Annotated in this window: 107 protein-coding genes (2 of these 107 cut by a window edge); 43 read left to right on the top strand and 64 right to left on the bottom strand. The window is 70.7% G+C overall.

Going from position 1 to position 112787, the window contains the following annotated elements; translation table 11 throughout:
* The 3 genes in view from ENE75_RS02345 to argG are tightly spaced (at most 24 nt apart) and all read right to left on the bottom strand, a layout consistent with a single transcriptional unit that may run on beyond the window.
* A protein-coding gene (locus tag ENE75_RS02345) for a DUF2855 family protein (RefSeq protein WP_128195232.1) crosses the window boundary here: on the bottom strand, window positions 1-600 show its 5' portion. Its footprint begins 498 nt before the window's first position; the window shows 600 of its 1098 coding nt (coding positions 1-600); its start codon is at window positions 598-600; its stop codon lies off the left edge, out of view.
* A gap of 24 nt (window positions 601-624) precedes the next feature.
* Window positions 625-2490 carry a gamma-glutamyltransferase family protein gene (locus ENE75_RS02340; protein WP_199232230.1) on the bottom strand — a complete coding sequence of 622 codons (1866 nt, stop codon included), beginning with the start codon at window positions 2488-2490 and terminating at the stop codon, window positions 625-627.
* An 11-nt stretch (window positions 2491-2501) separates the two neighbouring features.
* A complete protein-coding gene (argG, locus tag ENE75_RS02335; protein ID WP_128195227.1) occupies window positions 2502-3842 on the bottom strand; it encodes an argininosuccinate synthase in 1341 nt (446 codons plus the stop codon).
* A gap of 77 nt (window positions 3843-3919) precedes the next feature.
* Here argG and ENE75_RS02330 point away from each other — a divergent pair, with 77 nt between their 5' ends.
* Complete coding sequence (locus tag ENE75_RS02330; RefSeq protein ID WP_128195225.1) at window positions 3920-4834, top strand: alpha/beta fold hydrolase; 915 nt, start codon at window positions 3920-3922, stop codon at window positions 4832-4834.
* On the opposite strand, the gene ENE75_RS02325 is transcribed toward ENE75_RS02330, so the two are convergent.
* Window positions 4815-5582 carry a methyltransferase domain-containing protein gene (locus ENE75_RS02325; protein WP_128195223.1) on the bottom strand — a complete coding sequence of 256 codons (768 nt, stop codon included), beginning with the start codon at window positions 5580-5582 and terminating at the stop codon, window positions 4815-4817. The genes ENE75_RS02330 and ENE75_RS02325 overlap by 20 nt on opposite strands.
* 108 nt (window positions 5583-5690) lie before the next feature.
* On the opposite strand from ENE75_RS02325, the gene ENE75_RS02320 reads away from it, so the two are divergent.
* From ENE75_RS02320 to ENE75_RS02310, 3 genes are all read left to right on the top strand, one after another.
* Complete coding sequence (locus ENE75_RS02320; protein WP_128195221.1) at window positions 5691-8816, top strand: ATP-binding protein; 3126 nt, start codon at window positions 5691-5693, stop codon at window positions 8814-8816.
* A gap of 120 nt (window positions 8817-8936) precedes the next feature.
* On the top strand, window positions 8937-9161 hold the full coding sequence (locus tag ENE75_RS02315; protein WP_128195219.1) for a hypothetical protein: 225 nt from the start codon (window positions 8937-8939) through the stop codon (window positions 9159-9161).
* A gap of 16 nt (window positions 9162-9177) precedes the next feature.
* Window positions 9178-10065, top strand: a complete 888-nt coding sequence (locus tag ENE75_RS02310; RefSeq protein ID WP_233258881.1) for a PEP-CTERM sorting domain-containing protein — start codon at window positions 9178-9180, stop codon at window positions 10063-10065.
* A 66-nt stretch (window positions 10066-10131) separates the two neighbouring features.
* On the opposite strand, the gene ENE75_RS02305 is transcribed toward ENE75_RS02310, so the two are convergent.
* The 8 genes from ENE75_RS02305 to hutU all read right to left on the bottom strand — a co-directional run bounded on the left by ENE75_RS02305 (window position 10132) and on the right by hutU (window position 19275).
* Window positions 10132-11421 carry an NAD(P)/FAD-dependent oxidoreductase gene (locus ENE75_RS02305; protein WP_128195217.1) on the bottom strand — a complete coding sequence of 430 codons (1290 nt, stop codon included), beginning with the start codon at window positions 11419-11421 and terminating at the stop codon, window positions 10132-10134.
* A gap of 11 nt (window positions 11422-11432) precedes the next feature.
* Complete coding sequence (locus ENE75_RS02300; RefSeq protein ID WP_128195215.1) at window positions 11433-11774, bottom strand: c-type cytochrome; 342 nt, start codon at window positions 11772-11774, stop codon at window positions 11433-11435.
* 173 nt (window positions 11775-11947) lie between these two features.
* A complete protein-coding gene (locus ENE75_RS02295; protein WP_128195213.1) occupies window positions 11948-12814 on the bottom strand; it encodes an ABC transporter ATP-binding protein in 867 nt (288 codons plus the stop codon).
* Window positions 12811-14253: a serine hydrolase domain-containing protein gene (locus ENE75_RS02290; protein WP_128195211.1), complete on the bottom strand. Its 1443-nt coding sequence runs from the start codon at window positions 14251-14253 to the stop codon at window positions 12811-12813. Before ENE75_RS02290 ends, ENE75_RS02295 begins: the two co-directional genes overlap by 4 nt.
* A complete protein-coding gene (locus ENE75_RS02285; RefSeq protein WP_128195209.1) occupies window positions 14232-15011 on the bottom strand; it encodes an ABC transporter permease in 780 nt (259 codons plus the stop codon). Before ENE75_RS02285 ends, ENE75_RS02290 begins: the two co-directional genes overlap by 22 nt.
* Window positions 15012-15024: 13 nt before the next feature.
* A complete protein-coding gene (locus ENE75_RS02280; RefSeq protein WP_128195207.1) occupies window positions 15025-15969 on the bottom strand; it encodes an ABC transporter substrate-binding protein in 945 nt (314 codons plus the stop codon).
* A gap of 65 nt (window positions 15970-16034) precedes the next feature.
* Window positions 16035-17573: a histidine ammonia-lyase gene (gene hutH / locus ENE75_RS02275; protein WP_128195205.1), complete on the bottom strand. Its 1539-nt coding sequence runs from the start codon at window positions 17571-17573 to the stop codon at window positions 16035-16037.
* A gap of 1 nt (window position 17574) precedes the next feature.
* On the bottom strand, window positions 17575-19275 hold the full coding sequence (gene hutU / locus ENE75_RS02270) for a urocanate hydratase (RefSeq protein WP_128195203.1): 1701 nt from the start codon (window positions 19273-19275) through the stop codon (window positions 17575-17577).
* A gap of 72 nt (window positions 19276-19347) precedes the next feature.
* On the opposite strand from hutU, the gene hutC reads away from it, so the two are divergent.
* The 7 genes from hutC (at window position 19348) to ENE75_RS02235 (ending at window position 25804) form a co-directional block, all read left to right on the top strand.
* Window positions 19348-20076 carry a histidine utilization transcriptional repressor HutC gene (gene hutC, locus ENE75_RS02265; protein WP_128195201.1) on the top strand — a complete coding sequence of 243 codons (729 nt, stop codon included), beginning with the start codon at window positions 19348-19350 and terminating at the stop codon, window positions 20074-20076.
* Window positions 20073-20549: a HutD/Ves family protein gene (locus ENE75_RS02260; protein WP_128195199.1), complete on the top strand. Its 477-nt coding sequence runs from the start codon at window positions 20073-20075 to the stop codon at window positions 20547-20549. Before hutC ends, ENE75_RS02260 begins: the two co-directional genes overlap by 4 nt.
* Window positions 20546-21751, top strand: coding sequence for an imidazolonepropionase (hutI, locus tag ENE75_RS02255; RefSeq protein ID WP_128195197.1), 1206 nt, complete (start codon window positions 20546-20548; stop codon window positions 21749-21751). The genes ENE75_RS02260 and hutI overlap by 4 nt, the downstream gene beginning before the upstream one ends.
* Window positions 21748-22533: an N-formylglutamate deformylase gene (hutG, locus tag ENE75_RS02250; protein WP_128195195.1), complete on the top strand. Its 786-nt coding sequence runs from the start codon at window positions 21748-21750 to the stop codon at window positions 22531-22533. The genes hutI and hutG overlap by 4 nt, the downstream gene beginning before the upstream one ends.
* A complete protein-coding gene (locus tag ENE75_RS02245; protein WP_128195193.1) occupies window positions 22530-23888 on the top strand; it encodes a formimidoylglutamate deiminase in 1359 nt (452 codons plus the stop codon). The genes hutG and ENE75_RS02245 overlap by 4 nt, the downstream gene beginning before the upstream one ends.
* 7 nt (window positions 23889-23895) lie before the next feature.
* Window positions 23896-24975: a DUF6352 family protein gene (locus ENE75_RS02240; RefSeq protein ID WP_128195191.1), complete on the top strand. Its 1080-nt coding sequence runs from the start codon at window positions 23896-23898 to the stop codon at window positions 24973-24975.
* Window positions 24976-25099: 124 nt separating this feature from the next.
* Window positions 25100-25804 (top strand): hypothetical protein, encoded by a 705-nt coding sequence (locus tag ENE75_RS02235; RefSeq protein ID WP_128195189.1) that lies wholly within the window; start codon window positions 25100-25102, stop codon window positions 25802-25804.
* Window position 25805: 1 nt separating this feature from the next.
* Here ENE75_RS02235 and ENE75_RS02230 read toward each other — a convergent pair whose 3' ends face one another.
* The gene (locus tag ENE75_RS02230) at window positions 25806-27095 is read right to left on the bottom strand and encodes a M16 family metallopeptidase (protein ID WP_128195187.1); all 1290 of its coding nucleotides are present in this window, start codon (window positions 27093-27095) and stop codon (window positions 25806-25808) included.
* Window positions 27096-27156: 61 nt separating this feature from the next.
* On the opposite strand from ENE75_RS02230, the gene ENE75_RS02225 reads away from it, so the two are divergent.
* From ENE75_RS02225 to ENE75_RS02195, 7 genes are read left to right on the top strand one after another with little or no spacing between them, the layout of a single operon-like run.
* Window positions 27157-27813: a histidine phosphatase family protein gene (locus tag ENE75_RS02225; protein WP_158288837.1), complete on the top strand. Its 657-nt coding sequence runs from the start codon at window positions 27157-27159 to the stop codon at window positions 27811-27813.
* 9 nt (window positions 27814-27822) lie between these two features.
* Entirely contained in the window at window positions 27823-28272 is a 450-nt protein-coding gene (locus tag ENE75_RS02220; protein ID WP_128195183.1) for an NUDIX hydrolase, read from the top strand.
* On the top strand, window positions 28269-28658 hold the full coding sequence (locus tag ENE75_RS02215; RefSeq protein WP_128195181.1) for a GFA family protein: 390 nt from the start codon (window positions 28269-28271) through the stop codon (window positions 28656-28658). The genes ENE75_RS02220 and ENE75_RS02215 overlap by 4 nt, the downstream gene beginning before the upstream one ends.
* A gap of 2 nt (window positions 28659-28660) precedes the next feature.
* A complete protein-coding gene (locus tag ENE75_RS02210; RefSeq protein ID WP_128195179.1) occupies window positions 28661-29029 on the top strand; it encodes a TfoX/Sxy family protein in 369 nt (122 codons plus the stop codon).
* Window positions 29026-29508, top strand: coding sequence for a GNAT family N-acetyltransferase (locus tag ENE75_RS02205; protein WP_128195177.1), 483 nt, complete (start codon window positions 29026-29028; stop codon window positions 29506-29508). Before ENE75_RS02210 ends, ENE75_RS02205 begins: the two co-directional genes overlap by 4 nt.
* Window positions 29505-30224 carry a ZIP family metal transporter gene (locus tag ENE75_RS02200; protein WP_199232194.1) on the top strand — a complete coding sequence of 240 codons (720 nt, stop codon included), beginning with the start codon at window positions 29505-29507 and terminating at the stop codon, window positions 30222-30224. The genes ENE75_RS02205 and ENE75_RS02200 overlap by 4 nt, the downstream gene beginning before the upstream one ends.
* Window position 30225: 1 nt before the next feature.
* On the top strand, window positions 30226-30786 hold the full coding sequence (locus ENE75_RS02195) for a GNAT family N-acetyltransferase (protein WP_128195175.1): 561 nt from the start codon (window positions 30226-30228) through the stop codon (window positions 30784-30786).
* Here the strand turns inward: ENE75_RS02195 and ENE75_RS02190 are convergent, their stop codons facing one another.
* Together ENE75_RS02190 and ENE75_RS02185 are read right to left on the bottom strand one after the other, a co-directional pair.
* A complete protein-coding gene (locus ENE75_RS02190) occupies window positions 30787-31974 on the bottom strand; it encodes an NAD(P)/FAD-dependent oxidoreductase (RefSeq protein ID WP_128195173.1) in 1188 nt (395 codons plus the stop codon).
* Between the two features lie 64 nt (window positions 31975-32038).
* Window positions 32039-33049, bottom strand: a complete 1011-nt coding sequence (locus tag ENE75_RS02185; RefSeq protein WP_128195171.1) for a LysR family transcriptional regulator — start codon at window positions 33047-33049, stop codon at window positions 32039-32041.
* Window positions 33050-33191: 142 nt separating this feature from the next.
* On the opposite strand from ENE75_RS02185, the gene ENE75_RS02180 reads away from it, so the two are divergent.
* From ENE75_RS02180 to ENE75_RS02165, 4 genes are read left to right on the top strand one after another with little or no spacing between them, the layout of a single operon-like run.
* On the top strand, window positions 33192-34169 hold the full coding sequence (locus ENE75_RS02180; RefSeq protein WP_128195168.1) for a TAXI family TRAP transporter solute-binding subunit: 978 nt from the start codon (window positions 33192-33194) through the stop codon (window positions 34167-34169).
* Window positions 34170-34219: 50 nt separating this feature from the next.
* The gene (locus tag ENE75_RS02175) at window positions 34220-34684 is read left to right on the top strand and encodes a DUF1850 domain-containing protein (RefSeq protein ID WP_158288836.1); all 465 of its coding nucleotides are present in this window, start codon (window positions 34220-34222) and stop codon (window positions 34682-34684) included.
* Between the two features lie 10 nt (window positions 34685-34694).
* On the top strand, window positions 34695-36890 hold the full coding sequence (locus tag ENE75_RS02170) for a TRAP transporter permease (protein ID WP_199232193.1): 2196 nt from the start codon (window positions 34695-34697) through the stop codon (window positions 36888-36890).
* Between the two features lie 19 nt (window positions 36891-36909).
* Window positions 36910-38436: a class I adenylate-forming enzyme family protein gene (locus ENE75_RS02165; RefSeq protein ID WP_128195162.1), complete on the top strand. Its 1527-nt coding sequence runs from the start codon at window positions 36910-36912 to the stop codon at window positions 38434-38436.
* Window positions 38437-38446: 10 nt separating this feature from the next.
* Here ENE75_RS02165 and ENE75_RS02160 read toward each other — a convergent pair whose 3' ends face one another.
* A complete protein-coding gene (locus ENE75_RS02160; protein WP_158288835.1) occupies window positions 38447-41782 on the bottom strand; it encodes an ATP-binding protein in 3336 nt (1111 codons plus the stop codon).
* A 127-nt stretch (window positions 41783-41909) separates the two neighbouring features.
* Between ENE75_RS02160 and ENE75_RS24805 the strand changes: the two genes are divergently transcribed.
* Both ENE75_RS24805 and ENE75_RS24800 read left to right on the top strand, forming a co-directional pair.
* Window positions 41910-42128 (top strand): hypothetical protein, encoded by a 219-nt coding sequence (locus ENE75_RS24805; protein WP_158288834.1) that lies wholly within the window; start codon window positions 41910-41912, stop codon window positions 42126-42128.
* Window positions 42125-43963, top strand: coding sequence for an AfsR/SARP family transcriptional regulator (locus tag ENE75_RS24800; protein ID WP_158288833.1), 1839 nt, complete (start codon window positions 42125-42127; stop codon window positions 43961-43963). The genes ENE75_RS24805 and ENE75_RS24800 overlap by 4 nt, the downstream gene beginning before the upstream one ends.
* Here the strand turns inward: ENE75_RS24800 and ENE75_RS02150 are convergent.
* The 4 genes from ENE75_RS02150 to ENE75_RS02135 all read right to left on the bottom strand — a co-directional run bounded on the left by ENE75_RS02150 (window position 43914) and on the right by ENE75_RS02135 (window position 47485).
* Window positions 43914-44969 (bottom strand): hypothetical protein, encoded by a 1056-nt coding sequence (locus ENE75_RS02150; RefSeq protein ID WP_128195158.1) that lies wholly within the window; start codon window positions 44967-44969, stop codon window positions 43914-43916. The genes ENE75_RS24800 and ENE75_RS02150 overlap by 50 nt on opposite strands.
* A complete protein-coding gene (locus ENE75_RS02145; protein ID WP_128195156.1) occupies window positions 44915-45265 on the bottom strand; it encodes a hypothetical protein in 351 nt (116 codons plus the stop codon). Before ENE75_RS02145 ends, ENE75_RS02150 begins: the two co-directional genes overlap by 55 nt.
* A gap of 83 nt (window positions 45266-45348) precedes the next feature.
* Window positions 45349-47043: an ATP-dependent DNA ligase gene (locus ENE75_RS02140; RefSeq protein WP_128195153.1), complete on the bottom strand. Its 1695-nt coding sequence runs from the start codon at window positions 47041-47043 to the stop codon at window positions 45349-45351.
* Between the two features lie 31 nt (window positions 47044-47074).
* Complete coding sequence (locus ENE75_RS02135; RefSeq protein ID WP_128195151.1) at window positions 47075-47485, bottom strand: universal stress protein; 411 nt, start codon at window positions 47483-47485, stop codon at window positions 47075-47077.
* A 104-nt stretch (window positions 47486-47589) separates the two neighbouring features.
* Between ENE75_RS02135 and ENE75_RS02130 the strand changes: the two genes are divergently transcribed.
* Window positions 47590-50244: a bifunctional acetate--CoA ligase family protein/GNAT family N-acetyltransferase gene (locus tag ENE75_RS02130; RefSeq protein WP_128195149.1), complete on the top strand. Its 2655-nt coding sequence runs from the start codon at window positions 47590-47592 to the stop codon at window positions 50242-50244.
* Between the two features lie 22 nt (window positions 50245-50266).
* Here ENE75_RS02130 and ENE75_RS02125 read toward each other — a convergent pair whose 3' ends face one another.
* From ENE75_RS02125 to ENE75_RS02095, 7 genes are read right to left on the bottom strand one after another with little or no spacing between them, the layout of a single operon-like run.
* Window positions 50267-50917, bottom strand: coding sequence for a pyridoxamine 5'-phosphate oxidase family protein (locus ENE75_RS02125; protein ID WP_128195147.1), 651 nt, complete (start codon window positions 50915-50917; stop codon window positions 50267-50269).
* A 7-nt stretch (window positions 50918-50924) separates the two neighbouring features.
* A complete protein-coding gene (locus ENE75_RS02120; RefSeq protein WP_128195145.1) occupies window positions 50925-51335 on the bottom strand; it encodes a carboxymuconolactone decarboxylase family protein in 411 nt (136 codons plus the stop codon).
* A 13-nt stretch (window positions 51336-51348) separates the two neighbouring features.
* On the bottom strand, window positions 51349-51948 hold the full coding sequence (locus ENE75_RS02115) for a hypothetical protein (protein WP_128195143.1): 600 nt from the start codon (window positions 51946-51948) through the stop codon (window positions 51349-51351).
* Entirely contained in the window at window positions 51918-53633 is a 1716-nt protein-coding gene (locus tag ENE75_RS02110) for a S10 family peptidase (RefSeq protein WP_128195141.1), read from the bottom strand. Before ENE75_RS02110 ends, ENE75_RS02115 begins: the two co-directional genes overlap by 31 nt.
* Before the next feature lie 29 nt (window positions 53634-53662).
* Window positions 53663-54865 carry an efflux RND transporter periplasmic adaptor subunit gene (locus ENE75_RS02105; RefSeq protein WP_128195139.1) on the bottom strand — a complete coding sequence of 401 codons (1203 nt, stop codon included), beginning with the start codon at window positions 54863-54865 and terminating at the stop codon, window positions 53663-53665.
* A 1-nt stretch (window position 54866) separates the two neighbouring features.
* Window positions 54867-57257, bottom strand: coding sequence for an ABC transporter permease (locus ENE75_RS02100; RefSeq protein ID WP_128195137.1), 2391 nt, complete (start codon window positions 57255-57257; stop codon window positions 54867-54869).
* A gap of 14 nt (window positions 57258-57271) precedes the next feature.
* Window positions 57272-57991, bottom strand: a complete 720-nt coding sequence (locus tag ENE75_RS02095) for an ABC transporter ATP-binding protein (RefSeq protein ID WP_233258880.1) — start codon at window positions 57989-57991, stop codon at window positions 57272-57274.
* A 106-nt stretch (window positions 57992-58097) separates the two neighbouring features.
* Between ENE75_RS02095 and ENE75_RS02090 the strand changes: the two genes are divergently transcribed.
* The gene (locus ENE75_RS02090; RefSeq protein WP_128195133.1) at window positions 58098-58574 is read left to right on the top strand and encodes an OmpA family protein; all 477 of its coding nucleotides are present in this window, start codon (window positions 58098-58100) and stop codon (window positions 58572-58574) included.
* 3 nt (window positions 58575-58577) lie between these two features.
* Here ENE75_RS02090 and ENE75_RS02085 read toward each other — a convergent pair whose 3' ends face one another.
* The 13 genes from ENE75_RS02085 to ENE75_RS02025 all read right to left on the bottom strand — a co-directional run bounded on the left by ENE75_RS02085 (window position 58578) and on the right by ENE75_RS02025 (window position 70110).
* Complete coding sequence (locus ENE75_RS02085; protein ID WP_128195131.1) at window positions 58578-59648, bottom strand: ligase-associated DNA damage response exonuclease; 1071 nt, start codon at window positions 59646-59648, stop codon at window positions 58578-58580.
* Window positions 59599-60666, bottom strand: coding sequence for a patatin-like phospholipase family protein (locus ENE75_RS02080; RefSeq protein WP_128195128.1), 1068 nt, complete (start codon window positions 60664-60666; stop codon window positions 59599-59601). The genes ENE75_RS02085 and ENE75_RS02080 overlap by 50 nt, the downstream gene beginning before the upstream one ends.
* 32 nt (window positions 60667-60698) lie before the next feature.
* Window positions 60699-61976 carry a cardiolipin synthase ClsB gene (gene clsB / locus ENE75_RS02075; protein ID WP_128195126.1) on the bottom strand — a complete coding sequence of 426 codons (1278 nt, stop codon included), beginning with the start codon at window positions 61974-61976 and terminating at the stop codon, window positions 60699-60701.
* Window positions 61976-62794 carry an endonuclease/exonuclease/phosphatase family protein gene (locus ENE75_RS02070; RefSeq protein ID WP_128195124.1) on the bottom strand — a complete coding sequence of 273 codons (819 nt, stop codon included), beginning with the start codon at window positions 62792-62794 and terminating at the stop codon, window positions 61976-61978. The genes clsB and ENE75_RS02070 overlap by 1 nt, the downstream gene beginning before the upstream one ends.
* 7 nt (window positions 62795-62801) lie before the next feature.
* On the bottom strand, window positions 62802-63254 hold the full coding sequence (gene nudB, locus ENE75_RS02065; protein WP_128195122.1) for a dihydroneopterin triphosphate diphosphatase: 453 nt from the start codon (window positions 63252-63254) through the stop codon (window positions 62802-62804).
* An 18-nt stretch (window positions 63255-63272) separates the two neighbouring features.
* Window positions 63273-64367, bottom strand: a complete 1095-nt coding sequence (locus ENE75_RS02060) for a 3-deoxy-7-phosphoheptulonate synthase (RefSeq protein ID WP_128195120.1) — start codon at window positions 64365-64367, stop codon at window positions 63273-63275.
* 4 nt (window positions 64368-64371) lie between these two features.
* Window positions 64372-64698 (bottom strand): CcdB family protein, encoded by a 327-nt coding sequence (locus ENE75_RS02055; protein WP_199232192.1) that lies wholly within the window; start codon window positions 64696-64698, stop codon window positions 64372-64374.
* The gene (locus ENE75_RS02050) at window positions 64695-64985 is read right to left on the bottom strand and encodes a type II toxin-antitoxin system Phd/YefM family antitoxin (protein WP_128195118.1); all 291 of its coding nucleotides are present in this window, start codon (window positions 64983-64985) and stop codon (window positions 64695-64697) included. The genes ENE75_RS02055 and ENE75_RS02050 overlap by 4 nt, the downstream gene beginning before the upstream one ends.
* A gap of 68 nt (window positions 64986-65053) precedes the next feature.
* Window positions 65054-66841 carry an aspartate--tRNA ligase gene (aspS, locus tag ENE75_RS02045; protein ID WP_128195116.1) on the bottom strand — a complete coding sequence of 596 codons (1788 nt, stop codon included), beginning with the start codon at window positions 66839-66841 and terminating at the stop codon, window positions 65054-65056.
* A gap of 93 nt (window positions 66842-66934) precedes the next feature.
* On the bottom strand, window positions 66935-67567 hold the full coding sequence (locus ENE75_RS02040; protein WP_128195114.1) for a DUF502 domain-containing protein: 633 nt from the start codon (window positions 67565-67567) through the stop codon (window positions 66935-66937).
* A gap of 7 nt (window positions 67568-67574) precedes the next feature.
* Window positions 67575-67916: an FmdB family zinc ribbon protein gene (locus ENE75_RS02035; protein WP_128195111.1), complete on the bottom strand. Its 342-nt coding sequence runs from the start codon at window positions 67914-67916 to the stop codon at window positions 67575-67577.
* 84 nt (window positions 67917-68000) lie between these two features.
* Window positions 68001-69563: a ubiquinone biosynthesis regulatory protein kinase UbiB gene (gene ubiB / locus ENE75_RS02030; protein WP_128195109.1), complete on the bottom strand. Its 1563-nt coding sequence runs from the start codon at window positions 69561-69563 to the stop codon at window positions 68001-68003.
* Between the two features lie 16 nt (window positions 69564-69579).
* Complete coding sequence (locus ENE75_RS02025; protein WP_128195107.1) at window positions 69580-70110, bottom strand: hypothetical protein; 531 nt, start codon at window positions 70108-70110, stop codon at window positions 69580-69582.
* A gap of 113 nt (window positions 70111-70223) precedes the next feature.
* Here ENE75_RS02025 and ENE75_RS02020 point away from each other — a divergent pair, with 113 nt between their 5' ends.
* The 4 genes from ENE75_RS02020 to ENE75_RS02005 are packed head-to-tail and all read left to right on the top strand — an operon-like array spanning window position 70224 to window position 75308.
* Window positions 70224-71618 (top strand): undecaprenyl-phosphate glucose phosphotransferase, encoded by a 1395-nt coding sequence (locus tag ENE75_RS02020; RefSeq protein ID WP_128195105.1) that lies wholly within the window; start codon window positions 70224-70226, stop codon window positions 71616-71618.
* Window positions 71618-72853, top strand: a complete 1236-nt coding sequence (locus tag ENE75_RS02015) for a porin family protein (protein WP_128195103.1) — start codon at window positions 71618-71620, stop codon at window positions 72851-72853. Before ENE75_RS02020 ends, ENE75_RS02015 begins: the two co-directional genes overlap by 1 nt.
* Before the next feature lie 8 nt (window positions 72854-72861).
* On the top strand, window positions 72862-73881 hold the full coding sequence (gene galE / locus ENE75_RS02010; RefSeq protein WP_128195101.1) for a UDP-glucose 4-epimerase GalE: 1020 nt from the start codon (window positions 72862-72864) through the stop codon (window positions 73879-73881).
* Window positions 73878-75308 carry a mannose-1-phosphate guanylyltransferase/mannose-6-phosphate isomerase gene (locus tag ENE75_RS02005; RefSeq protein WP_233258879.1) on the top strand — a complete coding sequence of 477 codons (1431 nt, stop codon included), beginning with the start codon at window positions 73878-73880 and terminating at the stop codon, window positions 75306-75308. Before galE ends, ENE75_RS02005 begins: the two co-directional genes overlap by 4 nt.
* On the opposite strand, the gene ENE75_RS02000 is transcribed toward ENE75_RS02005, so the two are convergent.
* From ENE75_RS02000 to ENE75_RS01990, 3 genes are all read right to left on the bottom strand, one after another.
* Window positions 75293-75796, bottom strand: a complete 504-nt coding sequence (locus tag ENE75_RS02000; protein ID WP_128195099.1) for an acyl-CoA thioesterase — start codon at window positions 75794-75796, stop codon at window positions 75293-75295. The genes ENE75_RS02005 and ENE75_RS02000 overlap by 16 nt on opposite strands.
* Window positions 75797-75879: 83 nt before the next feature.
* The gene (locus tag ENE75_RS01995; protein WP_128195097.1) at window positions 75880-77208 is read right to left on the bottom strand and encodes a sigma-54-dependent transcriptional regulator; all 1329 of its coding nucleotides are present in this window, start codon (window positions 77206-77208) and stop codon (window positions 75880-75882) included.
* Window positions 77198-79075 carry a sensor histidine kinase gene (locus ENE75_RS01990; protein WP_128195095.1) on the bottom strand — a complete coding sequence of 626 codons (1878 nt, stop codon included), beginning with the start codon at window positions 79073-79075 and terminating at the stop codon, window positions 77198-77200. The genes ENE75_RS01995 and ENE75_RS01990 overlap by 11 nt, the downstream gene beginning before the upstream one ends.
* A 301-nt stretch (window positions 79076-79376) precedes the next feature.
* Between ENE75_RS01990 and ENE75_RS01985 the strand changes: the two genes are divergently transcribed.
* Genes ENE75_RS01985 through ENE75_RS01975 form a run of 3 tightly spaced genes read left to right on the top strand, consistent with a single transcriptional unit; the run spans window position 79377 to window position 82850 of the window.
* Window positions 79377-80324 (top strand): TAXI family TRAP transporter solute-binding subunit, encoded by a 948-nt coding sequence (locus ENE75_RS01985; RefSeq protein ID WP_128195093.1) that lies wholly within the window; start codon window positions 79377-79379, stop codon window positions 80322-80324.
* 22 nt (window positions 80325-80346) lie between these two features.
* Complete coding sequence (locus ENE75_RS01980; RefSeq protein ID WP_233258878.1) at window positions 80347-82455, top strand: TRAP transporter permease; 2109 nt, start codon at window positions 80347-80349, stop codon at window positions 82453-82455.
* Window positions 82452-82850 (top strand): DUF1850 domain-containing protein, encoded by a 399-nt coding sequence (locus ENE75_RS01975; RefSeq protein WP_128195091.1) that lies wholly within the window; start codon window positions 82452-82454, stop codon window positions 82848-82850. The genes ENE75_RS01980 and ENE75_RS01975 overlap by 4 nt, the downstream gene beginning before the upstream one ends.
* Before the next feature lie 25 nt (window positions 82851-82875).
* Here ENE75_RS01975 and ENE75_RS01970 read toward each other — a convergent pair whose 3' ends face one another.
* The gene (locus tag ENE75_RS01970) at window positions 82876-84207 is read right to left on the bottom strand and encodes a UDP-glucose dehydrogenase family protein (RefSeq protein ID WP_128195088.1); all 1332 of its coding nucleotides are present in this window, start codon (window positions 84205-84207) and stop codon (window positions 82876-82878) included.
* A gap of 217 nt (window positions 84208-84424) precedes the next feature.
* Between ENE75_RS01970 and ENE75_RS01965 the strand changes: the two genes are divergently transcribed.
* From ENE75_RS01965 to ENE75_RS01920, 9 genes are all read left to right on the top strand, one after another.
* Window positions 84425-84625, top strand: coding sequence for a hypothetical protein (locus ENE75_RS01965; RefSeq protein ID WP_158288832.1), 201 nt, complete (start codon window positions 84425-84427; stop codon window positions 84623-84625).
* A gap of 44 nt (window positions 84626-84669) precedes the next feature.
* Entirely contained in the window at window positions 84670-85737 is a 1068-nt protein-coding gene (rfbB, locus tag ENE75_RS01960) for a dTDP-glucose 4,6-dehydratase (RefSeq protein ID WP_128195084.1), read from the top strand.
* 4 nt (window positions 85738-85741) lie between these two features.
* Window positions 85742-86641: a dTDP-4-dehydrorhamnose reductase gene (rfbD, locus tag ENE75_RS01955; RefSeq protein WP_128195082.1), complete on the top strand. Its 900-nt coding sequence runs from the start codon at window positions 85742-85744 to the stop codon at window positions 86639-86641.
* Window positions 86638-87531, top strand: a complete 894-nt coding sequence (gene rfbA / locus ENE75_RS01950) for a glucose-1-phosphate thymidylyltransferase RfbA (protein WP_128195080.1) — start codon at window positions 86638-86640, stop codon at window positions 87529-87531. Before rfbD ends, rfbA begins: the two co-directional genes overlap by 4 nt.
* 81 nt (window positions 87532-87612) lie before the next feature.
* Window positions 87613-87852 (top strand): type II toxin-antitoxin system Phd/YefM family antitoxin, encoded by a 240-nt coding sequence (locus ENE75_RS01945; RefSeq protein WP_128195078.1) that lies wholly within the window; start codon window positions 87613-87615, stop codon window positions 87850-87852.
* Complete coding sequence (locus tag ENE75_RS01940) at window positions 87852-88238, top strand: type II toxin-antitoxin system VapC family toxin (RefSeq protein ID WP_128195076.1); 387 nt, start codon at window positions 87852-87854, stop codon at window positions 88236-88238. Before ENE75_RS01945 ends, ENE75_RS01940 begins: the two co-directional genes overlap by 1 nt.
* A 341-nt stretch (window positions 88239-88579) precedes the next feature.
* Window positions 88580-89149: a dTDP-4-dehydrorhamnose 3,5-epimerase gene (gene rfbC / locus ENE75_RS01935; RefSeq protein WP_128195074.1), complete on the top strand. Its 570-nt coding sequence runs from the start codon at window positions 88580-88582 to the stop codon at window positions 89147-89149.
* A gap of 270 nt (window positions 89150-89419) precedes the next feature.
* Window positions 89420-90472, top strand: coding sequence for a polysaccharide lyase (locus tag ENE75_RS01930; RefSeq protein ID WP_128195072.1), 1053 nt, complete (start codon window positions 89420-89422; stop codon window positions 90470-90472).
* A gap of 802 nt (window positions 90473-91274) precedes the next feature.
* Window positions 91275-91784: a glycosyltransferase gene (locus ENE75_RS01920; RefSeq protein ID WP_158288831.1), complete on the top strand. Its 510-nt coding sequence runs from the start codon at window positions 91275-91277 to the stop codon at window positions 91782-91784.
* 27 nt (window positions 91785-91811) lie between these two features.
* Here the strand turns inward: ENE75_RS01920 and ENE75_RS01915 are convergent, their stop codons facing one another.
* The 20 genes from ENE75_RS01915 to ENE75_RS01820 form a co-directional block, all read right to left on the bottom strand.
* The gene (locus tag ENE75_RS01915; protein WP_128195066.1) at window positions 91812-92819 is read right to left on the bottom strand and encodes a glycosyltransferase; all 1008 of its coding nucleotides are present in this window, start codon (window positions 92817-92819) and stop codon (window positions 91812-91814) included.
* Window positions 92819-93634: a glycosyltransferase family 2 protein gene (locus ENE75_RS01910; protein WP_375138460.1), complete on the bottom strand. Its 816-nt coding sequence runs from the start codon at window positions 93632-93634 to the stop codon at window positions 92819-92821. Before ENE75_RS01910 ends, ENE75_RS01915 begins: the two co-directional genes overlap by 1 nt.
* 309 nt (window positions 93635-93943) lie before the next feature.
* On the bottom strand, window positions 93944-95467 hold the full coding sequence (locus ENE75_RS01905; protein ID WP_158288830.1) for an O-antigen ligase family protein: 1524 nt from the start codon (window positions 95465-95467) through the stop codon (window positions 93944-93946).
* Between the two features lie 31 nt (window positions 95468-95498).
* Window positions 95499-96716: a Coenzyme F420 hydrogenase/dehydrogenase, beta subunit C-terminal domain gene (locus ENE75_RS01900; RefSeq protein ID WP_199232190.1), complete on the bottom strand. Its 1218-nt coding sequence runs from the start codon at window positions 96714-96716 to the stop codon at window positions 95499-95501.
* Window positions 96709-97878 carry a polysaccharide pyruvyl transferase family protein gene (locus tag ENE75_RS01895; RefSeq protein ID WP_128195059.1) on the bottom strand — a complete coding sequence of 390 codons (1170 nt, stop codon included), beginning with the start codon at window positions 97876-97878 and terminating at the stop codon, window positions 96709-96711. Before ENE75_RS01895 ends, ENE75_RS01900 begins: the two co-directional genes overlap by 8 nt.
* Window positions 97875-99116, bottom strand: coding sequence for an oligosaccharide flippase family protein (locus ENE75_RS01890; RefSeq protein ID WP_158288829.1), 1242 nt, complete (start codon window positions 99114-99116; stop codon window positions 97875-97877). The genes ENE75_RS01895 and ENE75_RS01890 overlap by 4 nt, the downstream gene beginning before the upstream one ends.
* A 64-nt stretch (window positions 99117-99180) precedes the next feature.
* Window positions 99181-99870, bottom strand: a complete 690-nt coding sequence (gene epsI, locus ENE75_RS01885) for an exosortase-associated protein EpsI, B-type (RefSeq protein ID WP_128195055.1) — start codon at window positions 99868-99870, stop codon at window positions 99181-99183.
* Window positions 99867-100784 (bottom strand): exosortase B, encoded by a 918-nt coding sequence (gene xrtB / locus ENE75_RS01880; RefSeq protein WP_128195053.1) that lies wholly within the window; start codon window positions 100782-100784, stop codon window positions 99867-99869. The genes epsI and xrtB overlap by 4 nt, the downstream gene beginning before the upstream one ends.
* Before the next feature lie 55 nt (window positions 100785-100839).
* Window positions 100840-101007 carry a hypothetical protein gene (locus ENE75_RS01875; RefSeq protein ID WP_158288828.1) on the bottom strand — a complete coding sequence of 56 codons (168 nt, stop codon included), beginning with the start codon at window positions 101005-101007 and terminating at the stop codon, window positions 100840-100842.
* Entirely contained in the window at window positions 101004-101384 is a 381-nt protein-coding gene (locus ENE75_RS01870; RefSeq protein WP_128195049.1) for a hypothetical protein, read from the bottom strand. The genes ENE75_RS01875 and ENE75_RS01870 overlap by 4 nt, the downstream gene beginning before the upstream one ends.
* Window positions 101381-101683 carry a nucleotidyltransferase domain-containing protein gene (locus ENE75_RS01865; RefSeq protein WP_199232189.1) on the bottom strand — a complete coding sequence of 101 codons (303 nt, stop codon included), beginning with the start codon at window positions 101681-101683 and terminating at the stop codon, window positions 101381-101383. The genes ENE75_RS01870 and ENE75_RS01865 overlap by 4 nt, the downstream gene beginning before the upstream one ends.
* Window positions 101684-101704: 21 nt before the next feature.
* Window positions 101705-102649 carry a polysaccharide biosynthesis tyrosine autokinase gene (locus tag ENE75_RS01860; RefSeq protein ID WP_128195046.1) on the bottom strand — a complete coding sequence of 315 codons (945 nt, stop codon included), beginning with the start codon at window positions 102647-102649 and terminating at the stop codon, window positions 101705-101707.
* Window positions 102650-102664: 15 nt separating this feature from the next.
* Entirely contained in the window at window positions 102665-104092 is a 1428-nt protein-coding gene (epsF, locus tag ENE75_RS01855; RefSeq protein ID WP_128195044.1) for a chain length determinant protein EpsF, read from the bottom strand.
* 16 nt (window positions 104093-104108) lie between these two features.
* Window positions 104109-104948, bottom strand: a complete 840-nt coding sequence (gene epsE, locus ENE75_RS01850) for a polysaccharide export protein EpsE (RefSeq protein ID WP_128195042.1) — start codon at window positions 104946-104948, stop codon at window positions 104109-104111.
* A 5-nt stretch (window positions 104949-104953) separates the two neighbouring features.
* The gene (locus ENE75_RS01845; RefSeq protein WP_128195040.1) at window positions 104954-105958 is read right to left on the bottom strand and encodes an EpsD family peptidyl-prolyl cis-trans isomerase; all 1005 of its coding nucleotides are present in this window, start codon (window positions 105956-105958) and stop codon (window positions 104954-104956) included.
* Between the two features lie 164 nt (window positions 105959-106122).
* Window positions 106123-106605 (bottom strand): Tim44 domain-containing protein, encoded by a 483-nt coding sequence (locus ENE75_RS01840; protein WP_128195038.1) that lies wholly within the window; start codon window positions 106603-106605, stop codon window positions 106123-106125.
* Entirely contained in the window at window positions 106599-107330 is a 732-nt protein-coding gene (gene ubiE / locus ENE75_RS01835; protein WP_128195036.1) for a bifunctional demethylmenaquinone methyltransferase/2-methoxy-6-polyprenyl-1,4-benzoquinol methylase UbiE, read from the bottom strand. Before ubiE ends, ENE75_RS01840 begins: the two co-directional genes overlap by 7 nt.
* Before the next feature lie 10 nt (window positions 107331-107340).
* Window positions 107341-107745: a gamma-butyrobetaine hydroxylase family protein gene (locus ENE75_RS01830; protein WP_128195034.1), complete on the bottom strand. Its 405-nt coding sequence runs from the start codon at window positions 107743-107745 to the stop codon at window positions 107341-107343.
* A 222-nt stretch (window positions 107746-107967) separates the two neighbouring features.
* A complete protein-coding gene (locus tag ENE75_RS01825; protein WP_128195032.1) occupies window positions 107968-108201 on the bottom strand; it encodes a hypothetical protein in 234 nt (77 codons plus the stop codon).
* Window positions 108202-108361: 160 nt separating this feature from the next.
* On the bottom strand, window positions 108362-112291 hold the full coding sequence (locus tag ENE75_RS01820; protein ID WP_128195030.1) for a DUF3683 domain-containing protein: 3930 nt from the start codon (window positions 112289-112291) through the stop codon (window positions 108362-108364).
* Between the two features lie 162 nt (window positions 112292-112453).
* Here ENE75_RS01820 and ugpB point away from each other — a divergent pair, with 162 nt between their 5' ends.
* Window positions 112454-112787: the start of a sn-glycerol-3-phosphate ABC transporter substrate-binding protein UgpB gene (gene ugpB, locus ENE75_RS01815; protein WP_128195028.1), read on the top strand. Its footprint extends 983 nt past the window's final position; 334 of the gene's 1317 nt are visible here — the first part of the coding sequence; the start codon lies at window positions 112454-112456; its stop codon lies off the right edge, out of view.

The raw sequence follows: 112787 nt of genomic DNA, 5'->3' as shown, positions 1-112787 counted from the left end.
CTCCACGCCGCCGCGTGCGTGCAGCAGCGCCGCGGTGGCGCTGGCGGTCTTGCTGCTGGCCGACGACAGCAGCACGCGGGCGGCGCCAAAGAAGCCCGCGTCGGCCAGGAAGTCGTCGATCAGCCAGCTGGTGGTGAACAGCGGGCGCAGCAGCGCCTGCAGGTCTTCGCTGTCGCGGGTGTACAGCGGGTCCGCGTTGCAACGCAGCAGCTGGTTGTAGACGGCGGGCAGGCTGGCGCGGTGCGCACTGCCGTCGGCAAACCCGGCGGCACGCAGCCGGGTGGGCGCCAGCACCGCGTGACTGGCGCTGGGCCAGTAGCCGTACAGGCGCTCGCCCACGGCCACGCCGGGGTGCAGGCTCTGCACCACGTCGCCGAAGCCCCAGACCGGGATGTTGCCCCAGGCGTCGTCGCCCGTCGGGTAGAAGGCCCAGTACTGCATCGCGTCACCGAAGGCGGCGTAGGTGATGTTGTTGGCCGTGTAGGCGCAGCGGTCCACACGCACGCGCACCTCGCCGTCGGCCAGCGGCGTGGCCTCGCGTTCGATGCATCGGGTCTCGGCCAGCGCCTGTTTGCGCACCTGGAAGTGGGTCTCGCTCATCGTCTGTCTCCGGTCATCTGCCCTTCAGTCGCCCAGCGCCTGGCCTTCGCGCCGCGGGTCCACGCCGCCCTGCCAGCCGCCGGGCACGCGCAGGATCGTGGCCACGCCGCTGGCCATGGGCATGCGCACCACGCGGTGGCCGCGTGCGCGCAGCGCGGCCTCCAGCGCGTCGAGTGTCGCGCCGTCCGGGTGGTCACGCTCCAGCACGGTGGCGGGGGTGTTGAAGGCGCCGACGCGCGGCATCTCGTTCGCGGCCTGCGCGTCGAGCCGCCCTTCCTGCAGCGCCAACAGGGTCTGGGCGACGAAGGCGATGATGGCCGCGCCGCCGGGCGACCCGGTCACGGCCCGCAATGCACCACGGGTGCCGTCAGAGGCACGGTCGAAGACCAGTGTCGGCGCCATCGAGCTGCGCGGGCGCTTGCCGCCCGCCAGCCGGTTGGCCACCGGGCCGTCGGCGTCGGCCGGCTGGGCCGAGAAGTCGGTGAGCTGGTTGTTGAGCACGAAACCGCGCACCACGCGCCACGAACCGAGGCTTGATTCCACCGTGGTGGTCATGGCCACGGCATTGCCCCAGCGGTCGACGATGGAGACGTGCGAGGTGCCGTGTTCGACGCCGGCATGCGTGCCACGTGCGACGGCGTCGAAGCGGCCGGCCGGCGCCACGCCCAGGCTGCGGTCGGGCTGGATCAGCGCGGCACGGCGGTGCAGGTAGGCCGGATCCAGCAGCGTGGCGGCGCCCTGGCCCGGCAGCGGGACGAAATCGGTGTCGGCCACGTAGCGGTTGCGGTCGGCAAAGGCCAGGCGCAGGGCCTCGACGAGGCGGTGCACGGCGTCGGGCCCGGGTGAGGCCGGCGGCGCGGCGGCCAGCAGGCCCAGCACCTGGCCCACCGCGATGCCGCCGGAACTCGGCGGCCCCATGCCGCAGACCTCCCACTGCCGGTAGGCGCTGCACACCGGCGCGCGTTCGACGGCCCGGTAGCCGGCCAGGTCGGCCACCGTCATGCGGCCCGGGGTCAGCGGCCCCGGCGCGGCCGGGCCGGCCTGCGTGCGCTGCACCTCGGCGACGATGTCGTCGGCGATGGGGCCGCGGTAGAAGGCACCGGCGCCGTCGGCCGCCAGCGTGCGCAGCGTGGCGGCGTAGGCCGGATTCTTCAGCAGGCTGCCGGCGGTACGCGGGCTGCCGTCGGCGTGCAGGAACAGCGCGGCGGCTTCGGGGTCGCGCAGCAGCTGGGCACGGTGCGTGGCGATGGCGTCGGCCATGCGCTGCGGCACCGGGAAGCCGCGCTCGGCCAGGCCGATGGCGGGGTCGAAGGCCCGGGCCCAGGGCAGGCGGCCGTGCTGCAGGTGCAGCGCCTCCAGCGCGCGCAGCGCGCCGGGCACGCCGATGCTGCGGCCGCTGGCGCGCACGTCGGGCAACGGCGCGCGGCGGTCGTCGGTCGAGATCCAGCGCAGGTCGTCGGGCAACGCGGCGGCGGGTGCGGTCTCGCGGCCGTCCCAGGTCTGCACACGGCCGGCGGCATCCACGTGCACGATGAAGGCGCCGCCGCCCAGTCCGGAGCTCTGCGGCTCCACCAGGCCCAGCACCGTTTGCACGGCCAGGGCCGCATCCGCGGCCGAGCCGCCGGCGCGCAGCGTGGCCAGGCCCACCTCGCTGGCCAGCGGGTGGGCGGTGGCCACCAGGTGCTGCGCCGCCCGCACCGGCTGCAGGCCGGTACGCCAGCCGGAGGCACGCTCGGGCGCGGCGGGGATCGCAGGTGTGGGCTGCGCCGAAGCAGCAGGCGCCACTGAGGCCGGCGCCGGTGGGTCTGCCGGCTGCGGCAGGCCGGTGCAGGCGCCCAGCAGCAGCGCCGCGGCCAGCGGTGCCGCCAGCGCACCAGCCTGCCGCCGCAGACGCACGGCCGTCAGCCCTCGCCGGCCGGCTTGTCCAGCAGCGGGATCGAGCCGCTCGCGCCACGCAGCAGGCCGGTGCTGCTGTAGATGCCCAGCTTGTGGCGCGTGTCCTGGATGTCGAGGTTGCGCATCGTCAACTGGCCGATGCGGTCGGCCTGCGTGAAGGGCGCGTCCTCCACCTTCTCCATGCTCAGCCGCTCGGGCGCGTAGGTGAGGTTGGGGCTCTCGGTGTCGAGGATGCTGTAGTCGTTGCCGCGGCGCAGTTCCAGCGTCACGGTGCCGGTGATCGCGCGCGCCACCCAGCGTTGTGCGGTCTCGCGCAGCATCAGGCACTGCGGGTCGAACCAGCGGCCCTGGTAGAGCAGCCGGCCCAGGCGCATGCCGTTGATGCGGTACTGCTCGATGGTGTCCTCGTTGTGGATGCCGGTGACCAGGCGCTCGTAGGCGGTGTGCAGCAGCGCCATGCCCGGGGCCTCGTAGATGCCGCGGCTCTTGGCCTCGATGATGCGGTTCTCGATCTGGTCGCACATGCCCAGGCCGTGGCGGCCGCCGATGCGGTTGGCCTCCTCGAACAGTGCCACCGCGTCACCGAACGTGCGGCCGTTCAGAGCCACCGGCTGGCCTTCCTCGAAGGTGACGCTCACCGTTTCGGGCTTGACCTCGACCTCGGGCTTCCAGAAGGCCGCGCCCATGATCGGGTTGACGATGTTGACGCTGGCGTTCAGGTACTCCAGGTCCTTGGCCTCGTGGGTGGCGCCGAGCATGTTGCTGTCGGTGCTGTAGGCCTTCTCCACCGACATCTTGTAGTCGAAGCCGTGGGCGACGAGGTATTCGCTCATCTCCTTGCGGCCGCCCAGCTCGTCGATGAAGCGCTGGTCCAGCCAGGGCTTGTAGATGCGCAGCGACGGGTTGGCCAGCAGCCCGTAGCGGTAGAAGCGCTCGATGTCGTTGCCCTTGTAGGTGCTGCCGTCGCCCCAGATGTTGACGCCGTCCTCGCGCATGGCCACCACCAGCGCGGTGCCGGTGACGGCGCGACCCAGCGGCGTGGTGTTGTAGTAGGTGGCGCCGCCGGTCTTCACGTGGAAGGCGTTGCACTGGATGGCCGCGATGCCCTCGGCCACCAGCTGCGCGCGGCAGTCCACCAGGCGCGCGATGTCGGCGCCGTAGGCCAGGGCCTTCTTCGGGATGGCGTCGTAGTCGCTCTCGTCGGGCTGGCCCAGGTTGGCCGTGTAGGCGCAGGGGATGGCGCCCTTCTGGCGCATCCAGTGCACCGCGGCGGACGTGTCCAGGCCGCCGGAGAAGGCGATGCCGACACGCTCGCCGGCGGGCAGGGTTTGCAGGATGTGGCTCATGCCGCAATTGTCGCAGCGTCGCGGCGGGCTTGACCTGGCCCTGGGCGCCTGAAAGAGCCGCGGGTCAGAATGCGGCGATGAGCTCCACCGTCCCCCCTGCCCTGCCCGGCGAACGCCTGGCCCTGGACGGCCCGGCCGGGCCGCTGACGGTCTACGTGCGGGGCCAGGGGCCGGCGCTGCTGCTGGTGCACAGCGTCAACGCCGCCGCCTCGGCCGCCGAGGTGCGGCCGCTGTTCGAACGGGCCGCGGCCACGCACACGGTGTTCGCGCCGGATCTGCCCGGGTTCGGCCTGTCCGACCGCAGCGACCGGCCCTACACCCCGCGGCTGATGACCGACGCGCTGCACCAGACGCTGCGTGCCGTGCGTGCGCGCTGCGGCGTTGCGCCGGTGGACGCGCTGGCGGTGTCGCTGGGCTGCGAGTTCCTGGCCCGCGCCGCGGTGGAGCAGCCGGCCGGCATCGGCCGCCTGGCGCTGGTCAGCCCCACCGGCTTCATGGGCTCACGCGCGTGGCGCGGCGCGCCCGGCAGCACGCGCACCGTGCCCGGCCTGCTGCCGCTGCTGCGCGGCCCCGGCTGGGGTGGCGCGCTGTTCCGCGGGCTGACGAAACCGGGCGTGATCCGCTACTTCCTGCGCCGCACCTGGGGCGCGCGCGAGATCGACGAGGCGCTGTGGGCCTACGACGTGCAGGTGGTGCGCGCGCCGGGTGCCGAGTTCGCGCCACTGCACTTCCTCTCGGGTGGCCTGTTCAGCGCCGACATCCACGACGTCTACGACGCGCTGGCGCAGCCGGTGTGGGTGGCCCACGGCGACCGCGGCGACTTCACCGACTACCGCGGCCTGGCCGCCTTTGCGCACAAGCCCAACTGGCAGGTGAGCCCGCTGCACGCCGGGGCGCTGCCACACTTCGAGCCGGCCAGCGGCTACCTGGAGGCCTTCGACCGCTGGCTGGCTGACGGGGCCAGCGCGGGCGTCAGCGCACCGCGACGATGAACAGCCGCCGGAACGGGAACAGCGTGCGCCCGTCGGCCAGTGGCGGGTAGGCGGCACGCACGCGCGCCGCGTAGTCGGCCTCGAAGGCCGCCGCCTCGTCTGGCGGCAGCGCTTGCAGGAAGCGCATCAGCCAGGTGCCCTTGGTGTACTCCTTCACCGGGTCGGGGCCGGTCAGGACCTGCTGGTACTCGGTCTCCCAGACATCCAACGCGGTGACGTGCGGCGCCAGCTGCTCGATGTACCAGCGCGGCTCGCCCACTGGCGGCGGCGTCACCAGTGGCGCCAGCCGCGCACGCCACGGGCCGTCCAGCGCCGTCGCATGGATGAGCTGGTGCGACGGCGCGCCGAAATTGCGCGGCATCTGCACGGCCAGCACGCCGCCGGGTGCCAGTTGCGAGAGCAGGGTCGGGAACAGGGTCACGTGGTCCGGCAGCCAGTGCAGCGCGGCGTTGGAGAAGATCAAGCCCGCTGGTGACGGAACCCGCCAGTGCCCAAGGTGGCCCTGCACCCAGCGCACCCGCGAGCAGGCGGGGGCTGCGCGCGCCAGCATGTCGGCACTGTCGTCGACACCGATCACTTCGGCCTGCGGCCAGCGTTCTGCCAGGCGCAGCGTGGCGCTGCCGGTGCCGCAGCCGAGGTCCACGGCCAGCGGCGCCGCCAGGTCGGCCGGCAGGCGGGCCATCAGGTCCAGCGCCGGCTGAAGCCGGGGGCCGGCGAACTTGAGGTATTGCTCCGGGTTCCAGGACATGGCGTGCTCCTCGGCATCGGCAGCACCGACGACAGGCCACCCATTGTGGGCGAGCGCCGCAGGGCAATCGCCTATGCTTGATGCGCCGCACGTCCCCAAGCACCCTGCATGCCCCCTCCGCCGCAACCCGCTGCCGATGTGGCCGCCGTCGCCGACGGCCCGCCCGTGCTGCGGTTGTTCGGCCCGCCGGCGTTGCAGGCCGGGTCGTCGCTGGTGCCCTTCACCGCCGAGCGGCGCTTCCAGTTGCTGACGGTGCTGGCGCTGGCCGATGGCCAGTGGATCGCGCGCGAGCGGCTGGGCCAGCTGTTGTGGCCGGCGCACGGCGCAGCGGCGGCGCGCAGCAACCTGCGCACGGTCGTGCACCGCGCCCGCCTGCTGCCAGGCGCCCAGGCGGTGGAAGCGACAGAGCATGCCGTGCGCTGGGTGGTCGACCACGATGTCCGGGCCTGCCTGTCGGCGCTCGGCAGCAGCGACCCCGACACCCGGGCCGACGCCGTGACGACGGCCGGCCAGCCGCTGCTGGAAGGGCTGGACGATCCGGCCAACCCCGCCTGGTCGGACTGGCTGGACAGCCAGCGCCGGCGGGTGGCAGCGGCCTGGCAATCCGCGGCCTGGGACTGGCTGGCGCAGGCGGCGGACCCGGCGGCCCGCGCGGCCCTGGCCGACCGGCTGCTGTCCCACGACGCCCTCGACGAGACGGCCATGACGGCCTGGTTGGAGGCCGCGATGGCCCGCGGGCAGGGAGCGGCCGCCCGCCAGCGCTTCCGGGCCTTTGCCCACCGGCTGGCCGAGGAGCTGGGCATCGAGCCGGCCCAGCACCTGCGTGACCTGATGGCCCGTCTGGACGGGTCGCCGCCGACCGCGGGGGCAACCCCGGACACGCCGTCAGGACGGCCGCGGATCGTGCCGCCCGACAGCGGCACCGACTTCGTCGGCCGGCAGCAGGAACGGGCGGAGGCGCAGGCGCTGCTGGCGCGCGCCGACTGCCGGCTGCTGACGCTGCTCGGGCCGGGCGGTGTCGGCAAGAGCCGCCTGGCGCGCGTGGTGGCGGGCCTGACCGGGGCCGAGGCTGCACACACCCGCACCGATTTCCCCGGGGGCGCCTGGTGGGTGGACCTTCAGGACCTGACGCAGGCCGCTGCCCTGCTGCCGCGCCTGGCCCAGCAACTGGGGCTGCAGACCCTGGACGAACCCACGGCCCTGGCCCAGGTGGCGGCCGCGCTGCCAGCACAGCGATGCCTGATGGTGCTGGACAACGCCGAACACCTGCTGGGCCTGCCCGGGGTCGACACGCTGCAGGCCGTGCTGGACGGGCTGCTGGCGGCTCACCCCGGCGTCTGCCTGCTGGTGACGTCCCGCGTGCGCCTTGGCGCGTCGGGGCCGCTGCAGGTCGCCGAGTGGCTGCTGCCGGTGCCCGGCCTGGCCGTGCCCGACGAGGACAGCCGCGACCTGGATGCCGCCTCGGCCTTCGACGCCGTGCAGCTCTTCGACCGGCGTGCGCGGCAGGCTGATCCGCGTTTCGCACTGGCGGCACACGTCGGTGCCGTGGTCGACATCGCCGCCGCCGTGGGTGGCATGCCGCTGGCCCTGGAACTGGCCGCCAGCTGGGTCCGCCTGATGCCGCCGGCTGCCATCGCCGACGAGCTGCGGCGTTCGCTGGACCTGCTGCAGCGCCACCCGAGCGCCGTCGGCCAGCCGGCACGGCCGGAGCATGTGAGCGTGCGTGACGTGCTGGCGCAGTCGGTGGCGATGCTGTCCCCGCTCGAGAGACAGGCCCTGGCCGCCGTGTCGATGTTCCAGGACGGCTTCAGCCGCGATGCCGCGCGCGCCCTGGGTCGCCTCACGGCCCTGCCGCTGCTGTCGGCGCTCACCGACCGGGGCCTGCTGGCCATCGACGCCGATGACCGTTTCCGCCTGCACCCGCTGGTGCAGACGCTGGGCGCCGAGCTGCTGGCCGCTGATCCGGCCCTGGCCACCGCCACGCGGCAGGCCCACGCCCGCCACTTCGCCCGGTACATGGCGGAACTCGCCCCGCTGACGCGCGGCAACCTGCGCCAGCTGGTGGTGGCCATCGACGCCGAGTTCGCCAACATCTGCCGCGCCTGGGACACGTCCCTGGAGGAGGCCCAGGGCGAGGCCCTTGGCCACATCGTGCGTGCCCTGTGGGTGTACTTCGAGGTGACCGGCCGGCTGCAGGAAGGCATCCGCCGGCTCCGCCCGGCGCTGCAGCGGCTGGAGTCGATGGCGGCGCACGACGCCCCGTCCGGCTGGGCCCTGTCGCGGCTGCGGCACGGCCTGTCGATGCTGATGCACCGCGGCGGGCACCAGGCCGACGGTCTGGCCGTGGCCGAGACCGGCATGGCCGCCGGCATCCAGGCCGCCGACCTGGAGGCACTGGTGGGCTGCCTGCTCAACAGCGGCAGCTGTCTGATGGCGCTGGGGCGCCTGACGGAGGCCCACGCCCGGTTCGAGCAGGCGCTGGCGCTGGCCCGCACGCACGACGACACCCACTGCGTCGCCTGGGCGTTGGGCAATCTGGCGGTCAGCCACAGCGCCCTGGGCGATGCCGACGCCGCGATCGCCCACGGTGAACAGGCGCTGCAGCTCGACCGGCAGCAGGGCAACCTGTACCAGGTGGCAGTGCACCTGGTGAACCTGGGCGGCGCGCAACTGGACGCCAACCGCCTGGCGGCCGCGATCGATTGGACACGGCAGGCCGTGCAGCACTGCCACGACCACGGGCTCACGCTCTTCGAGCTGCATGCGCGCAGCAACCTCGCGGGTTTCCTGATGCGCGACGGACGCGTGGACGAGGCGCGCGCGCTGACGCTGCAGTGCCTGCAGGCGGCGCGCGCGCAGGGTCTGCTCATCGTGCAGGCCATGCAGCTGACCATGCTGGCGCGCATGGAGGTGCGTGCCGGCCGTCTGGCCGCGGCGCTGCCGCCGATCCGAGAAGCCCTGGGCCTGGCCCGCGGACACGGCCTGCACAGCGAACTGCCCCTGGTCCTGCGCACCTGGGCGGCGCTGTGCGAGGCGCGGGGCCAGGTGGTGCAGGCGGCCCGCGTGCTGCAGTGCGCCATCGGCATGGCCGCCACGTCGCCGTCGGACGCACGGTTCTTCGGGCAGCTGCTGTCGGCGCTGCCGCTGGACGACCGGGCCCGTGCCGAGGCGGCCGAACAGCCGCTGACGCCCGACGAGGCGCTGGCCGACATCGAGGCCGACCGCCCGCGCTGACCGCTTGCGCCGCCGGCGACACTGGGCCACGTGTCGGTGAAACGCTGGTGAAGCGCCCCCCCGGCACAGTGCGGTGCATGGGGGCCGCCGGCTCGCCGCCAACCGTCCGGGAAGACAGTCATGGAGCGTTCGACGACCTACCTGCTGAAGGTCTGGCGGCCCGCGGCGGGCGGCTTCAGGGCACACCTGCGTGCCGTCGACCAGGAGTCCGCCGTGGGGTTCGACAGCGCGCAGGCGCTGATGGAACACCTGCTGGCCGACACCCGCCCGTCTCTGCCGCCCGGGGCACGACGGCCCGTCCCCCAGTCGACCCCCGGCACCGACGAAGGTGCCCCCGCGTTCTGAAACCCAAGGAGACCCCATGCCTGCTGCCACCTGGACCCGTCCTGCTTCCCGAGCCCCCGCGCCGCTGCGCCTGGCCCTGACCGCGCTGGCCTGTCTGGCCGCGGCCTGCCCGGCCGGGGCCGCCCCACCGGAGACGGTGCAGACACGCAGCGTCGAGACGCTGACCAGCACCTGCTGCGGTGACGTGACCCTGAACATCCAGAACGCCGGCGGTGCCGGTGACTTCTACCAGGTCAACAGCTGGGGCCAGTCCTGGGCCACGGTACAGGCCACGGCCGCGCAGTTCGGCAGCCTCGGCGGCCAGCTGTCGGCCGGCAGCCAGATGCCCGGGAGCTACACCGGCGCCGGTGGCGCGGCCACGCAGCGCGACGCCTGGAGCGACCTCTTCACCATCGGCTCGACCACGCTGGCCGCCGGCACGCCGGTGCAGTTGCAGCTGACGGTGCTGCTGGACGTGTCGATGCTCGCCATCGACCCCGACGGCGCGACGGGCAGCGCCTCGGCCACGGGCCGCGCGGCGGCCGCCTTCCACCTGAGCGGCTGGGATGCACCCTGGCTCACCGGCCTGGAGCTGCGCACTGGCGAGGGGCAGGCCAACACCCGGCTCGACGGTGTGTTCAGCCAGAGCACGGTTTTCGCCACCACGGTGGGGCAGACCGTGCACCTGGTGGGCGACCTGTCGCTGAACGTCAATCACCGCAGTTCCCCCCAGGCACGCGACTGGGGCAGCGCCTACACGAACGGCAGCGCGGTCTACAGGGTGGATGTACTCACAGCCGGCGCGGACGTCACCACCGCCAGCGGCTTCAGCTACGCCACGCCGGTGCCCGAGCCGGGGGCATGGGCGCTGATGCTCGCCGGCCTGTGCGCCGTCGGCCCGTGGGCTCGCCGCCGACGGGCATGACCGCCTGACCCGAAACGACAGCGGGGCGGCATCGGCCGCCCCGCTGCACGTTGGCCGAGCGCCGGATCAGCTGAGCATGTCGGCCCAGATGTTCTTCGCCCAGGCCTCGGCGTAGCGGCCCTCCAGGTCGCTGCGCGCGTCGGACACGCCGCCCGAGCCGCCCACGGTGAAGAAGCTCTTCTTCGTCGTCTCGTACTCGTGCACGCTGGCCACGTGGATCACGTGGGTGTCGTCGACGAAGCTCATGCACACGTTGGTGAGCATCGGGTGCGGGTTGACCGGCAGGCCCTTGAGCTCCGCCACGATGGCCGCGGCCGCGGCCTTGGCATGCGAGTTGGCCATGTGGCCCGACTTCGGCATGCCCTGGGCCGACTGCACCGAGTCGCCCAGCACGTGGACGTCCTTGGCCGCAGTGGACTCGAAGTTCAGGAAGTTCACGTGGCACCAGCGGCCGTTGGCGTTGGTGATGCCCATCTGCGTCACCAGCGCACCGGCACGCATCACCGGCAGCACGTTGAGCACGTCGGCCTTGACGTCCTCGTTGACCTCGAACTTCAGCGTCCGGTTGCGCGCGTCCACGGCCACCACCTTGTGCTGCGGGCGGTACTCGAGCATCGGGCCGTAGAAGTCTTTCCACGCGGCCTTGAACAGCTTGCCCTTGGACGTGACGTCCGGGTTGGCGTCCAGGATCAGCAGCTTCGAGCGCGGCTTGGCCTTCTTCAGGTATGCGGCGATGACGCTGGCGCGCTCGTAGGGGCCGGGCGGGCAGCGGTATGGCGCCTCCGGGATGGCGATGGCCACCGTGCCGCCGTCGGGCATGGCCTCGATCTGCCGGCGCAGGCCCTCGGTTTCCGGGCCGGCCTTCCAGGCGTGCAGGATCTGGCCGCTGTCGTGCGCCGCCTTCAGTCCCTCGATGCGCTCCCACATGAAGTCGATGCCCGGGGCGACCACCAGCTTGTCGTAGCGCAGTTCGCTGCCACCAGCCAGCTTCACGGTCTTCTTCTCGGGGTCCACCGCCGTGACCATGTCGTGCACGACCTTGACGCCGTGCGTGCCCGACAGGCCGCTGTACGGCGTGGTGATGTCGGACATGTTCTTCATGCCGGCGATCACGAGGTTGGAGATCGGGCAGGAGACGAAGGCGCGGTTGGGCTCGACCATCGTGACGTCGATCTCGCCGTCGGAGAAGACGCGGATGTACTTCGACACCGTCGAGCCGCCCCAGCCGCCACCGACGACGACGACCTTCGCCTTCGAGGCCGACGACCCCATCGTGCCGCAGCCGGCCAGGCCCAGCGCGCCGCCGGCCACCATGCCGGCCAGCAGCCGGCGACGTTGCATCGTGTGCTTGTCCATCGTCGTTCTCCTCACTTCTGCGCGGCGAAGTACTTCGCCAGCGTCTCGAGCTGCTCCTGCGAGTAGCCCTTGGTGATCTGGTGCATGATGGTCGCAGGCCGCTGGCCGATGCGGAAGGCGGTCAGCTGCTCCAGGATGTACTTCTCCGGCAGCCCGGCCAGCTTGACCATGGCCTGCCCGGCGACCGCGTGGCCGTCGGTGCCATGGCACTGCGCGCAGGTGGCCGCGAGCGAGCGGGTGCGCAGCCGGTCGGCCTCGGCCTGCGGGTTGGCCCAGGCCGGTGCGGCCTGCAGGCCGGCCAGCACGGCGCCGGCCAGGGCGGCGGTGCGGAAGGCAGTGCGGTTCAGGGGCATCGTGTCTCCTTCAAGCGGGATGCGGATGTGTTCAGTCTAGGCGCCGTCCGATTCTGCTGCTGAATCAGTGAATGCTGATGGAGTGATATCCCCTACCCGGTAAGGCGTCCGGCGTCAGGCTGGGGTCAGCCGGACGCGACTGCGCGGCGCGCGGTGGCGTGGATCGGTGCGGTTCAGGCGGCGGCAGCTGCTGCCGCCTGGGCGGCAATGACCTCGGCACGCACCGCCTCGGTCAACTCGGCCTTCAACGCGGCGAAGTCCGGCGTGGTCTTCATCGCGTAGTGCCGCGGGTGCGGCAGCGGCACCGGGCGGTCGAGCTTGATGCGGCCCGGGCGCGCGCTCATCACCACCACGCGGCTGCCCATGAACACCGCCTCGTCGATGTCGTGGGTGACGAACAGCACCGTGGGTCGATCGGCCCCCAGGCTCCCTGCGGTCGCCACCCCCCGAGGGGGCTGCGGACGGCTTGGGAACGGCCCGGCGCCGTCCGCCGCCTCCCAGATGCCCAGCAGCAACTCCTGCATCAGTTCGCGCGTCTGGTGGTCCAGCGCGCCGAAGGGCTCGTCCATCAGCAGCATGCGGGGCCGATTGGCCAGCGCGCGCGCCAGCGCCGTGCGCTGCTGCATGCCGCCGGAGAGCTGCTTGGGGTAGTGGTGTTCGAAGCCCTTGAGCCCCACCTGGGCAATGTAGGTGCGCGCGGTGGCCACCTGCTCGCTGCGCGGCAGGCCACGTTCGCGCAGACCGAAGCACACGTTGTCCAGCACCGTGAGCCAGGGAAACAGCGTGTAGCTCTGGAACACCATGCCGCGGTCGGCGCCGGGGCCGTCGATGCGGCGGCCTTCCAGCGTCACCGAACCGGCGGTCGGTTGATCCAGGCCGGCGACGATGCGCAACAGCGTGCTCTTGCCGCATCCGCTGGGGCCGAGGATGGTGATGAACTCGTTCTCGTCCACGGCCAGGTCGGTGGCCTGCAGCGCAAGGGTGGAACCGGTGGACGAGGCGAAGCGGCGCTCCACGCCGTGGATGGACAGCAGGGTCATGCAGGAGGTCTCCCGGTGGGGGTGCCTGTTGCGCAGGGTGCTGCGGCGGTGGCGGTCAGGTCGTCGTACAGGCTGCGCAGGTGCAGTCGGCCCAGACCGGTGGACCCGGCCTCCATGGCAACCCAGCTTTCGTCGGCTGGCCGGCGGTAGACCCGGCCTGCCACATGCTCCAGGCCTTCGGGCGGTTGGTCGTCGATCTGCAGCTGCAGTGCAGCGCCGTCGCGGATCAGGGTGACCTGCCGGCCATCCGGCAGCCTGAAGCATCCCGTCGACCGCACGGCGGCAGCAACGTCCGCGGCGTCGTGCCGGGTCGCCAGCAGGGCTGCCCATCGTTCCGTCGCCGGAGGTTCGCGGCCGGCCAGCCTGTCCACCAGGCCGCGCTCCAGCGTGAACAGCGTCCAGGGCGGCAGTTCGGTGTTGGTCACCAGCCCCACCGATTCGCGCCGGGCGCGGTCCCAGAACACCAGGGCGTGAAAGCCGTTGAGCGCACCGATGAAGTGGCAGCGCGTGCCGCCGTCATCGCACCACCAGTGCAGGCCGTCGAGCGCCGACACCCGGCCGGCGATCCGCGGGCGCTGGCGAGCCGGCGTTTCGGCCGCAGCCGGCAGGGCCCCGCCGAGCGCCCAGGCCTGGCCCCAGCGTGCCAGGTCGCCGGCGGAAAAGACGAGGTTCGAGCCGCCGACGAAGGCCTCGTCGTCGTAGGCGTCGTGGTCCTCCCAGCGGCCATCGCGCCAGCGGTAGCCCCGCGTGCGCGGCACGGGCCAGTCGGCCAGCCGCACCGGCCGCACAAAGCTGTGCACCAGCCCGTGTGGCCGGAAGAAGCGCTCACGCACGAAGTCGGCATAGGGCTGGCCGCTGGCGCGCTCCACGGCCAGAGCCAGGGCGTCGTAACCGAGGTCGGAGTACGCGAAGCCGGTGCCGGGCGCAAAGGCGGGTTCCGGCGCATCGCGCCCGGCCAACTGCAGCAGGGCCGCCGTGGAGCGCGCCTGACCGGGGTGGAAGTGCCGGTCGAAGCCGGCGTAGTCCGGCGCCAGCCCGGCGCTGTGGGCCAGCAGGTGCGCCACGGTGACACAGTCGTGCGGGTACTCGGGCACCAGGTGGCGCACCGGTGACGCCAGCGCCAGCCGCCCTTCGTGCACCAGCCACCAGACGCTGGCCGCGGTGAAGGTCTTGGCCAGCGAACCGCCGTCGCTGGGGGTCTCGGGCGTGAACGGCACGCCGCTGCCGCGGTCGGCCAGCCCCCAGCCCTGCGCATGCACGACACGCCCGTCGCGCATCATCACCAAGGCACCCGAGAACGGCTGCACCGCCAGGGCCTCCGACAGCAAGGCGTCCGCCTGCGGCGCCAGCCCCGCGTCGTCCGGTCTGCCGCCACCCGCCGGGCCGGCACAGCCCGCCACCAGCGCCGACGCCAGCATCAGCGCCCGAGCTGCGCCCACGGAAACAGCCGGCGGTTGGCCCACTTGAACGCGAAGTCGCTGACCAGGCCGATGAGCCCGATGACGATGATGCCGAAGATGATCTGGTCGGTGGCCAGCAGCGCCTGGCTGTCGGTGATCATGTGGCCGATGCCGGAACTGGCGCCGATCAGCTCGGCCACGATCACGTAGGTCCAGGCCCAGCCGAGCACCATGCGCAGCGTCTCGGCGATCTCCGGCGCCGCGCCGGGGATCAGCACGCGGCGGATCAGGCCGGTGTCCTTCACGCCCAGCGTGTAGGCCGCCTCCACCAGGTCGCGCCGCGTGTTGCCAACCGTCACCGCAATCATCAGCACCAGCTGGAAAAAGCTGCCGATGAAGATCACCGCCAGCTTCTGCGCCTCGCCGATGCCGGCCCACAGGATCAGCAGCGGGATGAAGGCGCTGGCCGGCAGGTAGCGCGCAAAGCTCACGAAGGGCTCGAAAAAGGCCTCGATGGGCTTGTAGGCGCCCATGGCCACCCCCAGCGGCAGCGCGATCAGTGCTGCAATGACGAAGCCGCCGACCACACGCCACACCGTCATGCCGATGTCGTGGGCAAAGCCCATCTCGGTAAGCAGCGTCCAGCCCGAGCGCAGCATCTTGACCGGGTCGGCCAGGAACAGCGGCTCGACGAAACCGCCGAACGTGGCCGCCGCCCAGACAGTCACGAACAGCACGAAGAAGCTCACCCCGAGCGCGATGCGCGTGCCCGGGGCGACGGGCTGCAGCGGTTTCATGCCGGGCGCGGGTTCAGCGGATGAACTGCGTGTCGGCCAGCTTGGACAGGTCCGGGATCTGCCGGATGATGCCCGCCTCCAGCAGCAGCTCGGCCGCCTCCTTGCTGAACGCGGCGTGCTCGCCGGCGAAGAAGGTCTGGTTGGCGGCACGGTCCTGCCAGCGCAGGTACTTCTGGCTGCCCTCGAACTTCTCGGCCGTCTGCTTGACGTCGGCGCCCATGATGCCGAAGGCCTTCTGCGGTTCGGCCTGGATCATCGCCACGGCGTCGAAGTAGCCGTCCGCCAGCGCCTTGGCGGCCTTCGGGTTCTCGGCCAGGAACTTCGGCGTGCAGCCGAAGGTGTCCATGATCATCGGGTAGTCCAGCGTGGTGGCGATGATGGTGCCGGCCTCGGGCTTGGCGCGCACGGCCGACAGGTAGGGCTCGTAGGTCATCGCCGCATCCAGGCCGGCGGTGCCGGCGATCATCGCGTTGGCGGCGGCCTGCGGCTCCAGGTTCACCACCTTCACGTCCTTCACCGACAGGCCGTTCTTCTTCAGCATCCAGGCCAGCGTGAAGTAAGGCGCCGTGCCCGGTGCGCTGGCGGCCACGGTCTTGCCCTTGAGGTCGGCGATCTTCGTGATGCCGGGCTTGACCACCATGCCGTCGGCGCCGTAGCTCTTGTCGAGCTGGAAGATCTGCGTGGTGGGGATGCCGTTGGCCGTCCAGACGATCCAGGTCTCCACGGTGGTGGCGGCGCACTGGATGTCACCGCTGGCCAGGGCCAGGTGGCGGTCCTTCTGCGGGATCTTCTTGATCGTCACGTCCAGGCCGTGCTTCTTGAACAGGCCGGCCTCCTTGGCCAGCGTCAGCGGCGCGAAGCCGGTCCAGCCGGACATGCCGACGGACACGGCCGTCTGGGCCTGGGCGGCCACCGCCACGGCGGTGAGCGCGATCACGGTCAGGGCTTTCTTCAACATGGGCAAGACCTCCAGGGGGTGAGCGTCAGGGTTGGGGAACGACAGGGACGAGGACATCGCAAGATTCAGGCCGGCACCCACAGCGCCGGCACGTCGGGCAGGCCACGCAGCAGTGGCGACAGCACGCCGTCGCGAACCATGGCCGCGGCGGCCTCGAGGTCGGGCGCCAGGTGGCGGTCCACGTCCACCGACGGGCAGCGCCGGCGCAGCAGCGCGATAGCCTGCTCCAGTGGCTCGCTGCTGGTCAGCGGGCGCAGGAAGCCGACGCCCTGCGCCGCGGCCAGCCATTCGATGCCCAGGATGTGCGCCACGTTGGCGATCATCGGCTGCAACCGGCGCGCGGCAAAGGTGGCCATGCTGACGTGGTCCTCCTGGTTGGCGCTGGTGGGCAGGCTGTCCACGCTGGCCGGGTGGGCCAGGCTCTTGTTCTCGCTGGCCAGCGCCGCGGCGGTGACGTGGGCGATCATGAAGCCGCTGTTCAGGCCCGCGTCGGCCGTGAGGAAGGGCGGCAGGCGCGAAACGCCGGCGTCGATGAGCATCGCGATGCGGCGCTCGGAGATCGCGCCCACCTCGGCGATGGCGCAGGCCATGGCGTCGGCCGCGAGGGCCACCGGTTCGGCGTGGAAGTTGCCACCCGAAAGCATGGCCCCGTCCTCGGGAAACACCAGCGGGTTGTCGGTGACCGCATTGGCCTCCCGCACCAGCACCAGCGCCGCGTGGCGCAGCTGGTCCAGCGCAGCGCCCACCACCTGCGGCTGGCAGCGCAGGCAGTACGGGTCCTGCACACGGTCGTCGTTCTCCGAATGCGACGCGCGGATCGCGCTGCCCGCCAGCAGGTGCCGGTAGTGCTGCGCCACGTCGATCTGCCCCGGCTGCCCGCGCAGCGCGTGGATGCGCGGGTCGAAGGGCCCATCGCTGCCGCGCGCGGCGTCCACCGTCAGCGCGCCGATCACGAGCGCACTCTCCAGCACCGGTTCGAAGCTCAGCAGCGCGTGCAGCGCCAGCGCCGTGCTGGTCTGCGTGCCGTTGATCAGCGCCAGGCCTTCCTTGGCCGCCAGTTCGAGGGGCGCGATGCCATGTTCCCGCAACAGCGGCCCCGCCGGCACCCGCGCGCCGTCGACGTTGAACTCGCCCTCGCCCATCAGCGCCAGCGTCATGTGCGACAGCGGCGCCAGGTCGCCCGAGGCGCCCACCGAGCCCTGCGCCGGAATCCACGGCACCAGGCCGGCGTTGTGCACCGCCAGCAGCGCGTCGATGACCTCCGGCCGCACGCCGGAGAAGCCCCGGCCCAGGCTCGCGGCCTTGAGCGCCAGCATCAGGCGCACCACGGGTGGGTCCAGCGGTGCACCCACGCCCACGCTGTGGCTGCGGATGAGGTTGCGCTGCAGCGTGGCCAGGTCCTCGGCGCCGATGCGCGTGCTGGCCAGCTTGCCGAAGCCGGTGTTGACGCCGTACACCGCCGCATCGCCGGCCGCCGCACGCTGCACCACGGCAGCACTGGCCTGCACCGCCGGCAGCGCCAGCGGGTCCAGCATCAGGCGGTGCCCGCCGGCGTGGATGGCCTGCAGTTCGTCCAGCGTCAGCTGGCCTGGGCGCAAGAGCATGTCAGCGGTCGGTGGCGTTGAGCATCGGCAGGTTCAGCCCCTGTGCCTTGGCGCAGGCCATGGCCTCGTCGTAGCCGGCATCGGCATGCCGCATCACGCCGGTGCCGGGGTCGTTCCACAGCACACGCTCGATGCGCCTGGCCGCCGCGTCGGTGCCGTCGCAAACGATGACCACGCCGCTGTGCTGGCTGTAGCCCATGCCCACGCCACCGCCGTGGTGCAGGCTGACCCAGGTGGCGCCGCCAGCGGTGTTCAACAGGGCGTTGAGCAGCGGCCAGTCGCTGACGGCGTCGCTGCCGTCCTTCATCGATTCGGTCTCGCGGTTGGGGCTGGCCACGCTGCCGCTGTCCAGGTGGTCGCGGCCGATGACGATGGGCGCCTTGAGTTCGCCGCGCCGCACCATCTCGTTGAAGGCCAGGCCGGCGCGATGGCGTTCGCCCAGGCCGATCCAGCAGATGCGTGCCGGCAGCCCCTGGAAGGCGATGCGCTCGCCGGCCATGTCCAGCCAGCGGTGCAGGTGGCCGTCCTCGGGGAACAGTTCCTTCATCTTGGCGTCGGTCTTGCGGATGTCCTCCGGGTCGCCGCTCAGCGCCACCCAGCGGAACGGCCCCTTGCCCTGGCAGAACAGCGGGCGCACGTAAGCGGGCACGAAGCCGGGGAAGTCGAAGGCGTTCTTCACGCCGGCATCCAGCGCGACCTGGCGGATGTTGTTGCCGTAGTCCACGGTGGGGATGCCCATGGCCTGGAAGTCCAGCATGGCCTGCACGTGCACCGCGCAACCAGCCGCCGCGGCGTCACGCAGGCGCGTGTGCTGCGACTCGTCGGCCTGCGAGGCGCGCCACTGCTCGACGCTCCAGCCCGGCGGCAGGTAGCCGTGGATCAGGTCGTGGGCGCTGGTCTGGTCGGTCACCAGGTCCGGCCGCACGCCCCGCTTCACGAGTTCGGGCAGCACCTCCGCCGCGTTGCCCAGCAGCGCGATGCTGATGGCCTTGCCCTGGGCGGTGTAGCGGGCGATGCGGGCCAGCGCGTCGTCCAAGTCACTGGCCTGCTCGTCCACGTAGCGGCTGCGCAGGCGGAAGTCGATGCGGCTCTGCTGGCACTCGATGTTCAGGCTGCAGAAGCCGGCGAAGGTGGCGGCCAGCGGCTGCGCGCCGCCCATGCCGCCGAGGCCGGCGGTGAGGATCCACCTGCCGGCGGCCACGCCGCCGTAGTGCTGACGCGCCGCCTCGGCAAAAGTCTCGTAGGTGCCCTGCACGATGCCCTGGCTGCCGATGTAGATCCAGCTGCCGGCCGTCATCTGGCCGTACATCATCAGGCCCTTGCGGTCGAGCTCGTGGAAGTGCTCCCAGGTGGCCCACCTGGGCACCAGGTTGGAGTTGGCGATGAGCACGCGCGGGGCGTCCTCGTGGGTGCGGAACACGCCCACCGGCTTGCCGCTCTGCACCAGCAGCGACTCGTCGGGCTTCAGCGCCTTCAGCGCGGCCAGGATGGCCTCGAAGCAGTCCCAGTTGCGTGCCGCCTTGCCGATGCCGCCGTAGACCACCAGCGCGTCCGGGTTCTCGGCCACCTCGGGGTCCAGGTTGTTCTGGATCATGCGGTAGGCGGCCTCGATCAGCCAGTTGGCGCAGCTGATGTCGCTGCCGCGCGGGGCCTTCACGGGGCGTGGTTGTGCGGTGCGATGCACGGTGGACAGGTCGGTCATGAGGCACCTCTGGAATCGTCGACCGGCGCAATGTACTTGTCTAGACAAGTGCGCGCAAGTAGGATCTGCGCCATGGCCCGAGCCGGAACGTCCAGCGTCGCCACCGCGGCGCCCTATCAGCGCGTCAAGCACTGGCTGAAGGACGGCCTGGCCCGGGGCCGATGGGCCCCCGGCGTGCTGATGCCGTCGGAATCGGAACTGGTGGCTCGCTTCGGCGTCAGCCGCATGACGGTGGGCCGGGCACTCAACGAACTGCAGGCCGAGGGCCTGGTGGAACGCCGCCAGGGCCAGGGCACCTTTGCCGCCGAGCGCCACCGCGTGGCCTCGCAGTTGCGCATCCGCGACCTGCACGAGGAGATCGAATCCGGCGGCCACGCGCACGACGCGCTGGTGGTCATCGCCCGAGAGGAACCCGCCCCCGCCGCCATCGCCGGCCGCCTGGGCCTGGCAGCACAGGCCCGCGCCTTCCACACGCTGATCGTGCACCGGCGCGACGGTCAGCCGCTGCAGTGCGAGGACCGCTGGGTCAATCCCGCGGCCGCGCCAGACTACCTGGACGTGGACTTCACCCGCACCACGCCCACCCACCACCTGCTGCAGGTGGCCCCCTTCTGGTCGGCCGACTACCGCATCGAGGCGGCCCACCCCACGCCGCTGGAAGCCAGGCTGCTGGGCGTTGGCATGCGCGAAGCCTGCCTGGTCATCGAGCGGCGCACGCGCGACCGGCAGCGTTGCATCACCGTGGCGCGCCTGGTGCACCCGGGCAGCCGCTACACGCTGGAAGGCGAGTTCAATCCATGATCGTCGACGTTGCCCAGGTGCCACCGCAGCCGTGGAAGAACGGCGGCGGCGTCACGCGCGAACTGCTGCGCTGGCCGGCCGCCGGTCCCTGGCACCTGCGGCTGAGCGTGGCCGACATCGCCACGGACGGGCCGTTCTCCGCCTTCCCCGGCGTCATGCGCTGGTTCGTGGTGCTCGACGGCGCCGGCGTGGTACTGACGTTCCCAGACGGCGAACGCACGCTGCGCCCGGGCGACGCACCGCTCTGTTTCGACGGCGCCGCGGCACCGGGCTGCCGGCTGGTCGCCGGGCCCACGGTGGACCTGAACCTGATGCTGCAGGGGCTGGACGGCGTGCTGCTGCCCGCCCGCGCCGGCGATGCCGCACCCTCATGGCCGCAGCTCGGCTTCTTCGACGCAGCGGCGCGGCGCCTGCACTGGCCTGCGGCCGGCCCGGCGTCATCGGACGGCTTCTGGATCGGAACGACCGCATGACCCGAATGCTCTGGCGCCACGCGCGCATCGCCACGTTCGAAGGCAACGACTGGGGCCTGATCGACCGCGGGGCGCTGCTGGCGGAAGGCACGCAGATCACCTGGGTCGGCGCCGAAGCCGAACTGCCCGCGGGCCTCGACGTCGACGCCGAACACGACCTCGGCGGCGCGTTGCTGACCCCCGGCCTGATAGACGCACACACGCACCTGGTCTACGCCGGCGACCGCACAGTGGAATTCGATCTTCGGCAGCAGGGCGCCAGCTATGAGCAGATCGCGCGCGCTGGCGGCGGCATCCGCCACACCGTGGCCTGCACCCGAGCCGCCAGCGACGACGCACTGTTCGCCGGCGCGCTGGCCCGCGCGCTGGCGCTGCGTGCCGGCGGCGTCACCACCCTGGAGGTCAAGAGCGGCTACGGCCTGAGCCTGGACCACGAAGCGCGCTGCCTGCGCGTGGCACGCCGCCTCGGTCCGGCCACCGGCATGACGATCCGCAGCACTGCACTGCCCGCCCACGCCCTGCCGCCGGAGTTCGACAGCCGGCCCGACGACTACATCGACGCCGTCGTGGCCTGGCTGCCGGCGCTGCACGCGGAAGGTCTGGCGGACGCCGTGGACGCCTTCTGCGACACCATCGGCTTCACGCCGGCGCAGACACGGCGCGTCTTCGACGCCGCGCGCGCGCTGGGCCTGCCGGTGAAGCTGCACGCCGAGCAGCTCAGCGACCAGGGTGGCGCGGCGCTGGCGGCGTCCTACGGCGCGCTGAGTGCCGACCACCTGGAATGGCTGTCGGCCGACGGCATCGCCGCGATGCAGGCCGCCGGCACCGTGGCCATGCTGCTGCCCGGGGCCTTCTACCACCTGCGGGAAACGAAGCTGCCGCCGGTGGCCGCGCTGCGCGACGCCGGCGTGCCGATGGCCGTGGCCACCGACCACAACCCGGGCTCGTCGCCGGCCCTGTCGCTGCCCCTGATGATGAACATGGCCTGCACGCTGTTCCGCCTGACGCCGCTGGAAGCCTGGCTCGGCGTCACCGCCCACGCCGCGCGCGCGCTGGGCCTGGCCGACCGTGGCCGCCTGCAGCCCGGGCAGCGGGCCGACCTCGCGGTGTGGTCGCTGGACCACCCGCGGGAACTCGCGGCACGATTCGGGCACGATCCGTGTCTGGCCGTCGTCACCGGCGGCGTTCCCTGCACCCCATGACCTACACCCTCACCCCCGGCCGCACGCCGCTGCTGATCAGCGTGCCGCACGTCGGCACCCTGATCCCCGACGACCAGCGCCACCGCTACACCGAGCGCGCGCTGCAGGTGGAGGACACCGACTGGTTCCTCGACCGCCTCTACGCCTTCGCACTCGACCTCGGCGCCGGCCTCATCGTGCCGCGCTACAGCCGCTACCTGATCGACCTGAACCGCCCGCCCGAGAACCAGCCGATGTACCCGGGCGCCAACAACACCGAGCTCTGCCCCACCCGGCACTTCACCGGCGACCCGATCTACCACGAAGGCCAGGCGCCCGACGCAGCCGAGATCGCACGTCGCGTGGCCACCTACTGGCGGCCCTACCGCAGCGCCATTGCCGACGAGCTCGCACGGCTGAAGGCGGCGCACGGCCACGCCGTGCTGTTCGACGCCCACAGCATCAAGAGCGAACTGCCCTGGCTGTTCGACGGCACGCTGCCGCACATGAACCTGGGCACCGCCGCCGGCAGCGCCTGCGCGCCGGCGCTGCGCGACGCGCTGGCGGCCGTGTTCGCGGCGCAGCACACCTACAGCCACGTGGTCGACGGCCGCTTCAAGGGTGGCCACATCACGCGCCACCACGGCAACCCGGCCGGCGGCATCCACGCGGTGCAGCTGGAGATGTGCTGGCGCGCCTACATGGACGAGGCCCCGCCGCGCTGGAACGACGCACGCGCCGCCGAGGTCACGCCGCTGCTGACGCAGCTGGTGACCACGATGCGCGACTGGACACCGGCATGACCACACTGTGGGCGCCCCGCGCCTGGGTGGCCGGCGCGTGGGCCGAACAGGTGCTGCTGCACATCGGTGCCGACGGCCGCTGGGCCGACGTCGCCGTCGGCGTGCCGGCGCCCGACGGCGCTGAGGTGCTGCCCGGCCCGGTGCTGCCCGGCCTGGTCAACGCGCACAGCCACGCCTTCCAGCGCGCCTTCGCCGGCCTGGCCGAACGGCGGGAAGGCGAACACGACGACTTCTGGAGCTGGCGCGACCGCATGTACCGCGTGGCGCTGGCCATCTCGCCCGAGCAGCTGCGCGCGGTAGCCGCCCTGCTCTACCGCGAACTGCTGCGCGGCGGCTACACCCAGGTCTGCGAGTTCCACTATCTGCAGCACCAGCCCGACGGCCAGCCCTACGCCGACCCGGCCACACTGGGCTGGGCGCTGGCCGACGCCGCCGCCGAAGCCGGCATCGGCCTGACGCTGCTGCCCGTGCTGTACGAACGTGCCGGCTTCGCGCAGCCGGCGCTGCGCGACGACCAGCGGCGCTTCCGCACCGATGCCGACGCGGTGCATGCGCTGGCCCGACGCTTTGCCGATGCGCGGCGGCCGAACGTCAACGCCGGCGTCGCCGTGCACTCGCTGCGCGCCGCCGCCCCCGCGTCCATCCACCGCCTGCGCGCGCTGGCGGCGGACCTGGACGGCCCCATCCACATCCACGTGGCCGAGCAGACGGCCGAGGTCGACGACTGCCTGGCCGCCACCGGCCGGCGGCCGATGCAGTGGCTGGCCGACGAGGGCCTGCTCGACGCCCGCTGGCAGCTGGTGCACGCCACGCACGGCGTGCCCGCGGAGATCGACGCCGTGGCCGCCACCGGCGCCGGCGCCGTGATCTGCCCCACCACCGAGGCCAACCTGGGCGACGGCGTGCCCGACCTGCCGCGCTGGCTGGCCGCCGGCGTGCCGATGGCCATCGGCTCCGACAGCCATGTCGGCCGCGACTGGCGCGAGGAACTGCGCTGGCTGGACTACGCACAGCGCCTGGTGCGCCGGCAGCGCAACGTGGCCGCTACGCCGGCGCAGCCGGCCACCGCCGCCCGGCTGTTTGACGCCGCGCTCGCAGGCGGTGCCAAGGCGGCCGGCTTCGCCCGCTGGGGCCTGGTGCCCGGCGCGCGCGCCGACCTGCTGCTGCCCGACCCGGCCGACCCGGTCAGCGCCGGCCTGCCGCCGGGCCAGTTGCTGGACGCCACCGTGTTCAGCGGCCCGGCGCGGCCGTTCGCGCGCACGCTGGTCGCCGGGCGCTGGGTGGCCGACGACGACGCGGCGCTGCACGCGCGCGGCACCGCGGCGCTGCAGGCCCTGCACGGCGGACCCCGCTGATCCCACCATGGACCCCACCCTGCTCTGGCCGGCCTGCGCGCCGGCCCACCTGACGGCGGACGACACCGGCCGCACCCGCCCTGCCGCCGGCTGGTGGCAGGCCCTGCTGTGGCGGCCCGAGCTCGCCCCCATCGACCAGAGCTGCCACGCCGAACGCCGCCTTCATGCGGCCCTGCTGGACGACCCGCTGCAGCCGGTGGACGCGACGCGCCTGGCCAGGCTGCGCGACGCCGACGCGCGAGAGAGCTACGGCCACTTCCTGGCCTTCCGCGACGCGGTGCAGCGCGCCGGTACGCTCGAGGGCTGGTTGCTGGGCCTGTTCCGCAGCGGTCGCATCGCGGTCCCGCCGGTGTTCATCGACCTGGTGGTGCAGTCGGTGACCTGGCGGCTGCTGGCCGACGATCAGGACGCCATCCACTGGCGCGCCGCCGAACTGCTATTCCGCCCGCAGCGCGTGACGCGCCACGAGGGCCGCGTGCTGCTGGGCGATCGCGACACGCTGGACCTGGGCCGCGACACCCAGGGCTTCGGCGACCTGGGCCGCCTGCTGGCCGAGGCGCAGGCGCCGCTGAAGCGACTGGAGATGACGGTGCTGGCGCCGGAACAGGGCGCAGCCTACTTCGCGCGCGCCGCGCAGCCGGCGCAGGGCACGAACTTCCTGCTCGACCTGACGCACACGCTGGACCGCGACCTCGGCCACGGTCTGCACTTCACGCTCGTGCACAGGCACAGCGGCCTCGGCGCGCTGGCCGTGGTGCTGACGCGCTGGGTGCAGCAGCTGCTCGGGGTGAAGGTGACGATCGAGCCGCTGCAGCGCGTCGACGACCCGCACTGGCGCTGGCACCTCGGCCTGGATGCGGAGTCCACCGCGCTGCTCAACGACCTCTACGAAGGCCGCGAGGTCGAGACCACCCGCCAGGAACGCCTGATCAGCCTGTTCCGCCTGCGTTTTGCCGACCCGGCCGAGATGCGGGCCGACCTGGCCGGCGCCCCGGTCTGGATGGGGCTGATGGCCGATGCCCAGGGCGTGGTGAAGCTCAAGCCGCAGAACCTGCTGCTGAACCTGCCGCTGGCGCGCGACGCCTGACGCCGCCCGGACGCGGGTTCACCCTGAGATGAGCCCGGGCAGCGGCGGCGTACACCGACCGCAGGCTCGCGGATCGTCCGTGGCCGCACCACCTGGCGCTGCCAGCCCAAGGAGGAACCCCACGATGTCCGCCACGCCCGCCCGTCGACCCCTGTGGCGCAGTACCCTGGCCGTGCTCGGCGCCGGCACGCTGCTCGCCGCCTGCGCCACCGCGCCCGCCACCGGCCCGATGGGCTTCTTCATCACCAGCGTGGGCAGTGGCAAGGGCGGCGACCTCGGTGGGTTGGCCGGTGCCGACGCCCACTGCCAGGCCCTGGCCCAGGCCGCCGGCGCGGGCGGCCGCACTTGGCGCGCCTACCTCAGCCTGCCGGGCAAGTTCCCGCAGGGGCAGACGCCGGGCGTGCCGTCGGTCCACGCGCGCGACCGCATCGGCAGCGGCCCCTGGTACAACGCCAAGGGCGAGCTGATCGCCACCAGCGTGGCCGACCTGCACAACGGCAACAAGATCAGCAAGGCCGCCGCGCTGGACGAGCGCGGCAACGTCGTCAACGGCCGCGGCGACCGGCCCAACGAACACGACATCCTCACCGGCAGCCGTGCCGACGGCACCGCCTTCGCACCGCAGACCGACACCACCTGCAAGGGCTGGACGAGCAGCAGCGAAGGTTCGGCCATCGTCGGCCACCACGACCGCATCGGCCCGCTGCCCGAGGCCTGGGCGCAGAGCTGGAACTTCTCGCACCAGAGCGCCGGCTGCAGCCCGGAGGCGCTGGTCCGCACCGGCGGGTCGGGCCGCTTCTACTGCTTCGCGGCCGACGGGGCGAAGTAGGTCAGTCCCCGGCGCGCAGCAGCGCTGCCAGCGCGGCGCGGGCCTGCGTGCCGGCCCCACGCGGCAGGCTGCCGGCCAGTGCCGCGGCGGCGCCGGCTTTCAACGCGCGGTCCAGCGCCTGGCCCAGCGCGGCGCGGTCCACGGCCATCGCCGCGGCCAGGCGGTCCGCCGGCGCGCGCACGCGGCCCAGCGCCAGCAGGTCCAGCACCGCCGCCTCCACCACCCGGCCCGGGCGCTCCTGGCCACGCGCAAGGCGCAGGGCGAACTGCTGCTGCGCACGCTCCAGGTCCACCGCCTCGAAGCCCTGCGCCTGGCGATCCAGCAGGCCAGAGATGGCCTCCAGCACCTCGGGCAGGCGCTTGTCGCCGAAGCTGGCCTCGATGACCAGCTCGCCGGCCACGTCCAGCAGGTCGGCCGCACAGGCGGCGTAGTAGACCAGGCCGCGCTGTTCGCGCAGTTCGTGCATCAGGGGCGAACTCATGCCCTCGCCCAGCGCCAGCGCCAGCAATTCGCCGGCGGGGTCGTCGGCCGCCAGCGCCGGCAGCGGGAAACCGAGCACCAGGTGTGCCTGCTGGCCCGCGTCCATGTGCCGCGTCTTCAGGCCGCCACGCCAGGCCGGCGGTTCCGGCGCCGCATGCGGCGTGCCGGGGGTCATGCCGCCGAAGGCCGCGTCCACGCGGGCGAAGAAGGCCTCGGCGTCCAGCGGCCCGGCGGCGGCCACCACGGTGTTGGCGGCGGTGAACTGGCGCGCCGTCCAGGCCACGAGGTCGTCGCGTGTGAAGCGCTCGATGTTGGCGCGCCGGCCGATCGCCGGCTGCGCCAGCGGGTGCAGGCCGTAGCAGGCGGTGTCGAAGAGCCGGTAGGCCGTGGCCATCGGGTCGTCCTCGTCCTCGGCGAACTCCTGCAGCAGCACCTGGCGCTCGCGTTCCAGCTCGTCGGCCGGGAAGGTGGGCGCCAGCAGCAGGTCGGCCAGCATGGGCAGGAAGTCCAGCGCATGCGGCGGCAGGCCGCGCATGTGGAAGGCGCTGTGGTCCTTGTCGGTGTGGGCATTGACCTCGGCGCCGCGGCGCTCGGCGTCCAGGTTGATCTGGTGCGCCGTGCGTGCGCGCGTGCCCTTGAAGACCATGTGCTCGACCACGTGGCCGATGCCGTTGAGCGCGCGCGGCTCGTCCACGCTGCCGCTGCGCACGAAGGCGCTGACGCTGGCCGTGACGGCGTTGGGCAGCGGCAGCAGCACGGCCTGCAGGCCGGAGGGGAAGCGGTGGAGCAGTGGCGAAGGTGGGGGTGACATCGGCCGCGATTGTCCGCTGCCCGTCGCCAACGCCATGGCCCGGCATCACGGCGCAGAATGCATGACCATGCCCACCTCGGTGCTGCTGATCCGCCATGGCGACTACGTACACCGGCCCTCGCCGGCCGGCGAAGCGGCGTCGGACCATGGCCTCTCGCCTTGGGGCCTGCTGCAGGCCAAGGCCCTGCACGACCGGCTGGCCATCACGCCTGCGTTGCGCGCCGACTTGCTGGTCTGCAGCACCCTGCCCCGTGCACGGCAGACGGCCGAAGCCATTGCGCCGGCATGGGGCATCGACGTACGGCCCATGCCGGCCCTGTGTGAGTGGGAAAGCGGCAACGAGGCACTGGGTGCCGAGGCCTTCGCGGCGCAGTTCCATGCCCTGCCCGCCCCTGAACGTCGGCACCACCGCTTCCACCCGGGCTGCGAGACGGTGGCGGAATTCGCGCACCGGGTGTGCACCGCCCTGGCAGAACTGACCACCCGCCACGCCGGTCAGGGGCTGGCCATCGTGGCCCATGGCGGCGTCATCGAGGTCGCGTTCCAGCACTTCCTGGGGTTCGGGCCGGGGCTGTTCGAGGGCGGCTACCCGGCGGCCGACCAGGCATCGCTGACCCTGTGGCGCCACGACCAGGGCCGCCACGACGCGTGGGTGCAGGTGTTCGCCAACGATACCGACCACCTGCGCCATGCAGATGGCAGCGACCACCTGGCCTGATCGACCGCGATGCCGCGCTTCACGCTGATCCCCGAGGTCCACCTGCTGCTCGTCGACGGTGGCCGGGTCCTGCTGCTGCAACGCTTCAACACCGGCTACGCCGACGGCCAGTACAGCGTGGTCGCCGGTCACGCCGACGGCGGCGAGACGCTGCGCGCCGCAATGTGCCGCGAAGCCACCGAGGAAGCCGGCCTGGCGCTGCGGCCCGACGACCTGGACCTGGCGCACGTGATCCACCGCCGCAGTGACGGCGAACGCCTGTCGGTGTTCTTCCGCGCGCGACACTGGCAGGGCGAGCCAGTCAACCGCGAACCGCACAAGTGCAGCCACCTGGGTTGGTTTCCGCTGGACGCGCTGCCGCAGCCGATGGTGCCCTACGTGCAACACGGGATGGCGCAGGCCCTGGCCGGCGTGCCCTACTCGGAGTTCGGATGGACAGCGGAGGAGCGAGCGCGATGATCGAAGGCCACTGCCACTGCGGCGCCGTGCACTGGCGCATCGATTTCACGCCCGAAGGCGCCACCGCCTGCAACTGCACCGTGTGCCGACGCTACGGGTCGCTGTGGGCCTACGGCCACGACAGCGAGGACGTGCACGGCCAGGGCCCCACCACCGCCTATGTGCGCGGGCCGCACATCGCATTCCACTTCTGCCCCACCTGCGGCAACCTGGCCTGGTGGCGGGGTCGCGCGGCCGGCGCCGACGGCCGACGGCGCATGGCCGTCAACCTGCGGCTGGCCGAACCGGACGCGGTGGCGGCGATCCCGATCGACCCCTTCGACGGGCTGGACCGTTTCGAGGACCTGCCGCGCGACGGCCGCTGCGTGCGCGACGTCTGGGCCTGAGCATGGCCTTCGACCCCGGACTGGCCCAGCGCATCCGCGAGGTGCTCGGCCCCCGCCCCGACGTCGGTGAACGGCAAATGTTCGGCGGCATCGCCTTCATGGTCGGCGGGCACATGGCGGTGGGCGTGGTCGGCGACGTGCTGATGGCCCGGGTGGGCCCGCAGCGGTACGCTGCGGCGCTGCAGCAGCCCCACGTCCGGCCGATGGACTTCACCGGCAAGCCGCTCACGGGCTATGTCTACGTGGATCCGCCGGGCATCGCCGAGGATGACGCACTCGCCGCGTGGGTGAGCGCCTGCACCGCCTTCGTCTCGGCCCTGCCGCCCAAGGCACCAAAGGCATCGAGGCCGCCCAGGCGCGCCGCCCGATGAGCTTCCTGCCGCGCGACTTCACCGTGCCAGTTCGGGCCGAAGGCCCGGGCTTCCACCTGCGCTCGATCACCGTGCACGACCTGGCGCGCGACTACGACGCGGTGATGAGCAGCCGCGACCACCTGTGGGCCCGCTTTGGCGCGCTCTGGGGCTGGCCGCCAGCCGACCTGTCGATCACCCAGGACCTCGTGGACCTGGGCTGGCACCAGAAGGAGTTCCAGCTGCGCCGCAGCTTCAATTACGCCGTGATGGCCCCCGACGAGTCGCGCCTGCTCGGCTGCGTCTACATCGACCCGCCGGACGAAGCCGGCATCGACGCCGAGGTCTGGTTCTGGGGCCGGCAGGACAGGCTGGCGGACGGGCTGGAGCTGCGGCTGGAGACCTTCGTGCGCCGCTGGCTCGCCGAGGCCTGGTCCTTCGCCCGGGTGTTGCTCAACGGCCAGCCGCATCGGGTGGCACCGGAAGGCCCGGCGCCGTGACCCCGTTCGGCTGGATGCTGCTGTCCACCACCGCGGCCGGCGCGTGCATCGTGCTCGGTGGCCTGGCGGCGGTGAACCAGCGCCGGCGCCCGAACTGGCTGGACAACGAGCTGCGCCACGGCGTCATCGCCTTCGGCGGTGGGGTGCTGCTGGCCGCGGTGGCGCTGGTGCTGCTGCCGCAGGGCGTCGCCGCAGTGCCCGATCCGCTGGCCATGGCCGCTTGTTTCGTCGGCGGCGGCGTGGCCGTGTATGCCGCGGAGCGGCGTCTGGGTCTGCGCCGGCGCGAATCGCCGCAGTTCGCGGCCATGCTGCTGGACTACGTGCCCGAATCGCTGGCCCTGGGCGGCATGTTCGCCGCCGGCGTGTCGGAGGCACCGCTGCTGGCGCTGCTGATCGGCCTGCAGAACCTGCCCGAGGGCTTCAACGCCTACCGTGAACGCATCGCCGTGCGCGGCACCCGGCCGGGCACGGTGCTGCGCCAGATGGCGATGCTGACCCTGCTCGGTCCGGCACTGGCCGCGCTGAGCTGGTGGGGCCTGGCCGACCACCCGGCCGTGCTGGGCGCCGTGATGCTGGCCGCCTCTGGCGGCATCCTGTACCTGATCTTCCAGGACATCGCGCCGATGTCGCGGCTGCAACGCCACCGCGCGCCGCCGCTGGGCGCTGTGCTGGGTTTCTGCGTCGCGCTGGTCGGGCAGCGTCTGGTGGAGGGCTGAGATGCAACTGGTCTGGCCACGGGCCGAACACCTGCCGTCCTACGTGGCGGCGCTCGAAGGCGGCTGGTCCGCCGACAACGTGCGCGGTGCCGTGGCGGCGCAAGAGGAACTGGCGCGCATCCGGCAGGACGCCAACGGCTTCATCGCCGCACAGGTCGACCGCGAGGCCCGCGGCGGGGCGGTCACGCTGCCCGACGGGTCGACGGTGGCGCGCATCCCCGGCTTCCGGCGCTGGCTGTGGGACGACACCGGCTTCTGCGGCGTGATCGGCTTGCGCTGGCAACCCGGCACCGAGGCGCTGCCGCCGCACTGCCTGGGCCACGTGGGCTACGCCGTGGTGCCCGGCCGCCGCAACCGCGGCTACGCCACGCAGGCGCTGGCACAGACGCCGCCGCTGGCGCGCGCCGAAGGCCTGCGCTGGATCGAGCTGACCACGGACGAGGACAACGCGGCCTCGCAGCGCGTCATCGCGGCCAACGGCGGCGTGCTGGTGGAGCGCTTCGCCAAGCCGGCGGCCTTTGGCGGCCACCCCGGGCAGCGCTGGCGCATCGTGCTGACCTGATCAGGACACCGCGCCGGCGCCGTAGCGCCCCGTGAGCAGCCGGCCTTCGCCGAAGCGCTGCAGCGCGTAAGGCACCAGCGGCACGTCCGTGGGCAGGCCCAGCGCCGCCTGGGCCAGCAGGCGGCCCACGGCCGGCGACAGCTTGAAGCCGTGGCCGCTGAAGCCGAAGGCCAGCAGCAGGCCGGCCAGCCCCGGCGCCGGGCCGAGCACCGGGTTCCAGTCGGGGGTGACGTCGTAGACGCCGGTCCAGGATGCGGCCAGGCCGGCCTCCTCCCAACCCGGGAAGCGGTCGGCCACCTGTTCGGCGATCTCGATCACCGCATCCATCGGGACGTCGCCCTGCTCGATCTGCGGCGTGGCCAGCACCTCGCCGGCGATGCCTTCGCTGGCCAGCATCTGGCGCCCGCCGTAGCTGCGGCAGTACAGCATGCCGGGCGTGGCCAGGTCCTTGTAGACCGGCATCGCATGCGTGTACGCGGCCGGGCCCTCGAACGCGAAGACGCGGTGGCGCTCGGGCTTGACCGGCAGCGCGCAGCCGGTGTCGCGCTCGAGCTCGGGCGTCCAGATGTTGGTGGCGGCGATCACGGTGCCGGCCTCGAAGCGCCCACGGTCGGTCTCGACGCCGGTGACGCGCGCACCGTCGCGCAGCAGGCGCTGCACGCCCACGCCTTCCAGAAAACGCACGCCGCGCCTGCGGGCCGCCCGCGCGAAGCCGCTGGCCACCAGGTAGGCGTCGGCGAAGCCGGCCTCGGGCTCGTAGCCGATCAGTGCCGCATCGTCGAAGCGCGCCAGCGGCATCAGCGCCGCGGCCTGCGCCGCATCGAGCCGCTGCAGCGGGATGCCCATGGCCTGCTGCTGGTCCAGCGACGCCTGCAGCGCGGCGAGCCTCTCGCCCTCGGGCGCCGCGATGAGGTAGCCACACTTCACCAGCCCCGCGTCGGCCTCGGCATCGCCCACGTACGCCGCGAAGTGCTCGAAGGCCGCGAACGAGCGGCGCGCTAGGTCCACGTTCTCCGGCACCGAATAGTGCGTGCGCAGGATGCCGCTGCTCTGCGCACTGGTGCCGTTGCCGATGCCCAGGCGGTCGACCACCAGCACGTCACGCGCGCCGAGCTCGGCCAGGTGGAAGGCGATGGAGCAGCCGACGACGCCGGCACCGATGACGATCACGTCGGGGTGGGAAGCCATGGGCTGCAGTCTGGCGTCTGCGCCGTGGCACCGGCGTCAGCGCTGCCGATGCTGATGCTGTGGATCACCCGCCGTTGCGGCGCGACTCCGGCAGGGCCACCAGCGCGGCCGGCTCCAGGCCCAGCGCCGGCTGCAGCTCACGCTTGAGCTCGCGCGCCGCCACGCGCACCAGCGCCGCCGTCTCCGCCGGCAGCCGGCCCAGTTCGCCGGCGCGGCTGGCCAGCCAGAAGCGGCGCTCCAGCAGCGGGTAGGGTTCGCCATCGCGCCGGAGCGTCGACAGCGGCAGCACCTGCACCGCCTGCGCGTGGTGGCGCGACTGCCACAGGCACAGCGGGGTCGTCAGCCCGAAGCCGAGCCCGGCCGCCACCAGGCTCAGCAGCGGGTCGGTGGCGTCGAACTCGTAGCGCCGCGCCAGGCCGGGGTCGTGCCGGCGCAGGTAGGCGTCCACCTGGGCGCCGATCATCGAACGCGTGCTGTAGGCCAGGAAGGGCAGATCAGCACCCAACGCCTGCAGGCTGCGCAGCCCGCGCAGCGACCGCGCGGGCGGCAGCACGAGCACGAAGCGCTCGGCCAGCAGCGGCAACGCGTCGACGCCGGCCTGGCCGGTGGGCTCGGTGGTGGTGATCAGCAGGTCCAGCCGGCGTTCGGCGAAGCGCTGCTGCAGGTCGGGCACCAGGCCGGAGAGCAGCTGCAGCCGCTGCACGCGGTCGAACAGGCCGCGCACCAGCTGCGGGCCGAGGGTGGCGGCAAAGCTGTCCACGCAGCCCAGGCGCACGGCGCTGCGCGCGCTGCGGCTGAGGCTGCGCACGCCCTCGTCCATCTCGTGCGCGCGCTGCAGCAGGTCCAGCGCGTGTTCGTACAGGCGGTGGCCGCTGGCGGTGACACGCGCCGGACGCGTGCCGCGGTCCAGCAATTCGCTGCCCAGGCGCTGCTCCAGCGCCCGCACATGCTGCGACACACCGGCCTGCGACAGCCCGGCACGGCGCGCCGCGGCCGAGACCGAGCCGGTCTCGACCACCGCGATCCAGCTGGCCAGCTGGTCCCAGGGCGGCGGCGCCGCGACGTCGGTCTTCATGCGTGTCAACGCCACGTGATGCTCGGCATCAGGGCCGGCGATGACGGGCGACGGCGACAGGGCATGACCTAGATTGTGTGCCAGCCGGCCGCGCTACAGTGGCCGCGTCCACACCCCCGATGCCCCGAGAGAGGAGCCCCCGATGAAACTCACCTGGAAGCAGGCCGCCGCCGCGGTCGCCTTCACCGCCGCCGCCGTCGCGGCCACCGGCGCGCTGGCGCAGCAGCGCATGTTCTTCGGCATCGCCACCGGCGGCACCGGCGGCACCTACTACCCGCTGGGCGGCATGCTGGCGCAGCTGATCAGCAACAAGGCCTCGGTCGACGGCAAGAAGATCAGCGCCACGGCCGAAGCGGCCGGCGCCTCGGTGGCCAACGCCAAGCTGCTGGGCAACAAGGACATCGAGTCGGCCTTCGTCGCCGCCGACATCCTGGATGCGGCCTACAACGGCACCGGCCAGTTCCAGGGCGCGCCGATCAAGAACCTGCGCGCGCTCGGCGCGCTGTACCCGGAGACGGTGCAGCTGATCACGCGGGCCGATGCCGGCATCAACAGCGTCAAGGACCTCAAGGGCAAGAGCATCTCGTCGGGCTCGCCGGGTTCGGGCCAGTACCAGCTGCTGACCGACCTGCTGAAGGTCTACGGCATGAGCCGCGCCGACATCAAGGAAGACCTGTCGTCGTTCACGCAGGCGGTGGACAAGATCAAGGACGGCAACCTGCACGCCACGCTGATCACCGCCGGGGTGCCCACCGCGGCGGTCACCGACTTCGCGCAGAGCCATGCGCTGAAGGTGATCCCGCTGTCGGGCGCGGAGATCGCGGAACTGCAGAAGCAGCAGCCGTTCTATGCCAACGTCAAGCTGGCGGCAAACACCTACAAGGGCCAGACCGAGGCGGTGGACACGCTGGCCGTGATGGCGGTGTGGACCGCGCACGACGCGGTGCCGGAGAACGTGGCCTACGAGGTGACGAAGGCGCTGTACGAGAACGTGTCCATCATGGGCCAGGTGCACGTGCAGGGGAAGAACATCAGCCTGCAGACGGCCACGTCCGTGGGCAATGCGCCCATCCACCCGGGTGCGCTGAAGTACTTCAAGGAAAAGGGCATCGTCAAGTGAGGCCGTGGCGGCGCGCGGTGGCTGCCGTGGCCACCGCGGCCGCTGCTGCCTTGCCGCCCGCGGCCGCGACGGCCTGCACGCTGATGCTGGCCGACCACCGCAGCGCACGGGTGCTGGGACAGGTGCCGCTGGACCCGGCGGCACCCGGCCTGCGCGTAGCCTTCACGCACTCGGTGCTCGGCACACCGGTGGAGGACCGCTACGTCTTCCGCCACGGCGCCGAAGGATGGCGCGCCGTGCTGGTGGAAGAGCGCTGGCTGGGCGAAGGTTACGGCCTGCCCATCGCCGCTGGCCCTGGCGAGCAGCTGGTGCGCGACGACAGCCTGGGCCCCGGCGGCTGGCGGCTGACGCTGCAGCGCCCGGTGCACCCGCTGGTGGTGCTGGCGCTGCCGTCGCAGCGCATGCGCGTGATCGTCGACGGCCAGGCACCGATCCTGCTGGGCACCCTGGGCCCACCGGCGCCCACGTCGGTGGCGATGCACGTCGACGATTGCCCGGCACCGGGCGGATCGTGAAGGAGTCTCCGTGAGCGTTCCCCAGGCCGAGATCGATCGCCTGATCGAGCAGTTCGACCCCGAGTCCAGCTTCCGCCGGCTGGCCGGTGTCTCCGCCGGCATCGTCACCGTGATCGCGGTGGCGCTGTCGGGCTGGCACTACTACACCGCCGGCTTCGGCCTGCACAACGAGATCGCACACCGCGCCATCCACCTGTGCGTGGTGCTGGGCCTGTGCTTCCTGGTCTTCCCGCGCCCCAGGCGCATGGGCGGGCCGTGGGAGTGGATCGTCTCGATCGGCCTGGTGGTGTTCTACCTGCTGCTGGGCGTGGGCCTGCTGCGCGAGCTCAACGACCCGGTCTCCACCGGTGCGCAGGCGGCCTTTCTGGCCGTGCTGGCGGCCCTGGCCGGCCTGTCGCTGCCGCTGAAGGCCTACGACGGCAGCCACCGGCACATCCCGCTGCGCGACTGGATCTTCGCCGTCGCGGCGGCCAGCTTCTCGCTCTACCTGCTGCTGTTCTTCGACGACATCTTCATCACGCGCGCCGGCCAGCATTCACCGGCCGACCTGATGGTGGGCGTGATCGCGATCGTGATGGTCATCGAGGCCACGCGGCGCACGATGGGCATCTTCCTGCCGCTGCTGGCCATCGCCACCGTGCTCTACGGCATCTTCGGGCCCTACCTGCCCGGCGACCTGGCGCACCGCGGCTACAGCGTGCCGCGCGTGGTGGCCCACCTGTACAAGGGCACCGAGGGCATCTACGGCATCCCGGTGGGCGTGGTGGCCACCTTCGTCTTCCACTTCGTGCTCTTCGGCATCATGGCCCAGCTCACCGGGCTGGGGCAGCTGTTCGTCAACCTCGCCACCATCGCCGCCGGGCGCTTTGCCGGCGGGCCGGCCAAGGTGAGCGTGGTGTCCTCGGGCCTGTTCGGCATGATCAGCGGCTCGCCGATCGCCAACACCGTGACCACCGGCGTGATGACGATCCCGCTGATGAAGCGCGTGGGCTTCGCGCCGCGCTTCGCCGGCGCGGTGGAAGCCTCGGCCTCCTGCGGCGGCCAGATCACGCCGCCCATCATGGGCGCCGCGGCCTTCATCATGGCCGAGACGCTGGGCATCCCGTACAACCACCTGATCCTGGTGGCCATCGTGCCAGCGGCGCTGCACTACCTGGCCATCCTGGTCATGGTGCACCTGGAGGCGCGGCGGCTGAAGCTTGCGGGCATGGACCCGTCGGAGATCCCGTCGCTGCCGGCGGTGCTCAAGGCCAGCTGGCACCTGTTCATCCCGCTGGTGGTGATGGTGACGCTGCTGCTGATGCAGTACACGCCCTTCCTGGCCGCGTTCTGGGGCATCACGCTCACCGTGGCCTGCTCGTGGATCCCGAAGCTGCTGGGCCCCTGGGGCCGCGGCATGGCCGGCATGGCCGTGGGCCCGCGGGCGCTGGTGCAGGGCTTCGAGATGGGCGCGAAGTCGGCATTGGGCATCGGCGCGGCCTGTGCCTGCGTGGGCTTCGTGCTCGGCATCACCACGCTGACCGGCATGGGCTTCAAGTTCAGCGCCTGGGTGCTGGACATGTCCGGCGTGCTGGCGCAGATGGTGGTGGCGCTGGACCCGCTGGGCTGGCTGCAGGCCAACCAGGTGACGGTGCTGTTCGGCCTGCTGTTCACCGCCGTGGCCTGCATCATCATGGGCGCCGGCGTGCCCACCACGCCCACCTACATCATCCTGGCGGCCATCGTGGCACCGGCGATGGAACAGCTGGGCGTGCCGCAGCTGGCCACGCACTTCTTCGTCTTCTACTTCGGGGTGCTGGCCGACGTGACGCCGCCGGTGGCGCTGGCCGCCTTCGCCGCCGCCGGCATCGCGCGCAGCGAACCCATGCGCACCGGCATGACGGCGTTCCGGCTGTCGATGGGCAAGGCGCTGGTGCCCTTTGCCTTCGTCTACACGCCGGCGCTGCTGTTCATCGACTTCACCTGGAGCGCGTTCCTGCTCGGCCTGGTGTCGGTGACGGTGGCGGTGCTCGGCCTGGCCGCGGCCTACACCGGCTTCCTGGCGCGGCCGATCGGGCGCCCGGCCTTCGTGGTCTTCAACGTGCTGTGCCTGTCGCTGGTGTTCGCCAACCCGATGCTCAATGCGGTGGCGATCCCGGCGGTGCTGGCACTGCTGGCGTGGCACGCGCGGCCGCTGCCGGCGCCAGCGGGTGCCGCCGCGGCCTGAACACGCTACGCTGGCGGGCATGACGCTCGCCCACCTGCTCGTCCGCCAGGCCACGGTGCGGCCGGATTCGGCCGCGGTCTTCCACGGCACCCGGCTCTGGGCCACGCATGGCCAGTGGGCCGCGCGCTGCGCCGGTCTCGCGCAGCGCCTGCTGGCCGCCGGCCTGCAGCCGGGCGATCGCCTCGTGCTGTTCCTGCGCAACCACCCGCGCACGCTGGACCTGATGTGGGGCGCCTGGTGGGCCGGCCTGGTGGTGGTGCCGGTCAACGCCAAGCTGCACCCGGCCGAGGTGGCGTGGATCGTCGAGAACGCACAGGCGCGCTGGGCCTTCACCAGTGCCGACGTGGCGCCGGATCCGGTCGCGGGTCTGGCGCGGCAGATCGAGGTCGAGTCGACCGACGCCGATGCCTTGCTCGCGCCGCTGGACGACTGGCGCAGCGCGCCGCCGGTGGAACGCAGCGCCGACGACCTGGCCTGGCTCTTCTACACCAGCGGCACCACCGGTCGCCCAAAGGGCGTGATGCTCACGCACCGCAACCTGATGACGATGGGGCTGACCTACTTCGTCGACGTCGACCCCATCGGCCCTGACGACACCATGGCCTACGCGGCACCGATGTCGCACGGCTGCGGCATCTACGCCGTGCCGCACCTGATGGCTGGCGCGCGTCACGTGGTGCCCGCCAGCGGTGGCGTCGACCCGGCGGAACTGTTCGAACTCGGCCGAGTGCTGGGCCCGCTGAGCACCTTCGCCGCCCCCACCATCGTCAAGCGCCTGGTCGACCACGCCGAGGCTGCGGGCCTGACACCCGACGACGCCGGCACGAGCTTCAAGACCATCGTCTACGGCGGCGCACCGATGTACGCAGCCGACATCCAGCGCGCGCTGCGCGTGATGGGCCCGCGCTTCGTGCAGATCTACGGCCAGGGCGAGACGCCGATGACGGCCACCGCGCTCTCGCGCGCCATGCTGACGGACGCTGCCCACCCGCGCCACGCCGAGCGCATCGCGTCGGTGGGCGTGGCGCAGACGCCGGTGCAGGTGCGGGTGGCCGACGCCGACGGTCGGCCGCTGCCACCCGGCACGCCCGGCGAGGTGCTGGTGCGTGGCGACACGGTGATGGCCGGCTACTGGCGCAACCCCGAGGCCACGGCGCAGGCCCTGCGCGACGGCTGGCTGTGGACCGGCGACATCGGCACCCTGGATGCCGCCGGCTTCCTGACCTTGCTCGACCGCAGCAAGGACCTGCTGATCAGCGGCGGCTCCAACATCTACCCGCGCGAGGTGGAGGAGGTGCTGCTGACGGCCGATGATGTCGCCGAGGCCGCGGTGGTGGGCGCACCGGATGCCGAGTGGGGCGAGGTGGTGGTGGCCTTCGTCGTGGCCCGCCCGGGCGCCACACTGACCCCCGAGGCCCTGGACGCGCACTGCCTGGCGCACATCGCACGCTTCAAGCGGCCCAAGCGCTACGTCTTCGTCGACGCGCTGCCGAAGAACGCCTACGGCAAGGTGCTGAAAACGGCGCTGCGGCAACGGCTGGGCTGAGCGCGTCGCGTCATCGTTCCGAGGCCGCGCCCCCTTCGGCCTGTGCCAGCAGCGCGGCGAAATCGGCCGCGCCGAGGTCGAAGGGCGCACAGTGCCCGGCGAGGTCCCGGGCCTGCCGCGCCAACGCGACAGCCAACGTGTCCTGGCCCGCAGACCGGGCGGCCGCTGCAGCCACCGCCAGCGCGTGCAGCCGCAGCCCGGGCCGTTGCATCGCCGCGGGCAGATCGGCCAGCGCACGGGCCTCGGCCAGCGCCCGGTCGGGCGGCGCCTGGCGCGCGAGTTCGAGGGCCATCAGCATGCGGTTGAACGGCGAGGCCACTGCTTCCGCCACCGCCTTCAGTTCGCGGATCAGGGCCACGTCGGTACGCCCCTGCAGCCGGCACCACCGCAGGCGCAGCGCCAGGCGCCGGCCGCGGAAGCGGTCGGCCACGCCGCTGTCCTCACGCGCCAGCACCTCGGCCGCTTCGTCCAGGCGGCCGGCGGCCAGGAGCATCTGCGCCAGGTGGTTGTCCACCAGCAGGCACTCGGTGCGGCGCTGTTCGCCGTCGGGCCAGGCCTCGATCACGCTGCGGGCGTCGTCCAGCAGCGCCTGCGCAGCCGCGGTCTCGCCGAGTTCGGCCAGCACCGCGCCCAGGTGCACGTCGATCTTGATGCCGGCACCGGCGCGGCCCACGTGCCGGTCACGCAGCGTGCGGCCCAGTTCAAGCCGGGCGCGCGCCTGCGGGTACTCGCCGCGCCAGTAGTGGAACAGGCCGACGTTGCTCAGCGCCGGCAGGGCATCGACCAGGTCGTTGATCGCCAGCGCCTCGTCGATGGCCAGGCCGCCTTCGGCGATGGCCTCGGCCAGCGCGTCGCTGAAGGCGTGCACGCTGCTGCGCGTGAGCCGGAACGACACGCGGTCGGCGGGGGGCGCGGCACCGCGCATCCACGGCAGGCAGCCGTCCAGCAAGGCCATCGCGTCGGCGGCGCGGTCGTTCATCGCCCAGTGCCAGGCGAGGGTGCGCGAGAACTGCCAGGCCAGCGCCTCGTCACCCAGTGCACGCGCGCGGTCCACCGCAGTGCGCACGGCCGCCACGTCGGGCGCCTGCGCCACGTCCACCTGGGCGCCGGCGCGCAGGTTCAGCGCCTGCAGGCGCTGGCGTTCGTCGGCGGCCAGCGCCTCCAGCCGCGCCACCACCGCCAGCCGCTGGGTGGCGAAGCCGCCGAGCTCGTAGACCGTGGCGCGCACCGCCAGCGCGTCGAACAGCGCTCGCTGGCCTTCGGGCGTGCCGGCCAGCGGCTCCAGCAGCGCGATGGCGCGGTCCAGCAGCGCCGCCTGCTGGGCCGGCAGCGCGGCATCGCGCGCAGCGTCGGCGGCCAGCCGGAAGGCCCGTGCCGCCGGCAGCGGCTCGCCAGCCGCCGCCCAGTGGGTGGCGATGGTGGCCACCTGCGACGGGTGGTCGCCGTGCCGGCGCACCAGGTGCTCGGCCACCAGGCGGTGCATGAACGTCGCCATCCCGGCGGGGACCGTGTCCAGCACCACGCTGGCGACCACGTCGTGCACGAAGTGGCGCCCGTAGAACACCTGGCGCAGTTCCAGCTCACGCAGCGGCTCGGTCAGCGCCAGCGGCGCGCAGGCCAGGGCCTCGGCCGCGAGTTCCACGCTGTAGGCGCCGCCAGCCACGGCCGCCAGCTGCGCCAGGTGGCGCGCCGGTGGCGAGAGCAGTGCCACGCGTCGCTCGATCACCGCACGCTGGCTGTCCGGCAGCGGCAGGGCGTCCGCGCCTCCGGACTCGGGCGCGTCCGTGAGCAGCAGCTTCACGGTCTCCAGCAGGAAGGCCGGGTTGCCGCCGGCATGCCGCCACAGGGCCTCGGCCTGGGGTTGCAGCGCGGTCAGTGCCGGCAGGCCGCCTGGGTCCAGGCTGACGAGCAGCGCGGCGGTGTCGTCGGCGTCCAGTGGCGCCAGGTCCAGCCGCTGCCCCAGCGGCGCTGCCCCGAGGTCGCGCAGCACGGCGGCCAGGGCCTCGCCGCCTTCGTCGGGCCGGCAGGCCAGCACCCAGCGCGGGCGCGCGCGGCTTGCGGGGTCCCCCTCGGGCCCGGCCGCGGCCAGCACGCGCAGGGCATCGAGGCTGGCCGCGTCGGCAAAGTGCAGGTCGTCGAGCGCGAAGGTGTGCACGCCGGCCCCGGCAGCACGTGCAAGCAGGCGCGCCACGGCCAGCATCGCCTGCGTGCGCTCGTAGTCGGTGCGCACCGGCGTTGGAGAGAGCGACAGCGCGGCCGCCAGCTGGGGCAGCAGCCGCGCGGCCTGATGGGCATCGCCGGTGTCGCTGGCTTCAGGCCCGCCGAACAGCGCCGGTTCGCGCGCCTGCAGCGCCAGCAGCAGCCGGCTCAGCGACGCATAGGGCAGCACGTCGTCACCCGGGCGCGCGGCCACGCGCACCAACCCGGGCGGGCCGGCCACCGGGTCGGGCAACACGGCCAGCGTGTCGGCCAGCAGGCGGGTCTTGCCCAGCCCGGCGCTGCCGCACACGCAGACCACGCGGCCGGCGTGCCAGGCCTCGGCCATCGCCTGCTGCAAGGCAGTGCGGCCGATCAGGCGCGGCGGCCGCAGCACGGTGGCCGGCAGGCCCACGGCCGGCCGGCCGGCCAGCATGGTGGCAGGCAGCTTCTCCGCCTGCGCACTGCGCGCTGCCGCCAGCAGGCTCTGCCCCAGCTGCTGCGTGGCCGGCGACGGGGACACGCCGTACAGGCTGCGCAGCATGTCGCGGCAGCGGTCCCAGGCGGCCAGGGCCGCGGCGTGGTCGCCGCGCAGGCTGTAGACCTCCATCAGGACGCGGAAGGCCTCTTCGCTTTCGCGGTCCACCTGCAGCAGCGATTCGGCAGCCCCCAGGGCTGCATCCAGGTCGCCGGCCTGGGCGGCGTCGCGCACGCGGGCCAGCCAGGCGCGCTTGTGGCCGGCGCGGGCGGCGTCGCGGCGGGCGTCCAGCCAGCGGGCCAGGTCGTCGCAGTCGTCGAAGGCCAGGGTGCCCAGCAGCGGCGCCTCGGGTGGCGCCGGCGGCAGCACCTGCACGCTGCCAGCCAGCGTCAGCAGCGGCCCGTCGTCGTGCACCAGCGGGCCGTGCGTCTGGCGCAGCTTGAGCAGCCGCTGGCGCAGGTTGGCGCGGGCCCGGGTCTCGTCGGCCTCGGGCCACAGCAGCCCGGCCAGGCGCGCCCGGGGCGTGGGCCCCTCGCACCACAGGTAGGCCAGCAGCGCCGCATGCTTGCGCTCCAGCGGCGCCGGCCCGGCTGCAGCCGCGTGGCAGGTGGGCGCGCCATGCAGCTGCAAGGCAAGCGTGGGCGGTGAGGCGTCCGGCGCGGTGGCGGGCATGGCGCTGCGATGATGGCATCGACCCGCGGCCCGTCGCGCCAGGGCCACCCGGATGCGTGGGGTGGCTGTCCATCCGGTGACGGGGCTGGTGACGCCCCGGTGACGCCGCCCCTCGGACGATGCGGCCATGATCGCACCCGCCCCCACCCCGACCCGCGTGCCGCCGTCCGCGTTGCCCACGCCGTCTCAGCTGCTGCGCTACGAGTCCGCCGGCCCGCTGGGCGGCACCTTCACCTGCACGCAATGCCAGGCCCAGGCCTGGCAACCCGACCTGCTGGTGCACGCGGCCGACTGCCCCTACCACCCCACCGCCGGGCACAACCAGGCCCCGTGGAGGCCGGCATGACGACAGCCTTCCCTGCACCGCAGGCTGCGTCGGTGCCGCGCTGGCCCACACGTCCTGCCGGCCACGTTGACAGCCTGCTGCCGGCAGCCCCATCGCCAGTGGCCGCGCCTGCCGACACGGCCCGCTGGCGCGTGCACCTTCTTGGCGGCTTCGCACTCGAGGACGCTGCCGGCCCAACCCACCCGACGCACCCGACACACGGGTCACACAGGACGCACCTCACCCGCCTGCGCAGCCGCGCCAGCATGGCGCTGCTGGCGCGCCTGGCCATGGCCCCGGGCCGCGCCCATGCACGGGACGAACTCGCCGCGCTGCTCTGGCCGGACGCGCCGGCGCACCGCAGCCGCAGCCGGCTGCGGCAGACGCTGTCGCTGCTGCGCGCCGTGCTCGAACCGCCCGGCGGACCGCAGGTGCTGCAGGCCGACCACTGGGTGATTCGCGTGCGGCCGGGCACGCTATGGTGCGACGTGCCGGCCTTCGAGGCCGCGGCAGCGCAGCACGACGACCCCGCGGCACTGGCCCTCTACCGCGGAGAGTTGCTCCCCGGGCTGGCGGAGGAATGGCTGGAGGACGAACGGCGGCACCTGGCCGCCCTGGCCGAACGTGTCCATGAGCGGCATCGCCGCTCAACGCCGGCGGCGCCTGACCGGCCACCGGCGCCAGGCGCACGGTCGACAAGGCTGGCAGGCTGCGAGGAGACCGTGCCGGTGACGGCGCGCCTGCCCGCGCCGGCAGCCGCCAGCTTCGGGCGCGGCGACGAGGCGGCTGCGCTGCGGCGTCTGCTGGCCGCGCGGCGCCAGGTCACCGTCGTCGGCCCCGGGGGCATCGGCAAGACACGCCTGGTGCTCGACGCGCTGTCGGCGCCGACGCACGGGCTCGGGCCGGCCCGTTTTGTCGACATCGGCGGCTTGAGGACACTGCACGAGGTGCTGCGCCGGCTGCGGGCGACCCTGCGCACGCCTGCCGGCCCGCGGGCCCTGGACGCGCTGGCCACCACGCTGGGCGCGACGCCGGGCACCCTGGTGCTCGACGGCGCCGAGGCCCTGGATGGGCCGGCCCGGGCCTGGCTGGCGGCGGCCCTGGCGCGCATGCCGGCGCTGCGCTGCGTGATCACCTCGCGCCTGCCGATGGGCTGGGCCGACGAGGCGCTGCACCCGGTGCTGCCGCTGCCGCTGCCCGTCGTCGACGATGCGGCCGACCTGGCGGCCCTGGCCGCGCAGCCGGCGGTGGCCCTGTTCATCGACCGCGCACGCGCGGTGCGCCCGGAGTTCCACCTGCACCGCGGCAACGCGGGCGCGGTGGTGGCCCTGCTGCACCGGCTCGACGGCTGGCCGCTGGCGATCGAGCTCGCGGCGGCGCGCATGCACCTGACGAACCCGGCGATGCTGCTCTCGCGCTTCGCCGAGCCGCCGCTCGCCGCCCCGGGCCAAGAGGGCACCGCTGACGTGCTGGGCGACCTGACGCGCCGCGGCACGCGCAGCGCCGGGCGCCAGGCCAGCCTGCTGGCCGTGATGGACGCCGGCCTGCTCATGCTGCCCGCGGCGTCGCGGCACCTGCTTCAGCAGCTGGCCAACGCGTGCGGCGACCTGTCCGAGGCGCCGCAGCACCTGGTGCTGCGCAGCGCACCGGCGCTGGCGCTGGCCCCGCTGGTGGACGGGGGATGGCTGTGCCCCGCCCCTCACGAACCGGGCGGCCGCCGGCTCGGCAACCTGGTGCGCCGCTGGGTGCTGCTGCGCTGGGGCGCGAAGGCGCCGCGCGGCGTCGAGGCCGCTGCCGGCGCGCCGCTCAGCGGCCGTACGTGTGAGGCCGCAGCGCTGTGCCCTGCATCGGATTGAAGAACGCGTCATTGCTGCCCACGTACTGCTCGCCGGGCAGCTGGTAGGCCCGCTGGTAGCGCTGCGGCAGGTACTGCACGCCACCGTCGGTGGTGGTCCAGGCGCTGCGCTCGTGGGTGGCGTCCACCACCTTCGCCTGGCCCGCGTCCTTCCAGCCCTGGCGTCGCTTCCAGCTCTCGTGGTTGCTGTCCAGCACGCTGCTGCTGCCCGTGCTGCCGCTGGTCCGTTGGGCGCTGGCACGCGCCGCCTGCGCGGCCATGAAGGCCTGGCGCTCGCGCTGCAGCGCCGCGGCCTGCAGGTCGGCCATCTGGCGCTGGTGCTGCTGCAGGCGCTGCAGGTACTCGGGCTGCAGGTGCACCGAGTCGGCAATGCGCCGCGTCAGCGCCAGGTCGGGTTCCCGCCCCACGGCCAGGCTGCTGCCGGTGCCCACGGCGGTGCCCACCAGCATCTGCGCCGGGCTGCCGTCCATCGACATCGACGGCATCAGCTCGAACACCAGGCCGGTGGACAGGTGCTCGTGCACCGTCTGACCACCGTCGCCCGCGTAGCGCAGGCGCACCGCCCAGGCTTCGCCCCAGCGACGATGGCCGGGGTGCACCGGCTGGGCCGCCAGCTGGCGCATCAGCTTGTCGGTGTCGGCACGGTCGATCGCCAGTGTCGTCACCTCGGCGCCGGGCCGCAGTGCCTGCACGTAGGCCTGCATGAAGCTGCGCCCATCGGTCAGCGGGCGCGGCTGGCAGCCCGTGCGCTGCATCTGCTGCTGCGCCAGCTGTGGCATCGACGCCCACTGGGGGTGCCACTGCCAGATGCCACCGGGGATGAACTCGAAGCGCTGGCGGCCGTCGGGCGCGCTGGCCACGAAGTGCATCTTGTTCTGGTCGGCCCAGCAGCGCGACCAGCGGTCCCAGCGCACCGAGCCCTCGACCCGCCAGCCTGCGGGTGCCGACAGCGTCAGCGCCGGCATCGGCTGCTCGAAGCCGAAGGCGTCGACGATGGTGTGCGCCACGAACCCGGCGCTGCGCGACGGCGCTGCGGCCGCCGGCTGGCCAGCGCCACCGTGACGCCCAGGCGCCGCCGTCCCTCGCTGCCGGCGGCGACGGGGCCGTAGACGTACCGGATGGCGCCGGGCTCGTGGTGGTTCTCCAGCCGGTAGCGACCCGCCCCCGGCGTGGCCGTCCAGGCGCCTTCGGTGCCGCTGGACAGCAGGGGCGCCAGCGGACCCATGTCGGCCTGGGCGCCGCCCGATGCCATGGCCACGCACCAGGCGCCCCACCACATCCACCCCTTCACGCTGAACCTCATCTGCGGCCCTCCGACACGACGGGCCACATTGCAGCGCGCCGGCGTTCCGCCATCGTTCCGCGCTGAGCAGACGCCCAGGCGCGTCAGGGTGCGGACAGCTGGCGCAGGGTCTCCAGCGTGTCGGCCTCGTGCAGCGGCTTGTCTCGGCGCAGGCGCAGCATGCGCGGGAAGCGCACCGCGATGCCGCTCTTGTGGCGCGGGCTGGGGCCGATGCCCTCGAAGCCGAGTTCGAAGACGAGCGTGGGCCGCACGCTGCGCACGGGGCCGAACTTCTCCAGCGTCGTCGCGCGGATGACCTTGTCCACGGCGGCGAACTCGGCGTCGGTCAGGCCCGAATAGGCCTTGGCGAAGGGCACCAGCTGCAGCGCCTGCGGGTCGTCGCGCGGCGCCGGCTCGCGGCGGGCGATGGCGTCCACCACCGCCTGCGCTTCGGCCGCGTCGTGCGGCGGCCGGTTCCACACCGCGAAGGTGTAGTCGGTGTAGACGCTGGCGCGGCGGCCGTGTCCGGCCTGGGCGTAGACCAGCACGGCGTCGGCGGTCAGCGGGTCGACCTTCCACTTCCACCAGGCCGAGCTGGCGCCGTCGGCTTTGGTGCGGCCCTGGCCATAGTGGGCATCGCGGTGCTTGAGCATCAGGCCCTCCACGCCACGGGCGCGGCTTTCCGCGCGTGCGGCGGTCAAGGCCGGCCAGTCGGGCCCGGAGACGCGCGGCGAGACGTCGCGCACCGGCAGCAGGGCTTCCAGCCGTGCGCGCCGCTGGTGCTGTGGTTCGCCACGGCGGTCAGTACCGTCGCTCTCGAGCAGGTCATAGGCCAGGAAGCGCACCGGCGCCTCGGCCAGCAGCTTCTTCGGCAGCGTCTTGCGCGTGATGCGCTGCTGCAGCACGTTGAAGGCCGCTGGCGCCGGTGCGCCGTCGGGCCAGACCAGGACCTCGCCGTCGAGCACCGTGCCGTCGGGCAGCGCCTGCGCCCAGGCCTCGATCTCCGGGAAGCGCCCGGCCATCAGCTCTTCGCCGCGTGACCAGATCCAGCACTGCCCGGCGCGCCGGACCACCTGGGCGCGGATGCCGTCGTACTTCCACTCGGCGATCCAGTCGGCGGCGTCGCCCAGGCTCCGTGGCTCGGCCTGCAGCGGGTGCGCCAGGAAGAAGGGATAGGGCTGGCCGGCCTCGGCCTGGGCGGCGGTGTCCGGGTCCAGCAGCGCACGGTAGCGCGCGGCGGTGGGCGCGCGCCTGGCGTCGGTCCAGCCCATCAGGCGCTGTGCCACCTGCTTGGCGTCCAGCCCCGCCACCGCGGCCAGCGCCCGCGTGACCAGCAGCTTGCTCACGCCGACCCGGAAGCCGCCACCGATGAGCTTGACCAGCAGGAAGCGCCCGGTGGCGTCGAGCACCGACCAGGCCTGGCGCAGCCGCGCCGCCTGCTCGGCCGGTGGCAGGCCGCGCAGCGGCAGCAGGCGCTGTTCCACCCATTCGGCCAGGCCGGCGTCGTCGACGGCGCCCGCCGGCGGTGGCAGCACATGGGCGATGGTCTCGGCCAGGTCGCCCACGGCCTGGTAGCAGGCCTCGAACAGCCAGTCGTCGATGCCGGCCATGGCGCAGGCCGTCTCGCGCATCAACGCCGTGGGCACCACCTGGCGCGGCTTGCCGCCGGCGAGAAAGTACACCGCCCAGGCGGCATCGTCCGCCGGGGCCGCAGCAAAGTAGGCCTGCAGCGCGGCGAGCTTGTCGTTGGTGGCGGTGCTGGCGTCGAGCGACTGGTACAGCTGGGCGAATCGCCGCATGCGGCGATGCTAGGCCATCGGGTCGAGGGTGCTAGGCGTCGTCCTCCGGCAGCGGCACCACGGTCACCGGCAGCGTACTGTGGGCCACCACGTCGTCCACCACATCGCTGTCGCCACCCATCACGATCAGCCCGCAGCCGTAGTTCTCCGCCAGTTCCACGATCATCGGCGCCGGCTCGCCGCCGGCCACCTCCAGTTCGTAGTCGCCGCCGTGCTTCTGCAGCAGCGCTTCGGCCGGCGCCAGCAGGTCGGCGCCGGCGGCGCCCTTGACCTCGCGGATCACGTCGGGGTCGTGGGCCGTGACCACCTCGTACAGCGTGGCCGGCGGCTGCACGTTGACCAGCACCACGCTGGCTTGCAGGCCAGCCGTGCGCAGATCGAGCACGTGCCGCAGCGCCGCCATCGCAGCGGGTGAACCGTCGGCGGGAACCAGAATCTTCATGTCGAACCTCCTTCAGCCATCATCCCGCGCAGGATCGGCGCGGGCTTGATGTCGGTCAACCCACCGGTCGCCGTGGCGACATGCGCCACCGGCATCATGCGGGCATGAGCATCCGCCACCTCGACTCCCTGTTCGACCCGGCCTCGGTGGCCGTCATCGGCGCCAGCCTGCGCGAGGCCAGCGTCGGCGGCACCGTCTGGCGCAACCTGCGTGCCGGCGGCTTCGCCGGCCCGGTGTGGCCGGTCAACCCGAAGCACGCGACGCTGGGCGAGGTGCCCTGCTTCGCCAGCGTGGACAACCTGCCGCAGGCACCGGAACTGGCGGTGATCTGCACCCCGCCGGCCACCGTGCCGGGGCTGATCGCCGCGCTCGGCGCGCGCGGCACGAAGGCGGCCGTGGTGCTCACCGCCGGCTTCGACGCTGCGCAGAAGCAGGCGATGCTGGACGCCGCACGCGCGCACCTGCTGCGCATCCTGGGGCCGAACTGCCTGGGCCTGCTGGCGCCGCACATCGGGCTGAATGCCAGCTTCGCGCACGTGAACGCCGAACCGGGGCAACTGGCCTTCGTGTCTCAGTCGGGCGCGCTGGTCACGGCGCTGCTGGACTGGGCACGGGCGCGCGGCGTGGGCTTCTCGCACTTCGTGTCGCTGGGCGAGAGTGCCGACGTGGACTTCGGCGACATGCTCGACTGGCTGGCCGGCGATGCGAAGACGCGCGCCATCCTGCTCTACGTGGAGAGCATCCGCGAGGCGCGCAAGTTCATGTCGGCCGCGCGCGCGGCGGCACGCAACAAGCCGGTGATCCTGGTCAAGGCCGGGCGCTCGGCGCAGGGGCAGGCGGCGGCCTCGTCGCACACCGGCGCGCTGGCGGGTTCCGACGCGGTCTTCGACGCCGCCGTGCAGCGCGCCGGCCTGCTGCGGGTGGACACGCTGCAGGACCTGTTCGACGCCGCGCTGACGCTGGACCGCCTGGCCGGCGGCTCCCCGGGCATCGACCCCGACCGCCTGACCGTCGTCACCAACGGCGGCGGCGCCGGTGTGATGGCGGCCGACGCGGCGGCGCAGGCCGGGCTGACGCTGGCGCCGCTGGGCGACACGGTGCGCGCGCAGCTCGACGCCGCGCTGCCGGCCAACTGGTCGCACGCCAACCCGGTGGACCTGATCGGCGATGCGCCCGAGGCGCGATACCTCGCCGCCTTCGACGCCCTGCTGGCCGACCCGGCGGCCGGCATGCTGCTGTTCACGCACGCGCCCACCGCCATCGTGCCCAGCGCGCGCATCGCCGAGGCCCTGGTGCCGAAACTGCAACCGCAGGCCACGCGCTTGGTCAGCGCCTGGCTGGGCGGTGACGCGGTGGCGCAGGCGCGCGCGCGGTTCCAGGCCGCGGGCCTGGCCTGCTACGACACGCCGGAGCAGGCGGTGCAGGCGGTGGCCACGCTGGCCACCTGGAAGCGCCACCAGGCCGCGCTGCTGGAGACGCCGACGGCCGATGCCGCCGAGGCGCCCTTCGACATCGCCACCGCGCAGGCGGTGATCGACAGCGCGCTGGCCGAAGGCCGCGAGATGCTGACCGAGCCCGAGGCCAAGGCCGTGCTGGCCGCGGCCGGCATCCCGGTGGCGGCCACGCGGCGCGTGGGGCTGGACGCCGACGAGGCCGTGGCCGCGGCCCGGGCCATCGGCTGGCCGGTGGCGCTGAAGATCCTCTCGACCGACATCTCGCACAAGAGCGACGTCGGCGGCGTGGTGCTGGACCTCGCCGACGAAGCCGCGCTGCGCGGCGCCATCGACGCGATGCTGGCGCGTGTGCGTGCGCGCCGGCCCGACGCCGCGCTGCAGGGCTTCAGCGTGCAGGCGATGGTGAAACGTTCGCAGGCGCTGGAGCTCATCGTCGGCGCCAGCCTGGACCCGCTGTTCGGCCCGGTGATCCTGTTCGGCCAGGGCGGCACCGCGGTGGAGGTGGTGGCCGACCGCGCACTGGCCCTGCCACCGCTGAACCGCCCCCTGGCGCGCGCCCTGGTGGAGCGCACGCGCATCGCGAAACTGATGCACGGCTGGCGCGACGTGCCGCCGGTGGCCATGGACGCGGTGCTGGATACGCTGGTGCACGTGTCGCGCCTGCTGGCGGCGCTGCCGGCGGTGGTGGAATTGGACATCAACCCGCTGCTGGCCGACGCGCGCGGCGTGGTGGCCCTGGACGCCCGCGTGCGCGTGCTGCCGGGTGCGCCGGCCGGCGAGGCCCGCTTCGCGATCCGGCCCTACCCGGCGGCACTGATGGAGCACTGGGACTGGCAGGGCCGGCCGATCACCGTGCGCCCGATCCGGCCCGAGGACGAGGCCCGCCACCGCGCCTTCCTGGAACGGCTGGACCCGGAGGACATCCGCCTGCGCATCTTCTACAGCCGCCGCAGCATCGAGCACAGCGAACTGGCGCGGCTGACGCAGATCGACTACGAACGCGAGATGGCCTTCATCGCGCTGGACGCAAACGGCGACACGCTGGCCGTGGTGCGCGGCGTGACCGACCCGGACAACGTCGGTGCCGAATTCGGCATCGTGGTGCGCAGCGACCTCAAGGGCGGCGGCCTGGGCGAGCGTTTGCTGCGCAAACTCATCGACTACCACCGCAGCCGCGGCACGCAGGTGCTCACCGCCGAGGTGCTGGCCGAGAACGCGCGCATGCTGGCGCTGGCGCGCGATCTCGGCTTCACGGTGGAGCCCGGCGCCGAAGCCGGCGTGAAGCGGGTGCGGCTGGCGCTGTGACGCCCGGGCGTCGGAGCGCCCGTCAGTAGAAGCCGACGCGCTGCGCGTAGCGCTCGGCGCGTTCGGCGTCGTAGCCGTCCGCGTCGAAGGCCTCGCCCTGGATCGCGCGGTGCACTTGGCCGCCGGTGGGCATGGTCCGTGGGTCGACATGGCGCGCCGGGTCCCACAGCTGCGAGCGGATGAAGGCCTTGGAGCACTGCGTGTAGGCCTCCTCCACGTCGACCAGGATGCCCAGCCGCGGTGCCTTGCCCTCCACGCTGCAAGGGGCGAGCAGCGCGGGGTCGGTGGTGATCGTCGCGCGGCCGTTGACGCGGAAGGTGTCGCTCACGCCGGGCACCACGAACAGCAGGCCGATGCGCGGGTTGGCCAGCAGGTTGCGCAGCGAATCGGCCAGCCGGTTGCCGGGGCGCTCGGGCAGCAGCAGCGTGCGGTCGTCGAGGATGCGCACGAAGCCGGGCGGGTCGCCGCGCGGGCTCAGGTCGCAGCGGCCGTCGGCGTCGCTGGTGGCCAGGCCCACGAAGGGCGAACGCTCGACGAACAGGCGCGTCATCGGGTTCAGGCGATCGCTGATCTTGGCGCAGGTCAGCGGCGCAGGTTCGCCGATCAGCGCACGCAGCTCGGCCTCGGTGGCGACGACATGCGGCGTCAGGCGGTGTGGGGTGATGGTAGGCATGGGCGGGTCAGCTGGGCTGGCTGCAATCGAAGGCGGCGTCGATGGGCAGCTGCAGCCCGTTGGCCAGGTGGTTGGTCTTGGCCGCCAGGGCCACGATGGCCAGCAGCTCGGCGTGCATCGCGTCGGTCATGCCCTTGGCCCGCGCCGCCGCCGTGTGCGAGTGCACGCAGTAGCTGCAGCTGTTGGCGATGGAGACCGCGATGTAGACCATCTCTTTGGTCAGCGGGTCCAGCAGCGTGGGCTGCGCCATCAGCGCCTTGACCTCGGCCCAGGTGCGCTCCAGCAGCGGCGGGTCGAAGGCCAGCGCGCGCCAGAGGTGGTTGATGAAGTCGGTCTTGCGCGTGGCGCGGATGTCGTCGAACACGGCGCGCACGCGCGAGTCGGCTTCGGGGTCGGCGGGCAGGGGCAAGGTGGACATGGTGGGTTCGTCCTCAGGAGGGCGGGGATGGAATCGGTGACGCGCCTGGGCCTGCGGCGGTGGGTGCCTGCCGGAAGACCAGCACGTCCTCCGCCGCCCACACGTGCCCCGACCAGCAGCGGTAACCGCGCAGCCAGGGCACGCCGTCGACGCGGCGCAGGTAAAAGCCCCAGGGCAGGTCCGGGGCGTCCGGCGGGGGTTCGCCGGCGACGGTGAACGCGCCGGGCGGCGCACGGTGGCGGGCGGACGGTGCGCCCGTGGGCGCTTCGGGCTGGGCCAGCCACTGCAGGCGCAGCCAGGGCGCGAGCGCCAGCGGGCAGGGCTGCAGGCCCTGCCGTGCCGCGCTGCGGGCGATGGCCTCGAACGTGCCGCCCTCGGCGTGCCCCAGCGCGGCGACCTGCACGGCCGCAACGGCGAACGGCCGGGGCCGGGCGGGCACCTCGAAGCGCGTGTCGCTGAACAACTGCTCGGCCAGCGGGTTCAGCCGCACGCCGGCCTGCGCCAGCATGGCGCGCAGTGCCGCCGGTGTCTCGCGGCCGACGTGCACGACCGGCGGCAGCGCACCGGCGGCCCCCACCGCGTTCAACGCGGCGCCTGCCTCGGCGGCACCCACGGGTCGCGCATCGGGGCCTGCACTGCGGGCTCGGGCACCACCGGTCCGCTGCCGACGCCCGGCACGCCAGCGCGATCCGGCGGCGCCGGCGCCACGGGCCCACTGGCCCGCAGCGGCGCGCGGCGAACGGGCTGCGCCGCCAGCGCTTCGGTGATGAAGGCCACCACGTCGGCGCGCTGCAGCGGCCGCGTGCCGTCGTCCAGGAAGCTCATGTGCCCGCCGATGTAGTTGCGCACCGTGACCCGCGGCGAGCCCAGTCGCGCGAGGTCGGTCTCGGTGACGTGGAAGGGCGTGGCCAGGTCGTGCAGGCCGTTGACGGCCAGCACGCGCAGTGCCGGGTCGGCCTGCAGCGCGGCGGCGAGATCGGGCACGGTGTCGGGTAGATCCCGGCCGTCGTGCGAGAAGTCCCAGTACTGGATGGCCTGGCCCAGCAGCACGTAGGTGGAGGTGTTGCGGTAGCCCAGCGTGTCATGCAGGTGGCTCTGGATGGCGGCCTGGAACGACGACGTGAGCCAGGTGCTGGACGGGTCGCCCTCGGCCGCCAGCGCGCTGCCGTTGGGCGCCAGCATGCGGGCGTCGTAGCGGCCGAGCAGTTGGCCGCTGACCAGCCTTTCGCGGAACCGTGTGGGGCCCAGGTTGTATTGGCCCTGCCACTGGATCGCGGGCAGGCCGGTCAGTTGGGCCAGCGGGTCGGTCAGGCTCAGATCGGCCGACCCGCCGGCCAGGTGGACGTCCAGCGCCGGCCCCCACGACGTGGCGGCGAACTGCCGTGCATCGGCCAGCCACGCGTCGAGCTCGCTGTCGGCCGGCACCGGCTGCGTCAACCCGTGCCAGGCGCCGGTGGCCGCGTAGCTGGGCAGGTAGCCGGCGCAGGAGATCGGCGGCGTGCTGACGACGCCGCAGTTGCTGTTGTAGTCCAGTGCCGGCGACTGCAGCACCAGCCCGGCGGGCCACAGGCCGGCTTCCTGCAGACGGCGCGCCAGCACCGCCGTGCGCGGGCCGCCGTAGCTTTCGCCGTAAAGGAAGAACGGCGAGGTGGTGCGGCCATGCCGCGCCAGCCAGCGGCGCACGATGTCGCGGAACAGCGCCGCGTCGGCGTCCACGCCCCAGAAGTCGCGGTTCACGTAGGGCGCGATGGCCTGCGAGCGGCTGGTGCCCACCGCGTCCACGTAGACGAGGTCGGTCACGTCGAGCAGGGTCTCGGCGTTGTCCACCAGCGGGAACGGGCGGCTGGCGGTGGTGGCCGGCACGCCGGTGGCCAGGCGCTGGGGGCCGAAGCTGCCCAGGTGCAGCCAGACGCTGGCCGAGCCGGGGCCGCCGTTGTAGAAGAAGGTGACGGGGCGCGTGGCGCGTTCGGCCGGGCCGATGCCGTCCAGTTCGTACGCGACGTAGAAGACCTTGGCCTGGGCTGAGTCGGCCACCGGGTCGCGCGCGATCAGGTGGCCGGCAGTGGCGGTGTAGGCCAGCGTGCGGCCGCCCAGGGCCAGCTGATGCGACGTGACCGCGACGGCTTCCTCGGCGCCGGCCAGCTGCGCGTTCGGCAGCGACGAATAGACGGTGGCGTCGACCAGGCCGCCCATCGGCAGCGGGGTGTCGGCGCTGCCGTCGCTGCCACCGCCACCGCCGCCGCAGGCCGACAGCAGAGCCGTCAGCGCCAATGCGGTGGAGGCGATCCAGCGGTGCATGCGCGGCAGTGTAGGCCGGGACGCGTGCCTCAGGAACCCCGCACGCGCAAGCGCGCGCCTTCGGTCAAGGCGGCTGGCGGATAAACGACCACGGTGCCGCCCGCGTCCACGCCGCCGCGCAGCCAGGCGTGCGTCTCGTTACGCGCGGCCAGGTCCACCGGCTGCAGCCGGGCACGCCCGGCGTCCACCACGAACACGGCGTGGCCGCCTTCGGGGCGCGGGAAGACGGCGCTCACCGGCACGCGCAACGCGTCGTCCACCTGCTGGGTGACGATGCGCACGGTCACCCGGAAACCGTCGCCGAGCGTCTGCCACGCGGCCGGCGGGCTGGTGAGGTCGATGTGCACGCGCACGCGCTGCTCCTCCACGCCGAGTGCCGAGACCTTGGTGAAGCCGGCCGGCTCCACGAGGCGCACACGGCCCTGCAGCGTGCCCGGCCCGCCCCAGTCCTCGATGCGCACCGGGCGGCCGGCACCGGCCTGCAGGGCGTCGGTGGTCAGCAGTTCGGCCACCACTTCCAGTTGGTTCAGATCGCCGAGTTCGAGCAGCGGCGTGCCCAGGGCTACCGTGCCTTCGCTGGCCTGCAGCACCCGCAGCACGCGGCCGGCCACCGGCGCGCGCACGTCGAACCCCCTTGCCGTGGAGGCGTCGGTGGTGGTGGCCACGGCGGCCAGTGCGGCGCGCGCCACTTCCAGCTCGTGCCCGGCCACCACGCGGCCCTGCTGCGCCGCGTCCAGCGCCTTCTGCGCGGCGTCCACCGCCAGTGCATCGTTCTCGGCCTGGATGGGCGAGACGAAGCCCTGGCGCGCCAGTTCAGCGCTGCGCTGCTGCGCGCTGCGCGTCTGCACCAGGGCCACGCGGGCGGCCTCGGCCTGGCTGCCGGCGCGCTGCACGTTGGCCTGCGCGGCGGCCACGCGTGCGGTGAGCTCGCGCTGCGTGCGGGCATCGAGCATCGGCGCCAGCGTGGGGCTCAGCGTGGCCAGCACGCTGCCGGCGGCCACGGCGTCACCCGCCTCCAGCGTGATGCGCGCCAGGCGGCCGGACAGCGGCGCGGAGACGGTGTAGCGCTGGCGAAGCGTGGTGCGCCCCTCCTCGGTGATCACGGTCTCGAAGGGCCCGCGGTCGGCCACGGCGGTCTCCACCTCCAGCGGCCTTGGCGCAAAGGCCCAAGCCAGCAGCGCCACACCGGCGACAACGGCCATGCCGCCCAGGATCCAGGTCATGGTCTTCATCTCATTCTCTCGTCTTCAGGGCGCCCACCATGTCCAGGTGGTCGATGCGGCGGCGCACGATCAGGGCACTGGCCACGCCCGCGGCCACCACGGCCAGCGCGGCGATGGCGAAGGTGCGCGGGCGGATCACCACCGGGAAGAAGAACTGGTCGCTCTTGAGCGCTCCAACCAAGCCATGCACCATGGCCCAGCCCGCCAGCATGCCCAGCGGCAGCGCCACCGCGATCAGCAGCGCCAGCTCGCCCAGCAGCAGGCCGGACACTTCCGCCCGCGTGAACCCCAGCACGCGCAGGCTGGCCAGTTCCCAGGCGCGCTCGGCCAGTGCGATGCGCGCGTTGTTGTAGACCACGCCCACGGCGATGACCACCGCAAACAGCGTCAGCACCGTGCTCATGATGCGGATGTTGCGCGCGCTCAGTTCCTGCATGTTGCGCAGCATCGTGGACTTGCTGAAGGCGCCGGCGACGCGCGGCAGGTCGCGCGAGGCGGCCAGCAGCGCTGGTTCGCGGCCACGCTCCAGCGCCAGCACCCAGCCGGTGGACAGGTCACCGTCGCCCAGCGCGCGGTTGAGCGCGTCGCGGTTCATGTAGGCGTTCAGGCCCATCATCTCGCGCACGGTGGCGTCCACCGACAGGTCCAGCACGCGGGGCCGGCCCTCGAGCACCTCCACCCGCACGCGGTCGCCCACGCGCAGGCCCAGCTTGTCGGCCAGGCGGTCGGTGAGCACCAGGCCGTCGCCGGCAGGGTCGGTGAGGCGGCCGTCGACGTCGACGATGCGGTAGAGCTGCGGGTGCGTGGCGTAGCCGCGCAGCTGCGAACGTTCGCGCCGGTGGCCGTGGACCAGCACCACGTCGACGAAGCGCGAGGCCTCGGTCTGCGTGACGCCGGGCAGGCGCGCGAGTTCCAGCGCGGCACGCTCGTGCAGCGGCTCGAAGGTCCACACCGCCACGTCGTTGCGCATGGCCAGCGTGAACTGCGTGTCGACGATGACCTCGATGGCGTCGCGGAAGAAGTTGCCCATCACGACGATGGCCACCGACGCCGCGATGCCGGCCACCGCCAGCGTGCTGCGCCAGGGCCGGCGCTCGAGCTGGCGCAGGATCATGCGCGCCACGGTGCCGATGCGTCGGATGCCCAGTCGTTCCAGCAGCGTGCGCCGATAGCGCCCGGGCGCCGGCGGGCGCATGGCCTCGGCCGGCGCCAGGCGCACGGTGGCGGCGATGGCGCTCCAGGTGCCCACCAGTGCGGTGGCGGCCGTCAGGCCGGCGGCCACGCTCACCAGTGCCGGCGAGAGCACGTGTTCGAAGGCCGGGAAGCGGAAGAAGTCGCCGTACAGGCCCAGCAGCATCAGGCCCAGCCACTTGCCCAGCGCCAGGCCCAGCACCAGGCCGATGGCCACCACGGCGGCCACCAGCTTCAGGTAGTGGGACGCGATGGCGCGGTTGGCGTAGCCCAGGGCCTTCAATGCCGCGATCTGCTCGCGCTGCGTGCTCACCAGGCGCGAGACCACGACGTTGAGCAGGAAGGCCGCCACCGCCAGGAAGATGGCCGGCAGGATGCTGCCCAGCACGCGCTGCTCAGCGATCTCGTTGTCCAGCATCGCGTGCGAGACCTGGGCGTCGCGGCCATGGGCCAGGCGACCCCCGAAGCGCGCCAGCTCGCGGGTGAGGCCGTCGATGACGGCCGCCTCGCTGGCCCCCGGCGCCAGTTTCACCGCGATGCGGTTGAAGGCACCGGTCATGTCCCAGGCGGCATCCAGCGCCTCGCCGTCGACCCAGAAGACGCCGAAGCCGCGCAGGTCCGGCATGCCCCAGAGCCCGGCGAACACGTACTCCGGCGACAGCGCGACGCCGGCCACCACGAGGTCGCGCTGCTTGCCGTTGATCAGCGCCTGCAGGCGGCTGCCACGCTGCAGGCCGTGGGCACGCACGAAGCTCTCCGACACCCAGGCCGGCAGCGCGCCGTCGGGCTGCGCCGCACCAGGCCCGCCGGCCGGTACCGGCGCAATGCCGCCACCGGCCTCGCGCAGCACCACGCGGTTCATGCGCAGCGGCTCGTCCCGGGGCACGCCGATGAGCTGGCCGATGATGGGATCGTCCACGCCGTCGCGCGTGACGCGCACGGCGAACTCGGTGGTGGTCTGCACGTCGGCCACGCCGGGCACCGCGCGCAGGCGCGCGGCCAGCGCGTCGGGCGCGCGCTTGACGGCGCCGAAGACGTCGGCAAAGCGGCCGCTGGCGTAGAAGCGGTCGCGCGCCAGTTCCAGCGAGTCGATGGCCGACAGCGTGGTCACGAAGCCGGCGATGCCGCTGGCCACCACCAGCGCGATGGTCAGCGCCTGGCTCCACAGCGCGCGCAGGTCGCGCAGCAGCTTGCGGTCCAGCGCGCGCATGGCCGGCCCCCGCCCTACCAGGCCAGCTCGGCCGGCGAGACCTTGGCCGTGTTGCGCTGCTCGCGCACCAGGCGGCCGTCACCCAGCTGCAGCACGCGGTCGGCCATGCCGGCGATGGCGGCGTTGTGCGTGATGACGATGGTGGTGGTGCCGATCTCGCGGTTGACGCGCTCGATGACTTCGAGCACCAGGCGGCCGGTGTGCACGTCCAGCGCACCGGTGGGCTCGTCGCACAGCAGCAGGTCGGGCCGCTTGACGACGGCGCGCGCGATGGCCACGCGCTGCTGCTCGCCGCCGCTGAGCTGCGCCGGGAAGTGGTCGGCCCGCGGCGCCAGGCCCACCATGGCCACGGCCTCGTCGACGTCCATCGGGTCGTGCGCGATGTCGGTGACCAGGGCCACGTTCTCGCGCACCGTCAGGCTCGGGATCAGGTTGTAGAACTGGAACACGAAGCCCACGTGTTCCCGACGGTAGGCGGTCAGCGCGGCTTCGCCGGCGCCGTCGAGCCGGTGGTCGCGGAACTGCAGCGTGCCGCTGGTGGGCACGTCCAGGCCGCCGAGGATGTTCAGCAGCGTGCTCTTGCCGCTGCCCGAGGCGCCGAGCAGCACGATGAACTCACCGGCCGCCACGTCCAGCGAGACATCGGCCAGCGCCACCACATCCACCTCGCCGGTGCGGTAGACCTTGCGCAGCTGGTGGGCCTGCAGCACGGGGCTGCCGAGTTCGGGTTTCACCGGAGGGATTCTGGGGGTGCGGTGCGTGGTGGTCTTGAGATCGGTCAAACTCGTCACATGCCCTGCCGCAGGGCTGGTCCACAATGGTCGCTGGAAGGAGCCACACATGCGCCGACACCGCTTGATCCCTGCCCATGCCCTGCTGACCGTGGCTGCGCTGTACACCTGCAGCCTCGGCGCCGTGCAGGCGGCGTCGGGCGACCAGCCGGTCAGGCCGCTGCCCCAGGCGTCCACGCCGGCGAAGACCGAGATCCAGGAACGCAAGACCTCGCTGCCGGCCAAGGGCCTGTTCGTGGGCGACCAGCTCAGCGCCGCGGCCAAGGACAAGCTCACGGAACTGATCCTCAACGCCCTGGGCCTGCATGTGCAGGTGGCCCTGGTGGTGCCGACCGGGCCGTGGCAGATCGACGGCAGCGGCAAAGACGAGCGCGACCTGACACCCGCGCGGCTGAATGCGGTGAAGAGCTTCCTGCGCGAGCGCGGCGTGGACCCGGCGAAGATCTACGTCGAGAGCCGCATCGACCAGTCGCTGACCGAACCGCGGCTGGACCTGCAGCTGCTGGGCAAGCCGGCGAACGACTGACGCTCAGGCGCCGGCCACGGGCGCAGGCGCCGGATCCGACGCCGCGGGCTCCTCGTCGCCGAACTCGGTGCGGAAGCTGCCCGCTTCCAGACCCTGCTGCTGCAGCCAGCGCACCATCACGGCCTCGTAGCCATGGGTCACGATCACGCGCGACGCGCCGGTGGCGCCGATGGCGCGCTGCAGCCCCGGCCAGTCGGCGTGGTCGCTGAGCACGAAACCCCGGTCCACGCCCTGGCGGCGGCGTGCGCCGCGCAGCTGCATCCAGCCGCTGGCGAAGGCGTCGCTGAACGCGCCCAGGCGGCGCGCCCAGGCGCTGCCGTGCACCGCCGGCGGCGCGACGACGAGGGCCCGCTTCAGGTCCGCTGCGTCGATAGGCGTGGTGGCCGGCAGCGCCACGCCGGCGGCACGGTACGCGGCATTGACGCTGTCCACCGCCCCGTGCACGACGATGGGCCCGATGGCCGCGTCCACGCCCGCCAGCAGGCGCTGCGCCTTGCCGAAGCTGTAGGCCATAAGCAGGCTGGGCCGGCCGGCAGCGGCGTTGGCCGCCCACCAGGCGTTCACCTCGGCCAGCACCTCGGCCTGCGGCCGCCAGCGGTAGATGGGCAGGCCGAAGGTGCTTTCGGTGACGAAGACGTCGCAGCGCACCGGCTCGAAAGGCGCGCAGGTGGGGTTGGCGTCACCGGCGCCGCTGACGAAGTAGTCGCCGCTGAGCACCCAGACCTCGCCGCGGTGCTCCAGCCGCACCTGCGCCGAGCCCAGCACATGGCCCGCGGGGTGCAGGCTGACCCGCACGCCGCCCACGTCCACCGCCTCGCCGTAGGCCAGCGGCTGCACGGTGATGTCGCCCAGGCGGGCGCGCAGCACGCCCACGCAATCGGCCTGCGCCAGGTAGGCGCCGTGGCCGCGCCGCGCGTGGTCGGCGTGCGCGTGGGTGATGACGGCGCGCGGCACCGGGCGCCAGGGGTCGATGTGGAAGTCGCCGGCGGGGCAGTACAGGCCCTCGGGGCGTTCGATGACCAGATCAATCACGCCCGGGATCGGCGCGCGGCAGCAGGAAGGTGGCCTCGACATCCAGCGTCTGCCGCCGCCCCAGGTCCCGCCGGTGTGCATGCAGCCAGCGTTCTGCTGCGGCACGCCCAAGCGCGTGCAGCTGCTCCAGGAACACGAGGCTGGTGTTGAGCTTGCTCGACGCCTGCAGCGGCGCCAGGCCCTCGTCGTCGGCCACCATGTGCAGACGCAGCGCCTTGTAGTGGCCGGTGTCCACACGCTGCTCGGCCAGCAGGCGCTGCACGAAGTGGATGGCGCGCATCTCCGCCACCAGCCCGGCGTTGAAGGTGATCTCGTTGACGCGGTCGGCGATCTCGGGCGCGGTATCGGGCGTGCCGGGGCGCCACAGCGGGTTGATCTTCACCAGCAGCAGGTCGGCGGTGCGGGTCCCGTAGACCAACGGCCACAGCGCGGGGTTGCCGGTGTAGCCGCCGTCCCAGTAGGGCTCGCCGTCGATCACAACGGCCTTGAACAGCTGCGGCAGACAGGCCGAGGCCAGCAGCGCGTCGATCGACAGCGCCTCGCCGCTGAACACGCGCGGCTGGCCACTGTGCACGGCAGTGGCCGTGATGAAGAGCTTCAGCGGCCCCCGGTGCAGTGCGGCCTCGTCGACGTGCCGGCGCGCCACCTCGCCCAGCGCATTGGGGCCGAACGGGTTGAACTGGTAGGGGCTGATGCCACGCGCCATGAACTGCCACCAAGCGTAGAACGGGTTGGCGTCGAGGTTGAAGGCTGTCAGCGGCAGCGGCAACGACACGGGCCACGCGGGCGCCGAACCGGCCTGGCCGAAGCAGCCGGGCGCACCCGCCACGTCGCGCCAGAAGGCGCGCAGGGCCGCACGCGCACCCGCGCGCCCACCATTCGCCCAGCCGGTGGCCAGCACGCCGGCGTTCAGCGCACCTGCGCTGGTGCCGCTGACGCCGTCGATGGCCAGGGACGCATCCTCGAGCAGGCGGTCGAGCACGCCCCAGGTGAAGGCGCCATGCGACCCGCCGCCCTGCAGGGCGAGGTCGACGGGCACGGACTTGGCACGGGAACTCATGCCTCAGTATCGCCCGCTCGGTATCGAGCCGCTCAATATCGCCCGGTCACCCCCGCCACGCGCAGGTAGGCGTGGGCCAGCCAGGCCACCAGGCCGCGGCGCAGCCACAGCCGCCACGGCGCCAGGGGCTGCGGCCGCGTGATCTCCTCCGACACCGCAAACGCCTGGTCCAGCCGCGCCGCCAGCTCGGCGGCGAAGCTGGCATCGCGCACCAGCACGTTGGCCTCCAGGTTCAGCAGCAGCGACAGCGGGTCGATGTTGCTGCTGCCCACCGTGGCCCAGCTGTCGTCCACCACCGCGACCTTGGCGTGCAGGAAGGCGGGCATGTACTCGAAGATGCGCACGCCGCGGCTGCGCAGCTCGTCATAGAGCACGCGCGCGGCCAGCGCGGCGATGGGGTAGTCGACCTTGCCCTGCAGCAGCAGCCGCACCTGCACGCCGCGGCGGGCGGCGTCGCGCAGCGTGCGGCGGAAGCGCCGGCCCGGGTAAAAGTACGGGACGGCGATGTCGATGCGCGTCTTGGCCTGGCGCATGGCCTCGATGTAGCGCCGTTCGATGGCGCGGCGCTGGCCGACGTTGTCGCGCACCACGAAGGCGGCGCGCGTCGGCCGCGTGTCGCGCGGCTGGTGGGGCTCGCGCGGGGCGGCGCCGAGTGTGCGCAGCAGCCGGCGGGTGCGGTCCAGCGGTGTCGGGCTGACGAGCAGCCGTTCGGCCTCGCGCCGCCAGCCGTGGCCCAGGTGGGCCCGCGCCCACATCGCACGCGCGGCATGGCGCACCGCCATGGCGAGCGGGCCCGTCACCTCCACCGCGAAGTCCAGCCGCGGCGTGTCGCCCCAGCCGTGGTTCAGGTCGTTCCGGTCGTCGATGACGTTGATGCCGCCGACGAAGGCCACCGCATCGTCCACGACGCAGAGCTTCTGGTGCAGGCGGCGCAGCTGCTGCGGCTGCAACCACTGCCACCAGCGGTCGATGGGGCGGAAGACCTCCAGCCGCACCTCGCTGTCGGCCAGCCAGGCGCGCACGGTGGGCAGCGTGGCCTTGCTGCCGAAACCGTCGATCACCAGGTGCACGGCCACGCCGCGACGGGCGGCAGCGATCAGCGCGTCGGCCACCGCGCGGCCGGCGCCGTCGTCGTGGAAGATGTAGGTGGCGAACCAGACCTCGTGCTGCGCCTGCGCCAGGGCCTCGGCCATTGCGGGGAAGAGCTGGTCCCCGCCCTCGAGCAGGCGCACGCGGTTGCCGCCCTCCCAGCGCACGCGAGGCGCGCGCGCCCACCAGGGTTCGTCGCCGCGCTCCGGCGCCGGGGCCACTACACCGGCTCCAGCTCCGCCACCAGCGGCAGGTGGTCCGACATGCGCGCCCAGCCGCTGCCGCGCGGCACCATGGTCAGCCGGCAGGCCAGGCCGCGCACGTAGAAGCGGTCGAGCGCGAACACCGGCACGCGCGACGGGAAGGTCAGCCGCTGCGACGCGCGCTCGTCGGCCGGCCGTGCGCGCTGCAGGCCGATGTCGCGCATCGGGCCGTCGAGCTTCTCGCCCCAGTCGTTGAAGTCGCCGGCGACGATGAGCAGGTCGTTGGCCGGCACGTGCCGCTCGATGAAGGCGGCCAGCCGTTGCACCTGGCGCACGCGGCTGGCGTGGATGAGGCCGAAGTGCGCCACCACCGCGTGCACCGCCACGCCGTTCCAGGCCACCGGCACGTGCAGCAGGCCGCGCTGCTCGAAGCGGTGGTCGCTGACGTCGTGGTGGCCGATGTCGCCGATGGGCCAGCGCGACAGCAGCGCGTTGCCATGCTCGCCATGGCGCGTGACGGCGTTGGTGCGGTAGGCCACGTCGTAGCCCTCCGGCGCCAGAAACTCGGCCTGGCCCTGGTTGGGCCAGCCCAGGTGCGTGCGGTCGAACTGGCGCGCATGGCGCTCGTGAAACAGGCGCACCTCCTGCAGGAAGACGAGGTCGGCGTCCAGCGCCTCCACCGCGAGGCCGAGGTTGTGGATCTCCAGCCGCCGGCGCGGCCCGATCCCGCGCACGCCCTTGTGGATGTTGTAAGTGGCCACGCGCAGCGTGTCGATCGACATCAGGCTCGATGCCGGCGGCAGCAGGGTGCTGTTGTAGGGGTTGAGCTGGTTCACGCGGGGATCAGTCGCACTCGGCGGCAAAACGGGGCAGTTGCAGGATGGCCTCGGCGTTGCTGGGCGAGAAGCAACGGTCGGCCGCGGCGCGCCAGGGCAGCCAGACCTGCGCCGTGTGCTCGCGCGGGTTCAGGCGCACCGGCGTGCCGGCCGGCACGGTGAGGCCGAAGACGTGTTCGGTGTTGTGGGTGACGCCCGGCGCGTAGCGGTGGCGCCAGACTGGGTAGATCTCGTAGACGTTCTCCAGCCGCCAGTCCTGCAGCGTGCCGCCGGTGATGCCGGTTTCCTCGGCCACCTCGCGGCGCGCGGTGAGGTCCAGTGGTTCGTCCTCGGCATCCAGCGAGCCGGTCACGCTTTGCCAGAAGCCTGGCTTGTCGGCGCGCTCGATCAGCAGCACCTCCAGGGCCGGGGTGTGCACCACCACCAGCACCGAACGCGGGATCTTGAACGGGCGGTTCACCGCGGTATCGCCGGTCGGTCAGGCACGCGCGCGGCGCCGGCGCACCGCATCGGCCAGGCCGCGCAGCAGCGGTTCGGTATCGTGCCAGCCCAGGCAGGCATCGGTGATGGACACGCCGGCGCGCAGCGGATGACCCGGCTGCTGGTCCTGTCGGCCTTCGTGCAGGTGGCTTTCCACCATCACGCCGACGATGCGGCGTTCGCCGCCGGCGATCTGCGCGCCGAGGTCGGTGGCCACCTCGATCTGCCGCCGGTGGTCCTTGCGGCTGTTGGCGTGCGAGCAATCCACCAGCACCTGCTCGCGCAGGCCAGCGGCGCGCAGCACGGCGCAGGCGGCCTCGATGCTGGCGGCGTCGAAGTTCGGCGCCTTGCCGCCGCGCAGGATCACATGGCCGTCGGGGTTGCCGCGGGTCTCGAAGATGGCGGCCACGCCCATCTTGGTCATGCCCATGAAGGCGTGCGGCGCGGCGGCGGCGCGCACCGCGTCCACCGCCACCTGCACGCCGCCGTCGGTGCCGTTCTTGAAGCCCACCGGGCAGCTCAGGCCGCTGGCCAACTGGCGGTGGCTCTGGCTCTCGGTGGTGCGCGCGCCGATGGCGCCCCAGGCGATGAGGTCGGAGATGTACTGCGGGCTCAGCAGGTCCAGGAACTCGGTGCCCGCGGGCAGGCCCAGCGCGCTGATCTCCAGCAGCAGTTCGCGGGCCCGGCGCAGGCCCTCGTTCATGCGGAAGCTGCCATCGAGCCGCGGGTCGTTGATGTAGCCCTTCCAGCCCACGGTGGTGCGCGGTTTCTCGAAGTACACGCGCATCACCACCAGCAGGTCGCCGGCCAGTTCGTCGGCCAGCGGCTTGAGCCGGCGGGCGTAGGCCACCGCGGCGTCGTGGTCGTGGATGGAGCAGGGGCCGACCACGGCCACCAGCCGGTCGTCGCTGCCGTGCAGCACGCGGCCGATGGCGGCCCGCGTGACCTGCACCAGGGCTTCGACGTCGGGCGGTGCCGGCAGGTCCTCCAGCAGCACGGCCGGCGTGAGCAGCGGGCGCACGGAGGCGATGCGCACGTCGTCCACGCGCGTGGTGTCGTGGGTGCCGGATTCTTCAATGGAAGGGTGGGACATGGGTCTACAGGCCGCTGATCACGGCGTCGAGGGCATCGACGATGCGGTGGGATTCCTGGCGCAGGCTGGCCACCGGCTGGCGCAGTGCACGCGCGGTGACGACGCCGGTTTCATGGGCCTTCAGGCGCAGCGTCTCGCCGGCCACGTCGAAGGTGGGCGCCATCCGGGGGGGCCAGCCCTGTTCGACCGTGCTGCGCGACAGGGGCGCCACCAGGCGCGTCGGCAGGCCTTCGAGCAGGTCGCTCTGCACGACGACGAGGTACGGGATGCGCTCGCGCGATGCCGCGACCGGGTTCGGGTAGACGTCCCACTGCGGCATGGCGGTGTTCACCAGGTCCGGAACTCTTCGTTCCAGATGCCGTGCTGCTCGAAGTGCCGGTGCTGCTCGTCCACCCAGGCCTTGTACTTGGCCGCGAAGGCCTGCGCTTGCGGATTCAGCGGCGCCTCGGCCGCCGGCTCGGCCACCTGTGCGGCGCGCGCCACGAGCCGGTCATAGTGCTCGGCCGACATCAGCACGCTGTGCCGGCGGCCGGACTTCTCGATCACGACCGGGCGCTTCTGCGCCTCGTCGAGCACCTGGCCGAAGCGGTTCTTCGCGTCGGTCGACGTGATGTTCATCGAGCGCCTCCGGCGGCAGCTGAAATGGCCATTCTAGCCATTTCAGCTGCCTTGGCCGACCTTCGGGGTCAGGCCGCTGCCGGGTTGCGCAGCCGGATGTGCAGCTCGCGCAGCTGCTTCTCGTCCACCAGGCCCGGGGCGCCGGTGAGCAGGCACTGCGCGCGCTGCGTCTTCGGGAAGGCGATCACGTCGCGGATGCTTTCGGCCTTGGTCATCAGCGTGACCAGGCGGTCCAGACCGAAGGCCAGGCCGCCGTGCGGCGGCGCGCCGTACTGCAGCGCGTCGAGCAGGAAGCCGAACTTGACCTGCGCGTCCTCGGGCGTGATCTTCAGTGCATCGAAGACCTTCTTCTGCACCTCGGCGCGGTGGATACGCACCGAGCCGCCGCCGAGCTCCCAGCCGTTGAGCACCATGTCGTAGGCCTTGGCCACGCAGGCACCGGGGTCGGCGTCCATCAGATCCTCGTGGCCGTCCTTGGGCGCGGTGAACGGGTGATGCACGGCGACCCAGCGGTCGGCCTCCTCGTCGTGCTCGAACATCGGGAAGTCGACCACCCACAGCGGCGCCCAGACGTCGTCGAACAGGCCGTGAGTGCGGCCGAACTCGCTGTGGCCGATCTTCACGCGCAGCGCGCCCAGCGCGTCGTTGACCACCTTGGCCTTGTCGGCACCGAAGAAGATCAGGTCGCCGTTGCGCGCGCCGGTGCGCGCCAGCGTCTGTTCCAGCGCCGCGTCGTGCAGGTTCTTGACCACCGGGCTCTGCAGGCCATCCCGGCCCTTGCCCATGTCGTTGACCTTGATCCAGGCCAGGCCCTTGGCGCCATAGATCTTCACGAACTCGGTGTAGGCGTCGATCTCGCCCCGACTCATCTCGGCGCCGCCGGGCACGCGCAGCGCGGCCACGCGGCCACCCGGGGTGGTGGCCGGGCCGCTGAACACCTTGAAGTCGACCGTCTTCATCACGTCGGTCAGCTCGGTGAACTGCAGCTTCACGCGCAGGTCCGGCTTGTCGGAGCCGTACCTGTGCATGGCCTCGGCGTAGGTGAGCTGCTGGTAGACCGGCAGTTCCACGCCCAGCGCGCGGCGGAAGACCTGGCGCACCATGCCCTCGGTGATGGCACGGATCTCCTCCTCGCCAAGGAAGGAGGTCTCGATGTCGATCTGCGTGAACTCGGGCTGGCGGTCGGCGCGCAGGTCCTCGTCGCGGAAGCACTTGGTGATCTGGTAGTAGCGGTCGAAGCCGGCCACCATCAGCAGCTGCTTGAACAGCTGCGGGCTCTGCGGCAGCGCGAAGAACTGGCCGTCGTGCACGCGGCTGGGCACCAGGTAGTCGCGCGCGCCCTCGGGCGTGCTCTTGGTGAGCATCGGCGTCTCGACGTCGATGAAGCCCTGCTCGTCGAGGTACTTGCGCACCTCCATCGCCACCTTGTAGCGCAGCATCAGGTTCTTCTGCATCGCCGGGCGGCGCAGGTCCAGCACACGGTGCGTCAGGCGCGTGGTCTCCGACAGGTGCTCGTCGTCGAGCATGAACGGTGGCGTGACGCTGGGGTTCAGCACCTCGAGCTCATGGCACAGCACCTCGACCTTGCCGCTGGTCAGGTTGGTGTTCTCGGTGCCGGCCGGGCGCGCGCGCACCTTGCCGACGATCTTCAGGCAGAACTCGTTGCGCACGTCCTCGGCGGCGGCGAACATCTCGGGGCGGTCGGGGTCGCAGACGACCTGCACCAGGCCTTCGCGGTCGCGCAAGTCGATGAAGATCACGCCGCCATGGTCGCGGCGGCGGTGGGCCCAGCCCATCAGGGTCACGGTCTGGCCCATCAGCGCTTCGCTGACCAGGCCGCAGTAGGTGGTACGCATGGAGTGGCTCCGTGGAATCCGGTGTCAGGGGGATCGGTGTCGTCGCGGGGCGGGCCGGCACGCGCACGCCCGCGGCGTGCGCGCCCGACCCGGTCAGTTTCGGGCCGGTGCCGGGGCCCCGGGCGCCACGACGCCCATCGAGATCACGTACTTCAACGCCTCGTCGACGCTCATCTTCAGCGCCACCACGTCAGCGCGCGGCATCATCAGGAAGAAGCCCGACGTGGGGTTCGGCGTGGTCGGCACGTAGACGCTGACGTAGTCGCCCGGCAGGTGCTGCACCACCTCGCCACCGGGCTTGCCGGTGACGAAGGCGATGGTCCAGGCGCCCGGGCGTGGGTACTGCACCAGCACGGCCTCGCGGAAGGCCTGGCCGCTGCTGGAGAACAGCGTGTCGGAGACCTGCTTGACCGAGCTGTAGATGGACTTGACGATGGGAACGCGGTGCATCACCGCGTGCCAGCGGTGCACGGCCCACGCCCCCAGCACGTTGGCCGCGAACACGCCGGTCAGGAACAGCGCCAGCAGCACCACGAGCACGCCCAGGCCGGGCACCTTGATCAGTGCCGCCACCACCGACTTGGCCGAATCCGGCAGCACGTTGAGCGCCAGGTTCAGCACCCAGGCGAACAGCCCGTCCATCGCGCCGAGCAGCCACGACAGCACCGCCACCGTGATGGCCAGCGGCAGCCACACGAGCAGCCCGGCGACGAGGTATTTCTTCACCTGCGGTTCAACTCGTCGACGGCGACGGCGATGAGGCCGCCGCAGGCGCCGGGGCGGGCGCGGGGCTGCTGGCGGGGGCGGACGCCGCGTCTGCCGGCTTGGCCGCGGGAGCATCACCACCGGCGGGCTTGTCGGCAGGCTTGTCGGCGGTCTTGCCGCCCTTGTTGCCGTCGCGGAAGTCGGTCACGTACCAGCCCGAGCCCTTGAGCTGAAAGCCCGCGGCAGTGACCTGCTTGGCGAAGGAGGACTGCCCGCAGGCCGGGCAGACGGTGAGCACGGGGTCGGAGAGCTTCTGCAGCACGTCCTTCGCGTGGCCACAGGCGCTGCAGCTGTAGGCGTAGATCGGCATCGGAGGCCCTGGAGTTCAAAAACCCTCCATTCTAGCCGGGCAGGCGACGGTGCGCCGTCGTTCGGCAAGGCCGCAACGGCGGCCTCAGGCGCCGGCGGTGTGGAAGACCAGGAAGCGCGTGATCACCGCACCCAGCACGAAACCGGCCATCGCCCACATCAGCCCCTGCAGCAGCCGCCGCGTGGCCCGCTGTTCGGCCAGCAGCGCCAACTGCACCGGGTCCGGCCCGCGCGGTGCCCCGTGCGCCTTGAGCGCGTCGTGCACCAGGCGCGGCAGTTCCGGCAGCAGCTGCGCGTAGCGCGGCGCTTCCTTCTCCAGCCGCGCGAGCAGGCCGCGCCAACCCACCTGCTCGTTCATCCAGCGCTCCAGGAAGGGCTTGGCGGTGGTCCAGAGGTCGAGGTCGGGGTCGAGCTGGCGGCCCAGACCCTCGATGTTGAGCAGCGTCTTCTGCAGCAGCACCAGTTGCGGCTGGATCTCCACGTTGAAACGGCGCGAGGCCTGGAACAGCCGCATCAGCACCTGGCCGAGCGAGATATCCTTCAGCGGGCGGTCGAAGTGCGGCTCGCAGACGGCACGGATGGCACCCTCCAGCGCGTCCACCCGCGTGTCGGCCGGCACCCAGCCGCTTTCCACGTGCAGCTCCGCCACGCGCTTGTAGTCGCGGCGGAAGAAGGCGATGAAGTTGTGCGCCAGGTAGTTCTTGTCGACCTCGGTCAGCGTGCCGATGATGCCGAAGTCCAGCGCGATGTAGCGGCCGAAACTGCGCGGGTCCAGGCTGACCTGGATGTTGCCCGGGTGCATGTCGGCATGGAAGAAGCCGTCGCGGAAGACCTGGGTGAAGAAGATCGTGACGCCGTCGCGCGCCAGCTTCTTGATGTCCACCCCGGCCTCGCGCAGGCGTGCCATCTGGTTGATGGGCACGCCGTGCATGCGCTCCATCACGATCACGGTGGAGGTGCAAAGGTCCCACACCATCTCCGGGATCAGCACCAGGTCCAGCCCGGTCATGTTGCGCCGCAGCTGGGCGGCGTTGGCCGCCTCGCGCACGAGGTCGAGCTCGTCGTGCAGGTAGATGTCGAACTCGGCCACCACCTCGCGCGGCTTCAGGCGGCGGCCGTCGGCGAACAGGCGCTCGATCCACACCGCCAGCGTGCGCAGCAGGCGCAGGTCGTCGTCGATGACGCGCAGCATGCCCGGGCGCAGCACCTTCACCGCCACCTCGCGGCCGCCCTTCAGGCGCGCGAAGTGCACCTGGGCGATGGACGCGCTGGCCACCGGCTCGGCGTCGAACTGCTCGAAGATCTGCTCGATCGGGCGCCCGAAGGCCTTCTCGACCAGGGCACGCGACTGCGCCGCCGGGAACGGGGGCACGCGGTCCTGCAAACGGGCGAGCTCGTCGGACAGGTCCGGCGGCAACAGGTCGCGCCGGGTCGAGAGCACCTGGCCGAACTTGACGAAGATGGGGCCCAGCCGCTCCAGTGCCATGCGCAGGCGCTCGCCACGGGGGGCGTCGAGCCGGCGGCCCAGCGTCATCAGCCGCACCAGCACGCGCACCCAGCGCTGGCGGAATCCCGACAGCGCCAGTTCGTCGAGCCCGAAGCGCAGCGCCGTGAAGGCGATGACGATCAGCCGCGCGAGGTGGCGCATGGTGCGGTCGGACCGTTCAGGCCCGGGGCGTGCCGAAGCGGCTGGCCGCCTGCACCGCGGCCTGGGCGGCCGCCTGCATGCCCCGCGCCAGGCCGCTGCCCAGGCGGAACAGCTGGTGCGCCGCCGCGGGCGGCATCACGCGGGCCAGGTCGGCCTCGATGTCCCAGCGCAGGTTCTGCAGCAGCCAGTTCACGTCGGCAGCCAACTGCGCGTCGCCGTCGATGTCCACCGCCGGCGTCTCGCCCGTGAGCGCGCGGGCCGCCAGCAGGGCCGGGTTCGAGGCATCGAATCGCACGGCCAGATCGGCCGGAAGGCCGTCGCCCATGGCGTCCCAGTCCAGCAGGCCGGCCGGGGTGATGGCAAAAGCCAGGCGCGGCAGCGGCGGCAACAGCGTGGGCCAGCCCTGCGGCTGCAGCAGCACCCGGCGCCCGGCATGGGCGCGCAGGCGCTCGGTGGCCGCGGGTTCGGCCGCAAGGACGTGGTTGAGCACCAGCGTCGTGCGGGCCATGGCCGCGGGGGCGAGCAGGTCGTGCAGGGCTTGCAGCATGCGTGAATTGTAGGCAGGGTGCCCCCCCTAGGCTCGCGGGGCCAGGCCGCAGGGATGTCACTTGCAACGGCCACAATCACCTGTTTCCGCGTCACGGCGCCCTGGCCGTCCCGATGTTCGAAGAGCGCTCCACCCGCCGTCAGTTCTTCAGCGCGCCGCAGTCGGTCACCTCGCTGGTGGCCGCCTTCCTGGAGCCGGGGCTGATCGTCGCGGTGTTCCTGGGCGTCTCGGAGTGGTTCGAAGAACCCATCCTGCGGCCCGACCTCACGCTGTGCCTGCTGATCTTCGCGCTCACCTTCCCGGGCCGGAACCGGTTCTTCGAGCGGCCGCTGAACGCGGCGGTGGACATCAGCACCTCCTGGTTCAGCCTGCTGCTGATCCTGCTGCTCTGCGGCTACGCCACCCGCAGCCTGCACTTCTTCGACCCGAACGTGCTGCTGTGGTGGGCGGTGCTGACGCCGGCCCTGCTGTGGTGCGCCGTGTTCGCCGGGCGCACGCTGCTGCGCTGGGACGCGGCGCGGCCGGAGAACCGGCGCCGCGTGGTGATCATCGGCGCCGGCCCGCTGGGCGTGCGTGTCTCGCAGGCGCTGGTGGCACGCGGCACCACGTGGCTGGAGATGCTGGGCTACTTCGATGACCGCTGCGGCGAACGGGTGCACGCCGACGCGACCCCCAAGCGCCTGGGCACCCTGGCCGAAGCGGCACCGTACATCCGCGAGCAGGGCGTGCACGAGGTCTACATCACGCTGCCCCTGGGCTCGCAGCCCCGCATCGTCGAACTGATGGAACAGGTGCAGGGCACGACGGCCTCGGTCTTCTTCGTGCCCGACGTGTTCGGCATCAGCATCATCCAGGGCCGCCTGCAGGACATGAACGGCGTGCCCGTGGTCGGCATCTGCGAGACGCCCTTCACCGGCACCAACATGCTGGTCAAGCGCATCAGCGACGTCGTGCTGGCCAGCGTCATCCTGGTGCTGATCTCGCCGCTGCTGCTGCTGATCGCGCTGGGCGTGAAGCTCAGTTCGCCCGGCCCGGTGATCTTCAGGCAGCGGCGCAACGGCCTGGACGGCGAGGAGATCATCGTCTGGAAGTTCCGCTCGATGACCACGCAGGACAACGGCGCCGTGGTCCGGCAGGCCACGCGCGACGACCCGCGGATCACGCCCTTCGGCGCCTTCATCCGCCGCACCTCGCTGGACGAGCTGCCGCAGTTCTTCAACGTGCTGCAAGGCCACATGAGCATCGTCGGCCCGCGACCGCACGCGGTGGCGCACAACGAGGAGTACCGGCGCCTGATCAAGGCCTACATGGTGCGGCACAAGGTCAAGCCCGGCATCACCGGCTGGGCCCAGGTCAATGGCCACCGCGGCGAGACCGACACGCTGGAGAAGATGCAGGCACGCGTGGAATACGATCTGGCCTACCTGCGCAACTGGTCGCTGGGGCTGGACCTGCAGATCATCGCGCGCACCGTGAAGCTGGTGTTCTTCGACCGGAAGGCCTACTGATGACCCGCCTTGCCCCGTTGTATCTGCTGCTGCTCACCGGCGCTGCCGTGGCGCAGACCAGCCCGTGGTACGTGGGCGCCTCACAGACCTTCACGCACGAGAGCAACCTCTACCGCCTGGCCGACGGCGCCGCCACGCCAGACGGGGTGAGCAAGGCCGACCTCATCAGCAGCACCGCGCTGCTGGCCGGGCTGGACCAACCGCTGGGCCGCCAACGGGTCTACGGCAGCGCCACGCTGCGCAGCAGCAAGTTCCGCGACAACAAGGACCTGGACAACGAGGGCTACGCCTTGCGCGCAGGCCTGGACTGGGAAACGGTGAACCGGCTCTCCGGCACGCTGGAAGCCAGTGCCGAGCGCAGCCTGGCGCGCTTCAACACCGACACCGAGCTCGGCGTGCAGACCCGCCGCAACATCGAGGACCAGACGCGTCTGCTGGCCGAGGCGCGGGTGGGTGTCGTCACCGCCTACACCGCCGAGGTCTCGCTGGAGCACCGCGAACGGCGCTTCTCCGCGCCGGAATACGATCGGCGGGAGAACCGGCAGACCACGGGCGCTGCCAGCCTGCGCTGGCGGCCGCGCGGCGGCACGATGCTGGGCATCGGCCTGCGCCACACGGCCGGCAGCTACCCGCGATTCCGCACCAACGACGACGGCGGCTTCGAGCCCGACCGCTACACCCGCAACGGTCTGGACCTGCTGGGCAGTTGGGAATCCGGCGGCGCCACCCGGCTCGACGCGCGGATCACGCTGGGCCAGACGCGCTACGACCAGAACGACGCCCGCGACATCTCCGGCGGCACCGGCTACGTGGCATGGACCTGGCGGTCCGGTGGCCGCCTGTCGCTGAACGCCCGGCTGGCGCGCGACATCGGCCAGGACGCCTACTTCAGTGGCAGCCCCTTCGTCAACGGCGTGGTCGACACCGGCCGCACCACCACCACGGCACGCCTGACGGCCGATTACGCCGCCAGCGCCAAGATCGGCCTGCGTGCCACCGTGCTGCAGGCCCGGCGCGACCTGGTGCAGACGCTGCCCCCCAGCGCCCTGTTCCCCGGCAATCTGCGCGGCCGCGACAACACCACCGAGCTCAGCCTCGGCGCCACCTGGGCGCCGACACGCAGCCTGGTCTTCGGCTGCGACCTCGGCCACGAACGGCGCAGCGCCAGCGGCGACCTGTCGCTGCCCTACAGTGCCAACCGCGTTGGCTGCTACGGTCAGGTCTTCCTGCGCTGACCACCCCCATGCCCACCGTCCTGCTCACCGGCGCCACCGGCTACATCGCGTCGCACACCTGGCTGGCCCTGCAGTCGGCCGGCTACGACGTGGTCGGCGTCGACGACTTCTCCAACAGTTCGCCCGAGGTGCTGAACCGGCTGCACCGGCTCGGCGGCCGGGCCCCGGTGTTCGAGCGTCTGGACGTCACCGACGCCGAGGCGATGGAAGCCCTGCTGCAGCGCCACCGCATCGACGCGGCGGTGCACTTCGCCGCCTTCAAGGCGGTGGGCGAGTCGGTGGCGCAGCCGCTGGCCTACTACCGCAACAATGTCGGTGGCCTGGTCAACGTGTGCAGCGCGCTGCAACGGCACGGCATCCGGCGTTTCGTCTTCAGCTCCAGTGCCACGGTGTACGGCGACCCGGAGCACCTGCCCATCACCGAGGACGCGCGGCTGACCGCCACCAACCCCTACGGCCAGACCAAGCTGATCGGCGAGACCCTGCTGCGCGACCTCGGTGCGTCCGACCCGGCCTGGCAGACCGCCATCCTGCGCTACTTCAACCCGGTGGGCGCACACGAGAGCGGCCTGATCGGCGAGGACCCGCGCGGCACGCCCAACAACCTGATGCCCTATGTGGCCCAGGTGGCGGTGGGACGGCGCGAGTTCCTGCAGGTCTTCGGCGACGACTACCCCACGCCGGACGGCACCGGCGTGCGCGACTACATCCATGTGGTCGACCTGGCCGAAGGCCACGTGGCGGCATTGCGCCGCCTGCTGGACCAGCCGGGTTCGCTGACCGTGAACCTCGGCACGGGGCGCGGCTACAGCGTGCTCGAAGTGGTGCGCGCCTATGCCGCGGCCAGCGGGCGTGACGTACCCTATCGGGTTACGCCGCGCCGGCCCGGCGACGTGGCCGCCTGCTACGCCGACCCGGCGCTGGCGGCCACCCTGCTGGGTTGGCGCGCGCAACACGACCTGGACCGCATGTGCGCCGACAGCTGGCGCTGGCAGTCGCAGAACCCGAACGGATTCGAGACCCCATGACAAAGACCCTTTCCCTGCAGCCGGTGATCATGGCCGGCGGCTCCGGCACGCGGCTGTGGCCGCTGTCGCGCAGCGGCTACCCCAAGCAGTTCCTGGTGCTGGCCGGCAACACCAGCCTGCTGCAGCAGGCTGCGCAGCGGCTGGCCGGGCTGGCCGCGGCCGACATCGTGGTGACCTCCCCGCTGGTGGTGGGCAACGAGGAGCACCGCTTCATGGTGCTGGACCAGCTGCGCGAGGTGCAGGCCACGCCGGCGGCCGTGCTGTTGGAGCCCATGGGCCGCAACACCGCACCGGCGGTGACCCTGGCTGCGCTTCAGGCGCTCGAAGCCGGTGCCGATCCGGTGCTGGTGGTCACGCCGTCGGACCAGACCGTGGCCGACGATGCCGCGTTCACCCGTGCGCTGCAGGCCGCCGCGCGGCGCGCCGCGAGCGGCGAGATCGTGATCCTGGGCATCCGCCCCGACCGCCCCGAGACCGGGTACGGCTACATCCGCGCCGACGGCAGCGCCGTGGCGCAGTTCGTCGAGAAGCCCGACACCCCCACGGCCGAGCGCTACCTGGCCGACGGCGGCTACTACTGGAACGCCGGGATCTTCGTGCTCAAGGCGTCGGTGTGGCTGGCCGCGCTGGAGCGCTTCCGTCCCGACATCGCCGAGGCCACCCGTGCGGCCTGGGCCGGGCGCGCCACCGACGCGCAGTTCGTGCGCCCGGACAAGGCGCTGTTCGGCGCCGTGCCGTCGGAGTCGGTGGACTACGCGGTGATGGAGCGATGCCCCGGCAGCGGGCAGCCGCTGGGCATGGAGGTGCTGGACGCCGGCTGGAACGACCTGGGCGCCTGGGAGGCCGTGTGGCAGGCCGCGCCCAAGGACGGTGCCGGCAATGCCGCCATCGGCGATGCGCTGATCGAGGACAGCCGCAACACCTTGGTGCACGCCAGCAGCCGCCTGGTGGGCGCCGTGGGTGTCAGCGACGTCGTCATCGTCGAGACACCCGACGCCGTGCTGGTGGCCGACCGCAGCCGCAGCCAGGACGTCAAGAAAATCGTCGCCCGCCTGGGCGCCGAGCAGCGCGGCGAGCATGCGCTGCACCGCAAGGTGCACCGGCCCTGGGGCTGGTACGACAGCATCGACATGGGCGAGCGCTTCCAGGTCAAGCGCATCCTGGTCAAGCCCGGGGCCAGCCTGAGCCTGCAGAAGCACCACCACCGGGCCGAGCACTGGATCGTCGTCAGCGGCACGGCCGAGGTCACCAATGGCGACCAGGTCATCCTGCTCACCGAGAACCAGAGCACCTACATCCCGCTGGGCCAGGTGCACCGCCTGGCCAACCCGGGCAAGGTGCCGCTGGAGATCATCGAGGTGCAGTCCGGCAGCTACCTGGGCGAGGACGACATCGTGCGCTTCGAGGACACCTACGGCCGCACCTGAGGGTCGCACGGGGTGACGGGGTCGCCCCCATCGGCCGACCGGGCTCGTTGTCGCTGCGCCTTGCGCGCCGCCGCAGCCGCGTGCCGGCGCTTCTCGTCCGCGGTGAACGGCCGCAAGGGCGGTACGGCCGTCGGATGTCCGTGGTCGTCCACCGCCACCATCGTGAAGAAGCAGCTGTTCACGTGGCGGATCGTCTGTGACCTGATGTCCTCGGCGACGACCTTGATGCCGACCTCCATCGAAGATCTTCCCGCGTGATTGACCGACGCGAGGAAGGTCACGAGTTCACCGACGTGGACGGGCTGGCGGAAGATCACCTGGTCCACGGACAGCGTGACCACGTAGCGACCGGCGTAACGGCTCGCGCAGGCGTAGGCCGCCTGATCGAGAAGCTTCAGGATGGTGCCGCCGTGCACGTTGCCGGAGAAGTTGGCCGTGTCGGGCGTCATCAGCACCGTCATGCTGAGTTGATGGGCGGGCAGTTCCATGGGTCGAGGGCCGGTCGTGGTGAAGATTCGCCTGGCACAGGCCTGCTGGCAGTGTCACGCCGGGCGCGAGCCGTGCTCGAAGCCTAGACGTCCGACCGATAGCCCGCGGCATCGATGCCAAGGCGATAGAGCTTGTCGTACAGCGTCTTGCGCGGAATGCGCAACTGATCGGCGGCCGCCTGCACGTTGCCGGCGTGATCACGCAATGCGTTCTCGATGAGGGTTCGTTCCACCCGACCCAAAGTCTCCGTCAGGCCAGACCGGGACCGGCTTGCCTGCACGGGCAGGCGCTCCAGGCCCAGACACCACCGCTCGGCCATGTTGCGCAGTTCGCGCACGTTGCCGGGCCAGTCGCGCTGCTGCCAGGCCAGCATGTCGTCGGATGTCCACGGTGGCACCTCGGCGCCATGACGGCGCGCGGCCTGGGTCACGAAGTGGCCGAAGAGCAAGGGAATGTCTTCCGTGCGATGGCGCAGGGGTGGCAATGCGAGGGTGACGACCTCCAGCCGGTAGTAGAGGTCCTCGCGGAAGCTGCCGTTCCTGGCGGCCTGGAGCAGGTCGACCTTGGTGGCGGCGATGAAGCGGCAGCCAACGGCAACGCTGTCGTTGCTGCCCAACCGCTCGACGCTGCGTTCCTGGATGGTCCGCAGCAGCTTGGCCTGCAGGCTCAACGGCATCGACTCGATCTCGTCGAGAAAGACCGTGCCCTTGCGCGCATGTTCGATCTTGCCCACACGCCGCCGGGAAGCGCCGGTGAAGGCCCCGCTCTCGTGCCCGAACATCTCGCTCTCGAAGACGGACTCCGGCAGGGCGCTGCAGTTGATGGCCACGAAGGGATCCTGCGTGCCGCTGGCCGCATGCAGCGCACGCGCGGCCACTTCCTTGCCCGTGCCGGTTTCGCCGAGGATGAGCACGTCCACGCGCGACTGGCCGATGTCCGAGATCAGGCGACGAACGCGCCTGATCTCCGGCGAGTGCCCGATCAGCCCCCATTCGTTGCCCTGTTCGATCTGCTGGCGCAGCGCCAGGTTCTCGAGCACCAGCTTGCGCTGCCCCATGGCGCGGCGGGTCGTGGCCACGAGCTTGCCGGCCGAGAACGGCTTCTCCAGGAAGTCGTGGGCCCCGTCGCGCATGGCCTGGACCGCCATGTCGATGTCCCCGTGGCCGGTGATCAGCACCACCGGGATGCCGGCATCGTGTGCACGGACGGCGCGCTGCAGCTGGAGTCCGTCACCCTTCTCGAGGCGGACGTCCGAGATCAGGACCAGGGGTTCCTCGCCGCGTTGCAGGCTGGACATCACGGTCGACATGTCGGCAAAGGTCCTGACGCTCCAGCCCGACAGTTCCAGCACCTGCTGAAGGCCCTCACGCACGAGTTCGTCGTCGTCGACCAGAAAGATGTCAGCGCTCATGCGTCGTTGCGATGCGGTTCACCGCCGGCCCCGCCATCGGGGCCGCGCTCACCCGGGGCAGCCGGACGCGAAACACGGCGCCGCCCCCCTCGCGCTCATGCGCGGTCAGGTCTCCGCCGAGTTCCCGGGTGATCATCTTGGACACGGCCAGACCCAGGCCCAGGCCCTGTCCCCGGGACTTGGTGGTGAAGAACGGCTCGAAGAGGTGGTCCCTGGCCTCGGGCTTGACCCCTGGGCCTCGGTCGCGCACGTCGATGTAGGCGTCACTCTGGTCGCCCCAGGCCTGCAGGCACGGCCCTTCGTCGGCCGGACTCGCCTCCATCGCATTGCGCAGCAGGTTGACGAGCACCTGCTCCACACGCACGTGCTGCGCCAGCACCGTCAAGTCCGGTGGGTCGACCTGCACGCCCACGTTGATGGCCGTGTTCTGGCCCGCCTGCAGCAACTGCAACGCGCCATCGACGACCGCCGCCACGCTGATCGCCGTCTTCTCGCCCGGCTGCTTGCGCGCGTGGCTGCGCAGATGGCCCACGATCTGCCCCATGTGTTCCGACAGCCGGGCGATCTTCCCGAAGTTCCTGTCGGCAGCGTCGAGATCGCCCGCGGCGATCAGCATCTGCCCCGCCTCCGCGAAGTGCCGCATGGCCGTCAGCGGCTGGTTCAACTCGTGCGAGACGCCTGCCGACATCTGGCCGAGCACGGTGAGCTTGCCGGCCTGCACGGCCGAATCGGTGGTCGCGCGCAGCATGGCCTCGGTCTGCGCCTGAACCTCGAGCTGGGTCTGCAGCTTCCGCGTGCCGGCCTCGATGCGCCGCTGGATCTCGTCCTCGCGCTCCAGAAGATCCCGCTGACGCGCGCGTCGCAGCGCGATCGCGTGGAGCAGCAGGGCCATGCCCATGATCATGGAAAAGCCGAACGCTGCGGCCACCACGGCCACGGCGCCGCCGGGGGAGGCACCCACGAAGGAGGCCAGCTGCCAGGGCTGCTTGACCAGGTCGCGGTGGACCGCCGTGCTTCCGGCACCGAGCAGCTGTCTGGCCGCCGAGGTGCGGGCCTCGGCAGGCGCCAGCGTTGACTCTGGAATCGACAGCATCGGTGTGATCGCCTTGCCGTCATATTGCCGTGTTGCGGCCATCGTCGCCCGCTGCGCGGCGGACAGCGGCACGAGACTGCGGTAGCGCAGATCGGATCGCGACGCCAGGATGACCACACCATTCTCGTCCAGCACCAACGTCGGCCAGGGCCCGGCCGCCAGGGTCCGCTCGAATTCACCGAGCGAGACCTTCACCACCAGAGCGCCTTGTGCCGCGGCCGCGGCTTCGAGGGCCGCGGCGAGAAAGTAGCCGGGGCGCCCCGTGGTCGTGCCGATCGCGTAGAAGCGACCGAACCCGGTGCGCATGGCATCGACGAAATAGGGCCGGAAGGCGTAGTTCTGGCCGACAAAGGAGTCGGGCTGGCCCGCATTGCTTGACGCGATGGTGACGCCGCTGCGGTCGATCAGATAGACGGCCTCCGCATCCACGAGCGCGCGAGCGCGGCGCAGGTAGACGTTGGCGGCCTGCACGGCCGCCGGATCGTCCGGCGCTGCCAGCGCGGCCGCCAATGTCGCTTCCAGCGCCAGGATGCCCGGCAGGGTTTCATGGCGCGCCAGCTCGGTGTGCAGCGCGGCGCCCAAGAGCTCGAGGCGGCTGCTGGCGGCCTGAACCGCTTCGTCCGTCTGCCAATGAAGCACGTGCCGATGCACGATCAAGGCCGTCGCCAGGGCCGCGAAGAACCACAGGTACCACTGGCCGCGGGACCATCCGGCTCTCGCACCGGGCGCCCGTCCCATCGCTTCGTCCCCGGCGTCCACGGCAGGTTTCTGCATTCTTGCCCCAGTCTATGGCTTGCCCCGTTGCGGCGACGGATTCCGGCCGTCCAGACGCCACGTCGAGACGCTTCCGACGAACCGGAACGATGCCGCCGTCCGCAACGACGACAACCGACTCAGTCTTCCGTGTAAACCCGAAGGAAGGATCCCTCAGCGCAACAGCTTCGGCACGGTCGGGGTAAAAACGGCTGTTGCAGCGAATTGGCACGCCACTTGCGTTTCGCATGAGGCGTCCGCTGGACCCACTGACTTCCAACCAACGACCGGAGACTACCGAATGCCCACGATGCCCCGCCGAATGACCACCCTGATCGGTGCCATGACCGTCGCCGCCGCCGGCACGCTGGCCCCGCTGGCCGCGCAGGCCGACCAGTTCGTCAACATCCTCACCGGCGGCACCAGTGGCGTGTACTACCCGCTGGGCGTGGCGCTGGGCAAGATCTACGCCGAGAAGATTCCCGGCGTGCGCACCCAGGTGCAGAGCACCAAGGCCTCGGTGGAGAACCTGAACCTGCTGCAGAGCGGCCGCGGCGAGATCGCACTGGCGCTGGGCGACTCGGTCAAGTCGGCCTGGGAAGGCGACGCCGAGGTCGGCTTCCCGAAGAAGCTGGACAAGCTGCGCGGCGTGGCCGCCGTGTACCCCAACGTGATCCAGATCGTGGCGTCACAGAGCAGCGGCATCAAGACCTTCGCGGATCTCAAGGGCAAGAGCCTGTCGGTGGGTGCGCCGAAGTCGGGCACCGAGGTGAATGCACGCCGCATCTTCGAGACCATGGGCATGTCCTACAAGGACCTCGGCAAGACCGAGTACCTGCCCTTCGGCGAATCGGTGGAACTGATCAAGAACCGCCAGCTCGACGCCACGCTGCAGTCCGCCGGCCTGGGCGTGGCCAGCATCCGTGACCTGGCCACCTCCATCCCCATCACGATGGTGGCAGTGCCGGCCGACGTGGCCAGCAAGCTCGGCGCGCCCTTCGTGGCCACCACGATCCCGGCCAACACCTACAACGGGCAGACGGCCGACGTGCCCACGCTGGCGGTGGTGAACTTCCTCGTCACGCACAGCGGCGTGTCCGACGAGACGGTCTACCAGATGACCAAACAGCTGTTCGAGAACCTCGACACCATGGTCGCGGCGCACAAGGCCGCCAGCGCCATCAAGCTGGAGACGGCCATCAACGGCATGCCGCTGCCGCTGCACCCCGGTGCCGAGCGCTTCTACAAGGAAAAGGGCCTGATCAAGTAATCGGGTCCGGACCCTTTCCATCGTGAGCGCCACCCGCCCCGCCGCCGTCGCGCCCGACGGCGGCGATGCCCTGCTGCAGCAGCACGAACCCCTGGCCGGCGCCTTCCCGCCCGGCCTGCAGGGGCGGCTGCTGTTCTGGCTGGCCCTGGCCTTCTCGGCCTTCCAGATCGCCACCGCCGCGCACATCATCGACCTGCCCAGCCAGCTGGTGCGGGCGGTGCACGTGAGCTTCCTGCTGGCGCTGGTGTTTCCGCTGCTGACCGCGCAGGCCAACCTGCCGTGGCGCGTGCTGGCCTGGGCCATGGCGGTGGCGGCCGCCGGTGTCGCGGTCTACCAGTGGGTGGAGTACGAGCCGCTGCTGCTGCGTGCCGGCGACCCCAACGACGTGGACATCGCAGTGGGCGTGGTGCTGCTGGTGCTGCTGTTCGTGGCCACCTGGCGGGCGATGGGCGCGGCCCTGCCCATCATCGCCGGCGCCTTCCTGGCCTACTGCCTGTTCGGCCAGCACCTGCCTTCGCCGCTGAACCACCGCGGCTACGACTTCAGCCAGGTCATCGACCACATGACCTACGGCACCGAGGGTGTCTACGGCATCCCCACATACGTCTCGTCGAGCTACATCTTCCTGTTCATCCTCTTCGGCGCCTTCCTCGAGAAGGCCGGGATGATCGGCCTGTTCACCGACATCGCGATGGGCCTCTTCGGCCACAAGCGGGGCGGCCCGGCCAAGGTGGCCGTGGTGTCCTCGGGCCTGATGGGCACGATCAGCGGCTCTGGCGTGGCCAACGTGGTGACCACCGGGCAGTTCACCATCCCGCTGATGATGCGTTTCGGCTACCGGCCTGCGTTTGCCGGCGGCGTGGAGGCCACGGCGTCGATGGGCGGGCAGATCATGCCGCCGGTGATGGGCGCGGTGGCCTTCATCATGGCCGAGACGCTGGACGTGCCCTACAGCGCCGTGGTGCAGGCGGCCGTGGTGCCGGCGGTGCTGTACTTCCTGTCGGCCTTCTGGATGGTGCACCTGGAAGCCGGCCGCGCGGGCCTGGTGGGGCTGCCGAAGGACGAGCTGCCTTCGCCGCTGGCCGCGCTGAAGGCCAAGTGGTACCTGATCCTTCCATTGATCGTGCTGGTCGTCCTGCTGTTCTCCGGCTACACACCGCTGTTCGCCGGCACCGTGGGCCTGGCGCTGACGGTGATGCTGATCCTCGGCGGCGCGGTGGCGCAGGGTTTCACCGGCACGCCGCTGCGCGTGCTGTTCTGGGTGGGGCTGGGCCTGGTGGCCGCCAGCTTCCAGCAGTTCGGCATGGCCGCGCTGAGCAGCGGCATCGTGGCGCTGATCGCCTGGTGCGCCTTCACGCAGGGCGGCCGCAAGACCCTGCTGCTGTGCCGCGACAGCCTGGCCGAAGGCGCCAAGACGGCGCTGCCGGTGGGCATCGCCTGCGCCATCGTCGGCATCGTCATCGGCACGATGACGCTCACCGGCGCGGCCAACACCTTCGGCCAGTTCGTGGTGGCGGTGGGCAAGGACAGCCTGTTCCTGTCGCTGCTGCTGACGATGCTGACCTGCCTGATCCTGGGCATGGGCATCCCCACCATCCCCAACTACATCATCACCAGCAGCATCGCCGGCCCGGCGCTGCTGGAACTGGGCGTGCCGCTGCTGGTCAGCCACATGTTCGTCTTCTACTTCGGCATCCTGGCCGACCTGACGCCGCCGGTGGCACTGGCCTGCTTCGCCGCGGCGCCCATCGCGAAGGAGCGCGGCCTGCGCATCTCCATGCAGGCCATCAAGGTAGCGGCGGCCGGCTTCGTGATCCCCTTCATGGCGGTCTACACGCCGGCGCTGATGCTGCAGCCCGGCGGCGCGCTGGCTACCGAATGGGGCATGCCGGCGGCGGTGGCCTACATCGTCTTCAAGTGCCTGCTGGCCATCGGCCTGTGGGGCACGGCGGTGATCGGTTTCGGGCGTGCGCCGATGCATGCGCTGGAGCGCGTGGTGGCCGCAGCGGCTGCGGTCACGCTGATCGCCGCGCTGCCCATCACCGACGAAATCGGCTTCGCGCTGGCCGCCGGCGTGATCGGCGTGCACCTGTGGCGCACGCGCGGGCGCCAGCAGCACGCCCCGGCATGAGTCTCTGCCTGGCCACCGCCGCGGTGGCCCTGCCGCTGGCGGCGCAGGCCTTCACGCTGGTGTGGACGCATTCGGTGGAGAAGACCGAGTGGCGCGAACGCTGGCAGGTGCAGGGCAACGCCCTGGTGCTGGCCGAAGGCCGCGTGCGCGGCTCCGGCGCCGGCATGGACCCGCCCGAGGGGTCCGTGCTGCAGGACGGCTGGTGGGTCTACCGGCGCGCGTTGCAGGTGCCGGTGCTGCGACTGGCCGTCAGCGGCGCCACCGGCCGTGGCTGGCAGCTGTGCACCGACGACGGCGGCTGCCGCGACCTGGAGGCCTGGCTGGCCCGCGACGGCACACCACCACTGGCCATCGAGATCCGCCCCGGCGGCGCCTGCGACCGCCTACTAGGCTGACCACGCTCAGGGTTGAACGTCCGGCTCAGGCGCCGGCGCGCCCGATGCCGTGGTATTCGATGCCCAGCGTCTTCATCAGCGCCGGCTCCCAGATGTTGCGCCCGTCGAAGACCACGGGCTGCTTCAGCGCCGCCTTGATGCGGTCGAAGTCCGGCGTGCGGAACTCCTTCCACTCGGTGACGACGAGCAGGGCATCGGCGCCGTCGAGCGTGGCGTCGGCACTGTCGGCATAGGTGATGCCCGACAGGCCTTCCATGACCCGCCTCGCCTCGGTCATCGCCACCGGGTCGTAGGCACTGAGCGTGGCGCCGCGCGCCAGCAGCGCGTCGACGATTACGCGGCTGGGCGCCTCGCGCATGTCGTCGGTGTTGGGCTTGAAGGCCAGGCCCCAGACGGCGAAGCGGCGGCCCGTCAGGTCTTCACCAAAGCGCTTCACCACCTTGTCCACCAGCACCATCTTCTGGCGGTCGTTGGCCGCCTCCACCGCCTGCAGCACCTGCAGGTCCATCGCGTTCTCGTGGCCGATGTGGATCAGCGCCTTCACGTCCTTGGGGAAGCAGCTGCCGCCGTAGCCCGTGCCGGCGTACAGGAAGTGCGTGCCGATGCGCGGGTCGCTGCCGATGCCCTTGCGCACCTGCTCGATGTCCGCGCCCACGCGCTCGGCCAGCAGCGCGAGTTCGTTCATGAAGCTGATGCGCGTGGCCAGCATGGCGTTGGCCGCGTACTTGGTGAACTCGGCGCTGCGCACGTCCATCACCATCAGCCGGTCGTGGTTGCGCATGAAGGGCTGGTAGAGCGCGCGCATCAGCAGGATGGCGCGCTCGTCGTCGGCGCCGACCACGATGCGGTCGGGCCGCATGCAGTCCTCGACCGCAGCGCCTTCCTTCAGGAACTCCGGGTTGGAGACCACCGCGAAGCCGGTGTCCTGCAGCCCGCGCTTGTGCAGTTCCTCGGCCACCGCGGCCTTCACGCGGTCGGCCGTGCCCACCGGCACCGTGCTCTTGTCGACGATGACCTTGTAGTCGGTCATGTGGCGGCCGATGCTGCGCGCGGCGGCCAGCACGTACTGCATGTCGGCCGAGCCGTCCTCGTCCGGCGGCGTGCCCACGCCGATGAACTGCAGCGTGCCATGGGCCACGGCAGCTTCGACGTCGGTGGTGAACTGCAGGCGGCCGGCGGCGCGGTTGCGCTGAACGATGGCATCCAGCCCCGGCTCGTGGATGGGGATGCCCCCGTCGTTGAGGATCTGGATCTTGCGCGCGTCCACGTCCAGACAGACGACGTGGTTGCCCATTTCCGAGAGGCAGGCGCCGGTGACGAGGCCGACGTAGCCGGTGCCGATGACGGTGACTTTCATGGGGCGGGATTATCCCGGAGACGGACGATGCAACCCACGGCGAATGCCGGACCCGTTGCGCTTGCCGGCCGCTTTCGGTGGAAATGCCGCTGCGGCCGACACACCCTAGTTCACAAGCGCGCCACGATTCGGCATCCCCCAACGCCGCTAGCCAAGCGAGAATGTCCCTGTGAGAAGCAACGTTCCAACCCGCCCTGGCCGGCTGCGTCGGCAGTCGATGTACGTCGCACTGCTGCTGTCGATGGTGACCGGCGCGTGCTCGTCGCCCCCGGAAGGCCCCACCACGCGACCTGGCGCCGCAGGGGCCGGCAACCAGTGCGTGCCCGAGGGCCAGTCGTGTGCCGAACCGCGCAGCGCCTGCTGTGCCGGCTCCAGTTGCGCCCGCATCGGCAAGCCCGTCTGCATCCTGGACTACTGAACCCCGGTCAGCGTCGACAGTTCCTCCACACCCAACGACCTCGCATGATCCTCGTCACAGGCGGCGCCGGCTTCATCGGCAGCAACTTCGTGCTCGACTGGCTGGGCAACCCGGCCACGCGCGGCGAGCCCGTGCTCAACCTGGATGCGCTGACGTATGCCGGCAACCTGGCCAACCTGGCCAACCTGCAGGGCAACGCGCGCCATGTCTTCGTGCACGGCGACATCACCGACCGCGCCCTGCTCGACCGCCTGCTGGCAGAACACCGCCCGCGCGCGGTGGTGCACTTTGCCGCGGAGAGCCACGTGGACCGCAGCATCCACGGCCCCGGCGCCTTCATGAAGACCAACGTGGACGGCACCTTCACCCTGCTGGAGGCCGCCCGCGGGTACTGGCACACCTTGGGCGACGCCGACAAGACGGCCTTCCGCTTCCTGCACGTCAGCACCGACGAGGTCTATGGCAGCCTGGCCCCCGGCGCCCCGGCCTTCACCGAAGACCACCGCTACGAGCCCAACAGCCCCTATTCGGCCAGCAAGGCCGCCAGCGACCACCTCGTGCGCGCCTGGCACCACACCTACGGCCTGCCGGTGCTGACCACCAACTGCTCCAACAACTACGGCCCGTACCACTTCCCCGAGAAGCTCATCCCGCTGATGATCGTCAACGCCCTGGCCGGCAAGCCGCTGCCGGTGTATGGCGACGGCCAGCAGATCCGCGACTGGCTGTACGTGCGCGACCACTGCAGCGCCATCCGCACCGTGCTGGCCCACGGCCGCCTGGGCCAGACCTACAACGTCGGCGGCTGGAACGAGATGGCCAACATCGACATCGTCCAGACTGTCTGCAGCCTGCTCGACGAACTGCGCCCCGACCCCGCCGGCCCGTACAGCCGCCTGATCACCTTCGTGGCCGACCGCCCCGGCCACGACCGCCGCTACGCGATCGACGCGCGCAAGATCGAGCGCGAACTCGGCTGGCGCCCGGCCGAGACCTTCCAGTCGGGCATCCGCAAGACCGTGCAGTGGTACCTGGACCACGCCGACTGGGTGGCCCAGGTGCAGTCGGGTGCATACCGCGAGTGGGTGACCACCAACTACGCCGCCCGCTGAAGCAATGAAGATTCTGCTGCTGGGCGCCAACGGCCAGGTCGGCTGGGAACTGCAGAGGGCCCTGGCGCCGCTGGGGGCGGTGACGGCCTGCGACTTCGACACCCCCGCGCCGCACACCGCCGACTTCAGCCACCCCGACACTCTGTCTGCGCTCGTGCAGGCGGTGCAACCAGCCCTCATCGTCAATGCCGCGGCCCACACCGCCGTGGACAAGGCCGAGTCCGAGCCCGCGCTTGTGCAGGCCATCAACGCCACCGCCCCCGGCGTGCTGGCGCAGCAGGCCAAGGCCCTGGGCGCGCTGCTGGTGCACTACAGCACCGATTACGTCTTCGACGGCAGCGGCAACGCCCCGCGCGACGAGACCGCCGCCCCGAACCCGCTGAGCGTCTACGGCCGCACCAAGCTGGCCGGCGAGCAGGCCATCCAAGCCAGCGGCTGCCGCCACCTGATCCTGCGCACCAGCTGGGTCTACGCCGCGCGCGGCGGCAACTTCGCGCGCACCATGCTGCGCCTGGCTCAGGAGCGCGACGAACTCCGGGTCATCGACGACCAGATCGGTGCGCCCACCGGGGCCGACCTGCTGGCCGACGTGACCGCACACGCCGTGCGCGCCATCCAGCGCGACGTCAGCCTGTGCGGCCTGTACCACTGCACCGCAGCGGGGCAGACCAGTTGGCACGGCTACGCGCAGATGGTGATCGAGCAGGCCCGCCAGGCCGGCCTGCCCGTGCGCGTGGCGCCCGAGGCCATCCGGCCCATCGCCACCGCCGAGTACCCCACGCCGGCCCGGCGCCCGCTGAACTCGCGGCTGGACTGCACTCGGCTCACCACCGCCTTCGGGCTGACGTTGCCGCCGTGGGAACTGGGCGTGCGGCGCATGCTCACGGAGATCCTGAACCGATGACCACGCCACCTCCCCGCAAGGGCATCGTCCTGGCCGGCGGCGCCGGCACGCGGCTGCACCCGGCCACGCTGGCCATCAGCAAGCAGCTGCTGCCGGTGTACGACAAGCCGATGATCTACTACCCGCTGAGCACGCTGATGCTCGCCGGCATGCGCGACGTGCTGGTCATCAGCACGCCGCAGGACCTGCCGCGTTTCGAGGCGCTGCTGGGCGACGGCAGCGCCTGGGGCATGAACCTGCAGTACTGCGTGCAGCCCAGCCCCGACGGGCTGGCGCAGGCCTTCATCCTCGGGCGCGACTTCGTCGGCGGCGGCCCCAGCGCCCTGGTGCTGGGCGACAACCTGTTCTACGGCCACGACTTCCAGGGCCTGCTGCAGCGCGCCAACGCGCGCAGCGAAGGCGCCAGTGTCTTCGCCTACCACGTGCATGATCCGGAACGCTACGGCGTGGTCGCGTTCGACGCCCAGCGCCGCGCGATCAGCATCGAGGAGAAGCCGGCGCAGCCCAAGAGCAACTACGCGGTCACGGGGCTGTACTTCTACGACGCCCAGGTCTGCGACATTGCCGCGTCGATCAAGCCCAGTGCGCGCGGCGAGCTGGAGATCACCGAGGTCAACGCCGCCTACCTGCGCCAGGGGCAGCTGAGCGTGGAGATCATGGGCCGCGGCTACGCCTGGCTGGACACCGGCACCCACGACAGCCTGATGGAAGCCGGGCAGTTCATCGCCACGCTGGAGAACCGCCAGGGACTGAAGGTGGCCTGCCCGGAGGAGATCGCCTTCCGGTCCGGGTGGATCGACGCGGCGCAGCTGGAAAAGCTGGCCGCACCGATGCGCAAGAACGGGTACGGACAGTACCTGATGAAGCTGCTGAACGACCGGGCGTTCTAGGTGCAAGTCTGGCCAGGGTTCAAGGCACACTTTTGACTTAGTCCATTGACTTAGTCCAGTCGAGACGCCATAGTTGCTGATATGAGCAGCATCACCGTCAACGTCCACGAAGCCAAGACCCATCTTTCGAGGCTGCTGGAACAGGCCCACGCAGGACAGGAGATCATCCTGGCCAAGGCGGGCAAGCCCTACGCCCGGCTGATGCCCCTGGCATCCCAGACGCCCGCGCGACAGCCCGGCCGTCTGAAGGATCGCATCGACACCTCGGCCTTTTTCGACGCCCTGCCAGCCGAGGAACTGGACGCCTGGGAAGGGCGGTGATGCGCCTGCTGCTGGACACCCACGCGTTGTTGTGGTGGTGGAACGACGACGCGAAACTGTCCGACACCGCCAGGCGCGCCATCACAGACGAGCAGAACGGCATATTCGTCAGCGCCGCGTCCGCCTGGGAGATCGCCACGAAGCAGCGCATCGGCAAGCTGCCCACCTGGGCCTGGCCCACCGGCGGGTTCGACGACATGGTGGCCACCGAAGGTTTCGTGAGCCTGCCGGTCCAGGCCCGGCACGCCTGGCAGGCCGGTGCACTGGAGTGGTCACACCGCGACCCCTTCGACCGCATGTTGGTCGCCCAGGCCGCGCTGGAAGGGATGACGCTGGTGTCGTGTGACGCCCTCTTTGCCGATCAAGCTGTCGCGGTCTTATGGTGAACGCCGGTTGGCTGTACCGCACTGGCGGGGCCTGAACCGCCTTCATCAGCCCATGGCTGGCCTACTCGCGCCGATTTCACCTGTTGCCGACCACGCCCAAACGCATTGCCGGCGCGCGGATCGTGAACCCATTCACCCCCAGCCCGCCCGCCGTGCCTCAACGCACCACGCGACCTTGGGGGATGCGCTGAAGTACCGTCATAGGGGTCTGGCAACATCGAACTGCCGCGCTGTAGCACCCCGGGCTGGGCACGAACAATGCTGGGCCACCGTGACTGCCGCCCAACTGCCGCGCCCCTGACCCCCATGCCGCCCGCACCGTACGCCCCAGGAGCCTACCGATGAAGATGCTGCGCACCGCCCTGCCCGGCGTGGTGATCGTGGAACCGCAGGTCTTCGGTGACGAGCGCGGCTGGTTCATGGAGAGTTTCAACGCGGGGCGGTTCGAGCAGGGGCTGCAGGACCTGGGGCTGCCGCCCGCCGGGCCCTTCGTGCAGGACAACCATTCCTGCAGCGCCACGGGCGTGCTCAGAGGGCTGCACTACCAGCTGCCGCCGCATGCGCAGGGCAAGCTGGTGCGGGTGGTGAAGGGCAGCGCCTTCGACGTGGCGGTGGACATCCGCCGTGGCAGCGCGCACTTCGGCCAGTGGGTCGGGGTGGAACTCACCGCGGACAACCGCCGCCAGCTGTGGATCCCGCCGGGGTTTGCGCACGGGTTCCTGGCGCTGGAGGAAGACACGCACTTCCTCTACAAGACCACCGACGTGTACGCCAGGGACTGCGAGCGGGCGATCCGGTGGGACGACGCGGAGATCGGGATCGCGTGGCCGCTGGCCGGGGGCACGATGCCGCGGGTGGCCGCAAAGGATTCGGCGGCGCCGGAGCTGAAGTACGCCGAAGCGTTCGGCTGACGGCACGGGTGCGGGTTCAGCGATAGGTTCCGGGGCAGCGGATTGATGCCCACTGGGCCAAGCGTTGGCGGCGCAGACGGAAGCTGACCTACGCGGGCCGCGGCGGCATCTAGTCACGAACATCTCTTTGCAATTTTTTGCGCCACCCGGGTACGCGCGTCGCGGGCAACCGCCGATAGAGGGTTGATAGGCCGCTGGCCAGAGCCGCAAGGCGGCTCCATCCGCTGCGTGGGCTCCCACCACAGCCGCGCCAACTCTACGGAGCCGAAAATGCGTTACACCTCGCGCTATGGCGAAAGAAGCGCGCAGCCCATGCTGATCTCTGTCCTGGCAGGTACTGCGCTGCTGGCCGCCTGCGGTGGCGGCGAAGATGGCGCGCAGGTGACAGACATGGCTGGAAACTCGGCTGCCGTCATAGTGGACACAGAAACGAGCACGGTCCAGGGCGCGACCGTAACGACAGCCGTGGCGCTCAAGTCAAGCCCGACCTCGCCCTCAGCCGACGGCCGAGATGCGCCCACGGTGGCCGTATCGCCTTCAGCGAACCTGACATCGCCGCCGACGCCTCGTGCGGCGGCCGACTTCCCGGGGCCCGACAAGAGTGCAGACCTTTCAATCGTGTGGAGCAGTAACCTAGAAGCGGGGGTCGAAGGCTGGCCGGGCAACCCCGTGGGATGGGGCGTGCAGAACCGGAGCTACGCCACGGACCCGGAAGTCAGCGGCAACGTGCTGCGGGTCTTCATCCCGAAAGGGTCGATAGACCCTGCCACCATGCGTAAGCGGGGCCTACCCCAAGGTGGTACGGGCTTCAAGTCACTGCTGCCTGGCACCTATGAGGTCGCTCGACTTAGCTACAAGGTGCGATTTCCCAGCGACTTCGCGCAGGGGAGAGGTGGCAAGCTCCCGGGACTTTGTGGCGGCACCTGCAACGGTGGCGGAACCATCCCGAACGGAGCAGACGGGTACTCCGCGCGTTACATGTGGACGGGCAACTTTGCGGCGAGCGTGTATGCGTATCTGCCCACCAGTGTCACCTACGGGACACCCATTGGATCCCGGCAGATTCCCCTGCGACGCGGCGAGTGGGTTCACCTTGTTCAGGAAGTCAAGCTCAACAGCATCGGCGCGGCCGATGGTTACATCAAGGTTTGGTCAGACGGCCAGTTGGTCGTGGATCAGCAGGGCATGACTTTCAGAACCAGCGATCAGTTGAAGACCGATCGCATCTACTTCGATGTCTTCTATGGCGGCAACGATGACAGCTGGGCGGCACCGAAGGACACGACTATAGAATTTGCGGAGTTCTCAGTCAGCGGTCGTTAGTAGAACTATGGCGTTGAGCGAGAGGGATTGAGGATCGTAGGCGCGCAGCTTGCTTGGCTGCGCAATCCGACCGCCCCAACGCTCATTCCCGATGAGGAAGTCGTCGCATTGTTTGCGTCGAGCCAAAACGCACAAGTTTCATCGGCCCAAAGTCCGATGGCAACATGCCCAGCGCCGTGTCCAATGAAAACTCGACCAGTCAACTCACGCGTGTACGAGACTGCCGTGGTGCGCCGTTGCTGCGGGCGCGTCAAGCAAGTCGGCACCATCGGCGGGCACCCGCAGCAGACCTTCTACCCAATGATCGGAGGCGTCTCACGCGCCCATGAGATCGCATGTCGACACTGAACGCGCAAAGTTCTCGTCCACACGTGCTGGCCGTGGCGTCAGCGGGTGGTCATTGGGTTCAACTACAGCGACTACATCCAGCACTTGGGGACAGCAGGGTATCGTGGATGAGCACTGAGCCAGACTACGCAGGGCAGGTAAATGGTCCGTTTTACGTAGTGCGCGACGCCAACTTATGGAACAAGTGGGCTCTCGTCGTCATGTTCCTTCAAGTCGCATGGCGACTGCTGCGCGTCCGTCCGGACTACGTCGTGACCACCGGCGCTGCGCCTGGGTTTGCAGCCGTCTTGTGCGGTCGATTGGTGGGCGCGAAGACAGTTTGGATCGACAGCATTGCCAACTCGGAAACGTTGTCGACCTCAGGGGCTCGAGTCGGTCGATGGGCGCATGTGTGGTTGACGCAATGGGAACACTTGGCTCGCCCTGAAGGCCCGCATTACTGGGGAGCGGTGCTGTGATCTTTGTAACTGTCGGGACGCAGCTTGGATTCGACAGGATGCTTGCTGCCGTGGATGCATGGGCGGGCAGGAACCCAGACACGAAAGTCTTCGCCCAGACCGGCCCGACGCGGTTGCAGTTGAAGAATCTTGAGTGCAAGCCTTTCGTATCGCCGTCGCGAGCCGACCAGTTGGTTCAGGAGTCGAGCCTGATCGTTGCCCATGCCGGCATGGGATCCATCCTGACTGCGATGCGCCACTCGCGACCGATACTGATCATGCCGCGTCACGCCAGCCTGGGCGAGCATCGAAACGACCATCAACTAGCCACAGCGCGCTGGTTGGCGACTCGTCCTGGCGTGGTGGTCGCCTGGAACGAGCAGGAACTCGTGGAACGGCTGGACCAGCGCGGCTCTTTGGGTGCCTCTGGCGGCTTGCCGCCGGTGGCCGATGGGCCACTTGTGCAGCGGCTCCACGCCTATCTCCAGGGCGCGGGTATCGGAAGCGACAGCCCATCCCGCACGTGAGTCAGGAAGCGATGCTACATCGCCCTCTTACCGCAGAAGGAGCTTGACAGCCGAAAGCGGCCCCTGCAGCCATTTGACTAGGCGTGTCTGAGCCAACTCGGCAGAGGCCATCGATCTGGCAGGCGACTCGGCAAACGCTTGCCGGCAGCCCTGGGCAATGCTTGCAGGGTCGTTTGCATCGACCAGAACGGCAGCCTGCCCGAAAAGCGTCCGCAAGACAGAGGTATTCGCCGTGACCAAAGGCCGGGCAAAGCCCAGTGCCTCGTTGCAAACACTGAGCTGTATGCCCTCGAAGCGAGTCAGTCCCAAAATTACATCGGCGTCACGCAGCAGGTCTTCGAAAACATCCGTCGGCAAGAAACCGGGCAGCACGACATTGGGCGGCAGACTGTCGACAGGGTGACCATTGCGCCTAGCGGTCTGCAAAGCACCGGTGAGGATAAATCCGAGCTCTGGCGCCAGACGCGCGGCCTCCAGCACCTCGCGAACTGGTTCGTCTGCAGCGAACGAACCCGGAAAGACAACCCACGGCTTTCCGAGCGGAATCACTTTCCGAGCGAGGCCCGAAGGCGGCCCGGACATTCCCTGCGGCGGCACATCTTCGAGAACCCGCAGTGTTTGCGTAGCCCAACCGAGTTCCAGGGCAGCCGAGTGCATGGCGTCGTTGTGGACCAGCACCACGTCTGCACGCCGCAGCGCCCAACGAGCGAGAGGAAAGCTGCTCCACGGCGGCCGCAACTGCGCGTTGTGGCAGTCGGCCACCACGCGCACCGTATGCTTGCTGAGCATCCGATATGCCAAGGCAACCCACAGCAGTGGCACCTGAGGTAACTGCACCCAGACCACTGCAGGCCCGCGCGCGCGCAGCAGCTTCCAGGTTTCCATGCCGTGCCGAAGGTAGAGCAGGAGCTTCGCGAGACGCGAGGTGTGTCTCGGCACGGCAAAGAAGACAGTCTCGAAGCCACAGTGCGGCGCCATTGAAATCTGGCGCCGCTGGAACCCCGTCCATGCGATGAAGAGTGCGTCGCGACTCATCAGGGCGCTCGGCTTAGCCCCAGCAAAGCCCTCGTACGCACCGCTGCCCGAGCCAGATCGTTATGGAAGATCATTTGCAGGGACTTGAGCAATATAAAGGCCACAACCGTGGGCAGATAGTAGGGGTAGAACTTGCGGGTGAACAGCAAACTGCTTCTGACCATGTGGTACTCGGAAAGCAAGCTGCGCTTTCGGCCATTCGAACTCGAGCCTATGGTCGCACCCTCTTTGTGAAAAACCACGGCATCTGGCGCCCATCCGAGGTCGTAGCCCATGCGCCTCGCACGTGTGGCCCAATCGATTTCCTCGTAGTAGAGAAAGTAGCGATCGTCGAGCAGCCCCACGTCGTTCAGACAATCGCCGCGGATCATGAGCGCCGCGCCGAGCACGTAATCAAGTTGCGGTTCCACGGACGCAGGGTCACGCGGCACGTCAAACGCAGCATGGGCACCCAGGTGTCTTGCCCTGCCCAGCCAAGGCTGGAAACGGGCCCCGCCGTAAGCCTGCACCCTGCGCTGGCCGTGGTGATACACCACGGTGGCCCCGCACATGCCTGTGCGGCCCTGGCACAACCTGGCCAGCATTCGGTCTATCGCACCCTCAGTCAGCAAGGTGTCGTTGTTCAAGAGAAACACCGCTTCATCGGGCTGCGCCATGGACCGGATGTAGCGCAACCCGACGTTGTTGCCTCCAGCGAAGCCTAGATTGGCACCGGTTTGGACAAAGTGCAGGTCCCAAGGTGCCTGCGAACTCCCATGAATTACCTGAGCTACACCAGTTAGCGCTTCGGCAACAGCAGCCAGACGCAGGGCCACGCCCGATTCTGCAGCCCAACTAGCCACGAGCGCGAAGGAATCGTCACCAGAGTCGTTATCGCAAAGCACGACACCCCGCACTTGGGCACCGCCACAATCGAGCAAGGACTGCAGACACTCGACCGTGTCGCGTCCGTTTCGCCAATTCAGCAACAAGACCCAGACGCTAGGCATCATTTGAGGATCCGGATCGAGGCACCACCGACAGCTGAGCTAGTCTGCTTTGACGCGTAGCTTCGCAACGCCTGATCAGACAGCAGCGTCCTCCCCAGCATTCGTGAGAGAAGGCGGCCATTCACCCCAACCGACTTACCTCTCATTGATTGCTGACTCACGACTGCGAAACCATTCCGACACAAAAATTGCTAAGCAAACAGTGAGAACCCCTGGCGTAGCAAGAAGATTTGGCTGCGTTATCGCCGTAAAGATCATCATGGCAAGAGCTGCCCAAAGCGCTGAGAAATGTATCGGAAGAGCAGACGAACATCGTCGCGTAACGGACCACAATCGGGTAATCGTAACCGCGACCAACCAGAGCAAGGCAATCAAACCGAACGGACCAAGCTTCAATAGTGTACCAATATAAGTATTATGAATATATCGTGTTCCAGACTCCCAACTGGTTGTTTCCGAATTGATCGGCATGTAGTCTTTGCCCAACCCAACACCGAGCAGCGGGCTGTCAAGGATTGCATTCACCGCCGCGATGTTCTCCGCCCTCCGCCTGTCGAATGACTTTCCGTAGTCGAGCTCGTTACCGACACTAAACACACGATCGTAAGCCGCCGAAACATAATCCGGCTTGACCATCGAAAGCAGGGCAATACCACTAGCGGCAGAGATCACCAAGAAACAAACAACGCCAAAGTACCGAGAGGTACGCACGAAATAGCCTAACAACAAAACCCCAAGCAAGGCAGAAAACCAAACGCCGCGACCGAAGCCAACCAGAATGCCTCCAGCCAGCACGAGGAAGAGTGTCGCAAGCAATGGGCCGCGCACGCTGCCCGGCGCATACGCGAATGAAGACAACAGAAACATGAGTACCGCCAAAATAATAAATGATGCAGGACTAGTACTCCTCAGAACTCCGCGAAAGTGATCACCAGCCGTATATAGATCGCGAATGGCTTGCCCCTTCGTCATCACGGAGTATCCAGTGAACGACTGAAACATCAAAAGCCCTGCCGTGACAACCGCCACTGTAGCGATACCAAACAGGAATCGACGCATTTGCACTTCGGTGCGAATAGCTAAACACAAGGCAGGCAACCACAGCCAATAGACGAAAGGTCTCAACTCCTGGAAGGTGTTCTTCTGCTCGACACCGTGCAACCCGACGGCGAGCGCAGCTGAAACAATTGCCGCCAGAATGAAGGCACCAATCGGCCAGTAATAGCTCTCGATCGGCTTCATCGCTCTTCTGATGCCACCGCCGTTGCGAAGCAGGACTATTCCAATCATCACGAGGACACCGACGTCTTCAACACGTATCGTGCCGCCCCCAACAGGAAGTCTGGGCAACAAGTACTCCGGAATGACTCCAAACGATGCCGCAACCAATATGACAAGCGCAATTTCTGGGCGTATCCATGCCAAGATCAGACCAACTGGAGCCACAACCATCGGAATCAGAATTGGCCATGGCAAGAAAACCGCGAACAAGCCCAGGAGCAGGGCTACAACCATCGAAGCAAGAATGGTGACGGCAGCACCCAATGAGAATTTGGAACTCGCTCGCCTAGAGACCAGGGTCGGTCCAGTCAAGAGCTGCATACATTTCCGATCAAATAAATTTTTCAGCGGACCTATAACATAAACTTGGCCGTTCATTTCCGGTGGTTCATACCGTCCAGCAGGCCCACTACATGCGGCCAGTGATACATCGCCGCAGCGTGCCCAAGAACTCTTTGGCAAACCTGCGAACCGGTATCTGCCGGGCAGCCGCCCGCAATTGCAGGCCGGCATAGCTTGGCACGACCCTGCCGGCCAGGCGCATGGCACCCAACCTGGCAATCAGGCAGCCCTTTCTGAAGAATTGGTAAGGCTGAAGCCCGTGCAAACTCTGAATGTCAAAGGGCTCCAGGACAACTGCAGAAACGGCGCCGTTCAGTAGTTCGCGTCCCGCCGCAGTGCGCGCCAATACGAGGCTGCGCCCCTCACGCTCAGCAAAGTCCGGGTATCCATCCTTCCCGTACCAGGCATCCGCGCACACGACATCGGCGAACTCCCCGGTGCCATCGGCACACAGCTTGCACCGGGGCTGCAAGTGCCGGTTGAGGATCGTGCCCCAAGAGGTGTTGTAGTCCATCGTGGCCACGCTGCCGTCCCGCGACTCGGCACGGGTCAGCCCCGGCCAGCCATCGCCGCGGTAGCGAAACTGCACGACTTGGGCCGCTGGAACGTCCATGCGCTGCAACACCTCATGCGTGCCGCGCAGGCTGGGCGTGCCGGCGCACATGAACGACAGCAGAAACGGAATGCGCTGCGCAAGGGCCGGGTCGCGCAGCATCATCATGCGAACCGCGGCCACATCGCAGGGCTTGCCCACGAACGCAAACCGACCAGGCCGTGCCAGGGCTTGGGGCAGGAGTTCCACGGGTGCGGCAGGCGCGTAGCGTGAGCCGGCGCCCTGCGCCACCTCGTCGCGCGTGGTGCTGATGACGGCGTCGTTGCGCAGCGGGTCATCGGTTGCCGCGCGCACATGCAGCACGAAGTCGACCTGTCTGCTCTCCAGCAGGTGAATCAACAGTGCAGACAGCACCCCACCCGACGAGGCGCGGCGCCGGATGTCGGGGTCGGTGGCATGTCCGGCCCAGAGTGACGCCACCGGGCCCCACACCGGGTGATAGGCCACACCTGCAGCCGATACCCCGTTTTCGTGCGTCAAGCCGATGCCGGGGCACACCTGACGTACCGCCTCCTGGTCAGCAGTCGACAAGGCCTGTTCAGCGCGCGGCCGAAGAAAGCCCTGCTCATCCAGCGCCATCCGCACGCGCCCAGGCGGCAAAACGGCAGCACACGCGCCGCAACCCGTGCACAAGCCATCGTTGACGATGCTGGCCAGGGTGGCTTCAACCACGCATCACCCCTTCCAACAAGACAGTCAGCGCATCACGGTAGCTCGCCAGTCGCTGCTGCGCTTGGCCATTGCCGTCGTCCACCAGGGTCTGAAGCTCCTGGCGGCGGTCGAAAGCGCGGCAGATGCGAGCCAGCACGGTGGCCTGATCTTCCCGGGTGCAGTCGGCCACCTCGCCGTAGCCCAGCGAGTTGAACAGTCCGGTGAACTTGCGGCTGTAGGCCATGGGCACGCAAGGCACACCCGAAGAAAACGCCGCGATGCAGGCGTGCATGCGCGCGCCCAGGAAAAAGTGCATGCCGGAGATGAAGCTCTTGGCCTGCATGGGCGAATCAAACGGCCCCGCCACCTCGACGCCCGGATGCTCCGCGGCCACCGCCTGAGACGCACGCAAGTCGTCCTCGGCCAGGCGGTCGGCTGTCACCACGTGAGGCACCAGCACCACCTGAACATCGGGCAAGGCCTTGAAGTGGCGCACCAGCGCATGCATGGTCCGCCGGTAGTCCAGCGCCAGGCCAAACTGGTTATCACCCGAGTAGCCGCCCGCCCACAGCAGACCCGACACATTGATGCCAACGCGCACCGGCAAGGGCGGTGAGACGGTTCGTTCGAAAGGAAGGGCGAACGCGACGTCTATCGCTTCCAGGAACGGTGTGGCGAGCTCGCGGGATTCGAAGTATCGGGTGGACAAGCCATCGCGGGCGCAAACCAGATTGGCGCGGCGCATGGCGATGTCAGCCCACCAAGCCGCCAGCGGGTGCTTGAAAGGCCCCAAAGTCTGCGGGCTCAACACCAACTTGCGGCCATGGCGAGCGGCACGCAGCTTGGTGCCGATCAGGAAGACCAGCCGCTTCCAACCGTAGATGTCGGAGAAGCTGTCGCCCTCGCCGATGTCAAGCACCAGGTCGCACTTCGCCAGGCATTGCCCGAGCCGTCCGTCCAGACCGAGCAGGCGCTTGCCATTGACCTGGCACACATCGACGACACGCGAATCTCCCGCTTGGGCGCCATCACGTGCCCAGCCGATGATGATGAAGCGCACTTGAACACCAGCGGCCCGCGCAGCCTGTGCCACCAGATGCATCTGGCCATGGGTGAGTGCACCCACACCCAGGTTGGCGGAGTCGATGCTGTGCCAGAGCAGGCCGACAGTAATCACGTTCATCGTGCGTCGCGGGCGGTGCGCCCGGTTCGATAGCGCCAAAGCCACCAGAAGTAGCCCAAAGTCATGGCCCCCTGCCCGAACATGAAGACGGCAACAAAGTCACTCAGTTGTCCTTGCTGGGCGGCCAGCACAGGCAACAGGCATGCCACCGTGCCCAAACCCACCAACTGAACCACCACGCGGCGCGACTGGAAGCCGACGGCCGTGATGACGACGCCTGCGCTGGCGGCCACGTAGCGCAGCAGCAGCACACCACCAAACAAGGGCAGCAGCCCGGCCAACCCCTGAAACGACTGACCGAACATCAAGTCGGCCAGCGGCTGCGCAAACAGCATGAGTGGCAGGCCAAAGGCTGCACCGATGAAGCCCATCAGCGCGCCCGTCTTCGCGGCTGTCTTCCAGAAGGTGCGATCGCCAACGGCAGCCAGTCGCGACAGCCGAGGAATCATCACGTTGCCCACCACCGGCGCCAAAGCGCCGACCCCAAGCACCACCTTTTGCCCGGCACTGTAAAGGCCCACGGCCTGTGTACCAAACAGCACGCGCACTGCTACCACGTCCAATTGGTTCCAGGCTGTGACCAGAATGCCGTCGACGCCATAGGGCCATGCGCGGCGCAGCGTCGGCAGCGGCCCGATCGCCACCGGGTCACGCAGGCGCAGCAGCGGGACCACCTTGCGAGCGGCACGCCACGCCAGCGCCAGGTAGACACAGCGAGACACCACCATGGCCCACGCAACTTGCATCGGTGATCCGCCCTGCCAGGCCACCAAGCCCGCCAGCACGAACTGCAAGGCATTGGCCATGGTTACCAGGCGTGCCTCCAGGTCGAACCGGTCCAACGCCCGCAGCGGCGCCACGAAGAAGTCGGAAAACGACATCGCCAGTGCCGCCAGAAAGAGCGGCACTACCAAATCAGGCGGCAATGTGGATGCGCCGATGGCAGCCCCCGCCACGACGAGCAGCGCAATGGCCACTGCCATCAGCAATAGCTTGGCGCGAAATGCCTCAGCAATCAGGCGCGCAGCGTCTGCGGGCGTGGCAGCTACCTCACGCAACAGATAGACGGCGAAGCCAAAGTCCACCAGCAGCACCAGCAACGCGCTGACACTGAAAACAAAGCTGAACAAGCCGAACTGCGCCGGCCCCCACAGGCGCGCCAGCAGCAGAAACAGCAGCAGGCCCACCAACAGGCGGCTGCCGACAGACACCGCGGTGTAGAGGAAATTGCGCTTCATACGCAACTGGCGGCGTTTGCCCCACGGCAGACCGGATTGCACACGCGGGCACCGTGAGCGCGTGTCATGCCCTGGAACTGCCGAACACCCTCTCAGCGGCTGCCGGTGCCATCTGGCTCGCGAGGTCCAGGACAAAGCGGGCTTGCAGGGCATGACCCTTGGCCATGTCGGGGTCGATGCTGGACACGCGCACCAACATGCCATCGGCGATGACGCCGCGCACACCGTAGCGCATCTGTGCCAGCTTCTGCCCTATGCCAGTAGTCACCACATCGCCACCCACGACAACCCAGTAGGTGATGGGTTCGCTGCGCTGCCCCAGCTTGCTCATCAGCTGACGCACCGGCAGCCCCTTCTGCGGCAGCGGCACCGTGGCCAGGCGGTTGGTGGTGATGACAAACCCTTGCGCCGGGTAGCAGACCTCAGGCCGGTGCGCACTGGTGCCATCGCTCTGGTCGCCGCCGTAGGCCACGCTGAGCATGATGCGCTGGCCCTGTCTGTTGACGTAGGTGCGGGCCAGCACCTGGTTGTAGATTTTGTCCAGCAGCGCCTGCACATCGGGCGATGGCAGGATGATTGGGGTGTTGGTGTCCACCTGCCAGTCTCCGAACTGCTTCGGAAAAATCTGTTCCAGGTCTGGCATGCCGATCTCGTCGGCCATGTGTCGGGTGGGCCGCATTGCGACAGCCAAGCCGGCACCACCGAACATCATGGCCGCAGCCACGAAGCCTCTGCGCTTCAGGGACGTGTTCATGCCGCCAACCCGGACCGCTGATTCTTGCCGCGGAAGAACAACGCCAATAGTTTGTCCGTAGCCAGCATCAGGACCAAGCCCACCAGGAACAGCACCATGCCGGCGAAGTCATGCACAAAGCCCTGCCCAGCTTCGTCCCCAAAGTGGTACGTGACAAGTACGAGGATCATCACCCGCACGATGTTGGCCGCGAAGGAAATGGGAATGATCAGCACGGCCAACACGACGTTGCGTACGGCGTTCGTGTAGCCCATAAGGTTCATGTAGAGCAGGCCCAGCGCCTCCAGCGTGAACATGCTGTTGAGGCCCGCACACGCATCAGCCACCAGCAGCTGATAGGGCCCCACGGTGAGCACGACACCACTGCGGCCCAGCGGGTAGCCCAACGAATGCAGCAGGCTGGCGGCCACAGCAGACACCGCCGACTTCAGCGGGCCGGTGACGCTGGCCACGACTGAGCCGGGCAGTGGCACCATGAAGAGCAGGAAGAAGAGCGGAAACCACACCAGCCTTAGCCCGGCCCGCCCTCTGAACAACAGCACCAGGCCGGCAAGCACGACGATCTGCGAGACGATCTCGAAGAACATGATGTATTGCGAGCGGCCGACCGCATACAACAACACACCGAAGCCGAGCACCGTGTAACCCCACGCCGGTTGGCCCTTGGACTCAAGAGCTGCTAATTCGTAGCGCTTGGAAAACAGCAACCAAAGACTGACCGCGAGGATGATGGGGCCGTGGCCCTGTTCGTCGGTAGGCCAGATGCGCTCGGCCAACAGCAGGTAGCTGGGCGCATACATGGCCACGAAGGCCAGCAGCAACAAGCCCAGCACCAACAGGTCAGCACCCGGCGGGATAAGCGGCCGCTTTTCTGCCAGCTGACGTGCGGCCGTGGTGTCTCGCACGACGCTCATCAGGGCCCCCATCGGTGACAACGCGGCTGTATCAGGCGCACGACGTCCGACGCCTTCACGCAGCAACTCCGGTTTCAGACAGAACGACTTGGAACTCGGCCGTGAAGTCGTCTGTGGCAGCCAAAACTTGCAGATCAGCGGCGCATACGGCCATCAGTCGGCTAGCCGAAGCCAGCACGGCCGGCCGCAGCGTGTTCAACTGGTTGAAGTGCTCGGCGATCACGGCGTAGTCGGTGTCGTAGTCGTGCACTGAAAGGTTGCGCACCGTGCGGGACAGTTGCCAACCCGCCACCGATTCGATGACGCCAAGTTTCTCGAACAGTGTCGCGAGCGCATGAGCGGTGAGGTGGTTTCGCCCATCAGCAGTGCAGCGTGGCGCAAGACCGCACCCTGGGTGTCCCGCAGCTTGGCAAAGTACTCGTTGAAAGCCGCCATGGCCTCGAAGAGATCGGTGTCGTTACGGCGCGCGTAAAGGAACTGGCCGTTCAGCAGCCACGGCAGCTTGCGCGCACTGGCATGCAGGTGGAAGCAGCAGCGTTTAACAGCCTCCAGCAACTGGACCAGATACTGACGCTCGATCTGAAGCGGTTGCGCAGTCATGCCACCAATTCCATCGACACCGCCCGCGGACGCACAGCCTGCACAAAGGCGCTGCCGACATCGCAATGCCGCACGGCCAGGATGTCCACGGGCAGTTGCAGCACGCCTTCCAGCTCCATCGTGGCCAGCGCTCGCTGCTCCAGGGTGGGTGGCGCCGGGGCTTCCTCCAGCAGGTCGACATCGCCATTGCGCACAGCGTCATCCAGCCACGAACCTGACAGCGCCACGCGCGCATCTAGGCCGAAGTGCCGCTGCGCCGTGGCCACGATGTGACGGGTCTGCTGGTAGGTCAGGCGCATGACGAGACGGCTGGTAGTTTCTCAGCGCTCGTTCAACACCACCCCCGCCACCCGCAGCGCACTGCCGGCCATCGAGCCCAGCAGCTCCTGCAGACCGGCCACGCGGCTGGCATGGCGGTGGGCGACGATGACGGCGGCGCCGCAGCGCGCGGCAATGACGCCGGCGTCGGACCCGTGGGTGGCCGCGGGGGTGTCGACCACCACGTGGTCGAACTTGCTGGTGAGCTCGCGCATGAGCAAGTTGAATGCCGGGCGCTCCACAAGTTCCAGCGGATTCGGGGGGGTGGTGCCCACCGGCATCACGAACAGGCTCGGTACGTCGGCAATCTGCTGGATGACCTGGCTGTCGCTGCGGCCGCTGAGCACGCTGGACAGCCCGTTGGCCGCCTTCAGCGCGAAGATCTCGTGCTGACGCGGGTTGCGCATGTTGGCGTCCACCAGCAGCGTGCGCCCGCCGCCCAGCTGGGCCAGGGCCACCGCCAGGTTGGCGGCGGTGTAGCTCTTGCCGTCGCCGCTGTCGGGGCTGATGACGGCCAGCGCGGCACGCTCGCCGATGCCCACCGGGCCGGCCCACACCCGCATCATGACCTGGCTGCGCAGGGCCCGGAACGCCTCGGCGCGGGGGCCGAAGGGTTCGCGCAGCATCACCAGCTCGGGGCTGACCTTCTTCTGCTCGTCCGGCGCGTAGGGGTAGTGGAACTGCTGGGCCAGCGCGTAGAGCACGTCGTCGCGGCTGGCCAGGCCCAGCGCCACCGCGGCCTCGCCGAAGCGCACGCCCTTGCTGCGCTGGTGCTGCAGCACCTTCTCCACCTGCTCGGCGCTGAGGTTGCGCAGCTCGGCCAGGATGTCGCCGATGCTGCGGTCGCGCAGATCGGCGTCGGCATCGACGCTGCCCGCCGCGGGCGGCATCATGCTGTCGGGGCCGAGCACGTCCACCGCCGGCGAGGAGTCTTTGAATTTGGCCATGTTCAGTTCGCGCCTTCAGGCTTCCTTGGCGGCGGGCGGCAGGGGCGGCATCAACCGCTGCTGCATGGGCAGGGCCTTGCCGGCCGACCAGCGCTTGGCACCGGGCTTGGGCAGCACACCGATCACGGGCAGGTCCAGCGCGGCGATGACGTCGTCCACGCTGCGCACGCGGCGGTCCATCAACTCCAGCAGCAGCGCGGTACCGACGGCCAGCAGGCCGCCCAGGAACACCGACAGCGCCACGTTCAGCGGGATGTTGGGGCTGGACGGCTCCAGCGGCGGCACGGCCTGCGTGAGCACGTTGACGTTGCTCTGCGTGGTCTGGCTCTCCAGGCTGCTCTGCGCCAGGCGGGCCTGCACGGCGTCGTAGGTGCGCTGGGCGTTCTCCACCTCGCGCTGCAGCACCAGGCCTTCGTCGCGCACGGTCTTCATGCGCAGCACCTGCGCGCGCTGGGCCTCCAGCGCCGCGCGCACCTGGGCCTCGCGCTGGGTGTTGATGGTGCTGGTCACGGTGACGCCGCCGGTGACGCGGCGGGTCTCGGCGTCGAGCCGGCTGCGCAGTTCGGCCAGGCTGCCACGCGCCTCCACCACCTGCGGGTGGGCCTCGCCCAGCCGCGCGGTCAGCTGCTTGATCTGCACCTCGGCGCGGGTGATGTCGGCCTTGAGCTGGTTGATCACGGGGTTGGCCAGCACCTCCTGGATGCGGTCACCCGCGGCGGAATTCGCCTGCGCCTGGCGGCTGCGCGATTCCGCGGCCACGGCCTGCAGCGCCACCAGCTGCGAGCTCAGCTCGTTCAGGCGCGCGTTCTCCACGTCCAGCCGCTCGTCGGTGGCGATGATGCCGTTGGCGCGCTGGAATGCGCTGAGGCGGCTCTGCGCCTTCTCCAGGGCCTCGCGGCTGTCCTTGACCTGCTGGTCGAAGAAGCCGCTGTACTGGCGTGCCGGGTTCACGCGCAGCGCCAGCGACGTGTCCACGTAGGCCTGCACGAAGGCGTTGGCCATGCCCGCCGCGAAACGCGGGTCCGGCGCCTGGTAGCCCACGCGGATGACGCTGCTCTCGCGCGAGGGCTGCACGTCCAGGCTCTTCTGGAACAGCGTGATCAGCCACTGCTCCACGGTGCCCTCGCCGCCAGTCTCGTCCTGCCACTGCTGGCGGATCTGCGGGTTCTCCGACAGGCGGTTGGCCTGCACCACGCGCAGCGCCACGCGCTCGCTGGTCAGGATGTCCACCTGCGTGGCCATCACCGCCGGGCTGGGCATGCCGCCGAACACGGCCGCGCTGATGGGGTCGGGCTTGAAGTCGACGACGACGCTGGCGGTGGCGGTGTACTGCTTGGGCAGCAGCAGGCTGACGACGACGGTGGTGGCCACCGTGAGGCCCAGCACCAGCAGCACCACCCACCAGCGGGCCCGGAGGATGGACAGGAATTGGCCGAAGGTCATGCTGTGCTCTCCGCGCTCAGAACAGGCTCTCGCGCACGAAGACCACGTCGCCTTCGCGCACGCCGTCGTCCATGGCCGGGGTCAGCACCTGCACCTCGCCCTGCGCATTCTTGCGGTGCACGCGGATCCCCTTCTCGGTGCCACGCTGGGTCAGGCCGCCGCCGGCGGCCAGCGCCTGCAGCAGCGTCATGCCGCGCTCCAGGCGCAGCGCACCAGGGCGCTGCACCTCGCCGTAGATGTAGACCAGCGGTGCGCGCTCCACGTAGACCGCATCGCCGTCCTGGATCACGGGGTCCTTGCCGTCGCCGGCACGGAACAGGGCCGGCAGGTCCACGCTCTGGCGGAAGGGCTGGCCGTTGCGCGTGCCCACCAGGGTGACGACGTCGGCCCCGTTGGGCGACACGCCACCGGCGGTGGCCAGCAGTTCCGTCAGGCGCAGGCCGGCGGTCTCCAGCGGGTAGCGACCAGGGCGGTTGACCTGGCCCAGCACGCTGGCCTGGTTGCCGCGCACCTGCACCACCAGCAGGCTGACCTGGGGCTGCTTGACGAAGTTGCCGTCGCGCAGGCCGTTGGCCAGGGCCTGTTCGGCCTCGGCCACGCTCAAGCCACCGAGCTTCACGCTGCCCAGCAGCGGGTAGCTGATAACGCCGGCCTCCGACAGGCGTGCTTCGAGTGACAGGTCCGGCACCTGGTAGACGCTGATGCGCACGACGTCACCGGCGCCCAGACGGTACTCCGCCGGCGCGGCTGCGGCGGGCTGCTGCGCCAGGGCGCCGCCCGCAGGGGCGAACGCCAAGGCGGCCAGGGCCAGCCAACCACCGAGGGCGGCGCGAAGGGCAGAGGTTCGGATGCGCATGGTGCTCACTTCAGTCCCAGGCCTTTGCTGATGTCAGCAGGATCCAGGCCAGCGGAGGCCGGGGCTGCCGGCGGCATCGCCGCCTCGCCGGCGGGGGCCAGCGACGGCAGGCCGGACTCGGCCGGCGCAGAAGCAGCCTCGGCCGCCGGCGGTGCGCCTTCGGCGAACTTGCCCACGTACTGAACGGTGGCATCGGCACGCAGGCGCTTGCGGTCCTGCTCCAGCAGTTCGCGCTTGCGCTGGTTGAGCAGGAACTGTTCGATCGCGGGCCGGGCCTGTTCCTCGCCCACCGGCTGGCTGCGCGAGCCGGCCAGCACGATGACGACGGCTCCGTTGGGCGCGGCGTTGAAGACCGCCTGCCCGTCCTTCATCTGGGCGAACGCCTTCAGGCTGGCCAGCGGCAGCTGCTCAGCGGCGCGCACGGCCTGGTTGGCGTTGAAGCGCAGGCCGGCGCCGCGCAGGAACTCGACGAACTCGTTGATGTTCTTGCTGGCCTGCAGCCGCTCGCGCAGGGCCCCCACCTGATCGGCCGGGGCCTCGATGCGCAGTTCCTGCAGGCTGTAGACGCGCCGCTCGGCAAACAGCGCCGGGTTGGCGTCGTAGTAGGCCTTGATGTCCTCGGGCGTGGGCCGCGAGGCCGCTTCGCCCACCTTCTCGGCATAGGCCCGGGCCAGCACCTCGCGCTTGACGGCCTCGAGCTGCTGCACCACGCGCGGGTCACGGTCGAGCTTGAGCGCGTCGGCCTGCTGCACCGCCAGTTCCTGGTCGATCAGGCGCTCCAGGATCTGGCGGCTGGCGGCGTCGGCCTGCTCGGGCCGCAGGCCACGCTGCTGCTGCAGCACGAAGTTGATCTGGTGGACCGTGATCTCGTCCTTGTTGACCTTGGCCGCGGTCTGGCTGGCGGTCGTTTCCTTCTTGTCGCCACAGGCGGCCAGCAACAGGCTGCAGGCCATCAGGGTGGCAAGGGGCACCAGGCGCGCACGGCGCACGGTGGCAACGGTCAGGTCCATGCGGATTCCTCGGGCCGGAAAGTCAGCGGACGAGTGTAATCCGCGGGTTGTGACAGCCGGTGCAGCACGCCCCCGATGGCCGCACCCCAGCCTTGGGGGGCCTGTGCGTTTCGCACTGTGGCCCGCGTGCATTCCGCACGCCGCGCCGTGGGGTCAGGCCACGATCAGGCCAGCGCCTGCACCTGGGCCAGTTGCCAGGCCTCGGGGAGTTCCCGGGCGTCGCCGGCGGGCTTCAGGTGGGTGAGCAGCCAGAGTTCCCGGAAGTCCGCCGGTGCGGCGTCGTCGTGTTCGCGCACCAGGCCGGAAAACTCCACGCTGGCCACGAAGGCTTCGCCCAGTTCCTCGAAGGCCAGCAGGCTGGCCTGGAGGTCGATGACCTCGGTGCGATTGACGCCGCTGCCGCGGGCCTGCAGCTGTTCGCGCAGCTCGGCCAGCAGCGGGCCGGTGGTCAGGCGCTCCAGCGCCGCCAGGTCGCCGGCATCCCAGGCGGCCTGCAGGCGCAGGAAGCTCAGGCGTGCCAGCGACAGGAACTGCTCGGTGTCCAGGCCCGGCGGCACACGGCGGCGGGCGGCCGCCGGCTGGCGGCGCGGCACGCGGCGCGCCCGCCGGTGCCGCCACTGGCTCAGCGCCGAGACCAGGGTCAGCATTTGATCCCGACGTGCAGCGCCACGATGCCCGCGGCCAGGCTGTGCACGTCCACGTGGCCGAAGCCGGCCGACTGCATCATGCCCTTCAGCGTGGGCGCGTCCGGGTGCATGCGGATGCTCTCGGCCAGGTAACGGTAGCTGTCGGCGTCGCCGGCCACCCACTTGCCGACGGCGGGCATCAGCTTGAAGGAATAGAAGTCGTAGACGGGCGCCAGCGGGGGCGCCACCTTGGAGAATTCCAGCACCAGCAGCCGGCCGCCGGGCCGCAGCACGCGGCACATCTCGGCCAGGGCCTTGTCCTTGTGCGTCATGTTGCGCAGCCCGAAGGCCACGCTGACGAGGTCGAAGCGGCCATCGGCCCAGGGCAGGCGCTCGGCATCGCAGGCCACGGTGGGCAGGGCCAAGCCGTCGTCGAGCAGGCGGTCGCGCCCGACGCGCAGCATCGATTCGTTGATGTCCGTCAGCACCACCTCGCCGCGCTCGCCGGCCTTGCGGGCGAAGGCGCGGGCCAGGTCGCCGGTGCCGCCGGCGATGTCCAGCACCTTGTCGCCCGGCTGCACGTTGGCCACCGCCACGGTGTAGGCTTTCCAGGCCCGATGCAGCCCGCCCGACAACAGGTCGTTCATCAGGTCGTACTTCTGGGCCACCGAATCGAAGACGCCGCGCACGCGGCGGGCCTTGTCCTGCTCGTCGACGGTCTCGAAGCCGAAATGGGTCTGCGACACGGGCACTCCCTCAGTGGCTCGCGCAGGCGCCGCCGGACTTGACGGGCATCGGGTCGTCACGGCCGACGCCGGCCTCGGCCAGGCGCTCCTCGTAGCGCGCCCACAGTGCGTCCTGCTCGGCGCCCAGGCGGTAGAGGTACTCCCAGCTGAAGATGCCGCTGTCGTGGCCGTCGCTGAAGCGCGGCTGCACGGCGTAGTGGCCGACGGGTTCGATGGCGTAGATGGACACGCCGCGCTTGCCGGTCTGCAGCACCTCCTGCCCGGGGCCGTGGCCCTGCACCTCGGCCGACGGCGAATATACGCGCATCAGTTCGAACGGGATACGGAAGACGGCGCCGTCGTCGTAGGCCACCTCCAACTGACGCGAGGCCTGGTGCACGGTGAGCGCGGTGGGCTGGGGACGGGTGGCGGACATGGGCAGCGAATGCGTGGCGATGCGCCGAAGTCTAGCCCCGCCCCAAGCCCGAGACGGCGGGAGGGCCGAGCCGGGACGTAGGACAGTGCCTGCGCACTGTCCTGCGCCCGGCGAGGCGGTTCGGCCTGCAAGCCGAACCGTGGACGAGGCAGGACATAGGACAGTGCCTGCGCACTGCCGTGTGCCCGCCGGGCTGGGACGCACCCAGCCCTTTCCCGCAGATCACTCCACCCGCGCGCGCCACCCGATGATCAGGGCCACGGCCAGCAGGGCCATCAGCACCGGCAGGTCGAAGTCGGCCGGGCGGCCTTCGGCCAGACGGGTGTAGGCGTCGACCAGCCAGCCGCTGAGCAAGGGCATGGTCAGCATCGCGCCCACGGCCAGCACCAGCAAGGTGAGCACCACCGCAGCACCCCACCAGGGCCGATCCTTGTGCTCCCGAACCGATTCACGCATGACTGCCCCTTCCGCTCGGCGCCGGTGCGACGCACCACGCCGGGTCAAGTCCATTGTGCTGCAGTGCAGCATGCAAATGGCGGACCAGACCCGCCGGGGAGGCCTGAAGCTAGGGGGTGGCAGGCGCCGCTTGCCGGCACCCGGGCGCGCGACTGCAGGACTACACCAGCACGCGCTCGATGCCACCGGCGTTGGCGCGCTGCACGTACTGCGGCAGCCAGTCCTCGCCGAGGATCTTGCGCGCCATCTCCACCACGATGTAGTCGGCCTCGAGCAGACCGTTCTGCAGGTCGTTCTCGTAGCGCTTGAGGCCCTGCAGGCAGCTGGGGCAGCTGGTGAGGATCTTCACGTCGCCGCCCGCGGGCACCGCACCCTGCGCACGCAGGGCGGCCTCGCCCTTGCGGATCTCCTCCTCCTTGCGGAAGCGCACCTGGGTGGAGATGTCGGGCCGGGTCACGCCCAGCGTACCGCTCTCGCCGCAGCAGCGGGCGCTCTCCAGCACCTGCTCTCCCACCAGCGCCTTGACGGTCTTCATCGGCGCCTGCTGCTTCATCGGGCTGTGGCAGGGGTCGTGGTAGAGGTAGGCACCCTGCTCGGCCGCCGGCAGCGTGATGCCCTTCTCCAGCAGGTATTCGTGGATGTCGACGATGCGGCAGCCGGGGAAGATGTCCTCGAACTGGTAGCCCTGCAGCTGGTCGTAGCAGGTGCCGCAGCTGACGACCACGGTCTTGATGTCCAGGTAGTTCAGCGTGTTGGCCACGCGGTGGAACAGCACCCGGTTGTCGGTGATGATCTGCTCGGCCTTGTCGGTCTGGCCGCTGCCGCGCTGCGGGTAGCCGCAGCACAGGTAGCCCGGCGGCAGCACGGTCTGCACGCCGGCCTGCCACAGCATGGCCTGGGTGGCCAGGCCCACCTGGCTGAACAGGCGTTCGCTGCCGCAGCCGGGGAAGTAGAAGACGGCCTCGGTGTCCGGCGTCGTCCGCGCCGGGTCGCGGATGATGGGGACGTAGTCCTTGTCCTCGATGTCCAGCAGCGCGCGTGCCGTCTTCTTGGGCAGACCGCCGGGCATCTTCTTGTTGATGAAGTGGATGACCTGTTCCTTCACCGGCGCCGCGCGCAGCGTGGCCGGCGGCGCGGCGGTCTGCGCCCGGGCCAGCGGCTTGAGCAGGTCGTGCACGAAGCGCTGCGCCTTGAAGCCGACGCCAACCATGGCGCTGCGCATCAGCTTGATGGTCTGCGGGTTGGTGGCGTTGAGGAACAGCATGGCCGCGGCGTTGCCAGGCCGGAAGCTCTTCTGCCCCATCTTGCGCAGCAGGCTGCGCATGGCCATGGTCACGTCGCCGAAGTCGATCTTGACCGGGCAGGGGCTGGCGCACTTGTGGCAGACGGTGCAGTGGTCGGCCACGTCCTCGAACTCCTGCCAGTGCTGCAGGCTGATGCCGCGGCGCGTCTGCTCCTCGTAGAGGAAGGCCTCGATGAGCAGGGACGTCGCCAGGATCTTGTTGCGCGGGCTGTACAGCAGGTTGGCGCGCGGCACGTGCGTGGCGCACACCGGCTTGCACTTGCCGCAGCGCAGGCAGTCCTTGATGCTGTCGCTGATGGCGCCGATGTCGCTGCGCTGCATGATCAGCGACTCGTGGCCCATCAGGCCGAAGCTGGGCGTGTAGGCGGCGCTCAGGTCCGCCGCCCAGGCACCTTCCATCGCGCCGCGGAGCAGCTTCCCTTTGTTGAACCGGCCCTCGGGGTCGACACGCTGCTTGTAGTCGGCGAAGTTCGCGAGCTCGTCGTCGGTCAGGAACTCGAGCTTGGTGATGCCGATGCCGTGTTCGCCGCTGATGACGCCGCCCAGCCGCCGCGCCAGCGCCATGATGCGCGCCACGGCCTCGTGGGCCGTCTGCAGCATGGCGTAGTTGTCGCTGTTGACCGGGATGTTGGTGTGCACGTTGCCGTCGCCGGCGTGCATGTGCAGCGCCACCCAGGTGCGCCCGCGCAAGACTTCCTGATGGATCGTCTTGCACTGCTCGAGGATGGGCGCGAAGGCGGCACCGGCAAACACCTGCTGCAGCGGCTTGAGGATCTGGGTTTTCCACGACGCGCGCAGCCGGTGGTCCTGCAACTGCGCGAACCAGGTCTCGCCGGTGGCGGTATCGACGATGTCCAGCCGGTCGTGCCAGGCCTGCCATTGCGCGCGCACCTCGCGCAGCAGCGCCAGGGCCTGCTGCACGCGGTCCTCCAGCAACTCGGCACTGGGGATCTCGCCGGCGTCGTCGCTGCGGCCCAAGGGCAGCGCACCGGCCTGGAAGAAGTCCAGCAGGCGGTCGGCCAGCTCGAGCTTGTTGCGCAGGCTGAACTCGACGTTGATGCGCTCGATGCCTTCGGTGTACTCGCCCATGCGGTCGAGCGGGATCACCACGTCCTCGTTGATCTTGAAGGCGTTGGTGTGGCGCGAGATGGCCGCGGTGCGCTTGCGGTCGAGCCAGAACTTCTTGCGCGCATCGGCGCTGACGGCGACAAAGCCTTCGCCGCTGCGGCCGTTGGCCAGGCGCACGACCTCGCTGGTGGCACGGGCCACGGCGTCGGCGTCATCGCCGACGATGTCGCCGATGAGCACCATCTTCGGCAGGCCGCCGCGCTTGCTCTTGGTGGCGTAGCCCACGGCCTTGAGGTAGCGGTCGTCGAGGTGCTCCAGGCCGGCCAGGATGGCACCGCCTTCGCGCTTCATCTCGGCGAACATGAAGTCCTTGATCTCGACGATGCTGGGCACCGCGTCCTTGGCGTTGCCGAAGAACTCCAGGCACACGGTGCGCACGTGCTCGGGCATGCGGTGCACCACCCAGCGCGCACTGGTGATCAGGCCGTCGCAGCCTTCCTTCTGGATGCCCGGCAGACCGGCGAGGAACTTGTCGGTGACGTCCTTGCCCAGGCCTTCCTTGCGGAACACGCGGCCCGGGATCTCCAGCACTTCGGTGCGCTGCAGCTTCTTCCCGCTGGCGTCGAAATGGCGCAGCTCGAAGCGCGCCACGGCCACGTCGTGGATCTTGCCCAGGTTGTGGTCCAGCCGCACCACCTCCAGCCAGGTGGCCTGCGGTGTGACCATCTTCCAGCTGGCCAGGTTGTCCAGCGCCGTGCCCCACAGCACCGCCTTCTTGCCGCCGGCGTTCATGGCGATGTTGCCGCCGATGCAGCTGGCCTCGGCACTGGTGGGGTCGACCGCGAACACATGCCCGGCACGTTCGGCAGCGTCGGCCACGCGCTGCGTGACGACGCCGGCCTCGCTGTAAACCGTGGGCACCTTGTGGGCCACGCCCGGCAGGTCGACCCACTCGACCTCGCTCATGGCCTCGAGCTTCTCGGTGTTGATCACCGCGCTCTGCCAGGTCAGCGGCACGGCGCCACCGGTGTAGCCGGTGCCGCCGCCGCGCGGGATGATGGTCAGGCCCAGCTCGATGCAGCCGGCCACCAGCGCCGCCATCTCGGCCTCGCTGTCGGGCGTGAGCACGACGAAGGGCATCTCGACGCGCCAGTCGGTGGCGTCGGTGACGTGCGAGACGCGGCTCAGGCCGTCGAACTTGATGTTGTCCTTGGCCGTGGCACGGCCCAGCACCCGGCGGGCGCGCTGGCGCAGACGCTGCACCTGCTCGAAGTGGGCGGCGAAGCGCTTCACGGCCGCGGAGGCGGCGTCCAGCAGTTCGCGGACGTGGCCGTCGCGCACCGGGTCGTCCTGCGGCGTGCGGCGTTTCTCCACCTCGCCCAGGCGGTGGTGCAGCGCGTCGATCAGCAGGCCGCGCCGCTTGGGGCTGGCCAGCAGGTCGTCTTCCAGGTACGGGTTGCGCTGCACGACCCAGATGTCGCCCAGCACCTCGTAGAGCATGCGCGCCGAGCGGCCGGTGCGGCGCTCCTGGCGCAGCAGGCTCAGCAACTCCCAGGCCCGCGCGCCCAGCAGGCGCTGCACGATCTCGCGGTCGGAGAACGAGGTGTAGTTGTAGGGGATCTCCCGCAGGCGCGCAGGCGCGCCATCGCGGGCATCCGCCGCAGCGTCGGCCGGAACCGCCGACGCCACGGGCACGAGGAGGGGTTGTGGCGCATTCATGGCGGAGCCCGGGATGTTACCGCGGTGCAGCAAAGCCTCGTCCCCGCCGAGGGGGTTTGTCCGGATGGCCCGCACCCACCGGTCCATGACAGAAACGCCGCTGTCATAAAACGAGATGACACTCGCCGCACCGCGGCCGTGTCCGCTGATGGAGTCCCCCCGATGTCCCTGAAGAAACTGTCCCTGGCGGCCGTGGCCGCCGCCGCCTTCGCCACCACCCTGCCGGCTGCCGCGCAGACCGAGATCCAGTGGTGGCACTCGATGACCGGCGCCCTGGGCGAGCGCGTCACCGAGATCGCCAACGGCTTCAATGCCAGCCAGACCAACTACAAGGTGGTGCCGGTCTACAAGGGCTCGTACGGCGAGTCCATGACGGCCGCCATCGCCGCCTACCGCGCCGGCACCGCCCCGCACATCGTGCAGGTGTTCGAGGTGGGCACGGCCACGATGATGGGCGCCAAGGGCGCCATCAAGCCGGTCTACCAGCTGATGAACG

This window comes from Rubrivivax albus, from assembly GCF_004016515.1.
GTDB classification, from domain to species: Bacteria; Pseudomonadota; Gammaproteobacteria; order Burkholderiales; family Burkholderiaceae_C; genus Rubrivivax; species Rubrivivax albus.
The sequence above is the reverse complement of the archived record's forward strand: the minus strand, read 5'-3'. Positions and strand labels throughout refer to the sequence as shown.

Coding starts and splice junctions, on each gene's coding strand:
- epsE (WP_128195042.1), bottom strand. CDS start 104,948: ATGCGCATCCGAACCTCTGCCCTTCGCGCCGCCCTCGGTGGTTGGCTG.
- ENE75_RS02050 (WP_128195118.1), bottom strand. CDS start 64,985: ATGAACATCACGTCGACCGACGCGAAGAACCGCTTCGGCCAGGTGCTC.
- ENE75_RS02330 (WP_128195225.1), top strand. CDS start 3,920: ATGAGCTCCACCGTCCCCCCTGCCCTGCCCGGCGAACGCCTGGCCCTG.
- ENE75_RS02245 (WP_128195193.1), top strand. CDS start 22,530: ATGACCACACTGTGGGCGCCCCGCGCCTGGGTGGCCGGCGCGTGGGCC.
- ENE75_RS02205 (WP_128195177.1), top strand. CDS start 29,026: ATGAGCTTCCTGCCGCGCGACTTCACCGTGCCAGTTCGGGCCGAAGGC.
- ENE75_RS02090 (WP_128195133.1), top strand. CDS start 58,098: ATGCGCCGACACCGCTTGATCCCTGCCCATGCCCTGCTGACCGTGGCT.
- ENE75_RS02195 (WP_128195175.1), top strand. CDS start 30,226: ATGCAACTGGTCTGGCCACGGGCCGAACACCTGCCGTCCTACGTGGCG.
- ENE75_RS02000 (WP_128195099.1), bottom strand. CDS start 75,796: ATGGAACTGCCCGCCCATCAACTCAGCATGACGGTGCTGATGACGCCC.
- ENE75_RS01865 (WP_199232189.1), bottom strand. CDS start 101,683: ATGCGCCTGACCTACCAGCAGACCCGTCACATCGTGGCCACGGCGCAG.
- ENE75_RS01905 (WP_158288830.1), bottom strand. CDS start 95,467: ATGAACGGCCAAGTTTATGTTATAGGTCCGCTGAAAAATTTATTTGAT.
- ENE75_RS02210 (WP_128195179.1), top strand. CDS start 28,661: ATGGCCTTCGACCCCGGACTGGCCCAGCGCATCCGCGAGGTGCTCGGC.
- ENE75_RS02085 (WP_128195131.1), bottom strand. CDS start 59,648: ATGTCGAGGCCACCTTCCTGCTGCCGCGCGCCGATCCCGGGCGTGATT.
- ENE75_RS02180 (WP_128195168.1), top strand. CDS start 33,192: ATGAAACTCACCTGGAAGCAGGCCGCCGCCGCGGTCGCCTTCACCGCC.
- ENE75_RS01995 (WP_128195097.1), bottom strand. CDS start 77,208: ATGAGCGCTGACATCTTTCTGGTCGACGACGACGAACTCGTGCGTGAG.
- ENE75_RS02140 (WP_128195153.1), bottom strand. CDS start 47,043: ATGCGGCGATTCGCCCAGCTGTACCAGTCGCTCGACGCCAGCACCGCC.
- ENE75_RS02125 (WP_128195147.1), bottom strand. CDS start 50,917: ATGCCTACCATCACCCCACACCGCCTGACGCCGCATGTCGTCGCCACC.
- ENE75_RS02110 (WP_128195141.1), bottom strand. CDS start 53,633: ATGCACCGCTGGATCGCCTCCACCGCATTGGCGCTGACGGCTCTGCTG.
- epsI (WP_128195055.1), bottom strand. CDS start 99,870: ATGAACACGTCCCTGAAGCGCAGAGGCTTCGTGGCTGCGGCCATGATG.
- ENE75_RS01965 (WP_158288832.1), top strand. CDS start 84,425: ATGTACGTCGCACTGCTGCTGTCGATGGTGACCGGCGCGTGCTCGTCG.
- ENE75_RS02145 (WP_128195156.1), bottom strand. CDS start 45,265: ATGAGGTTCAGCGTGAAGGGGTGGATGTGGTGGGGCGCCTGGTGCGTG.
- ENE75_RS01990 (WP_128195095.1), bottom strand. CDS start 79,075: ATGCAGAAACCTGCCGTGGACGCCGGGGACGAAGCGATGGGACGGGCG.
- ENE75_RS01820 (WP_128195030.1), bottom strand. CDS start 112,291: ATGAATGCGCCACAACCCCTCCTCGTGCCCGTGGCGTCGGCGGTTCCG.
- ENE75_RS02295 (WP_128195213.1), bottom strand. CDS start 12,814: ATGACCCTGCTGTCCATCCACGGCGTGGAGCGCCGCTTCGCCTCGTCC.
- ENE75_RS01870 (WP_128195049.1), bottom strand. CDS start 101,384: ATGACTGCGCAACCGCTTCAGATCGAGCGTCAGTATCTGGTCCAGTTG.
- ENE75_RS01985 (WP_128195093.1), top strand. CDS start 79,377: ATGACCACCCTGATCGGTGCCATGACCGTCGCCGCCGCCGGCACGCTG.
- ENE75_RS02100 (WP_128195137.1), bottom strand. CDS start 57,257: ATGCGCGCGCTGGACCGCAAGCTGCTGCGCGACCTGCGCGCGCTGTGG.
- ENE75_RS02185 (WP_128195171.1), bottom strand. CDS start 33,049: ATGAAGACCGACGTCGCGGCGCCGCCGCCCTGGGACCAGCTGGCCAGC.
- hutU (WP_128195203.1), bottom strand. CDS start 19,275: ATGACCGACCTGTCCACCGTGCATCGCACCGCACAACCACGCCCCGTG.
- ENE75_RS02235 (WP_128195189.1), top strand. CDS start 25,100: ATGTCCGCCACGCCCGCCCGTCGACCCCTGTGGCGCAGTACCCTGGCC.
- ENE75_RS02320 (WP_128195221.1), top strand. CDS start 5,691: ATGCCCCCTCCGCCGCAACCCGCTGCCGATGTGGCCGCCGTCGCCGAC.
- ENE75_RS02190 (WP_128195173.1), bottom strand. CDS start 31,974: ATGGCTTCCCACCCCGACGTGATCGTCATCGGTGCCGGCGTCGTCGGC.
- hutI (WP_128195197.1), top strand. CDS start 20,546: ATGACCCGAATGCTCTGGCGCCACGCGCGCATCGCCACGTTCGAAGGC.
- xrtB (WP_128195053.1), bottom strand. CDS start 100,784: ATGAGCGTCGTGCGAGACACCACGGCCGCACGTCAGCTGGCAGAAAAG.
- ENE75_RS01890 (WP_158288829.1), bottom strand. CDS start 99,116: ATGAAGCGCAATTTCCTCTACACCGCGGTGTCTGTCGGCAGCCGCCTG.
- ENE75_RS24805 (WP_158288834.1), top strand. CDS start 41,910: ATGATCGCACCCGCCCCCACCCCGACCCGCGTGCCGCCGTCCGCGTTG.
- ENE75_RS01825 (WP_128195032.1), bottom strand. CDS start 108,201: ATGCGTGAATCGGTTCGGGAGCACAAGGATCGGCCCTGGTGGGGTGCT.
- ENE75_RS24800 (WP_158288833.1), top strand. CDS start 42,125: ATGACGACAGCCTTCCCTGCACCGCAGGCTGCGTCGGTGCCGCGCTGG.
- ENE75_RS01840 (WP_128195038.1), bottom strand. CDS start 106,605: ATGCTGACCCTGGTCTCGGCGCTGAGCCAGTGGCGGCACCGGCGGGCG.
- ENE75_RS02305 (WP_128195217.1), bottom strand. CDS start 11,421: ATGGACAAGCACACGATGCAACGTCGCCGGCTGCTGGCCGGCATGGTG.
- ENE75_RS01945 (WP_128195078.1), top strand. CDS start 87,613: ATGAGCAGCATCACCGTCAACGTCCACGAAGCCAAGACCCATCTTTCG.
- ENE75_RS02080 (WP_128195128.1), bottom strand. CDS start 60,666: ATGAGTTCCCGTGCCAAGTCCGTGCCCGTCGACCTCGCCCTGCAGGGC.
- ENE75_RS01975 (WP_128195091.1), top strand. CDS start 82,452: ATGAGTCTCTGCCTGGCCACCGCCGCGGTGGCCCTGCCGCTGGCGGCG.
- ENE75_RS02120 (WP_128195145.1), bottom strand. CDS start 51,335: ATGTCCACCTTGCCCCTGCCCGCCGACCCCGAAGCCGACTCGCGCGTG.
- ENE75_RS01860 (WP_128195046.1), bottom strand. CDS start 102,649: ATGGCCAAATTCAAAGACTCCTCGCCGGCGGTGGACGTGCTCGGCCCC.
- rfbD (WP_128195082.1), top strand. CDS start 85,742: ATGAAGATTCTGCTGCTGGGCGCCAACGGCCAGGTCGGCTGGGAACTG.
- ENE75_RS02130 (WP_128195149.1), top strand. CDS start 47,590: ATGAGCATCCGCCACCTCGACTCCCTGTTCGACCCGGCCTCGGTGGCC.
- ENE75_RS02215 (WP_128195181.1), top strand. CDS start 28,269: ATGATCGAAGGCCACTGCCACTGCGGCGCCGTGCACTGGCGCATCGAT.
- galE (WP_128195101.1), top strand. CDS start 72,862: ATGCCCACCGTCCTGCTCACCGGCGCCACCGGCTACATCGCGTCGCAC.
- hutH (WP_128195205.1), bottom strand. CDS start 17,573: ATGCTCTTGCGCCCAGGCCAGCTGACGCTGGACGAACTGCAGGCCATC.
- ENE75_RS01915 (WP_128195066.1), bottom strand. CDS start 92,819: ATGAGTCGCGACGCACTCTTCATCGCATGGACGGGGTTCCAGCGGCGC.
- ENE75_RS02020 (WP_128195105.1), top strand. CDS start 70,224: ATGTTCGAAGAGCGCTCCACCCGCCGTCAGTTCTTCAGCGCGCCGCAG.
- ENE75_RS02060 (WP_128195120.1), bottom strand. CDS start 64,367: ATGTCCCACCCTTCCATTGAAGAATCCGGCACCCACGACACCACGCGC.
- ENE75_RS02300 (WP_128195215.1), bottom strand. CDS start 11,774: ATGCCCCTGAACCGCACTGCCTTCCGCACCGCCGCCCTGGCCGGCGCC.
- ENE75_RS02285 (WP_128195209.1), bottom strand. CDS start 15,011: ATGAAACCGCTGCAGCCCGTCGCCCCGGGCACGCGCATCGCGCTCGGG.
- ENE75_RS01895 (WP_128195059.1), bottom strand. CDS start 97,878: ATGAACGTGATTACTGTCGGCCTGCTCTGGCACAGCATCGACTCCGCC.
- ENE75_RS02135 (WP_128195151.1), bottom strand. CDS start 47,485: ATGAAGATTCTGGTTCCCGCCGACGGTTCACCCGCTGCGATGGCGGCG.
- hutC (WP_128195201.1), top strand. CDS start 19,348: ATGGCCCGAGCCGGAACGTCCAGCGTCGCCACCGCGGCGCCCTATCAG.
- aspS (WP_128195116.1), bottom strand. CDS start 66,841: ATGCGTACCACCTACTGCGGCCTGGTCAGCGAAGCGCTGATGGGCCAG.
- ubiB (WP_128195109.1), bottom strand. CDS start 69,563: ATGCGCCACCTCGCGCGGCTGATCGTCATCGCCTTCACGGCGCTGCGC.
- ENE75_RS02165 (WP_128195162.1), top strand. CDS start 36,910: ATGACGCTCGCCCACCTGCTCGTCCGCCAGGCCACGGTGCGGCCGGAT.
- ENE75_RS01940 (WP_128195076.1), top strand. CDS start 87,852: ATGCGCCTGCTGCTGGACACCCACGCGTTGTTGTGGTGGTGGAACGAC.
- ENE75_RS01845 (WP_128195040.1), bottom strand. CDS start 105,958: ATGGACCTGACCGTTGCCACCGTGCGCCGTGCGCGCCTGGTGCCCCTT.
- ENE75_RS02025 (WP_128195107.1), bottom strand. CDS start 70,110: ATGCTGCAAGCCCTGCACGACCTGCTCGCCCCCGCGGCCATGGCCCGC.
- ENE75_RS02035 (WP_128195111.1), bottom strand. CDS start 67,916: ATGCCGATCTACGCCTACAGCTGCAGCGCCTGTGGCCACGCGAAGGAC.
- ENE75_RS02220 (WP_128195183.1), top strand. CDS start 27,823: ATGCCGCGCTTCACGCTGATCCCCGAGGTCCACCTGCTGCTCGTCGAC.
- rfbC (WP_128195074.1), top strand. CDS start 88,580: ATGAAGATGCTGCGCACCGCCCTGCCCGGCGTGGTGATCGTGGAACCG.
- epsF (WP_128195044.1), bottom strand. CDS start 104,092: ATGACCTTCGGCCAATTCCTGTCCATCCTCCGGGCCCGCTGGTGGGTG.
- ENE75_RS01830 (WP_128195034.1), bottom strand. CDS start 107,745: ATGTCCGCCACCCGTCCCCAGCCCACCGCGCTCACCGTGCACCAGGCC.
- ENE75_RS02325 (WP_128195223.1), bottom strand. CDS start 5,582: ATGTCCTGGAACCCGGAGCAATACCTCAAGTTCGCCGGCCCCCGGCTT.
- argG (WP_128195227.1), bottom strand. CDS start 3,842: ATGAGCCACATCCTGCAAACCCTGCCCGCCGGCGAGCGTGTCGGCATC.
- ENE75_RS01930 (WP_128195072.1), top strand. CDS start 89,420: ATGCGTTACACCTCGCGCTATGGCGAAAGAAGCGCGCAGCCCATGCTG.
- rfbA (WP_128195080.1), top strand. CDS start 86,638: ATGACCACGCCACCTCCCCGCAAGGGCATCGTCCTGGCCGGCGGCGCC.
- ENE75_RS02105 (WP_128195139.1), bottom strand. CDS start 54,865: ATGAAGACCATGACCTGGATCCTGGGCGGCATGGCCGTTGTCGCCGGT.
- ENE75_RS02225 (WP_158288837.1), top strand. CDS start 27,157: ATGACCATGCCCACCTCGGTGCTGCTGATCCGCCATGGCGACTACGTA.
- ENE75_RS02315 (WP_128195219.1), top strand. CDS start 8,937: ATGGAGCGTTCGACGACCTACCTGCTGAAGGTCTGGCGGCCCGCGGCG.
- ENE75_RS02240 (WP_128195191.1), top strand. CDS start 23,896: ATGGACCCCACCCTGCTCTGGCCGGCCTGCGCGCCGGCCCACCTGACG.
- hutG (WP_128195195.1), top strand. CDS start 21,748: ATGACCTACACCCTCACCCCCGGCCGCACGCCGCTGCTGATCAGCGTG.
- ENE75_RS02005 (WP_233258879.1), top strand. CDS start 73,878: ATGACAAAGACCCTTTCCCTGCAGCCGGTGATCATGGCCGGCGGCTCC.
- ENE75_RS02260 (WP_128195199.1), top strand. CDS start 20,073: ATGATCGTCGACGTTGCCCAGGTGCCACCGCAGCCGTGGAAGAACGGC.
- rfbB (WP_128195084.1), top strand. CDS start 84,670: ATGATCCTCGTCACAGGCGGCGCCGGCTTCATCGGCAGCAACTTCGTG.
- ENE75_RS02280 (WP_128195207.1), bottom strand. CDS start 15,969: ATGTTGAAGAAAGCCCTGACCGTGATCGCGCTCACCGCCGTGGCGGTG.
- ENE75_RS02160 (WP_158288835.1), bottom strand. CDS start 41,782: ATGCCCGCCACCGCGCCGGACGCCTCACCGCCCACGCTTGCCTTGCAG.
- ENE75_RS02230 (WP_128195187.1), bottom strand. CDS start 27,095: ATGTCACCCCCACCTTCGCCACTGCTCCACCGCTTCCCCTCCGGCCTG.
- ENE75_RS02310 (WP_233258881.1), top strand. CDS start 9,178: ATGCCTGCTGCCACCTGGACCCGTCCTGCTTCCCGAGCCCCCGCGCCG.
- ENE75_RS02015 (WP_128195103.1), top strand. CDS start 71,618: ATGACCCGCCTTGCCCCGTTGTATCTGCTGCTGCTCACCGGCGCTGCC.
- ENE75_RS01970 (WP_128195088.1), bottom strand. CDS start 84,207: ATGAAAGTCACCGTCATCGGCACCGGCTACGTCGGCCTCGTCACCGGC.